Origin of the sequence: Streptomyces acidiscabies (genome assembly GCF_020010905.1) — a bacterium.
Lineage (GTDB): Bacteria > Actinomycetota > Actinomycetes > Streptomycetales > Streptomycetaceae > Streptomyces > Streptomyces acidiscabies.
Genome location: NZ_JAGJBY010000001.1, coordinates 1,741,665 through 1,853,864, shown reverse-complemented (window position 1 = coordinate 1,853,864; position 112,200 = coordinate 1,741,665). Strand labels below are relative to the sequence as shown.

General features: G+C 69.2%; 110 protein-coding genes, 2 tRNA genes and 1 riboswitch (1 of these 113 cut by a window edge). Of the genes, 50 read left to right on the top strand and 62 right to left on the bottom strand.

Features of this window, described 5'->3' with window-relative positions:
• On the top strand, positions 1–150 hold the end of the coding sequence (locus J8M50_RS08790) for a heme-degrading domain-containing protein (protein ID WP_010356342.1). It extends 342 nt beyond the left edge of the window; the window shows 150 of its 492 coding nt (coding positions 343–492); its start codon lies off the left edge, out of view; it ends in the stop codon at positions 148–150.
• Between the two features lie 4 nt (positions 151–154).
• Here J8M50_RS08790 and J8M50_RS08785 read toward each other — a convergent pair whose 3' ends face one another.
• The 4 genes from J8M50_RS08785 to J8M50_RS08770 form a co-directional block, all read right to left on the bottom strand.
• Positions 155–1,012: a fumarylacetoacetate hydrolase family protein gene (locus J8M50_RS08785; RefSeq protein ID WP_010356341.1), complete on the bottom strand. Its 858-nt coding sequence runs from the start codon at positions 1,010–1,012 to the stop codon at positions 155–157.
• A gap of 136 nt (positions 1,013–1,148) precedes the next feature.
• On the bottom strand, positions 1,149–1,856 hold the full coding sequence (locus J8M50_RS08780; protein WP_010356340.1) for a YidC/Oxa1 family membrane protein insertase: 708 nt from the start codon (positions 1,854–1,856) through the stop codon (positions 1,149–1,151).
• A 132-nt stretch (positions 1,857–1,988) separates the two neighbouring features.
• Positions 1,989–2,300 carry a DUF6412 domain-containing protein gene (locus J8M50_RS08775; RefSeq protein ID WP_010356339.1) on the bottom strand — a complete coding sequence of 104 codons (312 nt, stop codon included), beginning with the start codon at positions 2,298–2,300 and terminating at the stop codon, positions 1,989–1,991.
• A 194-nt stretch (positions 2,301–2,494) separates the two neighbouring features.
• Complete coding sequence (locus J8M50_RS08770; protein ID WP_040837349.1) at positions 2,495–3,280, bottom strand: class E sortase; 786 nt, start codon at positions 3,278–3,280, stop codon at positions 2,495–2,497.
• Between the two features lie 261 nt (positions 3,281–3,541).
• Between J8M50_RS08770 and J8M50_RS08765 the strand changes: the two genes are divergently transcribed.
• The 5 genes from J8M50_RS08765 (at position 3,542) to J8M50_RS08745 (ending at position 8,960) form a co-directional block, all read left to right on the top strand.
• On the top strand, positions 3,542–5,017 hold the full coding sequence (locus J8M50_RS08765) for a glycoside hydrolase (protein WP_010356337.1): 1,476 nt from the start codon (positions 3,542–3,544) through the stop codon (positions 5,015–5,017).
• Between the two features lie 181 nt (positions 5,018–5,198).
• Positions 5,199–6,212: an SEC-C domain-containing protein gene (locus J8M50_RS08760; protein WP_010356336.1), complete on the top strand. Its 1,014-nt coding sequence runs from the start codon at positions 5,199–5,201 to the stop codon at positions 6,210–6,212.
• An 80-nt stretch (positions 6,213–6,292) separates the two neighbouring features.
• Positions 6,293–6,694 carry a very short patch repair endonuclease gene (locus J8M50_RS08755; RefSeq protein WP_075661590.1) on the top strand — a complete coding sequence of 134 codons (402 nt, stop codon included), beginning with the start codon at positions 6,293–6,295 and terminating at the stop codon, positions 6,692–6,694.
• A complete protein-coding gene (locus J8M50_RS08750; protein WP_029184203.1) occupies positions 6,691–7,662 on the top strand; it encodes a DNA cytosine methyltransferase in 972 nt (323 codons plus the stop codon). The genes J8M50_RS08755 and J8M50_RS08750 overlap by 4 nt, the downstream gene beginning before the upstream one ends.
• A gap of 98 nt (positions 7,663–7,760) precedes the next feature.
• Positions 7,761–8,960: a DNA cytosine methyltransferase gene (locus J8M50_RS08745; protein ID WP_078481052.1), complete on the top strand. Its 1,200-nt coding sequence runs from the start codon at positions 7,761–7,763 to the stop codon at positions 8,958–8,960.
• A gap of 13 nt (positions 8,961–8,973) precedes the next feature.
• Here J8M50_RS08745 and J8M50_RS08740 read toward each other — a convergent pair whose 3' ends face one another.
• From J8M50_RS08740 to J8M50_RS08730, 3 genes are read right to left on the bottom strand one after another with little or no spacing between them, the layout of a single operon-like run.
• Positions 8,974–9,858: a DUF6339 family protein gene (locus J8M50_RS08740; protein ID WP_010356332.1), complete on the bottom strand. Its 885-nt coding sequence runs from the start codon at positions 9,856–9,858 to the stop codon at positions 8,974–8,976.
• Entirely contained in the window at positions 9,855–10,847 is a 993-nt protein-coding gene (locus J8M50_RS08735) for a hypothetical protein (protein ID WP_010356331.1), read from the bottom strand. Before J8M50_RS08735 ends, J8M50_RS08740 begins: the two co-directional genes overlap by 4 nt.
• Positions 10,844–12,973, bottom strand: a complete 2,130-nt coding sequence (locus J8M50_RS08730) for a helix-turn-helix transcriptional regulator (RefSeq protein WP_029184202.1) — start codon at positions 12,971–12,973, stop codon at positions 10,844–10,846. Before J8M50_RS08730 ends, J8M50_RS08735 begins: the two co-directional genes overlap by 4 nt.
• Positions 12,974–13,373: 400 nt before the next feature.
• Here J8M50_RS08730 and J8M50_RS08725 point away from each other — a divergent pair, with 400 nt between their 5' ends.
• The 4 genes from J8M50_RS08725 to drmB are packed head-to-tail and all read left to right on the top strand — an operon-like array spanning position 13,374 to position 25,136.
• Positions 13,374–18,134, top strand: a complete 4,761-nt coding sequence (locus tag J8M50_RS08725) for a DEAD/DEAH box helicase (RefSeq protein ID WP_029184201.1) — start codon at positions 13,374–13,376, stop codon at positions 18,132–18,134.
• Positions 18,131–20,044, top strand: coding sequence for a UvrD-helicase domain-containing protein (locus J8M50_RS08720; RefSeq protein WP_010356328.1), 1,914 nt, complete (start codon positions 18,131–18,133; stop codon positions 20,042–20,044). The genes J8M50_RS08725 and J8M50_RS08720 overlap by 4 nt, the downstream gene beginning before the upstream one ends.
• Positions 20,041–23,271: a helicase-related protein gene (locus J8M50_RS08715; protein ID WP_010356327.1), complete on the top strand. Its 3,231-nt coding sequence runs from the start codon at positions 20,041–20,043 to the stop codon at positions 23,269–23,271. The genes J8M50_RS08720 and J8M50_RS08715 overlap by 4 nt, the downstream gene beginning before the upstream one ends.
• On the top strand, positions 23,268–25,136 hold the full coding sequence (gene drmB, locus J8M50_RS08710; RefSeq protein ID WP_029184200.1) for an MrfA Zn-binding domain-containing protein: 1,869 nt from the start codon (positions 23,268–23,270) through the stop codon (positions 25,134–25,136). The genes J8M50_RS08715 and drmB overlap by 4 nt, the downstream gene beginning before the upstream one ends.
• Before the next feature lie 49 nt (positions 25,137–25,185).
• Here the strand turns inward: drmB and J8M50_RS08705 are convergent, their stop codons facing one another.
• Positions 25,186–25,794, bottom strand: a complete 609-nt coding sequence (locus J8M50_RS08705; RefSeq protein WP_063748112.1) for an ATP-binding protein — start codon at positions 25,792–25,794, stop codon at positions 25,186–25,188.
• A gap of 228 nt (positions 25,795–26,022) precedes the next feature.
• On the opposite strand from J8M50_RS08705, the gene J8M50_RS08700 reads away from it, so the two are divergent.
• The 3 genes from J8M50_RS08700 to J8M50_RS08690 are packed head-to-tail and all read left to right on the top strand — an operon-like array spanning position 26,023 to position 27,740.
• The gene (locus tag J8M50_RS08700; RefSeq protein ID WP_010356324.1) at positions 26,023–26,868 is read left to right on the top strand and encodes a helix-turn-helix domain-containing protein; all 846 of its coding nucleotides are present in this window, start codon (positions 26,023–26,025) and stop codon (positions 26,866–26,868) included.
• Positions 26,869–27,075 carry a DUF397 domain-containing protein gene (locus J8M50_RS08695; protein ID WP_010356323.1) on the top strand — a complete coding sequence of 69 codons (207 nt, stop codon included), beginning with the start codon at positions 26,869–26,871 and terminating at the stop codon, positions 27,073–27,075. It abuts the gene before it with no gap.
• Between the two features lie 56 nt (positions 27,076–27,131).
• Positions 27,132–27,740 (top strand): DUF5753 domain-containing protein, encoded by a 609-nt coding sequence (locus J8M50_RS08690; RefSeq protein WP_010356322.1) that lies wholly within the window; start codon positions 27,132–27,134, stop codon positions 27,738–27,740.
• On the opposite strand, the gene J8M50_RS08685 is transcribed toward J8M50_RS08690, so the two are convergent.
• On the bottom strand, positions 27,715–27,873 hold the full coding sequence (locus J8M50_RS08685) for an alpha/beta fold hydrolase (RefSeq protein ID WP_010356321.1): 159 nt from the start codon (positions 27,871–27,873) through the stop codon (positions 27,715–27,717). The two genes, J8M50_RS08690 and J8M50_RS08685, sit on opposite strands and share 26 nt — an antisense overlap.
• A gap of 332 nt (positions 27,874–28,205) precedes the next feature.
• Between J8M50_RS08685 and J8M50_RS08680 the strand changes: the two genes are divergently transcribed.
• Together J8M50_RS08680 and J8M50_RS08675 are read left to right on the top strand one after the other, a co-directional pair.
• Positions 28,206–29,282: a hypothetical protein gene (locus J8M50_RS08680; protein WP_223786183.1), complete on the top strand. Its 1,077-nt coding sequence runs from the start codon at positions 28,206–28,208 to the stop codon at positions 29,280–29,282.
• A 115-nt stretch (positions 29,283–29,397) separates the two neighbouring features.
• The gene (locus J8M50_RS08675) at positions 29,398–30,198 is read left to right on the top strand and encodes a zinc ribbon domain-containing protein (RefSeq protein WP_223786182.1); all 801 of its coding nucleotides are present in this window, start codon (positions 29,398–29,400) and stop codon (positions 30,196–30,198) included.
• On the opposite strand, the gene J8M50_RS08670 is transcribed toward J8M50_RS08675, so the two are convergent.
• On the bottom strand, positions 30,170–30,709 hold the full coding sequence (locus J8M50_RS08670; RefSeq protein ID WP_010356318.1) for an alpha/beta fold hydrolase: 540 nt from the start codon (positions 30,707–30,709) through the stop codon (positions 30,170–30,172). The two genes, J8M50_RS08675 and J8M50_RS08670, sit on opposite strands and share 29 nt — an antisense overlap.
• Before the next feature lie 47 nt (positions 30,710–30,756).
• Entirely contained in the window at positions 30,757–31,248 is a 492-nt protein-coding gene (locus J8M50_RS08665) for a DUF2267 domain-containing protein (RefSeq protein ID WP_010356317.1), read from the bottom strand.
• A 156-nt stretch (positions 31,249–31,404) separates the two neighbouring features.
• Between J8M50_RS08665 and J8M50_RS08660 the strand changes: the two genes are divergently transcribed.
• On the top strand, positions 31,405–31,710 hold the full coding sequence (locus tag J8M50_RS08660) for a hypothetical protein (protein ID WP_010356316.1): 306 nt from the start codon (positions 31,405–31,407) through the stop codon (positions 31,708–31,710).
• 297 nt (positions 31,711–32,007) lie between these two features.
• Here J8M50_RS08660 and J8M50_RS08655 read toward each other — a convergent pair whose 3' ends face one another.
• Together J8M50_RS08655 and J8M50_RS08650 are read right to left on the bottom strand one after the other, a co-directional pair.
• Positions 32,008–32,985 carry a GlxA family transcriptional regulator gene (locus tag J8M50_RS08655; RefSeq protein ID WP_010356315.1) on the bottom strand — a complete coding sequence of 326 codons (978 nt, stop codon included), beginning with the start codon at positions 32,983–32,985 and terminating at the stop codon, positions 32,008–32,010.
• Positions 32,986–33,040: 55 nt separating this feature from the next.
• Positions 33,041–33,490 carry a hypothetical protein gene (locus J8M50_RS08650; protein ID WP_010356314.1) on the bottom strand — a complete coding sequence of 150 codons (450 nt, stop codon included), beginning with the start codon at positions 33,488–33,490 and terminating at the stop codon, positions 33,041–33,043.
• A 168-nt stretch (positions 33,491–33,658) separates the two neighbouring features.
• Between J8M50_RS08650 and J8M50_RS08645 the strand changes: the two genes are divergently transcribed.
• Complete coding sequence (locus tag J8M50_RS08645; RefSeq protein WP_010356313.1) at positions 33,659–35,230, top strand: alginate lyase family protein; 1,572 nt, start codon at positions 33,659–33,661, stop codon at positions 35,228–35,230.
• Positions 35,231–35,243: 13 nt separating this feature from the next.
• Here the strand turns inward: J8M50_RS08645 and J8M50_RS08640 are convergent, their stop codons facing one another.
• From J8M50_RS08640 to J8M50_RS08620, 5 genes are all read right to left on the bottom strand, one after another.
• A complete protein-coding gene (locus J8M50_RS08640; RefSeq protein WP_040837326.1) occupies positions 35,244–36,506 on the bottom strand; it encodes a DUF445 domain-containing protein in 1,263 nt (420 codons plus the stop codon).
• Positions 36,507–36,786: 280 nt separating this feature from the next.
• Positions 36,787–37,566: a DUF1707 SHOCT-like domain-containing protein gene (locus J8M50_RS08635; RefSeq protein ID WP_010356311.1), complete on the bottom strand. Its 780-nt coding sequence runs from the start codon at positions 37,564–37,566 to the stop codon at positions 36,787–36,789.
• Positions 37,567–37,598: 32 nt separating this feature from the next.
• Positions 37,599–38,564: an ABC transporter ATP-binding protein gene (locus J8M50_RS08630; RefSeq protein ID WP_010356310.1), complete on the bottom strand. Its 966-nt coding sequence runs from the start codon at positions 38,562–38,564 to the stop codon at positions 37,599–37,601.
• Between the two features lie 3 nt (positions 38,565–38,567).
• On the bottom strand, positions 38,568–39,344 hold the full coding sequence (locus tag J8M50_RS08625) for an ABC transporter permease (protein ID WP_100216831.1): 777 nt from the start codon (positions 39,342–39,344) through the stop codon (positions 38,568–38,570).
• Positions 39,345–39,468: 124 nt separating this feature from the next.
• Positions 39,469–40,269: an ABC transporter permease gene (locus tag J8M50_RS08620; RefSeq protein WP_010356308.1), complete on the bottom strand. Its 801-nt coding sequence runs from the start codon at positions 40,267–40,269 to the stop codon at positions 39,469–39,471.
• Between the two features lie 385 nt (positions 40,270–40,654).
• Between J8M50_RS08620 and J8M50_RS08615 the strand changes: the two genes are divergently transcribed.
• On the top strand, positions 40,655–43,099 hold the full coding sequence (locus J8M50_RS08615) for a transglycosylase domain-containing protein (RefSeq protein WP_010356307.1): 2,445 nt from the start codon (positions 40,655–40,657) through the stop codon (positions 43,097–43,099).
• 52 nt (positions 43,100–43,151) lie between these two features.
• Here the strand turns inward: J8M50_RS08615 and J8M50_RS08610 are convergent, their stop codons facing one another.
• From J8M50_RS08610 to J8M50_RS08600, 3 genes are all read right to left on the bottom strand, one after another.
• A complete protein-coding gene (locus J8M50_RS08610; RefSeq protein ID WP_010356306.1) occupies positions 43,152–43,472 on the bottom strand; it encodes a DMT family transporter in 321 nt (106 codons plus the stop codon).
• A 33-nt stretch (positions 43,473–43,505) separates the two neighbouring features.
• A riboswitch (guanidine-III (ykkC-III) riboswitch) is annotated at positions 43,506–43,587 on the bottom strand.
• A 49-nt stretch (positions 43,588–43,636) separates the two neighbouring features.
• Entirely contained in the window at positions 43,637–43,939 is a 303-nt protein-coding gene (locus J8M50_RS08605) for a GroES family chaperonin (RefSeq protein WP_086014039.1), read from the bottom strand.
• Between the two features lie 98 nt (positions 43,940–44,037).
• Entirely contained in the window at positions 44,038–44,376 is a 339-nt protein-coding gene (locus tag J8M50_RS08600; protein WP_010356304.1) for a DUF3618 domain-containing protein, read from the bottom strand.
• Positions 44,377–44,486: 110 nt separating this feature from the next.
• Between J8M50_RS08600 and bcp the strand changes: the two genes are divergently transcribed.
• The 4 genes from bcp to J8M50_RS08580 all read left to right on the top strand — a co-directional run bounded on the left by bcp (position 44,487) and on the right by J8M50_RS08580 (position 46,487).
• Positions 44,487–44,954, top strand: coding sequence for a thioredoxin-dependent thiol peroxidase (bcp, locus tag J8M50_RS08595; RefSeq protein ID WP_010356303.1), 468 nt, complete (start codon positions 44,487–44,489; stop codon positions 44,952–44,954).
• A gap of 138 nt (positions 44,955–45,092) precedes the next feature.
• Entirely contained in the window at positions 45,093–45,728 is a 636-nt protein-coding gene (locus J8M50_RS08590; protein WP_010356302.1) for an HNH endonuclease signature motif containing protein, read from the top strand.
• A complete protein-coding gene (locus J8M50_RS08585) occupies positions 45,725–46,396 on the top strand; it encodes an HNH endonuclease signature motif containing protein (protein WP_075661587.1) in 672 nt (223 codons plus the stop codon). The genes J8M50_RS08590 and J8M50_RS08585 overlap by 4 nt, the downstream gene beginning before the upstream one ends.
• Before the next feature lie 16 nt (positions 46,397–46,412).
• Positions 46,413–46,487 (top strand) — tRNA-Leu (locus tag J8M50_RS08580).
• Positions 46,488–46,531: 44 nt separating this feature from the next.
• Here the strand turns inward: J8M50_RS08580 and rdgB are convergent.
• From rdgB to J8M50_RS08560, 4 genes are all read right to left on the bottom strand, one after another.
• Entirely contained in the window at positions 46,532–47,134 is a 603-nt protein-coding gene (gene rdgB, locus J8M50_RS08575) for an RdgB/HAM1 family non-canonical purine NTP pyrophosphatase (RefSeq protein ID WP_010356301.1), read from the bottom strand.
• 129 nt (positions 47,135–47,263) lie between these two features.
• Positions 47,264–47,671 (bottom strand): hypothetical protein, encoded by a 408-nt coding sequence (locus J8M50_RS08570; RefSeq protein ID WP_010356300.1) that lies wholly within the window; start codon positions 47,669–47,671, stop codon positions 47,264–47,266.
• 150 nt (positions 47,672–47,821) lie between these two features.
• A complete protein-coding gene (rph, locus tag J8M50_RS08565; RefSeq protein ID WP_010356299.1) occupies positions 47,822–48,559 on the bottom strand; it encodes a ribonuclease PH in 738 nt (245 codons plus the stop codon).
• Positions 48,560–48,644: 85 nt separating this feature from the next.
• A complete protein-coding gene (locus J8M50_RS08560; protein WP_010356298.1) occupies positions 48,645–48,878 on the bottom strand; it encodes a PTS sugar transporter subunit IIB in 234 nt (77 codons plus the stop codon).
• Positions 48,879–49,005: 127 nt separating this feature from the next.
• On the opposite strand from J8M50_RS08560, the gene J8M50_RS08555 reads away from it, so the two are divergent.
• Positions 49,006–50,292: a PTS transporter subunit EIIC gene (locus J8M50_RS08555; protein WP_029184198.1), complete on the top strand. Its 1,287-nt coding sequence runs from the start codon at positions 49,006–49,008 to the stop codon at positions 50,290–50,292.
• Positions 50,293–50,411: 119 nt separating this feature from the next.
• A complete protein-coding gene (locus J8M50_RS08550; RefSeq protein WP_010356296.1) occupies positions 50,412–51,668 on the top strand; it encodes a PTS transporter subunit EIIC in 1,257 nt (418 codons plus the stop codon).
• Between the two features lie 82 nt (positions 51,669–51,750).
• Here J8M50_RS08550 and J8M50_RS08545 read toward each other — a convergent pair whose 3' ends face one another.
• Complete coding sequence (locus tag J8M50_RS08545; protein WP_010356295.1) at positions 51,751–52,503, bottom strand: MBL fold metallo-hydrolase; 753 nt, start codon at positions 52,501–52,503, stop codon at positions 51,751–51,753.
• Between the two features lie 349 nt (positions 52,504–52,852).
• On the opposite strand from J8M50_RS08545, the gene J8M50_RS08540 reads away from it, so the two are divergent.
• On the top strand, positions 52,853–53,254 hold the full coding sequence (locus J8M50_RS08540) for a hypothetical protein (RefSeq protein ID WP_010356293.1): 402 nt from the start codon (positions 52,853–52,855) through the stop codon (positions 53,252–53,254).
• A gap of 13 nt (positions 53,255–53,267) precedes the next feature.
• Here the strand turns inward: J8M50_RS08540 and J8M50_RS08535 are convergent, their stop codons facing one another.
• The 7 genes from J8M50_RS08535 to clpS all read right to left on the bottom strand — a co-directional run bounded on the left by J8M50_RS08535 (position 53,268) and on the right by clpS (position 59,157).
• A complete protein-coding gene (locus J8M50_RS08535; protein ID WP_010356292.1) occupies positions 53,268–54,218 on the bottom strand; it encodes a PLP-dependent cysteine synthase family protein in 951 nt (316 codons plus the stop codon).
• A gap of 7 nt (positions 54,219–54,225) precedes the next feature.
• Entirely contained in the window at positions 54,226–54,504 is a 279-nt protein-coding gene (locus J8M50_RS08530) for a MoaD/ThiS family protein (protein ID WP_010356291.1), read from the bottom strand.
• 276 nt (positions 54,505–54,780) lie between these two features.
• Positions 54,781–55,800, bottom strand: coding sequence for a LacI family DNA-binding transcriptional regulator (locus J8M50_RS08525; RefSeq protein ID WP_050369629.1), 1,020 nt, complete (start codon positions 55,798–55,800; stop codon positions 54,781–54,783).
• Between the two features lie 54 nt (positions 55,801–55,854).
• Complete coding sequence (locus J8M50_RS08520) at positions 55,855–56,277, bottom strand: M67 family metallopeptidase (protein WP_010356288.1); 423 nt, start codon at positions 56,275–56,277, stop codon at positions 55,855–55,857.
• 153 nt (positions 56,278–56,430) lie between these two features.
• On the bottom strand, positions 56,431–57,861 hold the full coding sequence (locus tag J8M50_RS08515; RefSeq protein WP_010356287.1) for an amino acid permease: 1,431 nt from the start codon (positions 57,859–57,861) through the stop codon (positions 56,431–56,433).
• Between the two features lie 358 nt (positions 57,862–58,219).
• The gene (locus tag J8M50_RS08510; protein ID WP_010356284.1) at positions 58,220–58,807 is read right to left on the bottom strand and encodes a DUF2017 domain-containing protein; all 588 of its coding nucleotides are present in this window, start codon (positions 58,805–58,807) and stop codon (positions 58,220–58,222) included.
• A gap of 32 nt (positions 58,808–58,839) precedes the next feature.
• Positions 58,840–59,157, bottom strand: a complete 318-nt coding sequence (gene clpS, locus J8M50_RS08505; RefSeq protein WP_010356283.1) for an ATP-dependent Clp protease adapter ClpS — start codon at positions 59,155–59,157, stop codon at positions 58,840–58,842.
• A 56-nt stretch (positions 59,158–59,213) separates the two neighbouring features.
• Here clpS and J8M50_RS08500 point away from each other — a divergent pair, with 56 nt between their 5' ends.
• The 5 genes from J8M50_RS08500 (at position 59,214) to J8M50_RS08480 (ending at position 62,835) form a co-directional block, all read left to right on the top strand.
• Entirely contained in the window at positions 59,214–60,560 is a 1,347-nt protein-coding gene (locus J8M50_RS08500) for a nicotinate phosphoribosyltransferase (protein WP_010356282.1), read from the top strand.
• 125 nt (positions 60,561–60,685) lie between these two features.
• Positions 60,686–61,273, top strand: coding sequence for a nicotinamidase (locus J8M50_RS08495; protein ID WP_010356281.1), 588 nt, complete (start codon positions 60,686–60,688; stop codon positions 61,271–61,273).
• Positions 61,274–61,415: 142 nt separating this feature from the next.
• Positions 61,416–61,622 carry a cold-shock protein gene (locus J8M50_RS08490; protein ID WP_010356280.1) on the top strand — a complete coding sequence of 69 codons (207 nt, stop codon included), beginning with the start codon at positions 61,416–61,418 and terminating at the stop codon, positions 61,620–61,622.
• A 94-nt stretch (positions 61,623–61,716) separates the two neighbouring features.
• Entirely contained in the window at positions 61,717–62,364 is a 648-nt protein-coding gene (locus J8M50_RS08485; protein WP_010356279.1) for a dihydrofolate reductase family protein, read from the top strand.
• A gap of 27 nt (positions 62,365–62,391) precedes the next feature.
• Complete coding sequence (locus J8M50_RS08480) at positions 62,392–62,835, top strand: NUDIX domain-containing protein (protein ID WP_010356278.1); 444 nt, start codon at positions 62,392–62,394, stop codon at positions 62,833–62,835.
• Positions 62,836–62,862: 27 nt separating this feature from the next.
• Here J8M50_RS08480 and J8M50_RS08475 read toward each other — a convergent pair whose 3' ends face one another.
• A complete protein-coding gene (locus tag J8M50_RS08475; protein ID WP_010356277.1) occupies positions 62,863–63,165 on the bottom strand; it encodes a DUF6087 family protein in 303 nt (100 codons plus the stop codon).
• A gap of 338 nt (positions 63,166–63,503) precedes the next feature.
• On the opposite strand from J8M50_RS08475, the gene J8M50_RS08470 reads away from it, so the two are divergent.
• Positions 63,504–63,836 (top strand): dihydrofolate reductase, encoded by a 333-nt coding sequence (locus J8M50_RS08470; RefSeq protein ID WP_075661584.1) that lies wholly within the window; start codon positions 63,504–63,506, stop codon positions 63,834–63,836.
• On the opposite strand, the gene J8M50_RS08465 is transcribed toward J8M50_RS08470, so the two are convergent.
• The 4 genes from J8M50_RS08465 to J8M50_RS08450 form a co-directional block, all read right to left on the bottom strand.
• Complete coding sequence (locus J8M50_RS08465; protein WP_050987308.1) at positions 63,799–64,992, bottom strand: MFS transporter; 1,194 nt, start codon at positions 64,990–64,992, stop codon at positions 63,799–63,801. The two genes, J8M50_RS08470 and J8M50_RS08465, sit on opposite strands and share 38 nt — an antisense overlap.
• 134 nt (positions 64,993–65,126) lie before the next feature.
• On the bottom strand, positions 65,127–65,330 hold the full coding sequence (locus J8M50_RS08460; RefSeq protein ID WP_010356275.1) for a DUF397 domain-containing protein: 204 nt from the start codon (positions 65,328–65,330) through the stop codon (positions 65,127–65,129).
• A gap of 2 nt (positions 65,331–65,332) precedes the next feature.
• A complete protein-coding gene (locus tag J8M50_RS08455) occupies positions 65,333–65,554 on the bottom strand; it encodes a DUF397 domain-containing protein (RefSeq protein ID WP_010356274.1) in 222 nt (73 codons plus the stop codon).
• A 2-nt stretch (positions 65,555–65,556) separates the two neighbouring features.
• The gene (locus J8M50_RS08450) at positions 65,557–66,444 is read right to left on the bottom strand and encodes a helix-turn-helix domain-containing protein (RefSeq protein ID WP_010356272.1); all 888 of its coding nucleotides are present in this window, start codon (positions 66,442–66,444) and stop codon (positions 65,557–65,559) included.
• A gap of 180 nt (positions 66,445–66,624) precedes the next feature.
• On the opposite strand from J8M50_RS08450, the gene J8M50_RS08445 reads away from it, so the two are divergent.
• The 5 genes from J8M50_RS08445 (at position 66,625) to J8M50_RS08420 (ending at position 70,646) form a co-directional block, all read left to right on the top strand.
• Positions 66,625–67,053, top strand: coding sequence for an ATP-binding protein (locus J8M50_RS08445; protein ID WP_010356271.1), 429 nt, complete (start codon positions 66,625–66,627; stop codon positions 67,051–67,053).
• A 433-nt stretch (positions 67,054–67,486) separates the two neighbouring features.
• Positions 67,487–67,681 (top strand): hypothetical protein, encoded by a 195-nt coding sequence (locus J8M50_RS08435; protein ID WP_010356270.1) that lies wholly within the window; start codon positions 67,487–67,489, stop codon positions 67,679–67,681.
• 158 nt (positions 67,682–67,839) lie between these two features.
• A complete protein-coding gene (locus J8M50_RS08430) occupies positions 67,840–69,006 on the top strand; it encodes an NAD(P)/FAD-dependent oxidoreductase (RefSeq protein ID WP_010356269.1) in 1,167 nt (388 codons plus the stop codon).
• A 172-nt stretch (positions 69,007–69,178) separates the two neighbouring features.
• Entirely contained in the window at positions 69,179–70,399 is a 1,221-nt protein-coding gene (locus J8M50_RS08425; protein WP_010356268.1) for a cytochrome P450, read from the top strand.
• Between the two features lie 55 nt (positions 70,400–70,454).
• Entirely contained in the window at positions 70,455–70,646 is a 192-nt protein-coding gene (locus J8M50_RS08420) for a ferredoxin (RefSeq protein WP_010356267.1), read from the top strand.
• 60 nt (positions 70,647–70,706) lie between these two features.
• Here the strand turns inward: J8M50_RS08420 and J8M50_RS08415 are convergent, their stop codons facing one another.
• Positions 70,707–71,015 carry a hypothetical protein gene (locus J8M50_RS08415; RefSeq protein WP_010356266.1) on the bottom strand — a complete coding sequence of 103 codons (309 nt, stop codon included), beginning with the start codon at positions 71,013–71,015 and terminating at the stop codon, positions 70,707–70,709.
• Positions 71,016–71,136: 121 nt separating this feature from the next.
• Positions 71,137–73,479, bottom strand: a complete 2,343-nt coding sequence (locus tag J8M50_RS08410) for an immune inhibitor A domain-containing protein (protein ID WP_010356265.1) — start codon at positions 73,477–73,479, stop codon at positions 71,137–71,139.
• Positions 73,480–73,846: 367 nt separating this feature from the next.
• Here J8M50_RS08410 and J8M50_RS08405 point away from each other — a divergent pair, with 367 nt between their 5' ends.
• On the top strand, positions 73,847–74,098 hold the full coding sequence (locus J8M50_RS08405) for a hypothetical protein (RefSeq protein ID WP_010356264.1): 252 nt from the start codon (positions 73,847–73,849) through the stop codon (positions 74,096–74,098).
• Between the two features lie 121 nt (positions 74,099–74,219).
• On the opposite strand, the gene J8M50_RS08400 is transcribed toward J8M50_RS08405, so the two are convergent.
• Both J8M50_RS08400 and J8M50_RS08395 read right to left on the bottom strand, forming a co-directional pair.
• Positions 74,220–74,909 (bottom strand): RDD family protein, encoded by a 690-nt coding sequence (locus J8M50_RS08400; RefSeq protein ID WP_010356263.1) that lies wholly within the window; start codon positions 74,907–74,909, stop codon positions 74,220–74,222.
• Positions 74,910–74,998: 89 nt separating this feature from the next.
• Positions 74,999–76,441, bottom strand: a complete 1,443-nt coding sequence (locus tag J8M50_RS08395) for an RDD family protein (protein WP_010356262.1) — start codon at positions 76,439–76,441, stop codon at positions 74,999–75,001.
• Between the two features lie 227 nt (positions 76,442–76,668).
• Between J8M50_RS08395 and J8M50_RS08390 the strand changes: the two genes are divergently transcribed.
• Positions 76,669–77,145: an SsgA family sporulation/cell division regulator gene (locus tag J8M50_RS08390; protein ID WP_010356261.1), complete on the top strand. Its 477-nt coding sequence runs from the start codon at positions 76,669–76,671 to the stop codon at positions 77,143–77,145.
• A 38-nt stretch (positions 77,146–77,183) separates the two neighbouring features.
• On the opposite strand, the gene J8M50_RS08385 is transcribed toward J8M50_RS08390, so the two are convergent.
• Positions 77,184–78,560 carry an FAD-binding oxidoreductase gene (locus J8M50_RS08385; protein WP_040837336.1) on the bottom strand — a complete coding sequence of 459 codons (1,377 nt, stop codon included), beginning with the start codon at positions 78,558–78,560 and terminating at the stop codon, positions 77,184–77,186.
• A gap of 96 nt (positions 78,561–78,656) precedes the next feature.
• Between J8M50_RS08385 and J8M50_RS08380 the strand changes: the two genes are divergently transcribed.
• A complete protein-coding gene (locus tag J8M50_RS08380) occupies positions 78,657–80,123 on the top strand; it encodes a tetratricopeptide repeat protein (protein WP_010356259.1) in 1,467 nt (488 codons plus the stop codon).
• A gap of 5 nt (positions 80,124–80,128) precedes the next feature.
• On the opposite strand, the gene hppD is transcribed toward J8M50_RS08380, so the two are convergent.
• The gene (hppD, locus tag J8M50_RS08375) at positions 80,129–81,274 is read right to left on the bottom strand and encodes a 4-hydroxyphenylpyruvate dioxygenase (RefSeq protein WP_010356258.1); all 1,146 of its coding nucleotides are present in this window, start codon (positions 81,272–81,274) and stop codon (positions 80,129–80,131) included.
• Between the two features lie 124 nt (positions 81,275–81,398).
• On the opposite strand from hppD, the gene J8M50_RS08370 reads away from it, so the two are divergent.
• From J8M50_RS08370 to J8M50_RS08340, 7 genes are all read left to right on the top strand, one after another.
• Positions 81,399–81,866: an Lrp/AsnC family transcriptional regulator gene (locus J8M50_RS08370; protein WP_010356257.1), complete on the top strand. Its 468-nt coding sequence runs from the start codon at positions 81,399–81,401 to the stop codon at positions 81,864–81,866.
• A 16-nt stretch (positions 81,867–81,882) separates the two neighbouring features.
• On the top strand, positions 81,883–82,530 hold the full coding sequence (locus J8M50_RS08365; RefSeq protein ID WP_010356256.1) for an ABC transporter permease: 648 nt from the start codon (positions 81,883–81,885) through the stop codon (positions 82,528–82,530).
• Complete coding sequence (locus J8M50_RS08360) at positions 82,523–83,755, top strand: betaine/proline/choline family ABC transporter ATP-binding protein (protein ID WP_040837321.1); 1,233 nt, start codon at positions 82,523–82,525, stop codon at positions 83,753–83,755. The genes J8M50_RS08365 and J8M50_RS08360 overlap by 8 nt, the downstream gene beginning before the upstream one ends.
• Positions 83,752–84,612: an ABC transporter permease gene (locus tag J8M50_RS08355; RefSeq protein WP_010356254.1), complete on the top strand. Its 861-nt coding sequence runs from the start codon at positions 83,752–83,754 to the stop codon at positions 84,610–84,612. Before J8M50_RS08360 ends, J8M50_RS08355 begins: the two co-directional genes overlap by 4 nt.
• Complete coding sequence (locus J8M50_RS08350; protein WP_010356253.1) at positions 84,609–85,562, top strand: glycine betaine ABC transporter substrate-binding protein; 954 nt, start codon at positions 84,609–84,611, stop codon at positions 85,560–85,562. Before J8M50_RS08355 ends, J8M50_RS08350 begins: the two co-directional genes overlap by 4 nt.
• 96 nt (positions 85,563–85,658) lie before the next feature.
• Entirely contained in the window at positions 85,659–86,237 is a 579-nt protein-coding gene (locus J8M50_RS08345; RefSeq protein ID WP_010356252.1) for an ArsR/SmtB family transcription factor, read from the top strand.
• A gap of 11 nt (positions 86,238–86,248) precedes the next feature.
• Positions 86,249–86,443 (top strand): hypothetical protein, encoded by a 195-nt coding sequence (locus J8M50_RS08340; RefSeq protein ID WP_010356251.1) that lies wholly within the window; start codon positions 86,249–86,251, stop codon positions 86,441–86,443.
• On the opposite strand, the gene J8M50_RS08335 is transcribed toward J8M50_RS08340, so the two are convergent.
• The 5 genes from J8M50_RS08335 to J8M50_RS08315 all read right to left on the bottom strand — a co-directional run bounded on the left by J8M50_RS08335 (position 86,433) and on the right by J8M50_RS08315 (position 90,788).
• Complete coding sequence (locus J8M50_RS08335) at positions 86,433–87,224, bottom strand: S16 family serine protease (RefSeq protein ID WP_010356249.1); 792 nt, start codon at positions 87,222–87,224, stop codon at positions 86,433–86,435. The genes J8M50_RS08340 and J8M50_RS08335 overlap by 11 nt on opposite strands.
• Positions 87,225–87,306: 82 nt before the next feature.
• The gene (locus J8M50_RS08330; protein ID WP_010356248.1) at positions 87,307–87,948 is read right to left on the bottom strand and encodes an IclR family transcriptional regulator; all 642 of its coding nucleotides are present in this window, start codon (positions 87,946–87,948) and stop codon (positions 87,307–87,309) included.
• A 317-nt stretch (positions 87,949–88,265) separates the two neighbouring features.
• Positions 88,266–90,062: a DEAD/DEAH box helicase gene (locus J8M50_RS08325; RefSeq protein WP_029184194.1), complete on the bottom strand. Its 1,797-nt coding sequence runs from the start codon at positions 90,060–90,062 to the stop codon at positions 88,266–88,268.
• A 160-nt stretch (positions 90,063–90,222) separates the two neighbouring features.
• The gene (locus J8M50_RS08320) at positions 90,223–90,597 is read right to left on the bottom strand and encodes a type II toxin-antitoxin system death-on-curing family toxin (RefSeq protein WP_010356246.1); all 375 of its coding nucleotides are present in this window, start codon (positions 90,595–90,597) and stop codon (positions 90,223–90,225) included.
• A complete protein-coding gene (locus tag J8M50_RS08315) occupies positions 90,594–90,788 on the bottom strand; it encodes a YlcI/YnfO family protein (RefSeq protein ID WP_010356245.1) in 195 nt (64 codons plus the stop codon). The genes J8M50_RS08320 and J8M50_RS08315 overlap by 4 nt, the downstream gene beginning before the upstream one ends.
• A 167-nt stretch (positions 90,789–90,955) precedes the next feature.
• Here J8M50_RS08315 and J8M50_RS08310 point away from each other — a divergent pair.
• Both J8M50_RS08310 and J8M50_RS08305 read left to right on the top strand, forming a co-directional pair.
• A tRNA-Cys gene (locus J8M50_RS08310) sits at positions 90,956–91,027 on the top strand.
• Positions 91,028–91,132: 105 nt separating this feature from the next.
• On the top strand, positions 91,133–91,915 hold the full coding sequence (locus J8M50_RS08305) for a DUF4365 domain-containing protein (protein WP_306044642.1): 783 nt from the start codon (positions 91,133–91,135) through the stop codon (positions 91,913–91,915).
• Positions 91,916–91,921: 6 nt separating this feature from the next.
• Here the strand turns inward: J8M50_RS08305 and J8M50_RS08300 are convergent, their stop codons facing one another.
• From J8M50_RS08300 to J8M50_RS08270, 7 genes are all read right to left on the bottom strand, one after another.
• A complete protein-coding gene (locus J8M50_RS08300) occupies positions 91,922–93,079 on the bottom strand; it encodes an SUKH-4 family immunity protein (RefSeq protein WP_010356243.1) in 1,158 nt (385 codons plus the stop codon).
• Between the two features lie 121 nt (positions 93,080–93,200).
• Complete coding sequence (locus tag J8M50_RS08295) at positions 93,201–93,800, bottom strand: AAA family ATPase (RefSeq protein WP_010356242.1); 600 nt, start codon at positions 93,798–93,800, stop codon at positions 93,201–93,203.
• A complete protein-coding gene (locus tag J8M50_RS08290) occupies positions 93,801–96,113 on the bottom strand; it encodes a xanthine dehydrogenase family protein molybdopterin-binding subunit (protein ID WP_010356241.1) in 2,313 nt (770 codons plus the stop codon).
• 91 nt (positions 96,114–96,204) lie between these two features.
• A complete protein-coding gene (locus J8M50_RS08285) occupies positions 96,205–97,842 on the bottom strand; it encodes a 2Fe-2S iron-sulfur cluster-binding protein (RefSeq protein WP_010356240.1) in 1,638 nt (545 codons plus the stop codon).
• Positions 97,839–98,732, bottom strand: a complete 894-nt coding sequence (locus J8M50_RS08280) for an FAD binding domain-containing protein (protein WP_010356238.1) — start codon at positions 98,730–98,732, stop codon at positions 97,839–97,841. Before J8M50_RS08280 ends, J8M50_RS08285 begins: the two co-directional genes overlap by 4 nt.
• A 328-nt stretch (positions 98,733–99,060) precedes the next feature.
• A complete protein-coding gene (locus J8M50_RS08275) occupies positions 99,061–99,345 on the bottom strand; it encodes a DUF3039 domain-containing protein (protein ID WP_010356236.1) in 285 nt (94 codons plus the stop codon).
• A 28-nt stretch (positions 99,346–99,373) separates the two neighbouring features.
• Positions 99,374–99,946, bottom strand: a complete 573-nt coding sequence (locus J8M50_RS08270) for a YqgE/AlgH family protein (RefSeq protein WP_010356234.1) — start codon at positions 99,944–99,946, stop codon at positions 99,374–99,376.
• A gap of 285 nt (positions 99,947–100,231) precedes the next feature.
• On the opposite strand from J8M50_RS08270, the gene murA reads away from it, so the two are divergent.
• Positions 100,232–101,578 carry a UDP-N-acetylglucosamine 1-carboxyvinyltransferase gene (gene murA / locus J8M50_RS08265; RefSeq protein ID WP_010356233.1) on the top strand — a complete coding sequence of 449 codons (1,347 nt, stop codon included), beginning with the start codon at positions 100,232–100,234 and terminating at the stop codon, positions 101,576–101,578.
• 85 nt (positions 101,579–101,663) lie between these two features.
• On the opposite strand, the gene J8M50_RS08260 is transcribed toward murA, so the two are convergent.
• From J8M50_RS08260 to J8M50_RS08235, 6 genes are all read right to left on the bottom strand, one after another.
• Positions 101,664–101,945 carry an HU family DNA-binding protein gene (locus tag J8M50_RS08260; RefSeq protein WP_005486790.1) on the bottom strand — a complete coding sequence of 94 codons (282 nt, stop codon included), beginning with the start codon at positions 101,943–101,945 and terminating at the stop codon, positions 101,664–101,666.
• A gap of 301 nt (positions 101,946–102,246) precedes the next feature.
• A complete protein-coding gene (locus J8M50_RS08255) occupies positions 102,247–103,665 on the bottom strand; it encodes an NAD-dependent malic enzyme (RefSeq protein WP_010356226.1) in 1,419 nt (472 codons plus the stop codon).
• A 305-nt stretch (positions 103,666–103,970) separates the two neighbouring features.
• Positions 103,971–106,388 (bottom strand): HelD family protein, encoded by a 2,418-nt coding sequence (locus tag J8M50_RS08250; protein WP_010356225.1) that lies wholly within the window; start codon positions 106,386–106,388, stop codon positions 103,971–103,973.
• A 74-nt stretch (positions 106,389–106,462) separates the two neighbouring features.
• The gene (locus J8M50_RS08245; protein ID WP_010356223.1) at positions 106,463–107,242 is read right to left on the bottom strand and encodes an anti-sigma factor family protein; all 780 of its coding nucleotides are present in this window, start codon (positions 107,240–107,242) and stop codon (positions 106,463–106,465) included.
• 62 nt (positions 107,243–107,304) lie between these two features.
• Complete coding sequence (locus J8M50_RS08240) at positions 107,305–107,826, bottom strand: sigma-70 family RNA polymerase sigma factor (protein ID WP_010039908.1); 522 nt, start codon at positions 107,824–107,826, stop codon at positions 107,305–107,307.
• 751 nt (positions 107,827–108,577) lie between these two features.
• Positions 108,578–109,162, bottom strand: a complete 585-nt coding sequence (locus J8M50_RS08235) for a CGNR zinc finger domain-containing protein (protein WP_010356221.1) — start codon at positions 109,160–109,162, stop codon at positions 108,578–108,580.
• A 1,584-nt stretch (positions 109,163–110,746) separates the two neighbouring features.
• On the opposite strand from J8M50_RS08235, the gene J8M50_RS08230 reads away from it, so the two are divergent.
• Complete coding sequence (locus tag J8M50_RS08230) at positions 110,747–112,129, top strand: nitrate/nitrite transporter (RefSeq protein WP_010361104.1); 1,383 nt, start codon at positions 110,747–110,749, stop codon at positions 112,127–112,129.
• The last annotated feature ends 71 nt before the right edge of the window (positions 112,130–112,200 follow it).

Below are 112,200 nucleotides of genomic sequence, written 5' to 3'. Positions count from 1 at the left end.
CCTGACGAATACGCGGCGCACGGGGGTTCTTTCCCGATCACCGTGGAGGGAGTGGGTGTGATCGGGTCCGTGACGGTCTCGGGACTTCCGCAGCTTGAGGACCACAGGTTCGTGGTCGAGGCGCTGGAGGAATTCCTCAAGAAGGACTGACCGCTCAGGCGTCCTTGAATTCCTGCCGCTGCCGCCCGAGCCCTTCGATCTCCAGTTCCACCACGTCACCGGACCGGAGGTAGGGCTTGGGCTCGGGCTCTCCCAACGCGACCCCGGCGGGCGTACCCGTGTTAATGACGTCGCCGGGGTAGAGCGTCATGAACTGGCTGACGTACCGTACGACCTCGCCCACCGGGAATATCTGCTCGGCGGTGGTGCCGTTCTGCTTCTGTTCTCCGTTGACCCAGAGTTTCAGCGCGAGATTCTGCGGGTCGGGAATCTCGTCGGAGGTCACCAGCCAGGGTCCGAGCGGATTGAACGTCTCGCAGTTCTTTCCCTTGTCCCAGGTGCCGCCCCGCTCGATCTGGAATTCCCGCTCCGACACGTCGTGCGCCACCGCGTAACCGCCGACGTGCGCAATACCTTCCTCGGCGGATTCCAGATAGCGGGCGGTACGGCCGATGACGACCGCCAATTCGACTTCCCAGTCCGTCTTCACGGAACCGCGCGGCACGAGAACCGTGTCATAAGGGCCCACGACCGTGTCGGCGGCCTTGAAGAAGATCACCGGTTCCGCGGGCGGCTCGGCGCCGGTCTCCCGGGCGTGGTCGTGGTAATTGAGGCCGATGCAGACAATCTTCCCGATCCGGCCGACCGGCGCCCCCACGCGTTCGGCGTCCGCGTCGATCACGGGCAACTCGCCGCCGGCGACAGCGTCCCGGACCCTCGCCAGAGCCGCCTCGTCCGCGAGGAGGGCACCGTCGATGTCGTCCACGAGCCCGGAGAGGTCCCGTAGTACTCCAGCGGTATCCAGCGCCGCGGGGCGTTCCGACCCCGCCGTACCGACGCGCAGCAGCTTCATGGTCGTAGTACCTCTCCCTCGCTGGTGGTACGTCTCCGGTGACCCCAGCCATCCGATGTCTGCTCGAATCCTCCGACCTCTCCGTTCAGTCCGCAATACCCCGTTCACGTACTGGACCGATGCGGCCGGGGGTGCGTCACCTGTAGAGCAGCGTCCTCTCTGCCGTCCCCCATGCCGTGCTCGTCACGATGTACAGCGCGGCTGCCAGCGGTACGACGGCGACGCTCACCAGTGTGAAGAACGACAGGTACGGCATCATCCGGGTGACCGCGCCGAGGCCCGGCACTTCGCTGCCCGTGGCGGCCGGCGCGCTCGTGCTCATGGTGCGCCGGGTCTGCCGGTACGAGAACCACGCGACGACCGCGACGAGAGCGAAGAGGACCAGGTAGACGAGGCCCGCCGGGCCGAACAGGCCGCCGTCGCCCAGTGCATCGGTCCATCGGTTCCCCAACGGGGCGGCCAGCAGCTCGTGTTCGAGCAGGCCGTTGGTCTCGCCGCCGATCGTCGGGCGGGAGAAGAGGTGGAACAGGACGAAGAACACCGGGAGTTGGATCAGGCTCGGCAGGCAGCCCGCGAGCGGGGACACCTGTTCCTTCGCGTGCAGCTCCAGGACGGCCTTCTGGAGCCGTTCCGGGTCCTTGCCGTGCTTCTCGCGCAAGTCGGCGATCTTCGGTTGCAGCGCCGCCCGCGCCTTCTGGCCGCGCGCCGATGCCCGGGACAGGGGGTGGACGAGGAGACGTACGAGGGCCGTCAGCAGGATGATCGCGGCGGCTGCGGCGGAGGCGTGGAAGAGGGGTTCGAGCAGGGCGGCGAACCGCTCTACCAGGGACGCGAAGACGGACATGGTGAGTGAGCCCTCCGGGGGTCTCGTCGTGCCGGGAGTGGTGGGGCGGCATGACGACTCACGCGGGCAGGCGTGTCCCACTGGAGGGGGGCCGGGTTTCTTTCCCGGCCCGGCCTGTGACCTGGGGGTGCCCTACGCGGTGGTCGTCCGGAGGGCGAGCCCTGGGGCTCGGGGTCTGGAGCGGCCCGAGGCGTCGGGGTCACGTTGCGGCAGGAAGGCCGTACGGCGGGCCCGGTCCCGTATCGCTGTGCGTATGCGCGTGCCGGGTACGGGCGGTGCGCAGCGGGCGGCGAGGAGGCAGCAGAGGGCGAACGCCGAGCCGATCGCGGCGGCCACGGCGAGGGTGGTGAAGAGGGGGCCGGTGTCGAGGAGGAGGGCGCCGGCGAGGAGGACGAGGAGGGCGCCGAACGCGCGTACCGGGAACCGGCTCTGCAGTCGTTCCATCGTTCACTCCCCCTCTGTCGCTCGGGCCGGTCGAGCGGCCTGGTCGCTGTCTGTGCCCTGAAGACGAACGGGCCCGGCCGGTGGTTCCCGCGTCGGACGATCTTTTCCGCCGGTCCCGGCCGCCGTTCGGCAGGTCTCGCCGCTCGGCCCCGGCGCCCGCTCGCCTGAGTCCGCCGCCTCCTCACTCCCTTCGCTCACCCCCGCCGCTCGCTGGACACCAGCTTCCCCCACACCACCAGCCGGTACCGGGACGTGTACTCCGGGGTGCACGTGGTCAGCGTGACGTACACCCCAGGTATGTCGTACCCGTACCCGGGGTGGACGATCGAGCGGGGTACGGGTCGTAGTACTCCGGAGTCACGGGCCGAGGTCTGCGGGAGGATCCGGTCGACGGCGTACGTGTAGACGGTGGACGCGGTCTCCACCCGGACGGTGTCCCCCCGCCGGAGCCGGTCGAGGTGCCGGAAGGGCTCGCCGTGGGTGTTGCGGTGGGCGGCGAGGGCGAAGTTGCCCTGGGCGCCGGGCTGTCGGGTGCCGGGGTAGTGGCCGGCGTACCCCTTGTCGAGGACGCCCCGCTTGTCGATGCCCTCGGCGATCGGGACACGGACGCCGATACGGGGGAGGACGAGGACGGCGTACGCCTGGGAGTGTCGGGGTGTAGTACCTCCCTGCCCCGAACTCCCCTCGGCGGAACCAGAACCGGAGTCGGCGCCGGAATCGACGGAGGGGTCTTCCTCGGGAGAACTGCCCTGGGACGGCTCCTCCTCGCTCCCCCACTGCCGCTCCAGCGCCCGGACCTCGCGCTCGGCGCCCTCCCTGGCCTCCTGGTTGGTCCACCAGAGCTGGTGGACGACGAGCAGCAGTCCCAACACCCCGGCCGTGACGAGGAGTTCGGCGCCGGTCCACAGGAACCTCCGGCGCCGGGCGCGTCGTCGCAGGACGCGGTGCTGTACGACGTGCTGGACGCCGGGATTCGGCACGCGGACCACCTCCGCCACATCAGACCCCGATCCGGGGTGCAGGGACGATAAGTGATAGGGACCAAACTCTCCAGACCTACCCATTCACGGCGTCGCGTTCGTCCGGTCGAACCCTTCTTCCATCGGTTTGTGAAAGGGCTGTCGTATGTCTCGACAACACGGCACGGCACCCCTGATGCTTCCTGTCGCACCCCACAGGGCCGGTTGGACGACCGGCCCTCCCCACTACCGTCGATCGACGATGATCGAAGCGGAGTAGCCATGATCCGACGCAGGACACTGCTCGCGGCCGGCGGCGGCGCGTTCCTCGGCAGCGCGCTGGCCACCGGCACGGCCCATGCCGATGCGACGATTGCCGTCAACCCCGGCTCCACGTACGGCACTTGGGAGGGCTGGGGCACGTCCCTGGCCTGGTGGGCGAACGTCTTCGGCGCCCGGGACGACTTCGCCGACATCTTCTTCACCACCAAGTCGACGACGTACAACGGCACTTCGCTGCCCGGCCTGGGCCTGAACATCGCGCGCTACAACCTGGGCGCGTGCAGCTCGAACTCGGTGGGCGGCGAGTCGATGGTGGCCTCGGCCAACATCCCCGCGTTCAAGCAGATCGAGGGCTACTGGCAGGACTGGAACAACGAGGACCCCACCTCCTCGGCATGGAAATGGACGGCGGACGCCAAGCAGCGCGCCATGCTCCAGAAGGCGGTCTCGCGCGGCGCGACGACCGAGCTGTTCGCCAACTCCCCCATGTGGTGGATGTGTTCGAACCACAACCCGTCCGGCGCGGCCGACGGCGGCAACAACCTCACGACGTGGAACTACCGCCAGCACGCCTCGCACCTCGCGGCGGTCGCCCTCTACGCCAAGAACAACTGGGGCGTGAACTTCGCGACGGTCGACCCCTTCAACGAGCCCTCGTCGAACTGGTGGACGGCGACCGGCACGCAGGAGGGCTGCCACATCGACTCGACCGTCCAGGCGGCCGTACTCCCCTACATGCGCAGCGAGTTGGACAAGCGGGGCCTGACCGGCGTACGGATCTCGGCGAGCGACGAGACCAACTACGACACGGCGCGCAGCACTTGGAGCGCGTTCTCGTCGACGACCAAGGGGTACGTCAACCAGGTCAACGTGCACGGGTATCAGGGGTCCGGCGGCCGAAGGGACCTGCTCTACACGGACGTTGTGACGACGTCCGGCAAGAAGCTGTGGAACTCCGAGACCGGTGACAACGACGGTACCGGCATGTCCATGGCCAGCAACCTCCTCTCCGACTTCCGCTGGCTGCACCCGACGGCGTGGGTGTACTGGCAGGTCATGGACCCCTCGTCGAACTGGGCGATGATCGCGTACGACGCGGCGACGCTCACGCCCGGTGCCGTACAGACGAAGTACTACGTGATGGCCCAGTTCAGCCGGCACATCCGGCCGGGGATGACGATCCTCGACACGGGCGTGAGCTACGCGGTCGCGGCGCTCGACCGGTCGGCGAACCGGCTCGTGATCGTCGCGGCGAACACGGCGACGTCGGCGCAGACGCTGACGTTCGACCTCTCCCGGTTCACCACCGTCTCCGGGGGTTCGGGGGGTGTCGTACCGCGCTGGAGCACGCTCACGACCGGCGGCGGTGACCTCTACACGGCCCGCTCGGACATCCGCGTGTCCGGCAAGACGGTCGCGGTGCCGTTCGCGGCGAAGTCGGTGCAGACGCTGCAGATCGACGGGGTGGTCGTGTAGGGGGTACCTGAGAGCTACCCGGCGTACTCCGCGTACCGGTGACGGTCGGGGGCGCGTCGGGTGGCGGCGGGGCCGGGTATGACGTACCCAGGTATGACGTACTGCCGTGAGCCACGGTACGGACCCACCCCGGCCTGCGGATACCTCACCTTTGTCACCGGCGCGCAGTACCGTGTCGTCCATGCGCCCCGACACGCCCGCCGAGAACGTCGACCACACCGCCGAAGCCGCCCGCCTGGAACGCACCGTGGCCCTCCACCCGGAGGACGCGGAACCGCTCCTGCTGCGGGCGGCGGCCCACCTGGAACTGGCCGGCGACCGCCCCTCGGCAACCGCTCTGTACGACCGTCTGCTGGCGACCCCGGACTCCCTGGACGCCCCACACCTCACCCGCGCCCTCAAGGCGGCCAACCTCTGGGAGTACGGCCACGAGGCCGAGGCCCGCGCGATCATCGACGGCATCCGCGCGTCCGCTCCGCGCGACCCGGCGCCCTGGGTGATCGTCGCGGAGGCGCTGGAGTCCCACGACGAACTGGAGGCGGCGGAGGCGACGTTCACCGACGGCGCCCGCCTCCTCCTGACGGACGGCGCCGAACCCCCGTACTCCACGCACCCGTTGCTCTTCGGCCGCCACCGGGTACGCCGCATGCTGGGCGCGGCCCACGACGACTGGGACCAGCTCGCGGACACCCTCCACACCTCGCCGGTCTCCCTCGACGAACTCCACGACCCCAAGCGCGTATGGTCACTCGGCTCGGAGAACCCCGACGAACTGGCCGCCGAGATCTCCCGCCTCCGCGCCGAACTGGGCGCCTACCGCGAGGCGTTGTCCCGCCCGTTCCCGGTGGCGATCCTCCACTGGCCGGCCCCGGAACTGACCGAACTCCTCGCGGCGTACCCCGCCCTCTCCGCCGAATACCCGTCCCACGAAGCCCACTTGGCGACCATAGAGTCCTCCCTCCGCGAACTCTCCGCCTCCGGCACGCCCAACCTCGGCATCGTCACGGGGACGGTCCCGTCGTACGAGGCGTTCGCCGCATCGGAGAGCACGTCCCCCTCCGACCCGACGCTACTGCCGCAGTACGCGACGACGTTGGCGGCACGGGGACGCGCGGTGGCGTGGCCGCCGCAGCGGGGGGCGGAGTGCTGGTGCGGGTCGGGGAGCGCGTACGGAGAGTGTCACGGAGTGGACTGAGGTCGCCCCGCACATCGCAGCCTACGTTCCACGATCGCGAGATCCTCTTGAAACCGTCTTCATCCGCAGTCTCGGCGCGCATGAGCAGACAAGCCAGCAAGGACACGTCCGCCGAACTGGCGGTGCGTCGACTACTCCACGCTTCCGGATTGCGCTACCGCGTCGAGTACCCGGTGCCGGGCATAGCCCGACGCCGGATCGACGTGGCCTTCACATCGGTCAAGGTAGCCGTCCTGATCGACGGATGTTTCTGGCACGGCTGCCCCGAGCATGCGACACAGCCGAAGTCCAACGCGACATGGTGGCGACAGAAACTCGACCGCAACATGGAACGCGACATCGAGACCACTCAACACCTCACGGCAGAAGGTTGGAAGGTGCTGAGGTTCTGGGAGCATGAGACACCGGAGGACGTAGCCCAACGAGTCGCGAAGACGGTACGAGGTCGAAAGGCTCTGCAGGCAGGGGGAAGGAATCAATGAACGGGCTGACCTTGGTCGATGTGTGCTCGGGGGCAGGTGGTCTCGCTCTGGGATTGGAACGAGCGGGTTTCTCGCCCACGTTGCTCCTGGACGAGGATGCCGATGCCTGCCGGACCTTGCAGACCAATCGGCCCGGCTGGAATGTGCTCCAGGCGGACCTTCTCGAATTCTCCCCGGAAGATCATCCGGAAAGCTACGACGTGGACCTGTTGTCAGCAGGAACGCCACGAGTGAAATCCAGTGCCACAGCCCGTCGGATCGATTCAGGAGATGAGGAACGCCTGCTCAAAGCTGCGGTATACCTCACCCACGCGATCGGCCCTCGGGCGCTGCTCGTCGAGAACGTACCCACCCTCGCGCACTCGGACAGGTTTCGCGGCTTCCGCGACTTCGCCCATGCCGAACTGGAACATCTCGGTTACGATTTCAACTGGTTCGTCCTCGATGCCGCTGACTTCGGGGTGCCACAAGAGCGTAGGCAGGGAGTGCTGGTGGCACTCAAGAAGCAGTGGTTTCCCTACTTCCGCATTCCATCCCCCAACGTCACGGACCATGTGTCGGCAGGTCAGGCACTGGCATCTTCCATGCGATCACGGGGTTGGCTCGACGCCGACCGCTGGGCTGCCCACGCCGGAGTCGTCGCTCCGACACTGGTCGGCGGATCGAAGAAACGGGGCGGAGCCGATCTGGGACCGACCGGGACGAAAAAGAAGTGGGAGAGGCTGGGCGTGAACGCCCACTCGCTGGGCGACGCAGTCCCCGGGCCTGACTTCGTGTGGGAACCCGAGCGCGGCAGGGAAGGTATGGTCCGGCTCACGGTGGACCAGACTGCACTGCTCCAGAGCTTCCCCGAGGAGTGGGAAATCACCGGGAAGAAGACGGCCCGTTACCGACAGATCGGCCATGCGTCACCTCCGCCGGTGGGTGAAACGCTCGGCCGAGCCATCGCTCGTGCACTCCGTTCCTGAACGAAGACATTCCTGGTCAGACCAGATTTCTCGGGCCTTCGACCGATCGAACCGGACTGGCTGAACACACCGTCAGTCGCCCGATACACTTCCACCCCATGACCCGAGCACCTCATTCGGACCCAACCCAGGGTCCGCCCATCATCGCTGACCTGTTCGCGGGACCTGGCGGTCTGGACATCGCGGCCGAGGTGCTCGGGGTACCCAGCATCGGCGTGGAGTGGGAGAGGTCGACCCGCGCGACCCGTAAGGCCGCTGGTCTGCGCACCACTGGGATCGGTGACGTGGCGAAGCTGAACCCGCTGGACCCCGAGGTCCGTTCGGCCCGCGTCCTCGCTGGTGGACCTCCCTGTCAGACCTATTCCGTGGCCGGTAATCGTGAGGGACATGACCACCTCGAAGACGTGAAACTCCTGGCCCACCGCGTCGGGCGGAGCAGAACCGTCGCGGAGTTGAAGAAGGCATGGGCAGTGGTGGAGAAAACCGCTGTCGAATTGGAGTGGGCCGACGAGCGAACCGGGCTGGTCCTTCAGCCTCTGCGGTGGATCGTCGAGAAGAAGATCAAGTCCGAGCCGTACGACGCCGTGGTGCTGGAGCAGGTACCCACCGTCCTGCCCGTCTGGAAGGAATACCGCGACATCCTTCGTGCTCTCGGGTACGACGCGGGATGCCACATTCTGTACACCGAGGAGTACGGGGTTCCACAGACTCGTCGTCGCGCTGTGCTGATCGCCCGCTATCGAGGAGACGGGTCGAGCGGAAACGACCTCGACTTCCCGGAAAAGACTCATCAGCGCTACGAGGCAAGGAATCCTGCACCCTCTCAGAACCGGCTTTTCGAAGCCTCACCCAAGAAAAAGGAGAACGAAAGGGAGCCCTGGGTTTCCATGGGCACCGCACTCGGGTCGTCTCGATCCACAAAATTTGTCGTACGTTCGAATTACGGATCGGGGGGGAAACCTGAGAATCGGGGACTCCGCACGTCCGACATGCCCGCTGCCACCGTCACCGGCAAGGTCCGCCGCAACAGGGTGTTCGACCTCAAAGGCACCGACGCGCAGGGCAAACCCGAATTGGGGCCGGAACAGGATCGTTTCACGTTCACCGAGGCCGGCCTGCTACAGACCTTCCCGGCTGCGTATCCCTGGCAGGGCACCGACGTCGCGCAGCAGATCGGCAACGCGATCCCACCGCTTCTGGCTGTGCACGTCCTGTGCGCAGCGCTCGGATTGGACGACACCGCGAAGCGGAAAGCCATCACGGCACTGAAGTCCTGGCGCCCTCCCCTCTCACGGTGACGAGAGATTCGGGTCAGTCCTCCTCCGCCCTGCCCTCGCTCTCTTCCTTCCCTCGTACCGGCGTCTCGGCGAAGAGTTCCGCGAAAAGTTCGGTCAAGCGTTCCACCGCGCCCTCAGGGGTTCTCTCTTCGGCAGGTCCCTGAGGAAGCGATCGACGGCTCACGGAGGAACCCGTGGTGTCACCCTCGTCGACCCATCTCCGCACAGCTCCGGTGTCCCGCCCCACGTCCGGTGCCAGGACGTCGTACATCACTGTCGCCGCTGCGGCGTTGACGGCCTTGCCCAAGGCATTCGCATCACGACCGGTCCGTACGACCTCTCTCCCCATCAGCCGAACCAACGCCTGCGCCGTGGGCCGATGGTCGATGACGTCCAACCTCAGTACCGTGTTCAACATGTCCTGGTTCCTACAGGCCGTGACGACAGGTTGATAGTCGTCCCCGTCCCGGAACAGTTCGGCCGACCACCACAGACGAGCGAACGCCTGCTTGTGGTATGGGCCCTTGAAGTACCTGGCGTTGACCTTCTTCCTGGTTTCGTTGAAATGTCGCCAGACCACGAAGTCAGGAGCGACGCCCAGTGCCAGGTAGTTCCACAGCGCGGAGTCTGCCGCCTCCGCTCGGGTCAGGCGGAGGAGCGCGTGGAGACGGGGCGCGAGCCATGCATCCACCTGGGTCGGCTTCCCGTCCCGGTACGCATACATGGCGTCGTCGATCAGGTCCCGAAGTGCGCGCAGTCGCCGACGGGGAGTCTCGGGCAGTGCCTCCACGGCTTGGTTGAGAGCGATCACCGGAACGTTGTCCTTCCCGGACAACAAGCCCTCCGTGATGAAACGCACCGCTTCCTCGTCGGTGAGCCTCGCCATGTGCCCGGGCAGGTAGTCGGGCTTCTCCGTCATGCCTCGTCCTCACGCTTGAGCTTGTCGAGACCATGCACGGTCTCCGAGAGTGCCCTAGGCACTGCGGCTCTACGCATCGCGGCGTACTGGATGCGTGGTTGCAGTTCGGTCCAGCCCGTCGCACCCACACGACCGCGATGCACCTCACGCAAGGCGTCCTCCAGGTTCCGGTCCGGCGCGACATCGGGAAGCATCTCCCTGAGGACCTCTCCCTGCCAACCGTGCGGGAAGAGCGGTGTCCCGTCGTCCTCCATCTCCAAGTCCCCGATGGCCGAGTGGAACACGGCGATCCACACATCTGCGGCCATCTGAGCGACCATCAGTTCATTGACCAGCCCCTCGGGTCCTCGCCCCTCAGCGCCGAGAATGTCCGTCATACCTTCGAAGTCGGTGTTGATGTACACAGTCGGCAGGTTTCCTGACGCGTTCACGATCCACGGGGCATCGGTGAACTTCTGCAACCAGCGTGGCCCCTTGGTGAACCCGAGCTCCTTGACATCGAGGCTCTGCTCTCGCGTAGGAGTGTCGCTCCGCACATCGACGATCCAGTCGTCAGCCGCCTCCGCGATGATCCGTCCGGGCACGCCGTCGACGGTCGCGACCACCTGAACCGTCAGTGCTGCCCGGTCGAAGAGGTCGGCACGCAGGACCTGAAGGTCACCGCACCATTCACGGCCGCCTTCTGCCTCGGGCGCGAGGCCGGCCGTGACACGCGTGTTGGTGGTCCTGTCCGTGAGTACCGCGACAACCATCGCGTCGGACCACGGACCGGCCGGCTCGGTGACCTTCGACGGAATCGTCGCCGACACGGTCAGGGTCGCCGTTTCCCAGTCCTCCGTCTCCGCGAGGCCGAGCGCCACGACGCGCTCGACGACGGATCGGGCTCGTGCGTCGAGTTGTTCCCGAGGCTGCTCGGGTGCCTTGACGCAGACAGCGTCCACCCTCAGCGAGACCGTGCCGCTCGGGCGCCGGTACGGAAAAGCCTTCATGACAGCGATTCCCCTTCACCTGCACGGAGTTCGATGACGAGACCGCTCAGGCTCGTCCGGACCGCGTGAGTGGCGGGGTCGGTCACGCCTCGGAACGTCGCGGTCCGCGCCCCCTCTGCGAAGCTCAGGCTGCCGTCCACCACCCGACAGCCGTCCACACCCGCGAGTTCGGCCCACGCGATGGTGGGACGAGGCCCCGAACGCACATCGAACTTGGCCACCGGGACAAGCCGCCAGGACTGGCCTCCGGTGGGAATCCTGATCTCGCCGATCACCTGCCAGGCGCCGTCGTCGAGGACCCGCGCGTCCAGGTCCTCCAGCACGGGCAGTGTCGCGGCCGTGAGTCGACGCTGCTTCTTCGCCCCTCCGACCGCCAGTTTGGGAGCCAACCGCCCGCCGCCCGCCTTGGTCTTCTTCTTGGGCCGGGCCACCAGTTCCTTGATCGCCGCATTGGTGTCCCTGGTGAGGTAGTTGATCCGCCGGTAGGCCGACGGAGAGTAGGTGAGCGTCAACTCCTCGGTCTGCCCCCACTTGTTGTGCTCCGGAGGCTCGGCCGCACGCAGGAACTCCTCGGCCTCGGTGGCGAACGGGGCGTTCGGCCCTGCGGCATCACCGGTCAGCAGCACGGCCTGAAAGGGGTTGACGGACATCGACAGCCCGGGAACCGCGGTGTCTCGCACCGTCATCCGGTTTCCGCGCATCGAGACGACCCGGTTGGGCCTGCCGTCCGCGTCCTCGGCGTCCGTCACGAGGAGCACGGCGCGGTGTTCGCCCGACGACGCCCGCCCGTTGCCACGAGCCGGCAGGTTCAGAGGCACGGTGGTCGCGGTCACTTGCCCTGCCTCCGTGAGCTGCTCCACGGTCGTACCGTCGAGGAACGCCTTCAGGGCTCTGGTGCGGGAGGGCTGGGCGACCGCGGGGTCCACGCGTTCCTCCGCGAGGACGACGGCGCCGTTGCGGAAGGTGCGGACGGAAGCCTCCAGAAGAGGCGGCCTCTCGGCGCCCCCTGTCATCGCAGCCCAGAAGTTCTTGCCCAGGGCTCGGACCAGCCGGTGATGCATCCGCTGGATGCTGTCGTCGTCCTCGCCCTCGTCCCCCTCGGTCGTGGAACCGTCCGTGGCGAGACTCGCCACATCGTGGGCCCCCACGATGAGGAAGGACGTCCCCGGCTCACCGCTGTCCCGTTTCAGGTACAGGGATTCGACGGTGCCTTCGTCGGCCCACCACGAGCGGGCCACCGCGGCTCCTGGCGAATTGGGATCGGCGCGCCCGAGCCACGCCGGTCCGGCCCACGGCTTCCCGTCGACCTGACGCCACGGCAGGTCGAGGCGCCCGACGAGCCGACGCTCGGTACGACCTTCGTGCGGCTCGGACAACGTGGAGTTCATGAGAACGAGGCCCAGCCGGCTGGTGGCCCACAGTGTGGCCTTGCCCAACCCGTACGAACCGCCCGCCGAGCCACCGGACTTGTGGCTGTCGAGCTGGCGTCTCACCACCGCCGCGAAACGACCGTCCCCGTAGTCGTCCCCCGTGAGTCCGGCCGCGTTGTAGTCGTCCACCCTCAGCAGTACGAGCCGGTCGTGCTCGTACATGTCACGCAGTCCGGCGCCGATGACCCTGCCGACCTTCTGCTCCTGTGCGGCGGCGGCCTCGTAGTGCGGAAGGAGTCTGTCCCACTGGACGGCCTCCCGGAAGTTCGCCAGGGCCTCGCCCGTGAGCTCGTGCAGGGTGTAACGCACCTGCACGGGGCGACCGTCGGCGACGAGCCGCTCGTCGAGGCTGTTCTGACAGGTCTCCCTGGCCAGCACCGACACGTCGGCGTCGAAGGCGAACGCGGCGGCGTTGCCCAACTCCCGCCCGCCGTCGGCGTGTCCGGGACGGTGGTACCAGCCGACAGGAAGGCCGGCCCGCGTGTCGGTGGTGCGGGTGTGCACCGTGGCCAGATCTGTGTTCAGGGCCCGCGCGATGCGCTCGATCGTCTCAGGGCGTGGGGTGGCTCGACCGGTGATCCATGCCGAGACCGCCGCACGTGTCACGTCGACGGCCAGAGCGAGTTCGGTCTGCGTCATGTCGGCCAACGTCAACTGCCGTGCCAGCCATGGGCCGAAATCCTCGCCTGCTTCCACGGTCACCTGCTCCCGGGTTCTGCGCGGTGCGCGTTCGGACAGTGGGCCCACCATAACCCCGTCTTTGACAAAAACAGCTTGTCAAAGGTTTTTTGACAAGCTTCTCGATCGAGAGAACAGTACAACAGTGCGAGATTCCCCGCCTTTACATACCCTTTGCCCTTTTTTTCGCTGCCCGGCAAACGTATCTCCGTCTCCCCTTGCACGCCCAAGACAACGCCGGGTAGCCTCAGTTCAGCGGCCCCACCCGTCTCGGAAGAAACCTTTTTCCGAAATTACGGTAGGAGTGTGCCGCGTTTCCCTCGCACTTTTTTCTCTGCGACTTCCTCACCGGCGGAACCGTCCCCCACCGCGACCGCGTCCGTGCAATCACCCGCACATCACCTCAGGACGGAGCCCTTTGTCTCCTGAACCGACAGCCGTGGTCAAGACCGTGCTCGATCAGTCCGCCCGTGTTCTCAAGACGTACGCCGTCGATCCCGACCTCATCACGGAGCATGCAAACGGGGAGAGGCGCATCACCCAGGGCGGGTACGGCGACCGGCAACTCTTCGAACTGGTCCAGAACGCCGCCGACGAAATCGCGGACGAGCCCGGGGGTACCACCCACGTCGTACTCACGGACACCCACCTCTATTGCGCGAACGAGGGAACTCCTGTCACTCCTGAGGGGGCCGAGACCATTCTCCGAATGAGCATGTCGCGCAAACGCGGCGGCCAGATCGGGCGTTTCGGTGTCGGTGTGAAATCCGTACTCGTCGTGACCGACGCCCCCCAATTCTTCAGCCGCACCGGCTGCTTCGGTTTCGATCGCGAGTGGTCCCACGACCAGATCCGCTCCGTCCCCGAGGTCAGGGCCCGGTTCGACGCGGAGTTCGAGTCTCCGGTACTGCGCATGGCCCGTCCATTGGACGAGAGCGCCGAACGTGCCGTCGACCCCGTGCTGGACGAACTCCTGGGCTGGGCCACCACGGTCGTTCGTCTGCCCCTGCTCAGCGACGCCGCCGAACGGCTCGGCCAGGACATGCACGGTGGACCCTCAGCGGGCGGTCGGGAGGAGTTCCCCGCAGGGTTCCAACTCTTCTCCCCGCACGTGGGCAAAGTAGTCCTGGAAGACCGTCGTCCGCGTCCCGTCGTACGACGGACCCTCACCGTGGAGCAGGACGGAAGCCTGCGCACCGTACGCGAGGAGCGCCCCGGGCGGCACCCGTCGGTCAGCCGTTGGCGAGTCTTCACTCTCACGCACCAGCCGACCGACGTCGCCCGTTCCAGCGCGGGCGAGTTGCACGACCGAGTCTCCCTCGACATCTCCTGGGCCGTGCGCGAGTACGAGAGGGGGAACTCCGCCGAACTCCTGTCCGTCCCCAAGGGACGGGGAAGGTTCTGGTCGTTCTTCCCGACCAAGTACGAGATGACACTCGGCGGAATCCTCAACGGGGCCTGGAAGACCAACGAGGACCGGCAGAACCTGCTGGACTCCTCCCCGTTCAACCAGGAAATGATCCGCATCGCCGCTCGGCTGGTGGTCGATTCCCTGCCCGAACTGGCGCCCGCCGAGGACCCGGCCGCGTACCTCCCGCTCCTTCCCGGACGCTCCCGCGAGTCCGAGACCGTCAGTTGGGCGGATCGCTATCTCACGGAACGAATCTGGGAGGCAGCCGCCCATCGTCCGTCTCTGCCCGACCAGGACGGCCTGCTGTGTACACCTCGGGACCTGAACGTCCACCCGGCGCTCGGCAAGGACAACAAGTCGCTGGTCCGCTGGCTGACCCTGTGGAACTCCTACCCCGGCCGGCCGGGGAACTGGCTGCACCCGTCCGCAGAGACCACGGACACCCGCTCCGGCAAGGTGGAGCACATCCTCAAGGCGGTCAAGCGTGGACGCGCCTCGGTGCGGGAGTGGTTGGAGGCCCTCGTCGCCGACGGCACCGCCGCAGCGTCGGCCGCCGCGATCCGGATCGTCGCCGACATGGTGCAGTCGGCCTCGCCGTTCGCGGACGAGGCCCGCGCGGCCCGGATCGTACTGACCGAGGAACACGGCATGGTGGCCCCGGTCGTCGGGAAGGTGTTCCGTCGAACCGATCAGGACGGGCTGCGAGAGTCCCTCGTGTACGCAGCCGCCGCGCTGTCCACTGACCCGTCGCTCGCGGGCGCTCTCACCGTGCTCGGCATCCGCGACGCCGACGTCCGAGGCCGATTCATCAGCGTCCTGGAGCAGGGCTTCGGCACGTACGGCCCGCAGGAGTGGACCCGATTCTGGGAGCTGTTCCATCAGGCGGGCAGCAGCGCCCTGTCGCACGAGGTGGCCCAGCGTGTGCCGGACCCGTCGTCCACGCTGTACGTGCGGACCACCGACGGACGCTTCCGAGCGATGCGCGACTGCCTCCTGCCCGGCCCGGTCGTGACCCTCGAATCGGATGCGTCCGTCGCCGTCGACACTCGTTTCCACTCCGACGACATGACGTTCTTCCGCGAGACGGGATTGAGGGACCGTCCCACCGGGGGACACCGTCCTGAGGGCGAGCCGTGGTTCGAGCAGTACCACGAGGCCATGCACCGGGCGTATTGCGCGAAACTTCCCGACCAGGCGTCCCGCCCGACACTCGCCCGGATCAAGCTGGAAGGCGCCCCCGTCGGCGGGCCGTTGCATCTGCTCCCCCGGTTGTCCGAAGAGGCACGGGCCGCGTTTCTGGCGGCGCTGCCCGACGACGCTCTCGTCGACAGCTGGACGTTGCAGGTCGGCGCGCAGGTCGGCACGCGCAAGGCCGTCGTCTCACCGATGCGCTGGATGCTGAAGCAGCACGGTCGGGTGGCGACCTCTCAGGGGATCCGCTCACTCGACGAAGCGGTCGGCCCTCAACTGAGCGGCTACAACGACATGTTGCCGGTCGCCCGGATCAGTGCTGAGAAGGCTCGCAAGCTTGGGCTGGCCACTAGCGTCGAAGACGTGCCCGACTCCTTCTGGAGCCAGCTCATGGGAAAACTCCAGAACAGCGAAGACGATGCGTTCGTCGGCAACACCTACGTACTGCTGACGCGCCTGGAAGTGGCTTTCCCCGAGGACTCGCTCACCCGCTGCCGCATCGGTGACGCGTGGGGCACCCGGCCCGACGGCGAGATCGCCGTCGCCGCGTCGGGTGAGGAGTACAGAGCGTTGCGCGCCGAGGGACAAGCCGCGCTGCTGACCGCGTCCGCCGCGGACGCCGCGCTGCTCGTCAAGCAGTGGGGCATGCTGCCGTACGCCGATGTGATCAGCCGAGAGACCCGGCACGAACCCGCCGGTGAGCCGGTCGCGCTCAAAGAGGCGTACCCCACGCTGCGGCAGATGCGCGGTTCGCAGGTGGACCAGTACTCCTTGCAACTGTGTTCCGTCCTCGAAGAGGTGACACGCACCCCGAAAGGCATGCGCCCCAAGACGCTGAACAGCAGTCTCCAGGGATCGACGGTCCTCGTGCTCACCCCAGCCGATCCACTCGAAGCCCTGATGGCCGTGGACCGTGAACTGCGCTGGCGCATGGGCGAGTCCGGATGCCGGCAGGTGTTGGAGGCGCAACGGCTCCAGGAGGAGGACCAGAAGGTCAGAAGTGCGCTGAAGGCTGTTCGCGAGAGCGACGACGACGTGGTCAAGCTCCTGTTGCTGCTGGGTGTCGAGAACCTGCGGGACCGGCTGCCCGCAGGCCTGTTGGACAGTGAGCGCGCGGAGAAGGACGGAGCCGAGCCGGACGATCTTCGTATCGCGCAGATGGCGTTCAACGCGCATGGTGACAGCATCCTCCAGGAACACGCCCGAGACCTCCAGAAGCTCTACCCGGCCCACGCTCCCGCCTCCTTCACCGGCTCCCCCAACGCGGTGGCGTTCGTGACGGACCTCCGGTTCCCCGGCACCTTCGCCGGATTTCGGGCCCCCTCGCTGGACGCGCAGATCACTGTGGAGGGACCGCGGCACTTCCCCCGTCTGCACGACTACCAGGAGCGTCTGGCGACAAACGTCTTCACCATGCTCGACCGAATGGTCCCGCAGCGCGGCATGCTCTCTCTGCCGACCGGCGCCGGCAAGACGCGTGTGACGGCCGAGGCGGTGATCCGCTGGGTGAAGCAGATGGGACAGCTCGACGGGCCCATCCTGTGGATCGCGCAGACCGAGGAGCTGTGCGAACAGGCGGTGCAGAGCTGGAAGTTCGTCTGGGAGAAGGTCGGTGCCGAGACACCATTGACGATCAACAGACTGTGGTCGTCGCACGAGGCAGGTCCCGTCACGAACGGACCGCACCTGGTCGTCGCCACGGACGCCAAACTACAGCAGCCGAACTGCCTCGCCGCCGACTCCTACGACTGGCTCCGGAAAGCCGCCCTCGTCATCGTCGACGAGGCGCACACCGCCATCACCCCTCGCTACACGGAGATCCTCACGCACCTGGGGCTGACCGCCTCCCGTACCGACCGTCATCTTCTGGGACTCACCGCCACGCCGTTCCGCAACACCAACCATGACGAGACCCGCCGGCTGATCAACCGCTTCGGCGGCCATCGCTTGGACGAAGACATCTTCGGTGACAGCGACGCGTACGCGGAGTTGCAACGGCTCGGCATGCTGGCGCAGGTCGAGCATCGCCTGCTGCAAGGCGGCACGATCACCCTGACCCAGGACGAGAAGCAGCGCGCCGAGCAGTTGAGCTTCCTGTCCAGGGCCGCCGAGAAGCGATTGGCCGACGACCACGACCGCAGCGCCCGGATCGTCGCCGAGATCTCGGGCATGCCGGACAACTGGCCGGTGCTGGTGTTCGCGACATCGGTCGAGCACGCCAAGACCCTGGCGGCAAAGCTACGCGACCGGGACATCACGGCGTCCTCCGTCGACTCCACCACGTCGCCCAACGATCGGCGCCGCCGCATCGAGGATTTCCGGTCGGGTCGGGTCCGGGTACTGACCAACTACGGCGTCCTCACCCAGGGGTTCGACGCTCCCGCCACCCGGGCCGTCGTCGTCGCGCGTCCGGTGTACAGCCCCAACGTGTACCAACAGATGATCGGACGCGGGCTGCGCGGCCCCGGCAACGGCGGCAAGGAGACCTGCCTGATCCTCAACGTCCGCGACAACGTGCGGAACTTCGACACCGCTCTCGCCTTCACCCAGTTCGAGCACCTGTGGAGCAGCAAGTGACCGAACCTTACGAGGGCAGCCCTCCGCTCACCGACGAGCAGCGAGCCGTCGTCGATCTCCCTTGGGACGCCCGTCTGCTGGTCACCGCCGGGGCAGGGACCGGTAAGACCCATACGGTGGTACGACGCCTCGACGCCCTGGTGGGGCACGAGATCCCCGAAGAGGCGCTGAGCGCGGGCGAGATCCTCGTCCTGAGTTTCTCCAACGCCGCCGTCCGCGAGCTGCGGGACCGGATCGCCCGGCACGGAGAGCGAGCCCACAGGGTGCGGGTCCAGACCTTCGACTCGTGGGCGTACCAGTTGCTCGTACGGGCGTATCCGGGCGAGGACTGGAAGTCCCTGAGCTTCGACGAGCGGATCGGCGCGGCCACGGACGCGATCGAGAAGGGTGCGGTGGAAGCGGGCGAGCTCGGGGCGCCCGCACACGTGGTGATCGACGAGGCACAGGATCTGGTGGGCGTCCGCAGGGATCTGGTGGAGGCACTGCTCGACCGTTTCCAGCGCTCGTGCGGTTTCACCGTGGTCGGTGACTCCGCCCAGGGCATCTACGGGTTCCAGATCGACGACCCGGTGGAACGGGCCGGCGAGACGGACCGGTTCTTCGCCTGGCTGCGGACGTCCTACGACGACATCGTCGAACTCGCCCTGACCGAGAATTTTCGAGCGAGAAGTCCCGAGGCCCGTACCGCTCTCCCCCTCAACCCCCGTCTGCAGGCTCTGCTCGCCTCCTCAGAAGGCCAGGACGCCTCGGCCGCAGCGCTCCACACCGAGCTGCGCGACCTGCTTCTGGACCTGCCGGGTCTCGGGGACCTCTCCGACGCGTTCACCCTGGGCACGCTGAAGGCGTTTCCCGGCACGTGCGCGATCCTGACCCGGGACAACCGAGAGGCACTGGCCGTCTCGGAGCTCCTGTACGCGCACGGCGTGGAACATGCGCTGAAACGCTCGCTGCGGGACCGCCCCGTGCCGTACTGGGTCGCCGAACTGCTGCGCCGCACCGAGTCGTCGACGCTCACCGAGGCACGATTCCTGGGACTGCTCGCGGAGACACTGTTGCCGCAAGGCGTGGACCCCGTGCGTTGCTGGCGATCGTTGCTGACCGCGACCAGGCACTCCGGCCGCAGGGTCGTAGACATCGCCGCCGTGGGTCGTCTGGTGGCGGAAGGCCGTTTCCCCGAAGACCTGAGCGACCCCGAGACCGCTCTGCTGACCGTCTCGACCGTGCATCGGGCCAAAGGCCTGGAGTTCGACCGGGTCCTGGTCCTGTCGCCCCGTTCTCTCGCCGAGCTCCGGAAGTCGCACGCCGACCTCGACGTACCGGCCGAGGCGCGCACCCTGTACGTAGCCATGACACGGTCCCGCGAGGATCTCTACCACGTGACAGGGCCAGACACCGCCCGCATACGGCGTCACCGTCCCAGTGGTCGCTGGTACCTGGGCGGTTGGCAGAAGTACGAGCGCTACGGCATCCAGGCGAGGGCCGGCGACATCCACACGGTGGAACCGCCTCGGTCGCACACGGCGGACATCTCCGCCGCGGAGATTCAGGACCACCTGCTGAAGCACGCCCGTCCGGGCGATCCGGTAACGCTCCGCAGGCGGCATCCGCTGCCTGCGGGACCGGACCAGAGCCCGCCGTACGACCTCGTCCACCGTGACCGGATCGTCGGCGAGGTCTCCGAAGGCTTCCGGCGGGACCTTCATGCGGTGGAGGCGATATCGCGTTCCTGGGACGTCGCCTGGCCCGCCGAGATCGTCGGCCTGCGGGTGGACACGCTCGAAACGGTCGCGGGCAGCACAGCGGCGGGGGCCAACGCGGGGCTGGGAGACCATGGAGTGTGGATCGCCCCTCGTATCACCGGAATCGGCAGGTATCGACGTGGCGAGCGCGCCGGAGAGGAACGGGAATGACGTACGGGAGCGGTCCGCACGCCGAGCACTACCGGGTCCGTGACGAACTAGTGCGACGGCTGCGGCGCGAGCTCCTCGGACCGGATGTCGAGGCGGGCGACGACCCGTCCGAGGTTCTCACCCAGGAGGCTCCGATCACCCGGTACCCGATCGGGGTGCTGTTCCCGAGGAGCGGCGGCAGCGAGGACGCCGCCGAGCACGACGGGGTGGACGAGTCCCCGTTGCTCGGCCGGAACGACTCCGAGGAGGCCGACGGCCCCCCTGAACCGCCGACCGCCGGTGGTCGACGTCCGTCGAGCATGGGTCTCACCTTCATCGTGGATCGACGGTCGAGCCCCGAGATCGTGGTCTCCGCGCAGGCCGCCATGTACGACCCGGTGGACTCCGACGGCCGGGCGCTGTCCCCTCAGCGGGCCGAGGCCAGAACCGTCGGGGACCAGCGCGAGCACTGGCGGCGCCGGGAACTGGAGCTGCCGGACACCCTGGTGGACATCACACGCCCCGCGATCCACAGGCCGCATCTTGTTCCTGACCGTGTTCGGTTGTACGTCCTCGTACGGCCTGCCGAGGCTTCGTACGTCACCGTCACCGTCACCCTGATCAACACCCACGAACCAGAAGAACGGGATCTCCAGGACGCGTTCGCCCTGTTCCAACCGGTGCTCCGGATCCGCTCCGGCAACGGCGCGTCAGCCTTCGTCGAACGTCCCGCCGCCTTGTCCGCCGTCGACGAAGAACTCGGCACCAGCCGTCTGCTGTACCGCCACGCCCCCACCTTCGCGGTGGGCCACGGCTGCTGCGCCCACTGGGACTGGACGCCCTCGCAGGTCGGTCTGACCGATGTACGGCGTGCGGCGATCAGCGAGATCCGTTCCGAGTTCGTACCCACTCACGAGGTGTTGCTGACCGACTCCAACCCTGAGATCGAGAAAGCGCTCGGCAACGGGGCGCTCGGCATGCTCCGTCTGGCCGAGAGCCCCGCAACCGACGTGATCGCCACGTTGCGCGACCTCGCCATCGGTTATGAGCAATGGATCGACGCCAAAGCCACGGAGGCCGCTTCCCTGGCCGGAACCGTTCACGAGGAATCCGCGCACACCCAGCTCGACGCCTGCCGGGAAGCCTTGGGCCGGATGCGTGAAGGCATTCGAACGCTGGCCGAGAAGCCCGAGGTCATGGAAGCGTTCCAGCTCGCCAACCAGGCCATGGCGCAGCAGCGGGCGCGCAGCGCCTGGGTGAAGGACGGTCGTATCGGCGTGCCCGATCCGCGGGGCCAACGCTGGAGACCGTTCCAGATCGCGTTCGTGCTCCTGTGCCTGTGCGGTATCGACGATCCCGAGCACCCCGACCGTGAGATCTCGGACCTGCTGTGGTTCCCCACCGGTGGCGGCAAGACCGAGGCGTACCTGGGGCTGATCGCCTTCACCACGTTCCTGCGCCGACTGCGCCGAGGCGCCGACGGTGCGGGCGTCACCGTACTGATGCGCTACACCCTGCGCCTGCTGACGCTCCAGCAGTTCGAGCGTGCCACGATCCTCATCTGCGCGATGGAGATGATGCGCCGCCGTGATCCGGATCGACTGGGCGACGAGGCCGTCTCGATCGGCATGTGGGTCGGGAAGTCGGCCACGCCGAACGACTTGAGAACGGCGGCGGAAAAACTTGCCGAACTGCGGAACGGACGGAGCCTCCAGAAGGAGAATCCTGTTCAACTGCACGCCTGCCCCTGGTGCGGCACAGCGCTGGACGCGCACAACTACTCGGTCGACGAGAACACCGTCCGCATGGATGTCCGATGCCCCGGCTCCGACTGCGACTTCGCCTCCGGCCTGCCGGTGCACCTCGTGGACGAGACCGTCTACCGGACACGCCCGACACTTGTCATCGCCACGGTGGACAAGTTCGCCTCCATGCCCTGGCGCGAGGAGACCGCCGCGCTGTTCAACAGGGACCGGGCGGGCGGACGGACTCCTCCCCCTGAGCTGATCGTCCAGGACGAACTGCACCTGATCTCCGGTCCTTTGGGCACGCTGACCGGCCTGTACGAGACGGCCGTCGACACCCTCGCCGGTCGGCCGAAGGTCATCGCCTCCACGGCCACCATCCGCCGTGCGGCCGACCAAGGACGCAAGCTCTTCCACCGTGCGGTGCGTCAGTTCCCACCGGCCGGGCTGGACGCGCGCGACTCCTGGTTCGCCGTGGAGACCGACCGCGGCACCAAGGCCAGCCGTCGTTACGTGGGTCTGCTCGCCCCGGGCACCAGTCAGTCGACGCTGCTCATCCGTACCTACGCGGCCCTGCTCCACCAGGCCATGCGTTCGGACACGAGCGACGAGGTCCGGGACGCGTACTGGACGCTGGTCGGCTACTTCAACAGCCTTCGTCTGCTGTCGGCGGCCGAGCTCCAGGTGAGCGACGACGTCGAGGACTACCTGCGGCTTCTGGCCGACCGCGACGGCACCGAGGCACGTGTCCCCGACCGTCACTCTGAACTGACCAGCCGGGTCGACGCGAGTCTGATCCCGGCGCGACTCAAGGAGATCGAGAAGCGCTACCCGGACCCCGACGTACGTGACGTCCTCCTGGCGACCAACATGATCGCTGTCGGCGTGGACGTCGACCGCCTGGGTCTGATGGCCGTGATGGGACAGCCTCAGACCACGGCCGAATACATCCAGGCGACCAGCCGGGTGGGCCGTGCGCATCCGGGGCTGGTCGCGGTCATGCTGAACTCGGCGCGCCCCCGGGACAGCTCGCACTACGAGAACTTCCTACACTTCCACTCCGCGCTGTACCGCGACGTCGAATCGACGTCCGTCACGCCGTTCTCCGTCCGATCCCGCGACCGAGGTCTGCACGCCGTGGTCGTGGCACTGGCCCGCATCCTCATCCCCGAAGCTCGGGCGGACGACGCCGCCGGCCGGATCCACGAGTACGTGGACCGTCTGTACACCGAGATCAAACCGCTGCTGACGAATCGCGTCTCCGACATCACTCCCGAGGAGTTGGAGGACACCTCCGACGCCTTCGACGAGTTCGTCGAAATCTGGCAGGACATGGCGCGTGCTTCGGGCAGGCTGCGGTACGGGCCTCGTCGCGGCGATCCCACCCCCGCCCTTCTGAAGCCGTTCGACGACGAGTCCGAGGGCGCCGACGCCTGGTCCACCCTCTGGAGCCTGCGCGACGTCGACGCCGAGTCCGCCCTTTTCCTGGAGACCTCCCGATGACCCCGCCTCCCGAGCGACGGCGCCGTCGCACCGCAGCCGGCTCGGCCGTCGTCCGTCCCGCCTTCGCTCGCCGTGGATCGGTCCGTCGTTCCCAGATGATCACCACGTACGGCGTCGGCGCACTGATCGCAGTCGACAACGAGTCCTTCATCGTCTCCGGCATCGACGACGCCCACGAGAGCTGGTCCCTGAAAGAAGCGCCGATCGTCCACGAGCACCGACTCGCCCGAGTTCTCGAAGTGAACCACTTCCGGCTGCCGCCGTCCTCGGAGGAGGCCAGCAGGGACGGCGTACGCGTCAAGCGCTTCCCCTTGTGGCACTCGTGCCCCAAATGCCAATCTCTGCAACATGTGAAGGACTTCAACCCGCCTGCCGGAAAAAACGTCTGCACCGACTGCGACGACGAACCGCTCGTGCCGTCCCGGTTCGTCATGGCTTGCGACGCCGGGCACCTGGCCGACTTTCCGTACTGGAAGTGGCTGCACCGCGACAACCGCGAGGATGGAGCGAAGGGGCACTGCGGCGGGAGGATGAGCATGCGCTTCACCGGTCGGAGCGCTTCTCTGCGCGCTGTCATCATCTCGTGCACGTGCGGTGTCCAGGACGTTTCCATGGAGGGCGCTTTCCGTCGCAGGGCCCTGGCCGACCTCAGGGTGCGTTGCCAGGGCGAGCAGCCCTGGCTCAAGAACACCCCCACCGGGCCCTGCCGACGAACTCCTCGCGCGCTCCAGCGTGGTTCGGCGACCGTGTGGCAGCCGGTACTGAAGTCCGCGCTGTCCATCCCCCCGTGGAGCGACGGCCTCGCCGACAAATTGGGGCCTCACTGGGACAGACTGCGCTCGTTCACGTCCCGCGAGCGGATGGAGGGCTACCTGATGGGGGCCTTCCCGGACGACGACTCGGTATCGGTCGACGTCGTCATGGAACTGTTGGAGGCCGAGCAGGCGGAGGACCTGGCCCAGGGGAACCTCTCCGACGCGGGCGCGGTGAACCGCTACCAGAAGCTGCGACGCCAGGAGTACGAGCGACTCCGTTCCGGTAACACCCAGGGGGACAAGGGTCGCGAGGAGCAGTTCGTCTGCGAGCCGCCGCTCTCGGACCCCTCGGTGCTCGATCCGTTCGACATCGAACGGCCGATGCTGGTCAAGCGCCTGCGCGAGGTGCGGGCACTCAAGGCGTTCATCCGCGTGGCGGACCCGGAGTCGAGTTCCGAGAGCCACGAGGCCCCGCTGTCCCGGTATCCGACGGACTGGCTGCCGGCGATGGTGGTGCGCGGCGAAGGAGTCTTCATCGGACTCGATGAGCAACGTCTGGACTCCTGGGCCGAGTCGGTCTCGGTGGCCGCCCGTGTCGAGCACATGCGCGCCAACCACGACCAAGCGCTGAGAGAGCGTGCCGTCGATCCCTCGAAGGCCCCGTGCTCGCCCGCCACCCCCCGCATGGTGCTGCTGCACACTCTGGCGCACGTGCTGATCAACGAGTGGAGCCTGGACGCCGGTTACCCGGCCGGCGCACTGCGCGAGCGCCTCTATGCGGACGACACCATGGCCGGCTTCCTCGTCCACACGGCGACCAGCGACTCCGCGGGCAGTCTCGGCGGTGTCGTGGCTCAGGGAGAGCCCGACCGACTCGCCGCGGCACTCCGATCAGCACTGCGACGTGCCGCCTGGTGCTCGGCAGACCCCCTGTGCATCGAAGCAGGGGCCTCAGGTGCCGGAGGAACGAACATGGCCGCCTGCCACGCCTGCGTGATGCTCCCCGAGACGAGCTGCGAGCACAACAACATCCTCCTGGACCGGGCGTTGCTCGTCGGCACCCCGGAAAGACCGGACCTGGGGTTCTTCGCAAAGGCGTTGGAACGCTGACACTCGGTGGGCAGCGCCACCGCTACCCACCGAGTCGCTCTCACGAATGTCAGGCCGCGTCCACCTCGTACCGCACCTGCGCCCGGTCCAGGAAATCGTCCGGATCATGCCCGAGAGCCGACGTCCAGTGCAGCAGGTCCACGATCAACTCGATCGCGGACGCCTCCTGCGTGGAGGACAGCCGCCCGCCGCAGGACTCCTGGTACCCCTTGACCGCCGCGACAGCCCGCGCGATCCGCCGGCACTCGCTCCCCCGCTCAACAGCGATCTCACACCACACCGCCTTGCCTACCGCCGTAAGCGCCGTCCCCCAGTCGGCTGCGAGGGCACCGAGAAGGTGAAGCCCCCGCCCGCACTCCTCGTCACAACCGGCACCCCTGAGGACCGGAACAGCGTTGCTCCGGTCATGGATCTCGACCCGGAGCCGCTCACCCCCGCTCTCAAGGACCAGGGTCGCCGCCACTCCCTCGCCGACATGCTTGACGACATTGGTCACCAGCTCGGTGACAAGGAGTTCCGCCTCGTCGACAGCGGCCGGCATCCCCCACTGGGAGAGCTGCTTGGCCACGGCCCTCCGGAGCAGCGACACTTCCGCCGGTGCCGCCTCAAAGGGCAGGACACAGCGGAGTCGAGGTTCGATGATGTCGTAGCCGGGCACGGCCACTCCTCCCTCCCTGGCCACGCGCGCGCTGCGCTCGCCGTATCCGTACGGCCGCGTTGCGTAGCTGACTTGATGGCTGAGCATGGCACGACCGAGAGATCCCTCCATGCAACTTCTCACCCCGGGTCATCCCATCGAGTGAACTCGCCGCAGGAGAACCCCACTTCGCCTGCCTGCCTGGAAAGGTGCCCTCACCGCACCCCACTCACCTGGACGGGGAACACCATGACCGAACGGATCACGACACGCCGACGCCAACTCGGTGCCACCATGCGCAAGTTGAGAGCACGCAAGGGGTTCACCCTCGAAGAGGCGGGTGAACTCGTCGGCGTCTCCAAGGCGACTGTCAGCCGGTACGAAACTCAGGCCGGACCAGTCAAGTGGCTTGTCATCGACGCGCTTTGCCGTGAGTACGGAACAACCGACGTCGAACGCAAGGCGATTGTCGCCCTGGCCAAGGATGCGAAGCAGCAAGGCTGGTGGCACTCCTTCGCGGATGCCATTCCCGAAAGCATGGATCTGCTGCTGACGTTGGAGGACGACGCGGTGCGGGAGGATCACTTCGCCTGCGTCTACGTCCCAGGGCTCCTCCAGACCCGCGCCTACAGCACCGCCCTCCAGAGCACCCACAAGGTTCCGCTCGCGCCCGACGAGATCGAGCGGCTCGTGGACATCCGCATGAAACGGCAGGAGATCCTGCTCCGTCCGAAGCCGCCACGGCTGTGGGCGATCCTCGACGAGTCCGTGATCCGCCGGGTCGTCGGCTCACCGCAGATCATGCGTGAGCAGCTGGGCCATCTCCTCGAAGCGGCCGAGTCCCCGCACATCACTCTCCAGATACTGCCCTTCGCGAAGGGAGCACACGGCGCCGCCCTCGGCAGCTTCGTCCTCATCGGCGGTCTCGAACCGGCGCTGGACGTGGTGTACGTCGACCTCCACACCGGCTCCCTCTTCATGGAGAAGGACGAAGAACTGGATCACTACAAGCTTGCGTTCGAGTATCTCCGCGCACAAGCATGGGACATGGAAGCCTCCATCTCCATGATCCATCGCGCCCGCGAGGAGTTGTGAATGTCCGTCGGCCCGCAGCCCGCTCCCATCTGGTTCAAGTCGTCCTACAGCGGGAGCGGTACGTCCGAGTGCGTGGAGTGCGCCGACACCGGCCACGGCACACTCCTCCGGGACTCCAAGCGGGCCGACGGCGGCGTCATACCGGTCAGAGGACCGGCTTGGCATTCGTTCATAACCGCGCTGCGGCAAGAGGAACCGCGTCGCTGATCGGATCTCGGAGCGAACCGGGAAGCATCCAGGAAAGGCTTACAAGGAGGTACGTCATGACCGAGTCCACGCCCTGGCAGCAGCGGCTCGCCACCGGTACCGAGGACGTCCAGGACGAGGTCGTCGCGTTGTACCGGCGGTCGCGGAGGAGCAAGGCGTTTCTGCCGACGATGATCTGGGGGACGTTGCAGACCGAGGCGTATGCGACGGTGATTCTGCGGCAGGTGGTGGAGTTCCTCGGGGTGCCGGACGACGTGCCTGCCGGGGTGGCCAAGAGGATGGAACGGCAAGGGGTGTTGTACGACGGGGAGCATGCGTACGAGGTGGTGCTCGGGGAGCAGGCTCTCTATACGAACGTGGGTGGAGGGGAGGTCATGCGGGGGCAGTTGGAACGGTTGTTGCGGGACATCCGTCTTCCCTCGCTCCGGCTCGGCATCCTGCCCGCGACCGCTGCGACGGGCGTGATTCCTATGCCGGGGTTCGACATGTTCGACGACAGCCTCGCGTCGTACGAGCTCGTCTCCGCCGGTGTCGACATCACCGATCCGGCCGAACTCGCCCTGCACATCAAGGCGTTCGACGCCATCAGCCGTGCCGCGGTGTACGGCGATGCCGCCGAGGCGCTGATCTCCGAGGCGCTCACGCGCTGGAGCGAGGCCGGCTAACGAACTCCGCCACCGTCTCGTACAGCTCGTTCGGGCGGTCCAAGTGAACGTCGTGGCCGGCGTTCGGGATGGTTGTCAGGTGGGTGATGTCGGGGCGGCGGGCCTGCATTTCGAGGGGCTCGGATGCCGGCATGGTGCCCTGGGCTCCTCGAACCACCAGGGTGGGGCAGTGGAGTTGGGACCATTCCGGCCAGTGGTCGTGAGTGGTCAGGTCGTGGGTTGCCGCGAGCATTGTTCGGGGGGTATGCGGGGGTGGCCTGTGCCGTCCGGGTGCCACGTCAGGCTGTCTGCCCAGGCTCATCTGTTTCCTTAAGGATCCGTGGTGATGTCTTGTCCGGGTGGTGCCGTGTTCTGTGGCCGGTGCCCGTGTCCGTGTCGTACAGAAGTTCCTGGATCGAATGCGTGACCTTTCCGTGGGACTGTCGTTGATCGGATGACAGGACCATGCGGGAAGGGGGGTGCGGGGTGAGCCGGAAGCTGCCGGTCGGTGAGGGGGAGGCGGCTCGTACCGCGTGTGCGCGTGGGATGTTGCGTGGTGGGGTGGACGAGGAGAGCGGTGAGTTCCTGACGGCTTCAGTGGTCGCTGAGCGGGTGGGGTGGTGTGCGGGGCTGGTGTCCGGGATGGTTGCCGGGCTGCTGGCGGAGCACTGGAACGCCGCCGACGTGGAGGCTTTGGCATCGGGGGTGGATGCCGGGGGCCGGGGGCTGCCGTCGAACGCGTGGATGGCGTTGCGCCGCCTGGGATGGAGCGCTTCCGTGGCGGGGGGTGTGCGGGTCAATGACCGGATCGTGAGGATGGTTCAGGAGCAGGCCGGGCGGGTGTTGCGGTCGGCGGCATGGCGTGCCGCTCTGACCGCCGGGGTTCTGGCCGCCTGGCCTGCCGATCCGGCCCGGCGTACGGCGGCCGAGTGGGATGCGGTACGCGATGCGGTGCCCGGCGGCCGATCCCTGCCGTCCGGCGTGATCGCCTCCCGTACCCGCCAGATCCAGGCCTTCGCCCGCGAGAACGGGCGGCTTCCGGCGGACGTGTTCAATCTCGAACCCCCGCCCCGGGCGGCGCGCATGCTGCTGCTGTCCGCGTGCGACGGCCAGCAGGCCACCATCGAACGCGCCGACGAACCCGGCCGTGCCCTGCTCCGGCTGCAACTCCCCACCCGCCCCGACCCCGTGTCGTACCGGGACTGGACGTGGGTGGCCTGCCCGATCGCGCTGCCGCCGACCGTCCCGGCCGGTGCGGTCCTGCACCTGCCCACCCTGCGCCCCCACCAGGGCCGGGTGCGCGCCGACCTCGCCTACACCCACACCGTGCCGAAGACCGCCCACACCGGCCACACCATCGCCCTCGGTGTGGACTGGGGCCTGAACACGCTCCTGTCCGCCGGGGCGGTACGCCTCCACCAGGACGGCCGGATCACCGAACTCGGCGCGGGGGGGTGGCCAGTTCCGGGCCGCCGGAGTCCTCGCGAAGCAGCACCGGCTGCGCCGCCTGTCCGAGCAGCTGCACACCAAGGCCGATCAGTATCTGCGGCTGACCGGCGGTGAGGAGCGGCATCCGCTGGCCGCCCGCCACCAGGTTCTGGCCGACGAGATCGGGCACGTCTCCAACCGCCGCACCCGCCTCAATGACGCCCTGGCGTGGTCGGCGGCCCGCTGGACGGTGGACCAGGCGGTCGCCGCCGGAGCGAGCGTCATCTACGTCGAGGACCTGCGGTCCATGGAAGCCCGGGGCATGGGCCGCACCCTGAACACCCGCCTCTCCCAGCAGATACGCGGCCGGATCACCGACCGGATGCGGCACGTTGCCGCCGAGGCGGGTATCGCCGTCGTCACCGTCCCCGCACGCAACACCTCCCGACTGTGTCCGCGCTGCCTGGCCCCGCTGCGGCACCGCAAGGCCCCCGACCGGCCCACCACCGCGGGCTGGAAATGGGCCCTGTGCCCCGACCGCGCCGGCTGCGGCTGGCAGGGCGACCGCGACCACGGGGCCTGGCGGCGCATCGCCGCACGCGGCCTCACCCACCAGACCAGAACCGTGGCGGACCGCACCAGCGGCGCGATGGCCATCCGGTCGGTGGCCGACAGCCTCGAAACCAGAGCCGTGGTCACCCCGACCACACCCACAACCAGCCGGAAGGACCGGTCGAAGACCGGACCCACCCGGCCTCGGACTACACGCCCCGCGCCCCGGCGACGCAGGGCACCCTCCCCCACCAGACCCACAGGTCCGGCGGGCAAGCGTCCGGAGGGACACGCACCAACGGACCGGCACCGGCTGCCCCGCGCAGCCCACCGGCACCAGAACGTGAACACGACCAGCACACCCACCACCGGCCGACACCGGCCACGCGGAGCAGCACTGGGCGCCGGCTTCCACCTCCACGCCCACGCATCTCCACCACGATGGGAAACGATCCAACCGATCCCGCACCTCACGGATCACACACGATCGCCAAGCTGATCAGAGACGCTTTGTGGCCGAAGAAGGTTACTGCTGACTGGTATGAGGGGAAGGGGGTCGGCCAACTGGCCAGCCAGGTCGCGATGTTGTCGGGGAGGTCGGGGGTGGCCTGTGCGGGGCCTGCCTCTACGAGGATCAGGGAGTGGGCCAGGGTGGGGTGGGTTGCTGCGGTGAGTAGGGCTGTCACGCCGCCCAGGGATTGACCCAGGAGGATGGCTGGGGGTGCGTTCAGGGAGGTGAGGAGAGTTGTTGCGTCGGCCGCTGCCGCCTTGCGGGACATGTCCGGTGGGGTGCGGGTGCTGGCACCGTGGCCTGCCGCGTCGTAGCGGATGACTCGGTGGCCTGCCGTGAGGAGGCGGGTTGTCAGGTCGTTCCATTCGCCCATGTGGCCCGCCAGGCCGTGCAGGAGGAGGAACGGGGGGACCTGCTTGGGGTGTTGGGGGTGTTCGTCCCGGTAGGCGAGTCTGGTGCCGGTGGGGGTGTGGAGGAAGGAAGGCGGGGGTGGAGGCATGGAGGGATTCTGCTGGTTTGGGGGGTGCCCCCGCCTTCTGGTTTTCCTTAGGGCTTTCGCATCAGTTCCGCCCTGCCGAACAACAGCGCGTAGCCCTGCGGGAGTTGGGCGACGATGCGGTTGGTCACCGTGGGGCCCGCGTAGTGGGCGAGGGCGGTCAGGACCGATGTCACGTGCCAACGGGCCGTGTCCGGGGTGGTGTTGTCCAGGCGTGCGGCCACCTTCGTCACGAACTCCGCCGCTCCGTACGGGGGTTGGGGTGGGGCCGCGAGGAGGGTGGCCGCCTCCGGAGGGAGGGTGCGGGTCAGGGCCGTGCGTTCCGGGGCGGGGAGGAGTGGGGCCAGGGTCGTCAGGGTGGTGCGGGTGATCTTCTCCGCTTCCGCCGTCGTCAGGTACTGGCCCGTTCTCTTCACCCTCGCCACCAGGTGGGGCCAGGGCTCCGGGGTGCGGATCAGGGAGTGTCTCGGTGACGGGATCGCCCTCCCCGAGGTGTCCTTGGTCTGCTTCGGGTCGGCCGGGTGAGGCTCCGTCGTCGTCATGTTCTCGTTTCCGCTCGGGTTCGCTCTGTGCCCCGTCTTCCGCTCCTGCCCCGTTTTCCAGGGGTGACACCTGTGAAGTTGACAGGGGTGGGCTCAGGTTCGGGGGTGTATCGCCCTGCGGGGTTAGCCTCGGGGATAACTCCCAGGAGGTATCTCATGGCCAAGGTTCCCAGCTCGCTCATCGCCGCCGGTGGGCTCGTCGGTGGGTACGGTGTCGCCCGCTGGACCAGGAAGCGCCAGCTCGGCGGGGTCGTGCTCGCCGGTGCGGGGGCCGCTGCCGCCTGGCAGTGGAAGGAGCGGGCCGGCGGGAAGGCCGCGGGGGCGCTCGGGGTCGCGTACCTCGCCGCGTTCGCCGGGTCGCATCCGCTGGCGAAGAAGGTCGGGGCCTGGCCGTCGGTGTTCGGGGTCGCGGGGGTTGTGGGGCTCGCGTCGTGGGCGGTCGTGGACCGCAAGGGGGATTGAGGGCGGCGTCGTACTTCGGGGCTAGCTCGGTGGGTGTATGGGTGCGGTCGTACTCCGGGACTACCTCGACGAGGGGGGGGCGGGGCGGTCATACTTCGGAGCTAGCCCGGTGGGGTACCGGCGGCGTCATACCTCAGAGCTACCTCCGCAGAGGTACCAGCCTCGCCATACCTCAGAGTTAGCCCGGCAGGCGTAGAGGCGCGGTCACCCTCTGGAGCTACTCCTGCGGGGGGTACGACCGCAGCCCTCCCCCCACCACCACCCACCCGGCGCCGAGACGTAGCCCCGTCATACCCCTCACCCCACCCCGGCCCCCTCACCCCGAAACGCCCGCCGATACCCCTGCGGGCTCGTCCCCACCACGCTCCGGAACCGTTCCCGGAACGCCGTCGGTGATCCGAAACCGACCTGTGTCGCGATCCGTTCGACCGGGTGCGAGGTCGTCTCCAGGAGGTACTGGGCCCGCCGTACCCGCGCCCGGTGCAGCCAGCGCAGCGGCGTCGTGCCGGTCTGTTCTCGGAAGCGGCGGTTGAGGGTTCGGGTGCTCATGTCGGCCCGCGCCGCGATCTGGTCCAGCGTCAAGTCCCTTGCGCACTCCGCCTCCAGCCACTCCAGCAGGGGTTCCAGGGCGGCGCCCGACGGTGCCGGAGGCAGGTCGTGGACGATGAACTGGGCCTGGCCGCCCTCGCGTTCGAGGGGTGTGACGCACATGCGGGCCGTGTGCGCGGCGACGGCCGAGCCGTGGTCCGTGCGGACCATGTGGAGGCACATGTCCATCGCCGCGGCAGCTCCGGCCGACGTCAGAAACTGGCCGTTGTCGACGTACAACACCTCGGGATCCACGTCGACTTGGGGGTAGCGGGCCGCCAGGTCGGACGCCGCGATCCAGTGGGTCGTCGCGCGCAGGCCGTCCAGGAGACCGGTCGCCGCGAACAGGAACGCGCCCACGCAGACCGACGCGATCCGCGTGCCGTTCGCTGCCGCGTCGCGCAGTGCCTCCGTGACTCCCGGCGGGAGTTGCGTCGGGGGTTCGTCCACGCCGGGGAGGATGATCGTGTCCGCCTCGGCTAGGAGTTCCAGGCCGTACGGGGGTCGCAGCGTGAACGCCGACGATCTCATGCCGGCACGCACGTCCTCCCCCGCCCGTACGCCGCACACCTTCACGTCGTACGGCGAACGGCCGTCCGGCAGCCGGGCCCAGCCGAAGGTGTCGATCGGGAGGGAGAGGTCGTAGGGGATGACTCCGTCGAGAGCGAGCACGGCAACGGTATGCATGGCGGGATCGTACGTGGCCGCTGAGTTCTCGCCATGGCGCGCACCCCGCCACACCTCACGCCCCCGTCGTCGACCCCGGCCGCACGATCATCAGCACCGTCACCGTCGCCCACAACAGGTTGAACACCCCCGTGAACATGCCGAGTTGGACAGTCGTCCGCTGATTCCCGCCGCCCTCCACGAGGACCTCCTGCCGGGGCAGCACCAGGACGACGAGGACGAGCGCAGCGGCGACCGTCAGTGCCGTCGACACGATCAGCCACATATCACCCATCACCCCCATCGCGCTCGCCGTGGCGAACCCGAGGACCGGTACGGCGACGCCGACCGCGGCGTACACCTGGCAGATGCGGTGCAGCAGCCGTACGGAGGCCCCCGCCCGTTCGTCCTCCGGCGCGGCCAGCGCCTTGCGTGCGGCGGGCGGGAACATGCTGGCGGCGACCGTGACCGGGCCGACGGCGATGATCGCGGCGAGGACGTGCAGGGAGAGGAGGAACTTGGTCATGGGGCGACGGTAGGAGCAGGCAGGGATCTTGGAGAAGTGGCGGGATTGACATGGTTCAACGGATTCTCGCCATGGCGACACCCCCTCCGAGACCCCACGGCAGAAAACCCCTGCAACCGGTTACCCCACTTTTCGTTATCGCCCCCACCCCCACCCCGTCTCCACCACATGCACCTCACCCGACGCACCCTCCTCAAGACCACCGCCCTCACAGGAGCCGCCTCAGCCCTCGCCCTCCCGACGACAACCGCCGCAGCCGCCCCCACCGCCTACGCCCACCCCGGCCTCCTCCACACCGCCGCCGACCTCACCCGCATGGCCACGAAGGTGAAGGCCAACTCGGCGCCGTACACGGCCGGTTACGCAAAGCTCACCGCCAACCGCCACGCGCAGACCGGCTGGAACCCCCGCCCCCAGCAGACGGTGTACCGGGGCGCGGGCAGCCCGCAGAACTACACGATCCTCTACAACGACCTGCACGCGGCGTACCAGAACGGCCTGCGGTACCACGTGAGCGGCGACGAAGCGCACGCCGACACCGCCGTGAAGATCCTCAACTCCTGGTCCGGCAAGCTGACTTCGCTCCAGGGCTCCGCCGACCGATTCCTCGCGGCGGGCCTGTACGGCTACCAGGCCGCGAACGCCGCAGAACTGGTCCGCGACCACCCGGACTTCAAGCTGGACCGCTTCCGCACGATGCTCATGGAGGTCTTCGCGCCGATCAGCGACAGCTTCCTGCTCCACCACAACAACGCGGTCGTCACCAACTACTGGCCCAACTGGGACCTGACCGCCCTCGCGTGCGTCCTGGCGACCGGCATCTTCTGCGACGACAGGGCCCAAGTCGCCCGCGCCGTCGACTACTTCAAGAACGGCGACGGCCTCGGCGCGGTGCGCAACGCGATCCCCGTCGTGCGCGAGGACGGCCTCGCCGAGTGGCTGGAGGCCGGCCGCGACCAGGGGCACACCCTGCTGGGGATCGGGCTGATGGGCACGGTCTGCGAGATGGCGTGGAACCAGGGCATCGACCTGTACGGGTACGACGACAGCCGTTTCCTGAAGGGTGCGCAGTACGTCGCGAAGTGGTGCCTGGGCGAGCAGGTCCCGTACACGCCCAACACCCGCCGCAAGGGCGCGATCGGCGGCTGGTCCGGGCGGGAGACCGCGTCCGCCGCGGCGTCCGTGGACCCGAACATGACCCGTCCTGTGTGGGCGATGATCGCGAACCACTACACCAAGCGGCGCGGCCTCGACGCCTCGTACGTCACCCGGGTCGCCGCGAAGTCCGCGCCCGAGGGCGGCGGCGGGGACTACGGCCCCAACAGCGGCGGGTACGACCAACTGGGGTTCGGGACACTGGCGTTCACCCGGGACAAGGCGACGCGGGACCAGCGGCTCGCGGGAGCGGGCGCCGGAACCGGAGCGGGCGCCACGAACCCTGCCCCCGGCGCGAGCGGCGCCCCCGGCCCGAACGCCGACGCCAGCACCAGCACCAGCACCGGCACCGGCACCGGCACCGGCACGAACCCCACCGCCGACCACCCCAAGACCCAAGACCTCGCCGCCACCGGCCCCACCGACCTCGCCCCCTGGGCAGCGGCCACCGGCATCACCACCCTCGCCGCCGGCTTCCTCCTCCTACGCCGCCGCAACAGGAACCGCGAGCTCCAGCCCCAGGCCCACCCCCAGCAGACCCCGCCCGAGTCCCAGCCCCACCGCCCCCACCGCCGCCCCCAGTAACCCCCGCGCCCCCTCAGGCTCCCAAAGCCCGAGACACCGTATAAATCAGCACCCCCGCCAACGCCCCCACCACCGTCCCATTGATCCGGATGAACTGCAGATCCCGCCCGATATGCGCCTCGATCTTCCGAGTCGTGTGCTCCGCGTCCCACCCGGCCACCGTGTCCGTGATCAGCGACGTGATCTCCTTCCGGTACGTCGTCACCACATGCACGGCCGCCCCCTCGACCCACCCGTCCACCTTCCCCTGGACGGACGGCTCGGCGGCCATCCGCGCGCCCAGCGACAGCAACGCGGCCCGCACCCGCAGCCGCAGCTCACTGCGCTCGTCCTCGGCCGCTGCGACGATCATCGAGCGGACGGCGGTCCACGCGGACGCGATGAGGTCCTGCACCTCGCCCCGCCCGAGAACCTCGGTCTTGAGGCGCTCGACCCGCGCGCGGGTGTCCGTGTCGGACTGGAGGTCGGCAGCGAAGTCGGAGAGGAACCGGTCGAGGGCGCCGCGCGCGGGGTGCGAGGGCATGTCCCGCATCTCGATGACGAACCGGAGCAGCTCCTTGTAGACGCGCTCACCGATCCGCTTGTCGACGAACCGGGGCGTCCAGCCGGGCGCCCCGCCCTCGACGGCGTCCATCACGGAGTCGCTGTGCAGCACGAGCCAGTCGTGCGCACGCGCCACGACCAGGTCGACGGCGCGCTTGTGTCCGCCGTCCGCGACGACCTTCTCCAGCATCTTGCCGATGCCGGGCGCGATCTCCTGCGCGTCCGCGCGCCGGGTGATGGCCTCGCCGACGACGGCCTGGACGTCGGAGTCGCGCAGGACGGCGAGCGCGCCGCGCAGGGCGGTCGCCAGCTCCGCGGTGACCCGGTCGGCGTTCTGCGGCTCGGCGAGCCAGGCACCGAGGCGGCTGCCGATCCCGACGGAGCGCAGGCGCTGCCGTACGACGTCCTCGGAGAGGAAGTTCTCGCCGACGAACTCGCCCAGGGACACGCCGAGGGCGTCCTTCTTGGTCGGGATGATCGCCGTGTGCGGGATGGGCAGGCCCATGGGGTGCCGGAAGAGGGCGGTCACGGCGAACCAGTCGGCGAGCGCGCCCACCATGCCGGCCTCGGCGGCGGCGGCCACGTACCCGGCCCAGGTGCCCGCGCCCGCGTGGGAGGCCCACTTCGCCAGCACGTACACGACGGCCACGAAGAGCAACAGCCCGGTGGCGGTGAGCTTCATCCGCCGCACCCCACGCCGCCGCTCCTCATCGGCAGCGGTGAACGCGGTCATCGTGCGGTACGACGGAGCGGCACCCCCAGCGGCACCCTGCGAGCTCGCGCCCCCGGACCCCACGCCCCCACCCCGCCCGGCACCCTCCACGCCCACGCTCCCCTCACCCTCGGCACCACCCGCACCCGCACCCGGCGCCCCCGCGCCCAAGCGCCCAGCGCCCCCCGTCTCCACTTCCCTGCGTTCCATAAGCTCCACCCGGTCGGCGATCTCCTCCCCATTGTCCTTCTTGCTCCTGGAACGGGAGAGGCGTCCCCGATGGTTCCCACCACCCCCGCGTTCACTCGCGCGGGTGATCCTCCCGGCGCTTACGGGACTCCCCCATCAGATCCCCCAGCACATCGCGATGCCCCTCCAGCATCCGGTGCCGCTCCCCCCTCCGCTCCTCCCTGAGCCGGCGCCGCTCCTCCCGCCGGTCCTCCTTCTCCTGCTTCAGCGCGGCCCGCGTCCGCTTGCGCTCGATGTTGACGCCACCCCAGAACGCGAACCCGGTGATCACCACGCGCGGCGCGCCGGGCCCGGCCGGCACCCCGCTCTCGCGGTGGCTGAAGTCGCCCATGACCCCGATCCCCTTGGACACGATCTCGACGCCGGGAGGCACGAGGACGTCGATCCCGCCCATGATCGCGACGCAGTTGATCTCGACCTCCCCGGCGGAGAAGTCGGCCTCGCGCAGGTCGATCTCGCCGCCGCCCCAGAAGGCGACGCAGTTCATCCGCCGGGGCACGGTCCACCGCCCCTTGCGCTGGAACCCGCCCATGACGGCGACGGCCCAACTCGGCGACGTATCAACGCCACCGACCACCCTCCCTGTCCAACTCCCGTCGGACGGCGGCTCCTTGAAGAGGTTCACCGGCGCCTGCGGCACACCGCCGGGCGCGGGCAGGTCACGGGTGATCGGCGCCAACTCGCCGTACGTACGCGCCTTGTAGGTCGTCTCCAGCCGTTCCTCGAACTCCTCCATGTCGAGCCGGCCCTCTGCGAGGGCGTCCCGCAGGATCTCCGCGACCCGTTCGCGGTCGGCGTCCGATGCGCGCAGTTCCGGAGCGTTGTCGGTCATACGGCCAGCCTACGAGGAACCGGGGTACGACACTATGCGGTAGCTCTGTCGGCGTACATCTTCGCGATGACCGCCTCGATGTCCGGCTCCCGCACCGACAGGTCCACCAGCGGGTACTCCGCCGCGATCCGCGCGACCAGCGGCGCCGCCGACGCGGACGCCGGGAACGCGAGCCACTGGCGTACGCCGTCGACGCGTACGACGCGGGCGGAGGGGCCCACGTCGATGGGCGGGAGTTCGCGCTCCAGGTCGACGACGAGGACGCGTTCGCTCTCGCCCGCCTCGTGCAGGCCGGCGAGCGGGCCGTCGTACATCATGCGGCCGTGGTCGATGACCATCACCCGCTTGCACAACTGCTCGATGTCCTGGAGGTCGTGGGTGGTGAGCAGGACCGTCGTGCCGCGTTCGGTGTTCAACTCCCGCAGGAAGTCACGGACCTTGGCCTTGGAGACGACGTCGAGGCCGATGGTCGGCTCGTCGAGGTAGAGGACGTCGGGGTCGTGCAGGAGGGCCGCCGCGATGTCGCCGCGCATCCGCTGGCCGAGGGAGAGTTGGCGCACCGGGCGGTCCAACAGGTCGCCGAGGTCGAGGAGTTGGACGAGGCGGTCGAGGTTCTCGGCGTAACGGGCGTCCGGGATGCGGTACATGCGGTGCATCAGCCGGTAGGAGTCGATGAGCGGGAGGTCCCACCACAGGGTCGTACGCTGCCCGAAGACGACGCCGATCCGGTGGGCGAGGCGCGTGCGTTCGCGGGAGGGGTCGATGCCGGCGACCCGCAGCCGGCCGCCGCTCGGGGTGAGGATGCCGGTCAGCATCTTGATGGTCGTCGACTTCCCGGCGCCGTTCGGGCCGATGTACCCGACCATCTCGCCGCGCGCGACGGTGAAGGAGAGCGAGTCCACGGCGCGCACCTGGGAGCGCTCGCGCTTCAGGAAGCCGGTTTTCCTACGGACGTCGAACACCTTTTCCAGGGCGTCGACTTGGATGAATTCGGCCACGGTTCAGCTCCCTGTGCTCCGGTACGACCTGACGCCCGCCCGCCACACGAGCCCCGCGAGCGCGCAGCACAGCGCGGCGACCAACGGCGGTGCCCACGCGGTGCCTTGGGGGAGGTCCAGGGGGTACGCGCGCCCCAACACGTAGGACGCGGGCACCCAGTTGACGAACGCGAGCGGGAAGACGAACGTCACCCCGCGCACCAGTTCCTTCGCGAACACGGTCGGCGGGTACTGGAGCATCGTCCCCCCGCCGTAGGTGAACGCCGACTGCACCTCGGACGCGTCCTCCGCGATGAACTGGAACGCGCCGCCCGCGACGAACACCGCCGAGAAGATCGCCCCGCCGGACAGCACGGTCACCGGCACGAGGAGCACCTTCTCCGGGGTCCAGTGGATGTCGAGCGCAGTAAGCGCGTACACAAGAATCAGCGCGCCCTGGGTGATCCGGCTGAGCCGGCGCAGCGCGAAGCGGTCGGCCGCGACCTGCGCGAGCACCGGGGCGGGCCGTACGAGGAGGGTGTCGAGGGAGCCGTCGCGCACGCGCTGGCCGAGGCGGGCCACCGAACCGATCGCGAGGTCCGCGATGCCGAACGACGTGGCCGCGAGGCCGTACAGGAAGGCGACCTCGGGGAGGGTGTAGCCGCCGAGGGAGTCGACCTGCGAGAACATCAGGACGATGCCGACGAAGTCGAGGCCGTTCAGGAGCAGGCCGGCGAGCAGGGACATCGCGAACGAGGCGCGGTAGGCGAGGGTGGAGCGGATCCACATGCCGGCGATCATGCGGTAGGCGCGCAGGCCCTCCGCGAGCCGGCTGCCCGCGGGCGCGACGGTGTCGTACCCCCCGTACCCGTCATACCCCCCGTACCCATCGTCCCCGTCGTCCCTGTCGTCCTTCTGATGGAGATCAGCCACCCTGGACCACCACCCTGCGGGTCGCGACCGTCACCAGGAAGCGCCCGGCCGCGAGGAGGACCACGGCCCAGGCCGCCTGGAAGACGTACACGTGTAGTACTGAGGTCTTACCCATCAGCAGGTCGGCCGGCATCTGGAGCTGGGCGGCCCACGGGAGGGCCTTGACGACGTCGCCGAGGGCGCCGGGGAAGGCGTTCAGCGGGAGCGTCATGCCCGAGCAGAACAGGCCGGTGATCATCATCACCTGGAGCGCGCCGGTGCCGTCCAGGAGCCAGAAGCCGGTGAGGGCGACCAGGAAGCGGATCCCGAAACTGACCAGCGCCGCCAGGACCAGCGCGATCAGGAAGGCCAGCCAGCGCAGGGGGTCGGTGGGCAGCGCCGTCGGGAAGAGCAGCGTGCCGATCGCGAACGGGATCACGCCCCGGCCGATCAGCTGGAACGCCGCGCGGCCCAAGTCGGCGGCCAGCCACCAGAGTTGGAGGTCGACCGGCCGGTACAGGTCGACGGCGATGTCACCGGAGCGGATGCGCTCCATGAGGTCGGCCTCCATGCCGCCGCTCTGGAGCGCGAGCGTCGCGAACAGGGCCTGGCCGAGCCAGACGTACGTCACCGCCTCCGCCTGGTCGTACCCGCCGAGATGCGGACGTTCGTCCCACAGGGCGAGATAGGTATAGACCAGGATCAGGCCGAAGACCGTATTGGTGAAGACCCCCGCGGCCGTCGCCACCCGGTACGTCGCGTACCGTCGGAAACTCCCCGCCGCAACAGTCACGTACAACCGCGCCGGACCCACCGCGAGCGCCCTCCTCCTCGTCCGAGGCGTCCCCGGGACGCCCCCGGGACGTCCCCGGGACGCCCCCGCGCGACGTGACATTCGTCGCACGACACCGAAGCGCAGGAGCCTAGTGGGCGGGAATGACCGCGTGCCACGCGTTTTCCGCGCCAACGCGTGCCGATTGCCGGGAACGGTTCGCATGGTGCGAGAGTCTTCAAACCAGAGGCGCGCGAAAATCGAGTACGGCGAGCCCGCCGAGGCCCTCGGGTCCGCCGAGCAGTAACGAGCAGTAACGGGTTGCACAACCCGCGAGCACCACATCCCGCACGAGTCACAGCTCGCCGCGCGAGAATCACGAGACACACGCCAGAGCACCAGGCACGCACAGGAGTCCGAGCAATACATGAGCGACGAGCCGCAGCCGCAGCGACCGGCCCAGGGGTGGGCGCCGAGAGAGCCCATCGGCGACGCCACGGGCGTCCCGGACGCCCCTGAGGACGGCAGCAAGAAGGCCAAGCGGCCCAAGCGCACCGGGTGGCGGCGGATCATCCCTACCTGGCGGATAGTGCTCGGCACCTTCATCGTCGGTGTCCTCGCGCTCGTCGGCGTCTTCTACCTCGGCTACTCGATGGTCAAGATCCCGCCGGCCAACGCGCTCGCCACCAAGCAGTCGAACCTGTACCTCTACGCGGACGGCACCGAGATCGCCCGCGACGGCGAGGTCAACCGCGAGAACGTCACCCTCGCGCAGATCTCCAAGGACGCGCAGCACGCCGTACTCGCCGCCGAGGACCGCGACTTCTACACCGAGTCCGCGATCGACCCCAAGGCGATGCTCCGCGCCGGCGTCAACACCGCGATGGGCAAGGGCAAGCAGTCCGGCTCGACCATCACCCAGCAGTACGTGAAGAACTACTACCTCGCGCAGGAGCAGACCGTCTCCCGCAAGGTGAAGGAGTTCTTCATCTCCATCAAGCTGGACCAGGAGCAGAGCAAGGACAAGATCCTTGAGGGCTACCTGAACACGTCATACTTCGGGCGTAACGCGTACGGCATCCAGGCCGCCGCCCAGGCGTACTACGGCGTCGACGCGACCGCCCTCACCCCCGGCCAGGGCGCCTACCTCGCCGCGCTGCTCAACGCGCCCAGCGAGTACGACGTCATCGCGCACCCCGAGAACAAGGCAGCGGCCCTGGCCCGCTGGAACTACGTCCTCGACGGCATGGTCAAGAAGGGCTGGCTGGAGCAGTCGAAGCGGACCGGGATGAAGTTCCCGACCCCGCTGGAGTCCAGCGGCGCCTCGACCGGCATGTCCGGGCAGCGCGGGTACATCGTCACCGCCATCAAGGACTACCTCAAGGACAACAAGATCCTCACCGAGGAGCAGCTCGACGGCGGCGGCTACCGCATCACCACCACGCTGGAGAAGGCCAAGCAGGACGCCTTCGTGAAGTCCGTCAACGACAACCTGATGGACAAGCTCGACAAGAAGAAGAACAAGGTCGACAACTACGTCCGCGCGGGCGGCGCCGCCGTCGACCCCAAGACCGGCAAGGTCCTCGCGATGTACGGCGGCATCGACTACGTCAAGCAGTACACGAACAACGCGACCCGCCAGGACTTCCAGGTCGGCTCCACGTTCAAGCCGTTCGTCTTCACCTCGGCCGTCGACAACAAGTCCGAGACGCAGGACGGCCGTCTCATCACGCCGAACACGGTGTACGACGGCACCAACAAGCGCCCCGTGCAGGGCTGGAACGGCGGCACCTACGCGCCCGCCAACGAGGACGACGTCAACTACGGCAACGTCACCGTCCGCACCGCCACCGACAAGTCGATCAACTCGGTGTACGCGCAGATGGCCGTGGACGTCGGCTCCGACAAGGTCAAGGAGACCGCGATCGCGCTCGGTCTGCCGAGTAGTACTCCAGAGCTAACCGCGTCACCCTCGATCGCCCTCGGCGTCGCCACCGGCAGCGTCCTCGACATGGCCGAGTCGTACGCCACCCTCGCGAACCACGGCAAGCACGGCACGTACACCCTGATCGACAAGATCACCAAGGACGGCAAGACCACCATCGAGCTGCCCGTCCAGAAGTCGTCCCAGGCCGTCAGCCGCGAGGCCGCCGACACCACCACCGCGGTCCTCCAGAGCGTCGTCGAGAACGGGACCGCGACCGCCGCGCAGGCCGTCGGCCGGCCCGCCGCGGGCAAGACCGGCACCGCCGAGGAGGACCAGGCCGCCTGGTTCGCCGGCTACACGCCCGACCTCGCAACCGTCGTCGCCGTCATGGGCCAGGACCCGGAGACCGCCGCGCACAAGTCGCTGTACAACGCGATGGGGCTGCCCCGCATCAACGGCGGTGGCGCGCCCACCGAGATCTGGGCGCAGTTCATGAAGGACGCGCTCAAGGGCACGCCGTCCTCCGAGTTCGACCTCCAGCTCCAGGAGGGGGCGGACGTGGTGCAGGACGTGCCGCCGACGCCGTCGGACACGGAGAGCACCGGGCCGGAGGACGGGGGTACGCCGACCGACGGTGGCGCCGACGGGGGTGACGCCCAGGGGCAGAACCAGGGTGCTGCTCAGGGTGGGGCCACTCAGGGCGGGCCCACCGGAGGTGCTACGGGTGCTACGGGAGGCGCCTCCACCGGGGGTACTACGGGTACTACGGGTGGGGATACGTCCACGGGTGCCACCGGGGGTGATACCTCCGGCGGGGGTACTACGGGTACGACGGGGGGCGATACCTCCGCGGGGGCGTCGGGCGGGGATACCTCCGGCGGGACCGGGACGTCGGTGGGACCGGCGTCGGGCGGGACCAACGGAGGGACGACGCCCGGGACGTAGGGGCCGCCGACGGGTACTAGAGCTCTAGTACCTCAGAGGGACCAGGTGGGGCTCAGTGGCCGGAGGTGGCCTTGAGCCCCACCACTGCTGTCAGCAGCAGGCAGACGAAGAAGATCCGGGCCGCCGTCGTGGGCTCGCCCAGCGCGGCCATCCCGACGACCGCCGCACCCGCCGCGCCGATCCCCACCCACACGCCGTACGCGGTGCCGACGGGGAGCGTGCGGACCGCGTACGACAGCAGGACCATGCTGGTGACGATGCCGGCGCCGGTGAGCAGGCTGGGGACGGGGCGGGTGAAGCCGTCGGTGTACTTCATGCCGATCGACCAGGCGACCTCGATCAGACCGGCGAGAATGAGCGCTATCCATGCCATGACGGCACCTCCGGAGTCGGTACTCGATACGGGGGTGCGTCGTCTTTTCCGAAGGTGCTGCTGGTCGCCCGGTACGGCGCGTCTCGTCGGGTATTTTCCACGCTAGCAAAGGAACGGCAAAGGGGGCCGGTGACGATGGTCACCGGCCCCCTACCGCTTGAGTACTACAGGTACAGCCCCGTGGAGTCCTCCGACCCCTCGAAGCGGTCCGCGGCGACCGCGTGCAGGTCGCGCTCGCGCATCAGTACGTACGTCGCGCCCCGCACCTCGACCTCGGCGCGGTCCTCGGGGTCGTACAGGACCCGGTCGCCCGGCTCCACCGTCCGGACGTTCTGCCCGACCGCCACGACCTCCGCCCAGGCCAGCCGCCGGCCCACCGCCGCCGTCGCCGGGATCAGGATCCCGCCGCCGGAACGCCGCTCGCCCTCGCCGCTGTCCTGCCGTACCAGCACCCGGTCGTGCAGCATCCGGATCGGAAGCTTGTCGTGCTGGGTACCGCGCTCGTTACTGTTGCCGCTCACGCCTCGAACCTACCTGCCTCCGGCGGTGCCGTAGCTCTCTGGGGTTAGCCCTTACGGCGCCGGGTGCCGAGGACCAGGAGGCCGACGACGCCGACCGCCAGGAGAGCTACGGGGACGATGCGTTCGACGCGGGGGGCGCCGTCGTCGTCCGTGAACTTCGCCGTGACGTCGCTCACGACCCGGTTCACCTGGACGTACGCGCGTCCGAGCGTGTGGTCGACGTTGGCGACGACCTTGGCCTTGGCGTCCCCGACGATCGTCTTGGGGTGCACCCGTACACCGATCTCGTCGAGCGTCTCGGCCAGCGTCTCGCGGCGGCGCTTGATGTCCGCCTCGATCTGGGCCGGGGTTCTCGTGTCCGGCGTGTCCGCAGTGTCCGCCACCGTACGGCCTCCGAAGTCTGCTGATGCGTTGTTCCGCACAGTCTGTCAGCTTCTCCGCCCGGCGCACGGGCAGGGGCCGCCGTTGTCGCGCGCCCGGCTACGCTGGCCGGATGAGCGAGCGACTCCAGCCCGGCGAACCGGCCCCCGCGTTCACCCTCTCCGACGCCGACGGCAACGAGGTGTCCCTTGCGGACCACAAGGGCCGCAAGGTCATCGTCTACTTCTACCCGGCGGCCCTGACTCCCGGCTGCACGAAGCAGGCCTGCGACTTCACCGACAACCTGTCCCTCCTGGCCGACGCCGGCTACGACGTCCTCGGCATCTCCCCCGACAAGCCCGAGAAACTCGCCAAGTTCCGCGAGAAGGAGTCCCTCCGGGTGACCCTCCTCGCGGACCCCGACAAGGCAGTACTAGAGGCGTACGGGGCTTACGGCGAGAAGAAGCTCTACGGCAAGACCGTCGTCGGCGTCATCCGCTCCACGATCGTCGTCGACGAGTCCGGCAACGTGGAACGGGCCCTGTACAACGTCAAGGCGACGGGCCACGTGGCGAAGATCATAAAGGACCTGGGTATCTGACGGGTCCCCACCCACCGCACGGCCCGCGTCCGGGGTTTCCCGGGTGCGGGCCGATTTACATTTCCCGCGTAACCGTCCGGGCCGCCGTTCGTTAATACGTTCGAGTCACGAGCAAGTGAGCCTGGACGGAGGGGTCTTGTGGGACGGAGTGCGTACACCAAGGAGCGGCTGGAGGAGGCCGCGAGGGGGGCTCGGACGTTGTCCGAGGCTTGTGAGCGGTTGGGGGTGGGGACGGGGAGTTCGATACGGCGGTACATACACGACCGGATGCGGAAGCTGGGTGTCGATGTCTCCCACTTCCAGCGGGGCGGGGTGAAGTGGACGAGGGAAGTCCTGGAGCCCGTGGTGGCAGCGTCGACGAACATGTGTGACGTGCTTCGAAACCTCGGACTGGAGATGGTCGGCGGTCATCACACGCACATCAGCCGCAAGATCAAGGCGTACGGCATCGACACCTCGCATTTCCGGACGCCGACGGAACGAGGCAGGGCCCGCCGAACTCCCGAGGAGATCCTCGTCAAAGATCAGTCGGCCCACGCCCGTCGGATCCCCAGCGGCCGCTTGAGGCGCCTGATGCGCCAGGTCGGCGTGGAGGAGCGGTGCGCTCTGTGCGGCATCGAGGGCGTGTGGCTCGGTGAGCCGCTGCCCCTGGAGGTCGATCACATCGACGGCAGCTGGCGGAACAACCGCATCGAGAACCTGCGGTTCCTGTGTCCCAACTGCCACTCGACGACAGACAGTTATCGCGGTCGTAGCAGTAGGCGGGTCTCATGAGCGGCATTCAGTACACCAGAGAGCGTCTGCTCGAAGCAGCTGCTTGCTGCTCCGACATCCATGAGGTCGTCGCCTTCTTCGGAGCGAAGCCCTACCGGAACCTGCATCGACACCTGTACAAGCGTTTCGAGGACTTCGGCATCGATGTCTCGCACTTCCCCCGTCGACGGAGGGGACATGCCTATCCCCGGCCCACGTCCGAAGAACTACGCCGGGCAGTCGCAGGGGCGATCTCCCGAGCGAGCGCTCTTCGCGCACTGGGCAAACCCAACAACGGTCGGTGCCGCGCGCTCTTCCAGCAGTGGATCGTGGAGGAGCAACTCGACACCTCGCACTTCCTGGGACAGGCTCACCAGAGAGGCCGTCCGAGTTCAACAGCCAAGTCCGCCGAGGAAATCCTGGTCCAGCACCACGGAAAACGCCGGACGCATACTCCCCTGCTGCGCCGCGCCCTCCGGGAAGCGGGCGTACCCGAAGCCTGCGACAGGTGCGGCGTCGGTCCCGAGTGGCTCGGCAAGCCCATGACCCTGGAGGTCGATCACATCAGCGGGGACTGGAGCGACGACCGGCGGGAGAATCTGCGGTTGTTGTGTCCCAACTGCCATGCGGTCACGAGTACGTGGTGCCGAGGAGGAAGGCGGCGGCAATCGCCCCCGGGAGCCCAGTAGAGTAGGGAGGCATTGCGGGCCCGTACCCCAGCTGGCTAGAGGGCGCCGGTTTAGGTCCGGTGTGTCGTGGGTTCGAGTCCCACCGGGCCCACGCAACTGTGAAGGGCCGTCCGCCAGGACGGCCCTTCCCCTGTCTCATCCCAACAACTCCCGCACCACCGGCACCAACTCCCTGAACGCCTTCCCCCGGTGACTAATCGCGTTCTTCTCCGCCGCCGTCAGTTCCGCGCAGGTGCGGGTCTCGCCGTCCGGCTGGAGGATCGGGTCGTAGCCGAAGCCGTTGGTGCCGGTGGGGGTGTGGCGGAGGGTGCCTCGGAGGTGGCCCTCCACGACCCGTTCCGTGCCGTCGGGCAGGGCCAGGGCTGCCGCGCAGACGAAGTGGGCGCCCCGGTGTCCGTCCCCGATGTCGGAGATCTGGGCGAGGAGGAGGTCCAGGTTGGCGCGGTCGTCGCCGTGGGTGCCGGACCAGCGGCCCGAGAAGATGCCGGGGGCGCCATTGAGGACGTCGACGCAGAGGCCGGAGTCGTCGGCGACTGCGGGGAGGCCGGTCGCCCGGGCGAGGGCGTGCGCCTTGAGGAGCGCGTTCTCGGCGAAGGTGACGCCGGTTTCCTTGACGTCGGGGACGTCGGGATAGGCATCGGCGCCGACCAGTTCGTGCGGGAGCCCGGACTCCGCGAGGATCGCGCGGAGTTCGGTGATTTTGCCGGCGTTGCGGGTGGCGAGGATCAGGCGGGTCATGGCCCCCAGTATTACGGGGGCTACGACTTCAGGGGTACGGGGAGCAGGTCACCGGCGTAACGGACGGCACGGCGCCGCTGTCCCCTACCTCACCCGGCCCGCCCCACCCCCGTACTCAAGACCTACCCCTCACGGCGTACACACCTTCGTCAGCTCCCCCGCCGCATCCGTCAGCGGGCTCAGGTCCGGCGTCCTGTCCCCGCTGTCCACCGAGCTGCGGACGTTCGTGACCGCCTCGCGGAGGCCGTCGACGGCCTTGTTGACGTCCGCGTCGTCCGTCTTGTCGCCGAGGGTGTTGAGGTCCTTGTCGATGCTCGCGAGGGATTCGTCGAGTTGGGTGGGGTCGGTGGCGGCGTTCTCGACGGCCTGCTGGAGGTCGGTGACGCTGTCGGCGACGGTCTCGGCGGTCTGGACGCAGTCGAGCGCCTTGTTGACGGCGTCGCAGCCGGTGGTGGTGAACCCCATCGTGAGGGCGACCGCAGCGGCGGCTGCGGCGATGACGGTTCTGCGACCTCGGCGTCGGCGGAGCGCGGCCATGCGGTGGTTCCTCCCGTTCGTCAGGCCCCGGCTCGCACCGCTGGGCCCCCGTCCCCAGGAGCTTCCGGTCGGAAGCCTCCTCTGTACTGCCCAAGACGCGAGGAAAAGCGGCACAGTTGCTCCACCGTACCGCTTTCCTTGGCTTTTTCTTTACCTTTCCAGGGCCTGCTCCAGAGCGGCCCGCTGGAGCGCGGCGAGGTCCGTGCAGCCCGAAACGGCCAGATCCAGCAGGGAGTTGAGCTCGTCGCGCGCGAACGGCTCGGCCTCGGCGGTGCCTTGGACCTCGACGAAGCGCCCGTCGCCGGTGCAGACGACGTTCATGTCGGTGTCGGCGCGGACGTCCTCCTCGTAACAGAGGTCGAGGAGGGGTACGCCGCCGACGATGCCGACGGAGACGGCGGAGACGGTGCCGGTGATGGGCTGGCGGTTCGCCTTGATCAGCTTGCGGCCCTGCGCCCAGGCGACGGCGTCGGCGAGGGCGACGTACGCGCCGGTGATGGCGGCGGTACGGGTGCCGCCGTCGGCCTGGAGTACGTCGCAGTCGAGGACGATGGTGTTCTCGCCGAGCGCCTTGTAGTCGATGACGGCGCGCAGCGAGCGGCCGATGAGGCGGCTGATCTCGTGCGTGCGTCCGCCGATCCTGCCGCGTACGGACTCGCGGTCGCCGCGGGTGTTGGTGGCGCGCGGGAGCATGGAGTACTCGGCGGTGACCCAGCCCTCGCCGCTGCCCTTGCGCCAGCGGGGAACGCCTTCGGTGACGGAGGCCGTGCAGAAGACCTTGGTGTCGCCGAAGGAGACGAGGACGGAGCCCTCGGCGTGCTTGCTCCAGCCACGTTCCAGGGTGACCGGGCGGAGCTGTTCGGGGGTGCGGCCGTCGATTCGAGACATGGGGACGACCCTATCCGTACGACGGAAAGGGGCTGCTCCCGCCGTGGGAGTAGCCCCTGCGATGTAGAGCTCTAGTACCCGAGAGCTACATCATGTCCTCGATCTCGCTCGCGATCGGGTCCGCGTCCGTGCCGATGACGACCTGTACGGCCGTCCCCATCTTGACGACGCCGTGCGCGCCGGCGGCCTTGAGCGCGGCCTCGTCGACGAGACCGGGGTCGGCTACCTCGGTGCGCAGCCGGGTGATGCAGCCCTCGACCTCTTCGATGTTGTCGATGCCCCCGAGCCCGGCGACGATCTTCTCTGCCTTGGTGGCCATGTCGGTCTCCTCATGCACAGTTGGCCCAACTTCGCGAGCGATTGTGCCGTGGGTACCGAAAGATGGCGTCACAGCATCCCAATCGTCGAGAACTGGTCTACACCACCTGACGGGCGGTCGCCAATCCATGAGTGCCGACAGTGCAGTGACCCCGGCCCGCGTCCGCTGGGGCGCCCTCTTCCAGGGCCTCCAGAAGATGGGCCGCAGCCTCCAGCTCCCCATCGCCGTGCTGCCCGCCGCCGGAATCCTCAACCGGCTGGGCCAGCCGGACATGTTCGGGGACGACGGGCTGGGCTGGACGAACGTCTCGAAGGTGATGGCGGGCGCGGGCGGCGCGCTGCTGGACGGCTCGCTGGGGCTGCCGCTGCTGTTCTGCGTCGGCGTCGCGATCGGCATGGCGAAGAAGTCGGACGGGTCGACGGCGCTGGCGGCGCTCGCCGGGTTCCTCGTCTACTACAACGTGCTGCGCCAGTTCCCGAAGGATTGCGTGGACGGTGCGAAAACGGTTGCTACGGGTTGTCAGGGCGCCGACGGGACGGTGACCGCGTTCAGCTACCAGAACCCGGGGGTGTTCGGCGGCATCGTGATCGGGCTGCTCGCCGCGTACCTGTGGGTGCGGTTCCACCGTACGAAGCTGGTGGACTGGCTGGGGTTCTTCAACGGGCGGCGGCTGGTGCCGATCCTGATGTCGTTCGCCGCGATCGTGTTCGCCGCGCTGTGCCTGTGGGTGTGGCCGCCGATCGGTGACGGTCTGGAGAACTTCAGCGACTGGCTCAACGGCCTCGGCGCGTGGGGCGCCGGGGTGTTCGGGATCGCCAACAGGGCTTTGCTGGTGGTGGGGTTGCACCAGTTCCTGAACGTGCCGATCTGGTTCCAGTTCGGGTCGTACACGAAGCCGGACGGCACGGTCGTGCACGGCGACATCAACATGTTCCTCCAAGGGGACCCGCACGCGGGGCTGTTCACGACCGGGTTCTTCCCCATCATGATGTTCGCCCTGCCGGCGGCGGCACTTGCGATCGCGCACACGGCGAAACCCGGGCGCCGCAAGGAAGTCGGCGGTCTCATGCTGTCGGTCGCGCTGACGTCGTTCATCACCGGCATCACGGAGCCGATCGAGTACTCGTTCCTGTTCATCGCGCCCGCGCTGTACGCGGTGCACGCGGTGCTGACCGGCGTCTCGATGGCGGTGACGTGGGGGCTCGGGGTGCACGACGGGTTCAGTTTCTCGGCGGGGCTCATCGACTACGTCATCAACTGGAACCTGGCGACGAGACCGTGGGCGATCATCCCGATCGGGCTGTGTTTCGCAATCGTTTACTACGTGATCTTCCGGTTCGCGATCACCCGGTTCGATCTGAAGACACCCGGCCGGGAGCCGGAGGAGGAGCGGGAGGACGTCACCAAAGCGTGATCGCGGGCGCCTTAACAGGGGGCTTAACTCCGGCCTCTCCCCCGTGCTACAAAAGGTCTACACCACACACTGGTGTAGACCTTTTTCGCGTCCTCCCCACCCCCTGAAGGAACCCCTCTATGAGCACGGCCGGCGCCGCTCCCGCAGCCGAGAAACAAGCCCGGAAGGGGACGGCCGTGATGGCCGTCCTCCAGCGCATCGGCCGCAGCCTGATGCTGCCCGTCGCGGTGCTGCCCGCCGCCGCGCTGCTGGTGCGCCTGGGCAACGCCGACATGCTCGGCCGCCCGAACTTCCCCGGCTTCCTGACGAAGATCGCCTCCTTCATGGCGGCCGGCGGCGGCGCGATCCTCGACAACATGGCGCTGCTGTTCGCGGTCGGCGTCGCGATCGGGTTCGCGAAGAAGTCGGACGGCTCGACGGCGCTCGCCGCGGTCGTCGGCTACCTCGTCTTCAAGAACGTGCTCGGCACGTTCACCGACAAGAACCTCCCGAAGGTCGCGACGGCCGTCGACGGCAAGGTCGTCATGGTGGACGCGCCCGTCGACGCGAAGGTGCTCGGCGGGGTCGTGATGGGGCTCGTCGTGGCGCTGCTCTACCAGCGCTTCTACCGCACCAAACTCCCGGACTGGGCAGGCTTCTTCGGCGGCCGGCGGCTCGTCCCGATCCTGTCCGCGTTCGCGGGTCTGCTGATCGGCGTCGTCTTCGGTTACATATGGCCGGTGTTGGGCACGGGGCTGCACAACTTCGGTGAGTGGCTGGTGGGTTCGGGCGCGGTCGGCGCCGGGATCTTCGGTGTGATGAACCGCGCGCTGATCCCGATCGGCATGCACCACCTCCTCAACTCGTTCCCGTGGTTCCAGGCCGGCGAATACCACGGCAAGAGCGGTGACATCGCGCGCTTCCTCGCCGGGGACCCGAGCGCCGGGCAGTTCATGACCGGCTTCTTCCCGATCATGATGTTCGCGCTGCCGGCCGCGTGCCTGGCGATCGTGCACTGTGCCCGTCCCGAGCGCCGCACGGCCGTCGGCGGCATGATGTTCTCGCTCGCGCTGACGTCGTTCGTCACGGGCGTCACCGAGCCGATCGAGTTCACGTTCATGTTCATCGCGCCGGTCCTGTTCGCGATCCACGCGCTGCTGACCGGCGTCTCCATGGCGCTGACCTGGGCACTCGGCATGAAGGACGGCTTCGGCTTCTCGGCCGGCGTGATCGACTTCGGCCTCAACCTCGGCATCGCGACGAACCCGTGGGGACTGGTGCTGGTGGGGTTGTGCTTCGGCGCCGTCTACTACGTCGTCTTCCGCTTCGCGATCACGAGGTGGAACCTGCCGACGCCGGGACGTGAGCCGGAAGAAGCGGATCTGACCAAGGGGTAATACCTGAGAGGGACACGAAGGCACCCGGGGCCCTGAACTGCCCCGGGTGCCTTCGTGTTCGTACCCGTCATACCCGTAGTACTCAGATCTCGTACGACGTCCTCGCCGCCGCCAGTTCCACCGGACCGTCGTACGTCGCGCGCGCGTCGGCCAGGTTGATCTGGGGGTCGGTCCACGGGGGGATGTGGGTGAGGACGAGGCGGCGGACGCCCGCCCTGGTGGCCGTCTCACCCGCCTCCCGGCCGTTGAGGTGCAGGTCGGGGATGTCCTCCTTGCCGTGCGTGAAGGCGGCCTCGCACAGGAACAGGTCGGCGCCCTGGGCGAGTTCGTCGAGCACGGGCGTGACACCGGTGTCCCCGGAGTAGGCGAGCGCCTTGCCGCCGTGCTCCACGCGGATGCCGTACGCCTCGACCGGGTGGGCGACGCGTTCGGTGTGGACCGTGAAGGGGCCGATGTCGAAGGTGGACGGCTTGACCGTGTGGAAGTCGAAGACCTCGCTCATCGAGGAGGCCGACGGAGTGTCCGCGTACGCCGTGGTCAGCCGGTGTTCGGTGCCTTCGGGGCCGTAGACCGGGATGGGGTCGCAACGGCCGCCGTCGTGGCGGTAGTAGCGCGCCACGAAGTAGGCGCACATGTCGATGCAGTGGTCGGCGTGCAGATGAGTCAGGAAGATCGCGTCGAGGTCGTAGAGACCGCAGTGGCGCTGCAACTCGCCCAGGGCGCCGTTGCCCATGTCGAGAAGCAGCCGGAAGCCGTCGGCCTCGACGAGGTAGCTCGAACAGGCCGAATCCGCGGACGGGAACGACCCCGAGCAGCCGACGACGGTGAGCTTCATGATGCAGAAACCTCCGCTGGCGGGAACCGAAGGGGACACCGGCGGTCGTCGATGGCGCCGGGGGACCGGATGCCACCGGCGGTGCCGGGTGGTGCCGGCGCGGCCGGGCCTCGCGAAGGATCCGGAAGGCCGGGAGTGCCGGGTGGACCGGGCCCGAGGAGTGCGTGGGAACGGGCGTCGGGGGTCGTGCGGTCCGTAGAGCGTAAGGCGCAAAACCCCCCTTCGCTCCGTTGCCAGGGGCCGTTGTGGGCGAACTCACCTGCGGTGTCACCGGTTCGGCTGGAAGTGGGGCGCGTGGGGATCGCGAGAGGGCGCGCGGCGGATCGCGCGCGCCGGTACCGTCGTCCTCATGGACACGTCCTGGTGGCTGGCGCTCGCGGCGGTGGTGCTGCTCGCGCTGGTCGCCACGCTCGTCGACGGCTGGGGCCGCTCGGGCCGCCCGCCCCGCCGTCCGGCGCGCTCCCGTACGGACGCCGATCCGCGGCCGGCGGAGATCTGGGTGGCGGACGATCGCCGTTTCCTGGTGCTGAGCGTGCGCGCGGGGTACGTCACGGTCGCGCGGATCAGCGGGAAGTTCCGCGACGAGCGGTCGGGGGTGATTCCGCTGCCGCCCGGCGCCGTGGGGGACGCGGGGGGCCGGGCGAGTTTCCTGGAGACCGACGAGCTGCTCGACGTACCGGTGGGGGATCTGCGGCACCGGGTGGGGGTGGTGGACCCGGTCCTGTGGGACCAGGTCCGGCACCTGACCTGAAGTACTACGGGTACTACGCCCAGAGTTGACCCTGCAACGTCTCGATCGCTTCCTCGGTCGTCGCCGCCGTGTACACCCCCGTCGAGAGGTACTTCCACCCGCCGTCCGCGACGACGAAGGCGATGTCGGCGGACTCCCCCGCGGCCACGGCCTTCTTGCCGACGCCGATCGCGGCGTGCAGAGCCGCGCCGGTGGAGACCCCGGCGAAGATGCCCTCCTGCTGGAGTAGCTCGCGAGTACGAGTGACCGCGTCCGCCGAGCCGACGGAGAAGCGGGTGGTGAGGACGGAGGCGTCGTACAGCTCGGGCACGAAGCCCTCGTCGAGGTTGCGCAGCCCGTAGACGAGGTCGTCGTAGCGCGGCTCGGCGGCGACGATCCGTACGTCCGGCTTGTGCTCGCGCAGGTAGCGGCCGACGCCCATCAGGGTGCCCGTCGTGCCGAGTCCGGCGACGAAGTGGGTGATCGAGGGGAGGTCCGCAAGAATCTCGGGGCCGGTCGTGGCGTAGTGGGCGCCCGCGTTGTCGGGGTTCCCGTACTGGTACAGCATCACCCAGTCGGGGTGCTCGGCGGCGAGTTCCTTCGCCACGCGTACGGCGGTGTTGGAGCCGCCGGCCGCCGGGGACGGGATGATCTCGGCGCCCCACATCGCGAGCAGCTCGCGGCGTTCCTGGGAGGTGTTCTCGGGCATCACGCACACCATGCGGTAGCCCTTGAGGCGGGCCGCCATCGCCAGCGAGATGCCGGTGTTGCCGCTGGTCGGCTCCAGGATCGTGCAGCCGGGGGTGAGGCGTCCGTCCTTCTCCGCCCGCTCGATCATGTGCAGCGCGGGGCGGTCCTTGACGGAGCCGGTGGGGTTGCGGTCCTCCAGCTTGGCCCAGATCGAGACCTCGGGGGACGGCGACAGCCGCGGCAGGCGCACCAGGGGGGTGTTGCCCACCGCGGCCAGCGGAGAGTCGTAGCGCATACCGGTATCAGGCCATGCCGCCGGCGACGGCCGGCAGGATCGTCACCGTGTCGCCGTCGGCCAGCTTGGTGTTGATGCCGTCGACGAAGCGGACGTCCTCGTCGTTGAGGTAGACGTTGACGAAGCGGCGCAGCTTGCCCTCGTCCACGATGCGGGCCTGGATGCCGGAGTGCCGCGTCTCCAGGTCGGAGAACAGGTCGGCGAGGGTCTCCCCGGCGCCCTCGACGGCCTTCGCACCGTCGGTGTACTGGCGGAGGATGGTGGGGATGCGGACCTCGATGGCCATGGCTCAGGGCTCCTGTCGGAAGGTGGGCGGCGCTGGGACGTGCGAGTGAGGCGCCTAGTCCCTGAGGACTACGGCGCCGGGCAGGGCCGGCGTCAGATGGCGGCGGCGCACCTGCACAGGTCGACGTGCAGCCGCGCCACGAGCAGCTCGCCCGGCGTCCTCGTGCTCACGTCGTTCACAACCATGGGCTCATCGTATCGATTCCCGTCCGGCCTTCGGGAAGACGCTTCCACATGGCGGACGGATTACGACCAGTACCTGAGATGTACCCGGGTACTACGCCGACTGCCGCACCACCAGCCTCGTCGGCACCACCACCGACCCCCCGGTCCTCCCCTCGTACACCGCCCCGCACAGCAGCTCCGCCATCAGCCGGCCCATCCCCTCGACGTCCTGGTGGACGGTCGTCAGGGGCGGGACCGTGGCCTCGGCGATCTGCGTGAGGTCGTCGAAGCCGACGACGGCGACGTCCTCGGGGACGCGGCGGCCCCGTTCGTGGAGGGTCTGGAGGGCGCCGGCGGCCATCAGGTCGGAGGCGGCGAAGACCGCGTCGAGGTCGGGGCGCCGGTCGAGGAGCGTGTGCATGGCGAGGGCCGCGCCGTGCTCGGTGTAGTCCGCGCGTTCGGTGAGCGCGGGGTCGGCGCCGGGGAGGACGTCGCGGTACCCGGCGAGGCGGTCGTCGGCGGAGGGCTCCTGGTCGTAGGGGCCGGTGACGGTGGCGATACGGGTGCGGCCGAGCGCGCGCAGGTGGGTGACCGCCTGCCGGGCGCCGTCGCGGTTGTCGCAGTCGACATGGACGTACGCGGTGTCGTCGGCGCCCGCGCGCGAGCGGCCCCCGAAGACGGCGGGCAGGCCGGTGCGGGCGATGAGGGCGCCGAGGTGGTCGTCGGGGCGCAGGGAGAACAGGATCGCGCCGTCGACGTGGCCGCCGCCGAGGTAGTCGGCGACGCGCGCGTGGTCGTCGGGCTCGTCGAGGAACAGCAGGACGGCCTGGGCGCCGTGCCGGGTGAGTTCGCGGCGGATCCCGCGCAGGAGGCAGTCGAAGAAGGGGTCCATGAACAGGCGGTCCTGCGGCTGGGTGGCCACCACGGCGACCGCGCCGGTGCGCCGGGTGACGAGCTGGCGGGCGGCCTGGTTCGGGACGTACCCGAGGTCCGCGATCACCTCGCGGACCTTGTCGATCACCTCGGCGCGGACTCTCGGCGCTCCGTTGAGGACCCTCGACACCGTCGTCCTGGACACTCCGGCCCGGCGGGCGACATCCTCGATCGTGGGGCGCCGTGCTTGCGTCAACACCGTCTCCGACTGGGTGAGTTGGGCTGCGTACGGCTCAACTCGGGCCGTACTCAGTCAGTATGACGCGACGACCGTGACGTCTTCCTCGGTGATCTCGCCGTCCACGATGCGGAACGAGCGGAACTGGAAAGGGCCGTTGCCGTCGGTGTCGGCGGTGGAGACGAGGACGTAGTGGGCGCCGGGTTCACCCGCGTAGGAGACGTCCGTGCGGGAGGGGTAGGCCTCGGTCGCGGTGTGGGAGTGGTAGATGACGACGGGTTCCTCGTCGCGGTCGTCCAGCTCGCGGTACAGCTTGAGCAGGTCGCCGGAGTCGAACTCGTAGAACGTGGGCGACATGGCCGCGTTCAGCATCGGGACGAACCGCTCCGGGCGGTCCGAGCCCGCCGGGCCCGCGACGACTCCGCATGCCTCGTCGGGGTGGTCCTTGCGGGCGTGGGCGACGATCTGGTCGTGGAGGGCCTGGGTGATGGTCAGCATGGTCGCCAGGATAAGCAGAGGACCCCGTAGTACCGAGGGGTGGTACTACGGGGTCCGGATGCCGGACGGCGGCGGCCGACGAGGGCAGCGAGGGGGCGTCGTGGGTACTACCCGGGTAGTACCCAGGTCCCGTACCCCCGTCCCTCCGGAGAGCTAGCCCACCTTGTCGTACGCGCGCTCCGTGACCTCCGGGCTCGCCTTCTTCAGTACGGCCCAGCCGATGCCCAGCGCGGTCACCCACCCGGCCATGACGTACAGGCAGATCCGCGCGTCGGCGTCGTACGCGATGATCCCCGTCACGAACAGCAGGAAGACGATGGCGATCCAGCTGCACACCGAGCCGCCCGGAGCCGGGAAGGAGGAGGCCGGCAGCCGGCCCGCGACCACGGCGCGGCGGTACAGGACGTGGCTGATCAGGATCATCAGCCAGGTCCAGATACCGGCGGCGGTCGCGACGGACGTCACGTACCCGAACGCCTTCTCCGGGACGACGTAGTTGAGAACGACGCCGATCCCCATGAAGAGCACGGAGATGGTGATGCCGAAGGCCGGGGTCTTCGTGGAGGACAGCTTCTTGAAGACGGCCGGGGCCTCGCCGTTGTCGGCGAGGTTACGCAGCATGCGACCGGTGGAGTACATACCTGAGTTGCAGGACGACAGGGCGGCCGTGAGGACTACGAAGTTGACGATGCCCGCGCCCGCCGGGATGCCGATCTTCGCGAACGCCTCGACGAACGGCGAGACACCGGGCTGGAACTCGGTCCACTTGACGATGCACAGGATGACGGTGAGCGCGCCGACGTAGAACAGCGCGATGCGCCACGGCAGCGTGTTGATGGCCTTGGGCAGGGTCTTCTCGGGGTTCTCGGACTCACCGGCCGTGACGCCGACCAGCTCGACGGCGAGGTAGGCGAACATGACGCCCTGGAGGGTCATGAGGGAGGAGCCGATGCCCTTGGGGAAGAAGCCGTCGAACGCCCAGAGGTTGGAGACGGCGGCGGTGTCGCCCGCGCTGCTGAAGCCGAAGGTCAGGACGCCGAGGCCGATGACGATCATGCCGATCAAGGCGGTGACCTTGACCATGGAGAACCAGAACTCCATCTCCCCGAAGAGCTTCACGGAGATCAGGTTGACGCCGAAGAGGACCACCAGGAACACCAGCGCCGTCACCCATCGGGGGATCGCCGGGAACCAGTAGTTGACGTAGATCGCTGCGGCGGTCAGCTCGGCCATGCCGGTGACCACCCACATCAGCCAGTACGTCCAGCCGGTGAGATAGCCGAAGAACGGGCCGAGGAACTCGCGGGAGTACTCCGCGAAGGAGCCCGATACGGGCCGGTAGAGCAGGAGTTCGCCGAGGGCCCGCATGATGAAGAAGATGATCACGCCGGCGAGGGCGTACATCAGGATGAGGCTGGGGCCGGCCTTGGCGATGTTGGCCCCGGCGCCGAGGAAGAGGCCGACGCCGATGGCGCCGCCGATGGCGATCATCTGCACCTGACGGCTGCCGAGCCCGCGCTCGTAGCCTTCCTCGGGTGCTTTGTCCGCGCCGCCGTTGTCTGTGTCGACCTGAGCGGAGGTCATGTGTGGTGCGCCTTTCTCCATGCCGATCCGGGCCTCTCGTCGACCACGGATCGGGTTTCGATCCCCCCGGAACTGCTGGAGCGGGCGGGCCTGGGGGGCCTGCCCTTGCCTGGCCGGCGATCGAGCCGGCTCGGTGGCGCACCCGGCGGCGCATACGGATGGTGCGCGCCGGGCGGTCGTGAAGATTTATCACGACTGCAATATCAGTTGCCGGTGCTAGATGTGGCGCACCCCACAGGAAGAAGCGGACGAACGACGCACTCGGCGACCAAAACCGGCCGGGCCGGTGACGGGATCGTTACCCGGATTTGAGGGCCTTCTGAGCAAGGGTGTAACCGGTTACATCTGAGGTATGACGTCAGGGCATCAGCGTGCCGACGAGAGTCTCCTGGAGTCCGCCGAGCCAGAGGTACGCCATGACCATCGGCTTGCGCGGGTCGTCGTCCGGCAGGTGGTAGAGGACGTCGGTGTCGTCCTCGGCGGTGATGTCGAGGCGTGAACCGATCGCCAGGCGCAGGTCGTTGAGGGCGCCGAGCCACTTGCGGGAGTCGTCGGTGGTCAGCTTGAGGACGGCGCCGTCCGCGTCCAGCGCGTCGAGGGAGCGGACGACGGCGAGCGCGTTCTCGCGCTTGCCCGCGCGCAGGTCGTTCTCGGTGAACCGGCGGAACTCCGAGGAGTACTCCTTCTGTTGCTCCTTCTGCCGGTCGGTCCCCTCGGGGTCGGTGTAGGCGTCCGGGAAGAGGCGCAGCAGCACCGGATCGGACGGCGGTTCGCTGGGGCCCTCGGCGAAGAGTTCGGCGAGCGGGTCGGCGGAGGCGTCCTCGGCGGGGCCCGGGCCGATCAGCTCCAGGAGCTGGACCGCCAGCGAGCGGATGATCGAGATCTCGACGTCGTCGAGGGCGACGGCCGCGCCGCCGCCGGGGAGCGGTTCGAAGATGCCTGGCATGAAACGGGTCGTAGCACTTTCGGTGTAGGGGCTTACTTGCGGTCCTGCTGGAGCGTGGCCCACAGCCCGTACCCGTGCATGGCCTGCACGTCCCGCTCCATCTCCTCACGGGTGCCGTTGGAGACGACCGCTCGGCCCTTGTGGTGGACGTCGAGCATGAGCTTGGTGGCCTTGTCCTTGCTGTAGCCGAAGTACGTCTGGAAGACGTACGCGACGTAGCTCATGAGGTTGACGGGGTCGTTGTGCACGATCGTGATCCAGGGGACGTCGGGCTCCGCCACGGCGAAGACCTCCTCCACCGTTTCGGTGCGTTCGATCTCTGCGGGAGCGGGTGACGTCACAGGCCCCATGCTGCCACGCGACCCTGAAATCGTCACACTGACGAAATGGGAGTACGATCCGCTGCATGAACCCTGCGGACCTTGGGCTGCCGGTCGACGTCCCGTCCACGGCGCTCTTCACCGACCAGTACGAACTGACGATGCTGCGGGCCGCGCTGAAGGCGGGCACCGCCGAGCGGCGCAGCGTGTTCGAGGTCTTCACCCGGCGCCTGCCCGAGGGTCGCCGCTACGGCGTCGTCGCCGGCACCGGCCGGGTCCTGGACGCCGTCGAGAACTTCCGCTTCGACGCCGGGGTCATCGGCTTCCTGCGGGAGCGGAGCATCGTCGACGACGAGACGCTCGACTGGCTGGCGTCGTACCGCTTCTCCGGGGACATCTGGGGCTACCCCGAAGGTCAGGTGTACTTCCCTGGCTCTCCGGTACTACGGGTGGAGGGCTCGTTCGCGGAGTGCGTACTCCTCGAAACGGTGATCCTCTCCATCCTCAACCACGACTCCGCGATCGCCGCCGCCGCGTCCCGGATGTCCTCGGCGGCGGGCGGGCGCCCGCTGATCGAGATGGGCGCGCGCCGGACGCACGAGCTGGCCGCCGTCGCCGCGGCGCGCGCCGCGTACGTCGGTGGTTTCACCACCACTTCCGACCTCGCCGCCGGTTTCCGCTACGGCATCCCGACCGTCGGCACCAGCGCGCACGCCTTCACCCTGCTCCACGACACCGAGCGCGACGCCTTCCGCGCGCAGATCGACTCCCTCGGCAGGGGTACGACGCTCCTCGTCGACACGTACGACGTCGCCGAGGCCGTCCGTACCGCCGTAGAGGTAGCCGGACCCGAACTCGGCGCCGTCCGCATCGACTCGGGCGACCTGCTCCTCGTGGCCCATCGCGTACGACAGCAGCTGGACGCGCTGGGCGCGACGGATACGCGGATCATCGTCACCTCCGACCTCGACGAGTACGCCATCGCGTCGCTCGCGGCGGCTCCGGTGGACGCGTACGGGGTCGGGACGCAGCTCGTCACGGGGTCCGGGCACCCGACCTGTTCCATGGTCTACAAGCTGGTCGCGCGCGCGGAGTCCGCCGACCCCAAGGCGCCTCTGGTGTCCGTGGCCAAGAAGTCCTCCGGGGGGAAGACCTCGCTGGGGGGACGGAAGTGGGCGGCCCGCCGGTCCGATGCGTACGGCGTCGCCGAGGCCGAGGTCGTCGGTACGGGGCCGGTGCCGGCCGAACTCGCCGATCAGCAGCTGCTCGTGGAGCTGGTGAAGGGGGGCGAGGTGGTCGGGCGTGAGCCTCTGGACGTAGTACGTGAGCGGCATATCTCCGTACGCGGCCGGCTGCCGCTGTCCGCTACGCAGCTCTCGCGAGGGGAACCGGTTCTTCCGACGGAGTACCTCGTGGGGAGGTCGGGTAGTTAGGGCGGTGTGCCGCTAGCCGTGCCGCTGCCTGGCGGTGCAGTACCCCCGTACCCCCGCCGTACCTAGCCGTGATCCCCCCTCTCCCCCAGCCGATTGACTCCCCCCATAGCCGAAGGGCACCGACCATGCGCCGCGCACTGATCGTCGTAGACGTGCAGAACGATTTCTGTGAGGGGGGCAGCCTCGCGGTCTCCGGTGGTGCCGATGTCGCCGCCGCGATCACCGAGTTGATCGGGCAGGCCGGGGGGACCGGGTACCGGCATGTCGTCGCCACCCGCGACCACCACATCGCGCCCGGCGGGCACTTCGCCGACGACCCCGACTTCGTGAACTCCTGGCCGGCGCACTGTGTCGCGGGGACCGAGGGGGTCGGGTTCCATCCCAACTTCGCGCCCGCCGTGGCCTCCGGCGCGATCGACGCCGTGTTCGACAAGGGGACGTACTCGGCCGCGTACAGCGGGTTCGAGGGGGTGGACGAGAACGGGGTGTCCCTCGCGGAGTGGCTGCGGGAGCGGCGGATCGACGAGGTCGATGTCGTGGGGATCGCCACGGATCACTGTGTGCGGGCCACCGCGCTGGACTCGGCTCGGGAGGGGTTCCGTACTCAGGTGCTGCTCGATCTGACGGCGGGGGTGGCTAAGGAGACGACCGAGCGGGCGGTGGAGGAGTTGAGGGGGGCCGGGGTGGAGCTGACCGGTAAGCCTGTGGTGTGAGGGGCGGTATTACGCCTCGGGTATTACGCCCGGGGTATTGACCCTCGGGTACTACCTCTGGGGTACAACCCCGGTTTCCCCGGCTGAGCGGTGGGGCAGGATCGGCACGCACACCGTGATCGAGCAGAGGAAGGGGCCGTAGATGCCGCAGCAGGGGACCGTCAAGTGGTTCAACGGGGAGAAGGGGTTCGGGTTCATCTCTCCGGACGACGGCGGCTCGGACGTCTTCGTGCACTACTCCGCGATCCAGGGGACCGGGTTCCGGAACCTGGACGAGAACCAGCGGGTGGAGTTCGAGGTGACGCAGGGGCAGCGGGGGCCGCAGGCCGGGGAAGTCCGCGCGGTCTAGTAACGCGTTTCCTTCTGGGCCGGCGCCGACCGATGAGTTTTCATCGTCCGGTGAGTCTTCATCGGTGTTGTTGCCGTCGGCACAGGAGGAACCCATGCCTCAGCTCTTGCGCGTCCAGAACTTCAACGTCTCCAGCGACGGGGTCGGCGCGGGTGAGAACCAGTCGCTGGAACACCCCTTCGGTGACGCGGTCGATCCCGGGCGGCTCTTCGCGTGGGCCGGAGCGACGGCGAGCTGGCCGAACCGTACGGACCCCGGCGGGACGCGCGGCCTCGACGACTATCTGACCCGGGACTTCAGGAACAACATCGGCGCCGAGATCATGGGGCGCAACAAGTTCGGCCCCCAGCGCGGGCCTTGGACCGACCACGAGTGGCAGGGCTGGTGGGGCGACGAACCCCCCTTCCGCACGCCGGTGTTCGTGATGACCCACCACCCGCGTCCCTCGATCACCCTCTCCGACACGACGTTCCACTTCGTCTCGGGCGACCCGGCCTCGATCCTCGCGCAGGCCCGCGAGGCCGCCGGGGGCAAGGACGTCCGCCTCGGGGGCGGCGTCTCGACGGTCCGCCAGTTCCTTGACGCCGACCTGGTCGACACGCTCCATGTCGCCGTGTCTCCACTGAAGTTGGGGTCGGGGCTACGCCTGTGGGACTCGCCGGACGAACTGCTCGACCGCTTCCACCTGGAGGTCGTGCCGAGTCCGAGCGGGGTCGCGCATCACTTGTTCTGGCGGAAGTGACACCAACTCCCCGCCGACAATGGGGCCATGACTCTCCTGGCCGCCGCCGTCATCGTCCACGACAAGTCCGCCGGTCGCATCGTCCTGCTCCAGCGCGGACAACACGCCAAGTTCGGCCGGGGGTTGTGGGACCTTCCGGCTGGCAAAGGCGAGCCAGGCGAACCCATCACCACCACTGCGGTACGGGAGTTGTACGAGGAGACCGGGCTGACGGTGCATCCCGATGCGCTCCAGGTCGCCCAAGTCATCCACGGCGCCTGGGGAGTCGAGGCACCCGACGGATACCTCAGCGTCGTCTTCGCCGTGCACGAATGGAGCGGCGAGCTTCAGAACCGCGAGCCGGACAAGCATGCGCGGGTGTGTTGGGTCGATACGGAGACGGTCCCCGGGGAGTTCGTGGAGGCGTCGTGGGAAGCGCTCCAGGGGTACTTCGCGGGTAGCTCTCAGGTATCACTGGCCGGGTGGGAGTAGAACCCCACCCGACCACCAGGGACAGGATCAGCGCCGGTCGGGGTCGGGCTTGCGGTGCCTGCCTCGGCCGGGGGCCAGGGGTTGACGTACCGGTCCGGGAGCGGGGGCCTCGGCGTCCGGGTACAGGATCCGCTTCGCCTCCGCGAGGTCGGCGGCGTAGGCGTACGGCTCCCAGGCGTGGCCGTTCCAACGCTCAATGACACGAGGCTCGTTCGGGTTCACGTGCGCCGCCCGGGGACCGCCGCCCCGCACGATCGGCACGGCCCGCAGCCGCCGCCCGACCTTCGCGTCCCGGCGTTCCGCCCATTCCGAGAGGGGTTCCTCGTCCATGCGGTGACCCTAGCGTCGGGGGTGGCGTCGAGGCGGTGTTCTCAACGGAGTTGGGGTGATCCCGCTGCATCCCCCACACCGGGCGGCCGTACCGCTGTACGACACGCAGGACGATGAACGCCGGAGCGTAAGGGGCGTCCGCCCGTCGCAGGAGAACGGCCACTGACCCAAACCGGTCGGACCCGAGGATGTCACCTGGCGGGCCGGGGAGTTGAAGTGACCAGGTCGTCTCTGGGCTGCGCTTCGTACAGGGTGAGGCGCGCATGTATCTGTCGTCGACCGCTGCGGAGAGACCTGGGCACCCCCTCAGGTCTCGAACCCCGCGAACAAAGAGAGGCGTGAAATGGTCAATCGTCGTGACAAGAAACCGTTCGTTCGTCGCCCCGGAAAGCTGCGTCGTCACCCACTCCCTCAGCGACGCACTCACCTATGCCCACGAGCGAGATCACGAGGAAATCTTCATCGGCGGCGGAGAATTCATCTACCGAGAGACCCTTGACCACTGCAACAGGCTTTACCTCACCTTGATTTACGCAGACTTCGACGGTCAAGCCAGGTTTCCGGACTATTCGGGATTCGGCACCGAGATCGAAAGAAGTCCGCATGACGACGGCACCTACCAGTACGACTTCGTCACTCTCGAAGAGCCGCCCCTACTGCCAGGACCATGAGAACCGCAGTGCAACCACCCAGCAGCATGACCGCGGACGGTGAGGTGCGGTCCAGGACAACTCCCCCTACGAGCGCACCAACAGAGATCGTTGCCTGAAAGGAGGCGGTGAACAGGACCGATGCCGCTTCTGGTGCATGCGGCGCCGCCTTGAAGAACCAGGTCTGCGACGCGACCGGTACAGCGCCGTACCCGACACCCCACACGAGCAGCAGTATCACTGCGCCCGTCTCCCAGCGGCCCAACGCCGGAAGCAAGAGGGTCACCGCGGCGATCAGGCCGCCCGCGAGCCCGAACACGGTCCGCGGATACCGGGCCACCCAGGCTCCGCCCAAGAAGTTGCCGATCATGCCCGCGACACCGTAGAGCAGCAAGAACGCGGTGACCAGACCGTCGCCGGCGTGTGTGACCTGCTCCAGGAACGGTGTCACGTAGGTGTAAGTACCGAAGTGGGCCAGCACGACGAGGAACGTCAGCAGGAGGGCGAAGCGGGTGCCGGCGCTGCGGAGCATGCCGCCGAGGACGCTCAGTCGGGTGGCCTGGACCGGAGGAAGCGGCGGCACGAACAAGAGCAGCATGACCAGTACACCGACCGTCATAACTCCCATGAGAGTGAAGGCCGTTCGCCATCCAGCGAGATCTCCGACAAAGGTACCCACCGGCACGCCGAGGACGGATCCCAGCGGAACGGCGGAGAAGATCACCGCAGTTGCCCTGCTGACCGAGGCCGGCGGCACCAGTCGTTCCGCCAACCCCGCCCCGATCGACCAGAAGCCGCCGATCGTGATCCCGACCATGATCCGGGAGGCCAGCACGAGCCAGTAGTCGGGTGCCGCGGCGGCAAGGAAGTTCGCCAGTGCCAGCAGGAGTACGAAGATGCAGAGCATCACCCGGCGATCGAAGCGTGCCGTGGCCGCGGTGACCAATGGAGCGGCGATCGCCGCCAGGAAGCCGGGCATGGTCATCATCAGTCCAGCCATCCCGTCCGAGACGGTGAAACTGGATCCGATCGAGGTCAGCAGACCGATCGGCAGGATCTCAGTGGTGACGATAGCGAAGATTCCCAGCATCACCGAGACCACGGCCAACCACCCCTTCAACGGGGCTCGGGAGGACAGGAGTTGGCCGTCGACTGAAGCTGTGGTGGTTACCGGCATGGCGTTCCGTCCCGTGAAAGGCAGCGCGTTTCACGATCAGTCCAGCAGGTCTCACCGAGAGGTGGCTGGCAGATCTGCGACGGCAACCCTTGCCTCGCCGAGGCACCGAGCCGTCCGCGTGCCCGCCGGGCGTTTTAGAAGGTGCCGGTTTCGAGGGCGGTGAGGAGGGCGGGGCGGGAGAAGAGGATGGCGGGGCCGGTGGGGGACTTGCTGTCGCGGATGGCGATGCGGCCGTTGTAGGGGGCGAGTTCGACGCAGTCGCCGTTCTTGCCTGAAGCCGAAGCCTTCTGCCATGAAACGGTGAGCGTGAAGGCGTCCTGGACAACATGTGCGGGCATGTCTACTCCTTGTTGAATGCGTCTCCCATGACGCCTGCAAGCAAAGTAGTGACCTGACTGCGGGAGCAAAGGATGGCGGGGCCGTCGGGGAACTTGCTGTCGCGGATGGCTATCAGGCCCTCGTACGAGGCCAGTTCGACACAGTCGCCTTCCGCTCCTGATGCCGAAGCCTTCTGCCATGCGGCATCGATCGTGGATGCATCAGCGATGCTGTACTGCGACATTCCTATCCATCCTTGCGGTAATCATTGAGGTGGCGCTCGATCAGCTTCAGCGACTCCGGCCCCCGAAGCGAGTCTGCCATCATCAAGTGCCTGAACAGCCTGCTGTACTCCTGCACTTGCTCCGTCTCCTCCAGGAACCTGGTGCTGAAGAAGCCCTCCAGGTAGACGACGTCGGGCTCCCAGCGCTGAGGGAAGGAGAGGATGACGAACGGTCCGAACAAGGCCCCGTGCGACGGCGACTCTTCCGGCAGCACGTGGATGTTGATCGTGCCGGGGTAGTCCTTGGCCAGGCTCAGTAGCTGTTCGAGCTGGCCGGCCATCACATCAGGCCCGCCGATGACATGCCGGAACACCGACTCCGAGATGACACCCCAGAAGACCAAGGGACGAGGGCGGTCGAACACCTCGCGCCGCTTGTCCCGAATCTCAAGTCGCTCTCGGCGCTGCTCCTCGGCCATGCCGGGGAACCGTTGGTCGAAGATGGCCGCCGAGTACTCGCGTGTTTGCAACAGCCCGGGGATCAGCATCGTCTGGGTGTTGTACATCTCCGCCGCGTCCGACTCGTAGCCGATGAAGTCGGCGTACAGCGGGCTCACGACCGAACGGATGTCGGTCTCCCAGCCTCGGACGTTCCCTCGCCGACGCAGGTCGACGACGTAACCGCGCAGACTCCGGTCCTTGACGTCGTACCGGTCGAGCAGGAGTTGCAAGTCGCTCTCGCTGATTCCTAGCTGACCGGACTCGATGCGGCTCAACTTGGACTCGGGCCAGCCGAGTTCACGGCAGATGACAGCTTGGCTGCCCTTCCTGCCGCTCTCCCTCAGACCGCGCAGGATGGACCCCAAGCGGACCTGTCGCGCGGTCGGCTGCTTCGTCCGGTTCGTCGCCATGGCTCACGCCCCCCTTTCCAGGTCTGACCAGCGATAGCAGACGCCGGAGCGCTCACACACCTTACAACTCACCTACCACTCGAACGGGCGAACTTCCTCTACTGGCTTGTGCAATGCAATCGGCTGGCTACAACCTTGTAGCAATCAGTCGGCGTCACGCCGCCCGAAGGGACGTCAGCCATGTCCGAAACGTTCGCCGCCTTCCACTACCCCACCACCAAGCTCGCCGCCGCCCGCGCCCGAACCGACTGCCGTAAGTTCCTCCTCACCTGCGGCACCCCCGTGGACGACGACTTCACCGAGGAACTCGTCCTCGTGATCGACGAGTTGGTCACCAACGCCGTCACCCACGGACGCGTACCCGGCACGACGGGGCGTCAAGTCCGGCTCTCCATCTCCCGTGACGGTGACCTCTTTCGCGTCGAGGTGCGGGACACGCAGAGCGACCGGATGCCGCAACCTTGCAAGGCCGGGCCCGGTGACGAGAGCGGGCGAGGGCTCGCCCTCATCGAGTCGCTCGCCACTTCCTGGGGCGTCGTCGGTGAGGTCATCGGCAAGACCGTGTGGGCCGAGAAGGCGCTCCCCGCGCAGAGAGTCGCCGCCTCCTAGAGCCCTGCCGCGCGTGCTCCCATCCACGCGCCGCAGGTCAGAGGCTCCCGGGCACCCCCTTCTCGCCCGGTCGAGCCTCCGCCGGCGCCCTGGGCAGTCCGCCCCGCCCAGGGTGCCGGTGTCGCCGGGAACCCCCATTCCGACCCTCGCGAGAAGCCCGTACCCCCGGAGCCGTACCCCCATGAGACACCTGCTCACGTCGCTGCTGTCATACCGCCGCCGCCGAAGCCACACCCGTCATACCCGTAGCACCCCCTACATCCACGACCCCTACGTCTCCCCCTCCCCATACCGAACCCTCGGCCACTCCGCCTTACAACCCCACCCATTTGAACGCAATCCCCCCACCATCCGTGAACCAGAACAACCGCACACCCCCGGCGCCCCACCCCACCCCCCGGTGAAGCGCCCCAGCACGACAGGGGACCCCACCATGACGACCCCTCCCGAACCCCCCGAGAACCCCCCACACACCCACGCGGCAACCCTCTACCGCGACTGGCTCGTACACGCCGCGTCCTGCAAGGGCACCTGCCGGATGCAGGGCGTGGACTGCGAGGAGGCCCGGCATCTACGGGAGGAGTACCGGGCGGCGAGCGACGCGATGCGGGCGTTTCCGGAGGCGTGAGGCCAACTCCCCTTCCCCAGCCCAGACTTCAGCCCCACCCCCGTCTCCACACAACCCCACGGCACTACTTGACTTACGCAAGCCCAATCTGATTGCGTAAGTAAAGCAAATAGCTGCCGCGCTGTATCTCGACCCCACACGAGAAGCAGGAGACGCCCATGCACCGCGCCCTGATAGTCGGCGCCTCGGCCGCCGGACTCGCCGCCGCGGAGACCCTCCGCCGGGAGGGCTACGAGGGAACGATCACGCTGGTAGGGGACGAACCGCACGCCCCGTACGACCGACCACCCCTCTCGAAACAGGTACTGGCGGGCGAGTGGCCGCCGGAGAGGGTGAGGCTGCGTACCCCTGAGGAGCTAGGCGGACTAGAGCTGCGGCTGGGCAGCCCGGCGACTTCGCTGGACACCGAGGCCCGCGTAGTACTTCTGGGGGACGGGTCAGAGATCGAGTACGACGGACTCGTCATCGCCACCGGCGTACGGCCGAGAAGGCTCCCCGGCACCGGCCCCCAGCACGTGATGCGCACGTTGGACGACTCCCTCCGCCTCCAGGCCCGCCTCCGCAGCGGACGGCGCCTGGTCGTCGTCGGCGCCGGATTCCTCGGCGCGGAGGTCGCCTCGGTCGCCCGGAAGCTCGGCGCCGAAGTGGTCCTCCTGGAGCCCGCCCCCGTACCGCTGGCGCACGCCGTCGGCGAGGACGTCGGACGCGTGCTGACCGAGGCGCACCGGGAGCACGGGGTGGACCTGCGCTGCGGAGTGTCCGTGACGGAGACCTGCGAGGGAGGGGTACGGCTCGCCGACGGAAGCGAGATCGAGGCCGACGACGTCCTCGTGGCGATCGGGGCCCTCCCCAACACCGAGTGGCTCAACAACAGCGGGCTGACGCTGGACTCGGGCGTGGTCTGCGACGAGTACTGCGCCGCCGCACCCGGTGTGTACGCCGCCGGTGACGTCGCCCGCTGGCACAACCCCCTCTTCGGCACGCCGATGCGCATCGAGCACCGGACGAACGCCGCCGAGCAGGGCATGGCCGCCGCCCGGAACCTCCTGAACCCCGGCGCGCCCAAGGCGTTCGCGCCGGTGCCGTACTTCTGGTCGGACCAATACGACATGAAGGTGCAGGCGTTCGGCTACCTGCGCGGGCACGACGAGGTCGCCGTGGTGGACGGCTCGCTCGCCGAGCGCCGGTTCATCGCCGCGTACCGCAAGGGCGACCGCCTCGTCGGCGCGCTCGGCGTGGGCATGCCGCCCAAGGCGATCCGGCAGTGGCGGCAGTCCATCGCGGTGTCGGCGGCGTGGCAGGACGCGGTGCCGACGACGGCCTGACGCTGCCGCGCCGCCTCGCGGGAGGGCCCGTACGAGTACGCCCCTAGCCGTACCCCTCTCGGCCTACACGTCTAATACCCCCTCGCCCCAGAGGCCCGTACCCGCACCCCGCCGTCCCCCTCCCTCCCCCCCTACCCCCCATACCCCCACACGAGCGAGGAGCTCCCCCACCATGACCGCCACCGACGACGTAGTACCCGCCTACCCCTTCGAGCAGCCCCAGGCCCTCCAGCCGCCCCACGAGTGGGCCGAGGCCCGGCAGGGGTGCCCCGTCTCCCATGTCCGCATGCCCAGCGGCGACGTCGTCGGGCTGGTCACCGGGTACGACGACGCCCGCGCCCTCCTCTCCGACCCCCGCTTCAACCGCCGCCTCGACAAACCCGGCGCCGCGAAGACCTCGAACACCGAGGACGGCGGGCTGTTCACCCGGGAGAACGAGGCGACGTCCTCGATGATGGGCGAGGGCCACCGCAGGTACCGCCGCCTGCTGACCTCGGCGTTCACAGTGAAAAAGATGGAGCTGTGGCGCCCGCGCGTCCAGGAGATGGCGGACGAGCTGCTCGACGGCATGATCGCCGAGGGCGGCCCGCTCGACCTGCGCACGGAGTTCGCGCTGCCGCTCCCCGTCCGGGTCATCTGCGCGCTGGTCGGCGCCCCCGCGAGCGACCAGGACAAGTTCGCGCGCTGGTCCGAGGTCATGATGACGACGACCAAGTACACGCAGGCCGAAGTGGACGAAGCGCTACGGGAGTTCGGCGCGTACGCCTCCGCGCTGGTCGAGGAGAAGCGCGCGGATCCGCAGGGCGACCTGATCAGCGAGCTGACGCAGATCTCGGACAGCGAGGACGGCCGGCTCAGCCACGCGGAACTTGTGCAAACGGTTGTGGGCCTGTTGCTGGCGGGCCACGAGACCACCTCGAACATGATCGCCAAGATGACGGCCCTGCTCCTCGCGGACCGCGCGCTGTACGAGGCGATCGTGGACGACCCCTCGCTCGTGCCCGGCGCGGTCGAGGAGTCGCTGCGGCTCGACCCGGTCGGCGGGCTCGGCATCCCCCGGTTCATCACGGAGGACATCGAGGTCGGCGGCGAGCCGGTACCGGCGGGGACGACCCTGTTCGTCAACCTCAGCGCGGCCGACCGCGACGAGCGCAAGTTCACCGACCCGGACAGCTTCGACCCCCGCCGGGCGAACGCCCAGCAGCACCTCGCGTTCAGCGCGGGCCCGCGCTTCTGCGTCGGCCAGACCCTCGCGCGCGTCGAGCTCCAGGTCGTCCTCGCGAGCTTCGTACGGCGTCTGCCGGGCCTGCGGCTACGGGACACCCCGGAGTCGCTCAGCATCCGTACGGGGGTCGTGGCGACGGGGCTGGACGAGCTGTGGGTCACCTGGTGAACCGCGCCGAGCCAGCGACCTGATCCCCCACGCCGTCAGACGAAGGAACCCCACCATGAAGATCACCGTCGACGAAGAGCTGTGCTGTGCGAGCGGTCTGTGCACCGTCCAGGCGGGCGAGGTGTTCGACCAGGACGACGACGGCATCGTCGTCCTGCTGAGCGCGGCACCGGGACCTGAGTACTACGACGCCGCTCGGGAAGCCGCCGCGGTCTGCCCGGCCGCCGCCATCCGCATCACCGAGTGACCGGGCCGAGAGTGACCGTAGCTCCCAGGTATTAACCGGTTACTACCCCCACCCCGACCCTCACCGCGCCACCGTCCCCCGCATCAGCGCCCTGATCGGATGCCACAGCTCCATCGACCCGGCGGTCCGCCATATCAGCCCGTCGGGATGGTGGAGCACGGCCGTGATCTCGTCCGGCGTCGGGGGCGCGGCATTACCTCTCAGGTACACCGCGCGCAGCCCCAGGTTGCGCAGCCGGGTCAGGGCCCGGGCCCGGTTCCCGGCGTGGACCAGGACCCGTACGACCGCGTCCGCGACGGCCGGGCTGGGCAGGTTCACGGCCACCACGACGGTGCCTCCGGGCAGCTTCGAGAAGCCTCCTGTGGCCATGCGGTCATACCCCCGTGCGGGTCGGTGTCAATAAGCGGTCCACAGGAGGCACCTAAACACGATCGGCGGCAACCCGCCAGGGGGTTGCCGCCGATACGCTTCTGACCTGCGAAGACGCCGACTACTTCGTCGAGGGTCCAACCTTCACGGTGACCGTCCGGCCGCTCAGCGGCTCACTGACGATCTTGATGGAGGTGTTGGTGTCAGTGATTTTGACACCGGCGAACGGGGTCGACGCGTCGTAGTAGCTGGAGCGGCCGTCGTCGAAGACCGGGACGCCCGGACGGGCCTTGATCTTCGTCGCGACGCCCGCCTTGTGCAGCGTGAGCGCGTCGGTCGGGTACCAGCTGAAGGTGGAGTCGAAGGACTGGATGCGGTTGCGCATCAGAGTGCCGTCGGACCACTTCAGCGGGGTGGGGTGGGAGTCCACCGGAAGGACCAGACCGGCACCCGGGTGGGCACTGGTGTTGTTGTCCTTCTGCGAGGTGTCCCACTTCCAGATGAGCAGACCGTTCTGGTACGGGTAGTGCTCGACCCACTTGTCCTTGGGCGCCGCGAAACCGAAGTTGTACGGGCCTACCTTCAGGGTCTTGTCGTACGACACGTACTGGCGGTTCTCGGCGAGGTAGTACTGCGCGTAGCTGTCCGAGATGGACGCGCCGATCCGGGAGAAGCCGCTCGCGGTCCACGCGGCGTCCGCGCTCTCCGCGTCGTCCGCGAAGACCGTAGCCCCGTCGGCCTTGAGAGTGATCTGGTCGGCCGCGAAGCCCTTGAGGGCCACGCCGCCGTCCGTCTGGTAACGGAAGCGCAGCGAGATCTTCTTGCCGGCGTACGCGTCGAGCGGGAACGTCAGCTTCTGGTAGGCGTCCACCGACCCCGTGAGGGCCGGACGGCCGCTGCCGTCGCGCGGGATCGCGGTGCCGTCGGCGAGGGTGCCGTCGACCGGGGTGTACGTCGCGCCGCCGTCCGTGGAGACCTCGACGTACGCGTAGTCGAAGTCCTTCTCGGTGTCCCACCAGGCGTCCAGGGACAGCGAGGCCGAGGACTTGCCGGTCAGGTCGACCGGGCGGGTCAGGGTGTTGCGCAGGTCGTTGGCGCTGCCGCTCCACCACTGCGTCGCGCCCTGGGCGGGCGGCACGACCTCCGTCGTGACCTGCTTCTCGGGCAGTTGGACGACGACGGCCTGCGGGTTCTTCGTGTTGTACTCGGCAACTCCCAGCTTGTGCGTCGACTTGACGCCCGCCTTGGCCACCTCGTAGTCCAGCCAGCCCAGTTGGAGCTTGTCCCAGGCGTTCATGTCGCCGGGCAGGTCACCGATCTGGTTCTTGCCGGTGCCGAGCCAGGAGCCGGACGACATCAGCGTCCAGAAGCCGGTGGAGTTCTCGCCGCCGGCGGTGTCGTAGTGGTCCGGCAGGCCGAGGTCGTGGCCGTACTCGTGGGCGTAGACGCCGAGTCCGCCGTTCTCGGGCTGGATCGTGTAGTCGCCGACCCACAGGCCGGTGTCGCCGATCTGGGCGCCGCCGAGCTTGTTGTCCGCGGGGCCGGTGACGCCCGAGTCGGTGGAGAAGGCGTACCAGCGGTGCGCCCAGATCGCGTCGGTGCCCTGCGCGCCGCCGCCCGCGGACTCGTCCTCGCCGGCGTGCACGATCTGGAAGTGGTCGATGTAGCCGTCGGGTTCGTTGAAGTTCCCGTCGCCGTCGAAGTCGTAGCGGTCCCACTGGTCGTAACCGGCGAGCGTCGACTTGATGACCGCGTCGGAGACCCCAGCGGCCTTCTGTCCGGCGACCCACGCGTTGACGCCGTCCTGAACGGCGTACCAGGCGCCCTGCGGTGCGTCGTTGGAGCCGTAACGGGCCTCGTTGTAGGGGACCTTGACCCAGTCCTGCACGGTGCCGTCGACCGAGTAGCGGCCCGAGGACTGCTTCTCGTAGTACTTCTTCACCGAGGCTTCGCCGTTGCCGAAGTACAGGTCCTGGAAGTGCTCGCGGTTGTAATCGGCCTGCCAGGCCGTCGAGTTGTCGAGGGCGGGGTCGGGCTTGGCTATCTGGTTGTGCAGCGGGCCGACCGTGCCGCCGTAGCGCGGGTCGACCTGGTCACCGAACTCGACGAGGATCGTGAAGATCTTGTCGGTCTTCTCGCGGCCCAGCTCGACGTACTTGCTGTCGCCCTTCTTGCCCTTCAGCTGGACGACCTTCGAGCCGTCGCGGTTCTTGACCGCCGCCTCGCCGGATATCACCTGCTTGAGGGCCTCTTCGCGCTGCGCCTCCTGCGTCTTGCTGAGCGGGCCGTCGAAGTCGTGTTCCTTGCTCGCCGCGGGTTGCGGGTCGTGCCGGTCCACCGCCGGGGCCGCCGACGGGCCGTTGTCGGCCGCCTGAGCCACGGCGAACGTCGAGAACGTGGCCGAGGCCGCCGCGAGGGCGACCGCGGTGGCGGCCGTTCTGAACGTCCAGGATCTGCTGGTCACTTGATTGTCCTCCCCTGCACGTACCGACCCGCACAGTGGATGACATGGGCATGACATAGGACATGCCGGACCTGCGCACGGGGGATACGCGTGTATAGCCAAGTGACGTCATTTGACTACTGCTTGAGCAGAAAAGACAGACCTTGACTCGACCATGGAATGTGCACTATTAGAAGCCGGGGTTCGCATTGCGGACACATGACTGTCACATCGCGGGCGCGCACGCCGGCCCGAACACCTGTTGCCATGACTCCGTGCGCCCCCTGTGCTCCGAGCCCGTGCGTCAGGTCACGCTTACCGTTCGTTCCGCTCGGGCATGCACGCGATTAGAGTCGAGATCTCCCCCGCATCCGAGGACACGATTGCCATGCCTCGTCCGACTGTCGCACAGCTCACGTACGGTACTTGCACCGTCATTCTTTCGACGCTGGCCATGCTGCTGCTGTCAGAGACCAGTTCGGGTCCAGGTGTCGCGGTGATCGCCGTCGCGGCCCTCGCCCTCGGCCTGCTCGTCGCCATGACGGTCCCGGCCAGGTCGTCCCGCACGGCGCGCGCCGCCTCCCCTGTGGTGGCCCGCTCCACGGCCGACCACCCGGCGAAGGAGCCGGTGGCACCCTAGAACTCCCTTCACCGCGACGCCCGTTGTACGGCGCACCTGCCGTACGGCACAGTAGAGGGCCCGAGTTGAGAGACTCGGGCCCTCTACTGTGCTGTGTGCGCGGCGAGTTGACGCCGGGGCGCTAGACGCTCACCACGACCGTCTTCGCCGCCTTGTCGTGCAGGCCCTGTTTGTAGGGCCTGTCGAAGTAGCTCCAGCCGCCCGAGATCAGCGTCCACACGCAGGCGCAGCAGAACGCGAACGGGATCCACAGGACGGCCGCCCGCGCGAGCGACGTCTGCATCGAGGGGTTCGTGCCGTCGGCGAGGTTGGCGACCCGCATGCCGAGCCACTTCTTGCCCAGGGTCTGGCCGGTGCGGGCGGTCAGGACCGTGTCGTACGCCATGTAGAGGACGGCGGCGACGAGTGACTGCCAGAACGACTTGCCGAAGTTCACGTCGTCGCCGCTGACGTCGTACTCGTTGACGCGGAACGCCCAGGTGAGCAGGGCGACGACCGCGCCGACGAGGATCATGTCGACGATCCTCGCGAGGGTGCGCCTGCCGCTGGGGGCCAGCGGGGGCATGCCCGCGAGGGGGTCGTTGCCGGGCGGGGCGCCGCCGTAGGGGTCGTTGCCGTAGGGGTCGTTGCCGTAGGGAGGCCCCTGGTAGGGGGTACCTGAGGGGTACCCCGGGGGAGGCTGCTGACCTCCGTACGGGTTCCCGTAGGGGTCGCCGCCCTGTGACTGGCCGTACGAGGGGGGCTGCTGCTTCCTGAAGGGGTCTTCTTCCGGTGGCTGTCCGCCGGAGCCGGGGGGCGGTTCGGTGGTCATGGCCCGAGTGCACCGCGAAGTGCCCGGCTCCGCATCCGGCGGGAGGCCGTACGAGGGACCGAGTCAGGTAGTCCTGGAGCGGTACGGGGTCATCCCGCCACGAACGTATGTGCGGCCTTGTCGTGCCAGCACTGGCGCCATGGCTTGTCGAACACGCCCCAGACGACGCCCACGACTCCGACGGCCAGCAGCCCCGGGACGCTGTAGACCAGCCAGCGGCGCAGCGCGGCGCCGAAGCTCGGGGGCTCGCCGCCCTCGATGTCCCGCACCTCCAGGCCGAACAGCTTCTTGCCCAGGGTGCGGCCCCACTTCGCGGTGGGCAGCGCCTCGTACAGGACGCCGAAGAGCAGGAGGACGGCGAGGACGATGCCCAGGTAGGCGGAGGTCGTGCCGTCCAGGAGCCAGACGGTGACCGTACGGCCCGACAGCTTCGCCTCGTCGATCTTCGCGTTCACGTGGTCTACGGCCTTAGTACCCAGGGGGAACGCCGCCGCGCCGGTGACGGCCGCGAGGACCAGGGTGTCGACCAGGCGGGCGGCGAAGCGCTTGCCGAGGCCGGCGGGGCGGGCCGAGGCCTGGCGCCGGGCGGCGGCCTGGAAGACGTCCTCCACCGGGGGGCGCCACGGGGTGACGGGCTGGTTCTGGTCGTCGGCGGCGAGCCGGTGGACCTGCTGCGCCCAGGAGTGCGGGCCGCCCGCGGGGGCGGGGGACGGGGAGTCGTCGGTGTCGTGGGGGAAGGCCGGGGCGGGGACCGAGATGCCGGGGGGACGACGGGGGGTGGGGGTACTGGGGGTACCCGGGGTACTGGGGGACGCCGGGAAGGCGGGGGCGCCCTGAGCGCCGGGTCCGCCGGAAGTATGAGGGGTACCAGGGGTCCCCGGAGCTACGCCGCCGGGCCGGGACGTCGTCGTACCACCCGTAGTACCCGTAGCACCCGCACCGGCTCCCTGCGCCGCCGCCCGCGCAGCCGCCGCCTTCCCCGCGCCGAACCCCGGCTTGGCCGCGGCGGGCGCCGGTGCCGTACCCGGGGTCGTCCCCCCGGCGGAACCCGTGCTCCCCCGCTGCTCCCCCGTGCGCGGGACCGGCGCACGGAAGGTGACCGTGCCGTGGTCGCCGGCGGAACCGGACTCATGATCGGCGGGTGGCCCGGCGGGAGTACTAGTACCTGAGGACTGCCCGGAGACCCTGGGGTCCCTGGGCGCGCGGGGGTCGGCGGGCTGCGGGGAGCCCCAGGAGATACGGCGGTCCTGGTCGCCGCCGAAGCCGGACTGGCGGGCGGCGTCGGCGGCCCACGCGGACGCGGGCTCGGGGTCCTCGTCGAAGAAGTGGGGGCCGGTCTCCTCCACGGCGGGCGCCGGGCCGCCGGAGCCCGCCGGAGGTGTGAGCGGGCGGCCGTCCGACGGGGCCGGTCGACTGGTGCCCGGTACCCAGGCAGCACCGTTCCAGTACCGGACGTATCCGGGGATGGACGGGTCCGGGTAGTAGCCCTCGCGGGGCCTGTCGTCGCCGGGGGCCGGGGTTGGGGCGCTCATGTCCGTCGTCCCGCTATCTGCTCGGAGGTGGGCTGGGGGCAACCACATCTATCAGACCCGCGCGCGGCCCATCACCAGTCCGTCCGTACCGGTCTCATTGCGGACCGGTACGCACACCGTTCTCACCCCCGCGGAAAATTTTTCTCCGAACCCGCGTAATGCTCCGCCGCGAAGCCGCTCTCTCCTCGCGCGGGCCCACTCCGGGCCGCCGAGAGAGGAGTACGGACATGCACCCCACCGTGGTCGAGCGGGAGCTGGAACTCAAGCTGATCCTGTCGCCGGAGCGCAGCATCCCGGTGCCGGCGCGGCTGAGCTACCGCTCGGACGACCCCTTCGCGATCCACGTCACCTTCCACATCAACTCCAGCGTTCCGGTCAACTGGACGTTCGCCCGCGAACTACTCGTGGAGGGCGTCTTCCGGCCCTGCGGCCACGGCGACGTCCGCGTCTGGCCGACGAAGGTCGACGGCCGCAGCGTGGTCCTGATGGCCCTCAGCTCCCCCGACGGCGACGCCCTCCTCGAAGCCCCCGCCGCCCAGGTCTCCGCCTGGCTGGAGCGCACCCTCCGGGTGGTACCCCCGGGCTCTGAGGGCGAGCGGCTCGGCCTCGACGACGGCCTCGCCGAGCTGCTCGCGGTCACCCCGGCCGACGATCTGTGGCTGCGCGACCCGTGGCCGTCGGACGAGTCGAAGGACGGCGAGTGAGCGGAGTTACGACCTACGGGGTACTCAGGAGGTCACCCTCAGAACAGCTTCCCCGGGTTCAGGAGCCCCTGCGGGTCGAAGACCTCCTTGATCTTCCGCTGCATCTCCAGGCCCACGGGCCCCAACTCCCGTGCCAGCCACTCCTTCTTGAGGACGCCGACCCCGTGTTCTCCCGTGATGGTCCCGCCGAGTTCGAGGCCGAGGGCCATGATCGCGTCGAAGGACTCGCGGGCCCGGCGGGACTCGTCGGGGTCGGTGGCGTCGAAGCAGACGGTGGGGTGGGTGTTGCCGTCCCCGGCGTGGGCGCAGACGCCGATGGTGAGCTTGTGGTCCTCGGCGATCCGCTCAACGCCTTCGAGCATGTCGGCGAGGCGGGAGCGGGGTACGCAGACGTCGTCGATCATCGTGGTGCCCTTGACCGCCTCCAGCGCGTTGAGGGCCAATCGGCGTGCCTGGAGGAGGAGTTCGGACTCGGCGGCGTCCTCGGCGGGGACGACCTGTGTCGCGCCGGCGGCCTCGCAGAGCGCGCCCACGGCGGCGAGGTCGGCGGCCGGGTCGGCGGTGTCGAAGGCGCACATCAACAGCGCCTCGGTGGTCTCCGGCAGCCCCATGTGCGCGAGGTCGTTGACCGCCTTGACGGTCGTACGGTCCATGAGTTCGAGGAGGGACGGCAGGTGCCCGCCCTCCATGATCGCGCACACCGCGTCGCAGGCGGCCCGCGCCGAGGCGAACTCGGCGGCCAGGACCAGCTGTTGGGGCGGCTGCGGCTTCAACGCGAGGGTGGCACCCACCACCACCCCGAGCGACCCCTCCGACCCGACGAACAGCCGCGTCAGGTCGTACCCGGCTACCCCCTTGGCGGTACGCCGTCCGGTGGACAGCAGCCGCCCGTCCGCGAGGACCACGTCGAGGCCGAGGACGTACTCCGCGGTGACCCCGTACTTCACGCAGCACAGTCCCCCGGAGGCCGTGCCGATGTTGCCGCCGATCGTGCACATCTCCCAACTGGAGGGATCCGGCGGGTAGTACAGCCCGTGCTCGTTGACCGCGCGGGAGAGCGTCGCGTTGATGACACCCGGTTCGACCACCGCGATCCGGTCGACCGGGCTGATCTCCAGGATGCGGTCCATCTTGACGAGGGAGAGCACCACGCACCCCTCGGAGGCGTTGGCCCCGCCGGAGAGTCCGGTTCTGGCCCCCTGGGGTACTACGGGTACCCCCAGCTCGGTGGCGACCCGCATCACGTGCTGGACCTGCTCGACGGTCCGGGGCAGTACGACGACCGCAGGGGTGCCCGCCGGACAGAAACTAGCCATGTCGTTGGCGTAAGAGGTGGTGACGTCGGGGTCGGCGAGGAGCGCTTCGGCCGGGAGGCCGTCGCGGAGTCGGGCGAGGAGACCTTGGGAACGGCTCATGATCACAGCCTCGCACCCGGGGCCATCGGTGTGAACCCCACCGCACGAGCCACCGGGTGACGTGATGTGCTCGTCATATCGACGCACAGTAAGCGCATGCACGGGACAACCCAGGGAAACAGCACAGAAAACGTTGCTGAAAACGCCGCACCGCCCCCGCAGAGCCCACAACTCCCCGCCCTCCGCCGCCACCCCCGCCTCCTCACCGCCCTCGCCGCCGCCCTCACCCTCACCGGCGGCGCGCTCCTCTTCCTCCCCGGCGAGTCCGCCCCCGTCCACCGCGCCCCCGCCCCGGCGCCCGGCGCCCTGGCGCACGCGGCCGTCACCACCGGCATGGCCGCGGCCCTCCCGGACCTGACGGCGCTGATCGGCGAGCGCGAGGCGTTCGTACGGCGCCACCCGGGCGACGCCCCCGCGTGGGCCGTGCTCGGCGCGGCGTACGTCGAGCGGGGACGCAGGACCGCGGATGCAACCGTGTACTACCCGAAGGCCGAACACGCCCTGCGCGCCTCCCTGCACGCGTCCCGCACCCCCGACGCCCTCACCGGTCTCGCCACCCTCGCGAGCGCCCGCCGGGACTTCCGGGGCGCCAAGGAGTGGGGCGAGACGGCGGTGAAGGCGGCGCCGAAGCGCTGGACGGCGTACGGCCCGCTGATCGACGCGTACACCGGCCTCGGCGACTACAAGAAGGCCCGCGCCACGCTGGAGAAGCTCATGGAGCTGCACTCGGGTCCGGCCGCGCAGGCGAAGGCGTCGGCGGTGTACCGGGACCGGGGCTGGCGCGAGGACGCGGCGGCCGTGCTGTACGACGCGTCGGCGAAGGCGAACTCCCCCGCCGAACAGGCCGCGTTGCTGGAGCAGGCCGGTCAACTCTCCTGGGAGCGCGGCGACTTCCCCGACGCGCTGCGCCACTTCCAGGAGGCCGTCCGCCTCGACCCCGACCAGCGGGCGGCGCAGGCCGGCGAGGGCAGGGCGCTGGCCGCGCTGGGCCGTACGGCGGAGGCCCTGGCCGCGTACAAGTCCGCGCTCGCCGGCCAGCCGCTGCCCGAGTACGCCCTGGAGCTGGGCGAGTTGTACGAGTCGCTGGGCCTCGCCGAACAGGCCCACGCCGAGTACGAGTTGCTGCGCGCCCGCATCCGCCAGGACAGCGCGGCCGGGGTCGACAACGAGCTGCTGCTCGGCCGGTTCGAGGCCGATCACGGTGACCCGGAGGCGGCGGTGACGCGGCTGCGTGCCGAGTGGCGCCGCCAGCCGGGCATCGCGGTCGCGGACGCGCTGGGGTGGGCCCTGCACCGGGCGGGGCAGCACAAGAAGGCCCTCTGGTACCTGTCGATCGCTACGGACGGTACGAAGGGCGGCGGGGTGCGCAGCGCGTCGTACCTGTTCCACCGGGGCGCGGTCGAGCGGGAGTTGGGGAAGTACGGGCCCGCGCGCAGGCACCTGAAGGACGCGCTGCGGATCAATCCGAGGTTCTCGCCGCTGTGGGCGCCCCGGGCACGGGCCGCGCTGGAGGCGCTGGGTGAGCCGCCGGACGTGTCCGTGCCCAAGTCCCGTAAGGGGTAGGCGGGTTACAGGTTGCCGCGCTTGGCCTGCTCGCGCTCGATGGCTTCGAAGAGGGCCTTGAAGTTGCCCTTGCCGAAGCCCATCGAGCCGTGGCGTTCGATGAGTTCGAAGAACACGGTCGGGCGGTCCTGGACCGGCTTGGTGAAGATCTGGAGCAGGTAGCCGTCCTCGTCGCGGTCGGCGAGGATCTTCAGCTCGCGCAGGGTGTCGAGGGGGACGCGGGTGTCGCCGACCCACTCGCCGAGGGTGTCGTAGTAGGAGTCGGGAGTGTCGAGGAACTGAACTCCCGCCGCCCGCATGGCCGTTACCGTCGCGACGATGTCGTTGGTGTTGAGGGCGATGTGCTGGACGCCGGCGCCGCCGTAGAACTCCAGGTACTCGTCGATCTGGGACTTCTTCTTGGCCAACGCCGGTTCGTTGATGGGGAACTTGACCTTCAGGGTGCCGTCCGCGACGACCTTCGACATCAGGGCGCTGTACTCGGTGGCGATGTCGTCGCCGACGAACTCCTTCATGTTCGTGAAGCCCATGACCCGGTTGTAGAAGCCGACCCACTCGTTCATCCGGCCGAGCTCGACGTTGCCGACGCAGTGGTCGACCGCCTGGAACATGCGCTGCGCGGGCGTCCCGACAATGAGGGTCGTCGACGTAAACCCTGGGAGGTACGGGCCGTCGTAGTCCTGGCGTTCGACGAGGGTGTGGCGGGTCTCGCCGTACGTGGCGATCGCGGCGAGGACGACGGTGCCGTGCTCGTCCTTCAGCTCGTAGGGCTCGGCGAGGGAGCGGGCGCCGTGCTCGACGGCGTAGGCGTGGGCGCGGCGGGCGTCCGGGACCTCGATCGCGAGGTCGATCACGCCGTCGCCGTGCGCGGCGACGTGACCGGCCAGGAAGCGGCCCCAGTCCGTCGTGGGGCGGACGACGGAGGTGAACACGAAGCGGGCGGAGCCGCTCTCCAGGACGTAGCTCGCGGTCTCGCGGCTGCCGGTCTCCGGTCCGCGGTAGGCGGCCAGGCGCATGCCGAAGGCGGTGGAGTAGTAGTGCGCCGCCTGCTTGGCGTTGCCGACGGCGAAGACGACCGCGTCCATTCCCTTGACCGGGAAGGGGTCGGCCTGCCGGGCGGTGTCGGGAGTGTGGTGTGTGGTCTGCGTCATACTTCAGGGTCACTCCGGGCTCGCAAGCTGCGCAACAGTTCACGATTCAGCTGGGCAATATGCTCGGTACTAGAGCGCTAATACCGCCCTCTCTGTACAGGATGACCATCGAGGAGACCGGGCCATGGGGATCGACCGGCTGGACGGGCGGATCATCGTGCTGCTGGCGCGCGAGCCCCGGATCGGGGTGCTGGAGATGTCCCGGCGGCTCGGGGTGGCGCGCGGGACGGTGCAGGCGCGGCTCGACCGGCTTACGTCGAATGGAGTCATCCGCGGATTCGGCCCCGAGGTCGATCCGGCGGCGCTCGGCTACCCGGTGACGGCGTTCGCGACGCTCCAGATCCGCCAGGGCCAAGGGCCCGCGATCCGGGCGCACTTGAGCTCCGTACCCGAGGTCCTGGAACTGCACACGACGACCGGCAGCGGGGACATGCTGTGCCGGCTGGTCGCGCGGTCCAACGCGGATCTCCAGCGGGTGATCGACCTGGTTGTCGGTTTTGATGGCATCGTCCGGGCCTCCACCGCGATCGTGATGGAGAACCCGGTGCCGCTGCGGATCATCCCGCTGGTGGAGGAGGCGTCGCGCGAATGAGCTGAGGTGAAGGTGTGTGAGCTTCTGGGAGTACCTCGACAACCGGCATGAGCAACTGCTCGCCGACGCGGTGCAGCACGCCAGCGCGGTCTTCCAGTGCATGCTGCTCGCGACCGTCATCGGGATCCTGATCGGGGTGCTCACCTACCGCAGCGAGTGGGCGGGCAACCTCGCGACCACCACGACGGCGACCATCCTCACGATCCCCTCGCTGGCCATGATCGGCCTGCTCGTCCCCATCGTGGGACTGGGGGTAGCCCCTACGGTCGTAGCTCTCACGTTGTACGGGTTGCTCCCCGTCGTGCGTAACTCCATCGTCGGACTCCGTGGCGTGGACCCCTCGCTGGTGGACGCCGCGAAGGGCATCGGGATGTCCCGTCCGGCGCGGCTGGTGCGGGTCGAGCTGCCGCTCGCGTGGCCGCCGATCCTGACCGGCATCCGGGTCGCGACGCAGATGCTGATGGGGATCGCCGCCATCGCCGCGTACGCCTCGGGTCCGGGGCTCGGCAACGAGATCTTCCGGGGGATCACCTCGCTCGGCAGCAAGAACGCGCTCAACCAGGTCCTCGCCGGCACGCTCGGGATCGTCGTCCTGGCGCTGCTGTTCGACGCCGCGTACGTCGTCATCGGGCGGCTCACCATTCCCAGGGGGATCCGTGTCTGAATCCTTGGGTGCCTCGATCGAGCTGGAAAATCTCAGCAAACGGTATCCGGGCAACCCCAACCCGTCCGTCGACAACGTGAACATGGAGATCAAGGCGGGCGAGACGGTCATCTTCGTCGGCCCCTCCGGCTGCGGGAAGTCGACGACGCTGAAGATGATCAACCGGCTGATCGAGCCGTCCGGCGGGCGGATCCGGATCGGCGGCGAGGACGTCACCGACATCGACCCGGTGAAGCTGCGCCGCAAGGTCGGGTACGCGATCCAGTCGTCCGGCCTCTTCCCGCACATGACGGTCGCTCAGAACATCGCGCTGGTACCGAAGATGGTGGGCTGGCCGAAGAGCCGGATCAATGCGCGGATCGACGAGATGCTCGACCTAGTCGGACTCGACCCGGGCGAGTTCCACGGGCGTTACCCACGGCAGTTGTCCGGCGGGCAGCAGCAACGCGTGGGCGTGGCACGGGCGTTGGCCGCCGATCCGCCCGTCCTCCTCATGGACGAGCCCTTCGGCGCCGTCGACCCCATCACCCGCGACCATCTTCAGGACGAACTCATCCGGCTCCAGCGCGAGTTGCACAAGACGATCGTCTTCGTCACCCACGACTTCGACGAGGCGATCAAGCTCGGCGACCGGATCGCGGTGCTGCGCGAGCGGTCCCACATCGCGCAGTTCGACACGCCGGAGGCGATCCTCACCAACCCCGCCGACGACTTCGTGTCCGGGTTCGTCGGCGCGGGTGCGGCGCTCAAGCGGCTCAACCTCACGCGCGTACGGGACGTGCCGATCACCGACTATCCGACGGTCACCGTCGACGATCCGCTCCAGGTCATCTTCAACAAGCTGCGCGACAGCGGGACCAACGAGATCCTCCTCCTCGACAAGCGCGGCCGGCCCTACAAGTGGCTGCGGCGCGGGGACTTGATGCGGGCGAAGGGTTCGCTCGCGCGCGCCGGGACGCTCGTCAACGACACCGTGACGCGGGACGCGACGCTGCGGGACGCGCTGGAGGCCGTCCTCACCGACAGCTCGGGGCGGGCGGCCGTCACCGGGCGGCGCGGGGAGTACACGGGGGTCGTCGACATGGAGACGCTGATGAACTCCGTGCACGAACTCCTGGAGGCGGACCGGCTCGAAGCGATGGAGCACCAGCACGAGTTGGAGGAGACGCGGGCGGCTCAGACGCACGCGGAGCAGGAGGGCGACGGCGGGGAGGAGAAGGCGTGAGCACTCCGAAGGCACACTCCCCCGAGACCGAGGCCGAGGCCGACGCCGGTTCCGACACCGATCCCGGTGCCGCCGCCGGTTCCGCGACGTCGGCGCCCGAGACGTCCGGCAAGGCCCAACCCCGTATCGGCTGGCCCAAGTTGACCGTCCTGCCCGGCTTCCTCGTCGCCCTCCTCCTCGGCACCTGGCTCTGGTTCCAGCAGGCCGACCTGGACCCGATCTCCGAGAACGCGCTCTCCGGCGGCCAGGTCTCCAAGGCGCTGTGGCAGCACGTCCGACTCACCGCGATCTCAACCTTCTTCGTCCTCATCATCGCCATCCCGCTCGGCGTCCTGCTCACGCGCGGCGCGCTGCGCCGGGCCGCCCCGGTCGTCATGGCGATCGCCAACATCGGCCAAGCCACCCCGGCCATCGGCCTGTTGGCGCTCCTCGTGATCTGGCTCGGCATCGGCGAGAAGGCCGCGCTCATCGGGATCGTCGCGTATGCCGTCCTGCCGGTCCTCTCCAACACGATCGCCGGCCTGCGCGCGAACGACCCGACTCTCCTGGAGGCCGCGCGCGGCATCGGCATGTCCCCCCTCGGCGTCCTGTCCCGCGTCGAACTCCCCCTCGCCGTACCGCTGATCCTCGCGGGCGTCCGTACGGCGCTCGTCCTCAACGTCGGTACGGCCGCGCTGGCGACGTTCGGCGGGGGTGGCGGGCTCGGGGTGCTGATCACCACCGGGATCACCAACCAGCGTATGCCCGTACTGGTGTTGGGCTCGATCCTGACGGTGGCGCTCGCGCTGCTCGTGGACTGGCTGGCGTCGATCGCCGAACTCCTGTTGCGGCCAAGGGGATTGGAGACGGGCCGATGAGACGTGCGATCACCCTCCTCACCGCCGTGTCCGTGCTCTCCGCCTGCGGGCTGACGTCCGGCTCCCCCATGGTCGACGACGTCGAACCCGGCACGATCGGGCAGGGCAAGCCCCTCAAGGGGGCCGATCTGACGGTGACTTCGAAGTCCTTCACCGAGAACCTCGTCCTCGGCGCGATGATGGGCATCGCCTTCCAGGCCGCCGGCGCGCACGTCCTCGACCGGACCGGCATCCAGGGGTCCATCGGGGCGCGCGAGGCCGTCAAGAAGGGCGACGCGGACGGGATGTACGAGTACACCGGGACCGCGTGGATCACCTACCTCGGCAACAGCAAGCCGATCACCGATCCGCGGGCCCAGTGGGAGGCCGTGCGCAAGGCCGACGCACACAACGGGCTGACCTGGCTGGCCCCTTCGCAGGTCAACAACACGTACGCGCTCGCCATGAACCGGTCCGCCTACGAGAAGTACCGGACCACGAACCTCTCGCAGGTCGCCGCGCTCGCCAAGTCCGACCCCAAGGCCGTATCCCTGTGCGTCGAGAGCGAGTTCGCGAACCGGGCGGACGGGTTGCCGGGGATGCAGAAGGCGTACGGGATGAGTGTGCCGTCGTCCCGGATCACGCAGATGGACTCCGGGATCATCTACACGCAGACCGAGAAGGGGCACTGCACGTACGGCGAGGTGTACACGACCGACGGGCGGATCAAGGCGATGGACCTCGTCGTGATGGAGGACGACCGGCACTTCTTCCCCAACTACAACGCGGCGCCCGAGATCAACTCCAAGGTGATGAAGAAGTGGCCTGCGATCGCTGGGGTGTTGGACCCGGTGTCGGCTCGGCTGAACAACGCGGTGGCTCAGGAGCTGAACGCGAAGGTGGATGTCGACGGGGAGGATCCGCATCAGGTGGCGCTGGAGTGGATGAAGGAGCAGGGGTTCGTGAAGTGAGGTGAAGTGAGGTGAGGGGGAGGCGACTTGGACTTACAAAGGGTTCGTTGCAAAAAACCCTTGCAGAGGTTTCTTTGCAACGCTACCTTTGCATCCATGACCGACCCTCAGCACTCCGAGGTACGCACGATCGACGCCCGCTCCCTCCGAGGGCTGGCACACCCACTCCGTATGCAACTCCTGGACGCCCTCCGCTTCGGCGGTCCGGCGACGGCTTCCCAACTCGCCGAGAAACTGGGCGAGTCCAGCGGCGCCACCAGCTACCACCTCCGCCAGCTCGCCGAGTACGGCTTCATCGAGGACGACCCCGAGCAGGGCAAGGGACGCGAGCGCTGGTGGAAGGCCAGCCACACCGGTCTGATCTTCGACGACGACCTGCTCACCAACGCCGATCCGGCCGTACGGGGAGCGGCCGACCTCTACATGCACGAGGTCGCGACCAAACACACCCGGGAGCTGTCGACCTGGCTGGGCAACCGCGCCTCATGGCACGAGGAGTGGAGTCGCACCTGGGACATGAGCAGCACGACCCTGCGGCTCACCCCGGATCAGGCGCAGGCGTTCATCGAGGACATCCATCGCGTGTACGAGGAGTACCGCAGCCGAACCGTCGACGAGGACACCCCTGGGACCCAGCAGGTCCGCGCCCACAGCCACGTCTTCCCCCTCACCTGAGAGGCATCCCCGTGTATCACCCCGACTTCCACCTCTCCCTCCACCACCAACGCACCGCCGAACTCCAAGCCTCCGCCACCACCCACCGCCTCGCCCACACCCCCACCCCTGCCTTAAGAGTCCGCCTCGGCTGGACCCTCGTAGAGCTCGGCCTCCGCCTCGCCGCACACCCCCGCCCCCTCCCCCGCCCCGCGATCAGCAGCTAGGCACATTCCCCTTCCCCGTCTCCAACGCCTTCAACGACCCCACCGCCCCCTTCAGATCCGTCACCGGAACCAACCGCAGCCCCGACGGCAGCTCGGCCTTCGCGTCGGAGCACTCGGCCTTCGGTACGAGGAACACCGTCGCCCCGTCCCTCCGCGCGGCCTGCGTCTTCAGCGACACCCCACCCACCGCGCCGACACTCCCGTCCGCGTCGATCGTCCCGGTCCCGGCGATCACCCGCCCCCCGGTCAGATCCCCCCCGTTCCCGTCCCCGTCCAGCTTGTCGATGATCCCCAACGTGAACAGCAACCCCGCGCTGGGCCCGCCCACATCGGACAGCTTGAGATCAACCTTCACATCCTTGGACGACCGCCCCAGAAACTTCAACGCGGCCTCAGTGGCGGCATCTTGGGACTGCTCCATCTGCTGCGTGTTGTGCCGCTCGATCTCCTTGACGGAGTCCCCGCTGGGATAGACGGAATCGCGGGGCATGACAGCGGAATCCGTACGGAACCACCCGTCGAGGACGTCACTCAGCGATACGTCGGTATCAGGCCCGGTCGCGACGATGGTCGTCATCCGCAACTCCCCGGACGTCTTCCGCACAGGCGCACCGGACACGGTGATGACGGCCTCCCCCTTGTTCTCACCCAGCACATCGGCAGTCATCCCAGGCTGAGCGATGGCAAAGGGCAACGGCGCGAACACAGCGACACCGAGCAACGCGACAAGGGGAACACCGCAGACGGCAACGGCCTGAAAACGCGTGAGACGAGAGAGCACGCCACAAATCTAACGTGACGGGATGTACCTCAGACGTACCCCCTACCTCAGGGGTAGGCGCCCCGTACCTCGGAGGTACCCCCTACCTCAGCGCCTCCGCCACCTCCCGCGCCGCATCCACCACCCGAGGCCCCACCCTCTCCGGCACCGCATCCGCCAACATCACCACCCCCACACTCCCCTCCACCCCCGTAACCCCCAACAACGGCGCAGCAGCCCCACTGGCCCCCACCTCAAGCTCCCCCTGCATCAAACAGAACCCCGGCTCCCCCGCGCCCTTCCGCCGCCCGGCAAGGATCGCCATCCCCGCGGCCCCCCGATCCAACGGATGCCGAAACCCAGCCCGATAGGCAACGTGATAATCGGTCCACGTCGGCTCCACCACGGCCACGGCAAGCGCATCGGCACCATCCACCAACGTCAGATGAGCGGTGGCCCCGATGTCCTCGGCCAACGACCGCAGCGCAGGCAGCGCAGCTTCCCGTACCAGCGGATGCACCTGCCGCCCGAGCCGCAGCACCCCGAGCCCCACCCGAGCCCGCCCCCCGAGATCCCGCCGCACCAACGCGTGCTGCTCCAGCGTCGCCAGCAACCGGTACACCACGGTCCGGTTGACGCCCAGCTTGTTGGACAGCTCCGTCACGGTCAGCCCATGATCCGTGTCGGCCAGCAACTTCAGAACCCTGAGTCCCCGATCGAGCGTCTGGGAGGTCTCCGCGGTCACGACGCCCACTCCTTACGGTGATGACGCGCGACCCCCACACGGCGACCGCGTCATCGAGTCCCGTCGCTGACGCGCTGCAGAGGCCGCGATCGGCAGCCGGACCCGGCGTTCCGGGCCCGTTCGCTACACGGCTGCGCTCTGCGGCGCCACTGCCACAGGGCGTGTGCGTAGCGGGACAGTAACGGGGAGGGTTCGCTGAGCGGAAGACTCCGTCCAGAATCCGGTCAATGACCGGTATGGACTACTTGTAAATGTCCGGATACGCGGGACCCCTTCCACAGGGGTCCCACAGGCCCGCCACCCATACGCAGGCCCGGTCACTTCATGCGCGTGGCCCACTCCTGGACCTTCGCGATGCGCTGCCGCAGCTGCCCCCCGGTCGCCTCGGCGCTGGGCGGCCCCCCGCACACACGCCGCAGCTCCGTGTGGATCACGCCATGCGGCTTGCCGCTCTGATGGACGTACGCGCTGACCATCGTATTGAGCTGTTTCCGCAACTCCATCATCTCTTTGTGGGATACGACGGGCCGCCGCTCGGCGGGCAGTTCGAGGAGGTCGGCCTCGGAGTCGGGCCGCTTCTTGCTGTGCGCGATCTGCTTGGCCTGACGTTTTTGCAGCAACAGTTGCACCTGGTCGGGTTCGAGGAGCCCGGGGATGCCCAGATAGTCCTGCTCCTCCTCGCTGCCCGGGTGCGCCTGCATGCCGAACTCGGCGCCGTTGTACATGACCCGGTCGAAGACGGCCTCCGACTCCAGCGCCTCGAACTTGAACTCCTCCTGCTCGCCGGTGTCCTCGTCCTGCTGCTTCTCCGCCTCCGCGAGGAGCTTGTCCTCCTCGGCGTACGGGTCCTCCTCGCCGCCCTTCTTGGGCTTGTCGAGGGCGTGGTCGCGCTCGACCTCCATCTCGTTGGCGAAGGTCAGCAGGTCGGGAACCGTCGGCAGGAACACGGACGCGGTCTCGCCGCGCCGCCGGGACCGTACGAAGCGGCCGACGGCCTGCGCGAAGAACAGCGGCGTCGAGATGGTCGTCGCGTACACGCCGACCGCGAGGCGCGGGACGTCGACGCCCTCGGACACCATCCGGACGGCGACCATCCAGCGGTCGTTGCTCGCGGCGAAGTCGTCGATGCGCTTGGACGCGCCGGTGTCGTCGGAGAGGACGACCGTCGCCTTCGTACCGGTCAGCTCGCGGATCAGTTTCGCGTACGCGCGCGCGGAGTCCTGGTCCGTGGCGATGACCAGGGCGCCGGCGTCGGGGATCGCCTTGCGGACCTCCGTCAGCCGCTGGTCCGCCGCGCGCAGCACGCTCGGCATCCACTCGCCGCGCGGGTCGAGCGCCGTACGCCAGGCCTGGCTGACCGCGTCCTTCGTCATCGGCTCGCCGAGGCGGGCCGCGATCTCGTCGCCCGCCTTCGTGCGCCAGCGCATGTTGCCGCTGTACGACAGGAAGATCACCGGTCGGACGACGTGGTCGGCGAGCGCCGAGCCGTAGCCGTACGTGTAGTCCGCCGAGGAGCGGCGGATGCCGTCCGTGCCCTCCTCGTACGTCACGAAGGGGATCGGGTTCGTGTCCGAGCGGAACGGCGTACCCGTCAGCGCGAGCCGCCTCGTCGCCGGTTCGAACGCCTCCAGGCATGCCTCGCCCCACGACTTCGAGTCGCCGGCGTGGTGGATCTCGTCCAGGATCACCAGCGTCTTGCGCTGCTCGCTGCGGTTGCGGTGCAGCATCGGGCGTACGCCGACACCCGCGTACGTGACGGCGACCCCGTCGTACTCCTTGCTGAGCGGGCCCGCGCTGTACTCGGGGTCCAGCTTGATCCCGACGCGCGCCGCCGCGTCCGCCCACTGCTTCTTCAGGTGCTCCGTCGGTGCGACGACCGTCACCTGCTGGACGACGTGGTGGTGCAGCAGCCACGACGCCAGCGTCAGCGCGAACGTCGTCTTGCCGGCGCCGGGTGTCGCGACGGCGAGGAAGTCCCTGGGCTGGTCCTGGATGTACTTCTCCATCGCCCCCTGCTGCCAGGCGCGCAGCTTGCTCGCGGTGCCCCATGGCGCGCGGCCGGGGAAGGCGGGAGAGAGGTGGTGGGACGAGGCAGAGGCGGCGGTGGTAGTCACGGTCTCCGGTTCGGGGGTGGGTCTCGGGTCCCGGGCTCTCAGGTACGAGGCTCCCGGTTCCTTGGCTTCTCGGCTACGTATGACAACCGGGCCACCCTACCGGCGCGGGGTGCGCCGAGCCGCCCGGACAAGCCCACCCGCACCCCTGTTGGGACCCACGTCACAACGCCCTCAGCCGTGCCGCGATCACCTCGACATCCGCCTCCTCCCCGGCCGCCACGTCCACGACCAGCGCATACGCCGCATCCTGATCACACGCGTCCAGCCGGACCCCGTTCACCCCGAGAAACGTCACGGCGGCGAGCCAGGCGGTGCGCTTGTTCCCGTCGACGAGGGGGTGGTTCACGGCGAGGGCGTGCAGCAGGGCTGCGGCCTGCTGGTACGTGTCCGTGTACGCCGGGGTCCCGAACATCCTCGCGCGCGGGCGATACACGGCGGAGGCGAGCAGGCCGGGGTCCCTGGCGTCGGGAGCGTTCCCGCCGAAGGCGACACGGGCGACGTGCTCGACCTCGGCGACGGTAAGAAACCTGGTCATTCCCCGAGCCTCCTGAGCAACTCGGCATGCGCCTGCCCGAGCTGCTGGGCGACCTTGAGCACACCGCACTCCTCGTCCACGAGATACCGCCGCACAGCCTCCACCACAACGTCCTCCACCGTCCGCCCGGTGGCATCGGCGAGGTCTTCGAGGGGTTGGTGGAGGTCGGGGGGCAGGGTGAGCTGGTCCATGGAGGTCGAGGGTAGAGGTACGGGCCGGACGGGGCACCCGACTTGATCCGGCCCCATTCATGAACGCCGTGTGGCAGTCCCGTTGCAGCGCCCCTGATTCCCTTGATCCCCTCGCTCACCCGGCCATAAGGTTTCCTCACGAAGTCCGGGGGAAACCCCGAAATTCTGGCCGTGTGCCCGAGTGGTTTAGGGGCTCGCCTGCAAAGCGAGTTACGTGGGTTCGATTCCCGCCACGGCCTCTGAAACCGTACGACGTCCGGTCGCCGAGAGGTGACCGGACGTCCGGCGTACCCTGTTGCAAGATGGTTGCCGGCAGTCGGTCATAATCCTTCTCCACGCGTTGCATGGAGGGGGAGCGTATGCCGAAAGTTCCTGAGAGCCGCCGTATCGGACGTATGGCTGTGAACGAAGTACGCTCTCTGCTGGAGCGGCACGGTCATATCGTGCAAGAGATCGACGGCGCGAACGACCACGGGGAAGACCTGTACCTCACGTTCGTCGAGGACGGGAAGCGGACCGAGGACTCCTTGGCCGTGCAGGTAAAGGGCGGCATCTCGGTTCGCACAAGGCGGGGATACCGGGTGCCTGTCGAGGACCACGGGGACAACTGGCGGAGCGGAAGCCTGCCTGTCCTGTGCATCGTTCACGACCCGGAGAAGGGTGGCTTGTTCTGGGCGAACGCGACTCGCCAACTCCGCCGAGGCCAGGCCCTGCGCAAAAACGTGAAGTCGGTAGTTCTCTCCCGAGATTCCGCACTGAACGACGACAACATTGGTGCGTTCGTCCAGAAGATGCGCCTCTACCTCACCTGGGAACGTGAAGGCGTCGGAAGATGGGTGGACATGGCGGATGTGGAATTCAGCCAGGGCGACATCGTGAAGCCCTTCGAGAACGATGTCTACGAACCCATGGTGTTCTGGCAACGCCGAGGGGAACCATCCGCAACCCTGTTGCACCATGATTTGGATTGGGTTCCGATACGAATCCAGGAACACATGCTCTACTTCGAGCCCATTCCCTTCATCGGCGACGTCATCCTCGACACCTCGGAAGCACACTGGCTGATGGGATGCTTCAAATCGACCGAGTGGTGGCGCCGCCCTCTCGCCGAGCCGGACACCACCTGACCCGGATTACGCGTACAGCCCTCCCCCCGCCTCGTCCCCGAACACCTCCGGCCAGTACCGCCAGTCGTCGCCCTCGTTCAGGAGGACCGCCGTCGGGTCGATCGCCGACAGCGTGTGGTTCATCGCCGTCGTGAGCTGGTCGTACGTGTGCGTGAGGTCGTGGAGGGCGTCCAGGGTGCGTTCCCGGTGGATCAGCCAGAAAGTGAAGGCCAGCGTGGAGATGTCCGCGTTGAGGGGGCGGAGGGTCTTGTCCGGGAACGTGTAGGAGAGGACCGCGCCCGTGGTGCCGTCGAGGACGAGGCTCGTGTCTTCCAGGAGCCCGCCCAGGCGGATCAAGGACGAGGCGTGGGGCGGGAGTTCGTGGGTGTGGCCCTCGTCCGCGCAGTAGTCGGAGAGCGTGCGCAGCGGCGCGTCCGTGTCGAGGGTGAACCAGACCGCCTCCTCGGGGAGGCCCACGCGCGCGAGGAAGTGGCGGGTCGGAGTGTGCGTGAGCGCGGGCGGGAAGTCCATCTCCTCGAAGCGGACGATCTCGCCCTGGCCGTACTCGTCGTCCAGGAGGCGCGGGGGGAGGTCCAGGGCCAGGCCCGACGTCGTACCGGGGCCGGCGATCAGCGCGAGGGGGCGGATCACCGCGATCGTCTTCCAGTACGGCGCGACCTCGCCGTCCGTCTCACCCTCGTACAGCGACAGCAGATGCTTCGTCGCCTCCGTCACCGCCTGCGCGCCGAAGCGGCCCGCGTAGGAGGCGAACTGTCCGCGCAGGGCGGCGAGTTCGTCGGCGGCCGTGGCGAAGCGGACCAGCTTCTCCAGGGAGGGGGCGAGGGGGCGCAGGTCCATGAGGTCGGGGCGGTCGTGGAGGAAGTACGTCGTCGAGACGGCGCCCGTCACACCGTCGAGGACGACGGACTCGGTCTCCTCACCGCGCGCCCCGAGGAGGCCGCCGATGACGAGCTGGTCGCGGACGTCGGCGGCGAGCGCGCCCGCGGGATCGCCGGTGGAGTCCCCCACCGTCCGCAGCCCGTCCCTCCGCAGCGCCTCGAACGTCACCAGCCCGCCCACGCCGGGAAGTCCGGGACCGGTCAGCCAGCGCCGGGTCGGCGCATGCGTGACGTACGGATCGAGCGCGTCCTCGGTGAAGGTGATCGTCGTCGCCGTGCTGCCCATTGCTCCCCCGTGCCTGAACAAGTCGTCCACCAGGCAGAACGCCCCGCCCGAACCCCGAGCCGCCCCACTGCTCAGAACACTACGCGGCCCCACTGACAACGCCCCGCCACCAGCGAAGACGTCACTCGACCCCGGCGCGTTGCCTCTCGGTAAGAATTTTCTCGACGGTCTCATCGGGCGTCATCCCGGACGTATCCAGCCACAGCCCGATCCGGGGCGTCCGCTCCCGCAGCCACCGGTCCAGCTCCTCGACGGACCAGGCCCCGTACCCGCGCTTGGCCCGCCCGGCCTCCCGCGCGGCGACGGCCCGGGCATCCGGCGCGAGCACGACGACGTACAGCGGGCGCGTACGGACCATCCCCACCCACCCGGCGAGATCCTCCCCGAGCACCACGTCCTGCACGACCGCGGTGAACCCGGCGTCGGCGTACGCGTCGGCGGTCGCGGCGGACAACCGGTAGCGCAGCAGGAGCTGTTCACGAGCCTCGGCAGACACCGGGCCGGAAGCGCCAAACCCCAAACCTGACACAGGCGCCGAGCCTGATGCACCAGGCACACCCCCGGAACCGTCGGGCACATAATCAGCCCGCCCCGACACCACCATCCGCCGGAACACATCCCCGCGCACATGCGCGGCACGCGGCAACCGAGACGCCAGCGCCTGCGCGACAGTCGACTTCCCCGAAGCCATCACCCCGGTGATCAGGACGACCCCGTGCAACTACTGCGTCACCACAGCCGCCTGAGGCCGGATCGGCAACCGGTTCACCGGCCGCCCCGTAGCCGCGCGCACGGCGGACGCGATCGCCGCCGGTGACGTCACCACCGGCACCGCACTGGCCGCCTTCGCCCCGAACGGCGCGACGACGTCCCGTTCCTCGACCAGCTTGACGATGGTGATCTCCGGCGCGTCCAGGGACGTCGGCAGGGCGTACCCCGTCAGGTCGGGGTGGCGGATCAGCCCGCGCGGGGTGCGCAGGTTCTCGGTGAGGGCGATGCCGACGCCCTGGGTGACGCCGGCCTCGATGCGGGCCGTCAGCTGGGTCGGGTTCAGGACCCGGCCGACGTCCTGCGCGACCGCGAGTTCGACGACCCGCACGGACCCCAGCTCGATGTCGACGTCGACCACCGCGCGCACGGCGCAGAACGCGAGCCCTACGAAGGCGTCGCCCTGCCCGGCCTCGTCGAGCGGCTCGGTGGGATGCGGGCGGCACTGCGCGGTGGCCCACAGCTCCTTGCCGTGGAGTTCCTCGGCGACGGTGGTGGACAGCACGCCGTCGTACGAGGTGATCTTGCCGTCGGTGATCTGGAGCAGCTCGTGGGACATCCCGAACTTGTGCGCCAGCGGCTGGAGGAGCTGCGTACGGACCATCTTCGCGGCGCGCTCGACGGCGCCCCCGGAGACCCAGGTGTGGCGTCCCCGGCAGCCGGGTCCGGCGGGAGGCTGGTCGGTGTCGACGGGGGCGACGTGCACCTCGTCGATGCCGAGGGTCTCCTGGACGATCTGGCGCGCGAGCGTGGTGAACCCCTGCCCGGTCTCGACGGCCGCGCACAGGACCGTCGCGACCCCGCCCTGGACCTTGACGGTGGCCGTGGAGACCTCGTCGGCGCCCTCCGCGCCGAGCATGTGGACCATCCCGAGGCCGTAGCCGACGCCCCGGCGCACGGCACCGGGCTCGCCCGCGCCCTCAAGCCCGCCGGGGAGGAGCCACTCGTCCTCGGGGGTGTCCTTGGGGAGGGCCGGCAGGGGGTGTTCCTGGACAGCCTGGAGCAGCTCGGCGACAGGCGCGGGACACGTGACGGTCTGGCCGGTCGGCAGGACGTCACCGGTCGCCATGGTGTTGCGCAGGCGCAGTTCGGCGGGGTCGACGCCGAGCTTCTTGGCGAGCTTGTCCATCTGCGCCTCGTAGGCGGCGCAGACCTGCATCGCGCCCTCCCCGCGCACGTGCCCGGAGGGCGGGTTGTTCGTGCGGACGGCCCACCCCTCGATGAACGCGTTCGGCACGACGTACGGCCCGCACGCGAAGGAGACGGCGGCGGCGAGCGCCTCGGACGACGTGTCCGCGTACGCGCCCGCGTCGAGCAGGATCTGTGCCTCGACCTTGACGAGCCGGCCCTCCGCGTCCGCGTGGTGGCGGTAGCGCAGGAGCGTCGGGTGGCGGTGCACGTGGCCGAGGAACGACTCCTCGCGCGTGGCGGTGAGCTTCACCGGGCAGCCGGTCTTCAGCGCGAGCAGCCCGAGGGGCAGCTGGAAGCCCTGGTCCTCGCGGTCGGCGGTCGCGCCGGGCACGCCGGTGACGACGATCTTGACGCGCTCGGGCGGCAGCCCGTAGACGGCGGCGGCGGTGTCGCGGTCGGTGTGCGGGTCGGTGGAGGCGAGGTACAGCTCCACGCCGCCGTCCGGGCGCGGTACGGCGAGTCCCGCCTCCGCGCCGATCGGGGCGGGGTCGGCGCGGCCGATGCGGTACTGGCCCTCGACGACGACCTCGCCGACCGCGTCCGGGTCGCCGTGGCGCAGCGGGATGTGCCGGATCAGGTTGCCGTCGGGGTGCAGCGGCTCGGCCTCGAACGCCTGCTCCGGGTCGGTGACCGGGTCGAGGACCTCGTACTCGACGATGACGGCGGCGGCGGCCATCCGCGCGGTGTCGGGGTGGTCGGCGGCGACGGCCGCGAGGGGTTCGCCGTGGTGGCGCACGACCTCGGAGGCGAACACCGGCCGGTCGACGACACCCCGGCCGTGCCGGGGCGTGCCGGGGACGTCCTCGTGGGTGATGACGGCGCGCACGCCGGGCATCTCGCGCGCGTGGGACGTGTCGATCGACACCACGCGTGCGCGGGGGTGCGGCGAGCGCAGGACGGCGGCCCACAGGAGGCCCTCCGCCCACAGGTCGGCGGCGTACGGGAAGGTCCCCTCGGTCTTCGCGCGCGCGTCGGCGGGGTGCAGCGAGGACCCCAGCCCGTGCGGGATCGCCTCGGGCACGGGTACGGCCTCCGCCACGATCGGCGGCGGCACGGAGACGGCGTCCTGCGTCACACCCGGCCTCCGATCCGCCGGGACACGCCCGGCACGCCGTACGGGACCGACGTCCCGCGCGCGCTCACCTCACCGTACGGAACCGGCTCGTTCACGCCTGGCCTCCGTCCTGGCCGAACACCTGGCCCTGACCTCCCAAGGTCCCCGTGTCGAAGACCGACGGGTGTGCCCCGCCGGACCCCGGGCCCGCCTGATGCGGAATACGTGCCCCGTCGCCGTCCGACTCAGCCTCGGCGGCGGCGATGGCCTCACGTTCCTGGACGACCTCCTGGACGGCGTCCAGGACGCCCCGGTAGCCGGAGCAGCGGCACAGGTTGCCGCACAGGGCCTGGCGCGCCTCCAGCTCGGTCGGCGCCGGGTTGCCCTCCAGCAGGTCGTGCACGGTCATCGCCATGCCGGGGACGCAGAACCCGCACTGCACGGCCCCGCACCGCGCGAGCGCGCGCTGGACGTCGGAGGGGCGGCCGTCCTCGGCGAGCCCCTCGACCGTACGGACCTCGCTGCCCGCGCTCGCAACCGCGGGTACGAGGCAGGAGGCGACGAGCCGGCCGTCCACCTGGACGTTGCAGGCCCCGCACTCCCCTTGCGAGCAGCCGTCCTTGGCGCCCGCGAGGCCGAGGCGCTCGCGCAGCACGTACAGCAGGGACTCGCCGATCCACGCGTCGGTGACGGGCCGGTCGGTGCCGTTGACGGACAACACGTACGACGCGAGCGGGTGTTCCTCGCCGGGCGGCGACGGAGGAACCTCGTCGGCCTCCGCGGCCTCTTGAGCCTCACCAAGAGCCTCCGAGCCGCTCTCGGCGTCCGGAACACCCTCCTCGCCCTCCGAGGCGCTCTCGGCGGCCTCCACGGGCTCGGACGGGGCTTCGTACGACGGTTCGACGATCCCCTCGACGGACGCGGCCTCCGAGGTCCCGGGCTCGGACTCCTTCTCGCCCTCCGGGGCCGCCTCGTCCTCCGGGGCCAGCCGCTGACCCGCCCCCAGCGTCAGCCGGTTGATGGCAGCGGCGGCGGCACCGGACTCGGCGAGGGTGTGCCCACCGTCGGACTCGACAGGGGCATGACCAACGACCTCACCGGAACCGGCCCCGACACCGGCCCCGGCACCGAGCTCCTCGGAGTGCTCCTGCACCTCCGGATACCCGACCCCGGCGAAATCGGTGCCCCGCCCGTCCGAGTACCCGGAAAGACCCGGCAGTTCGACCCCGCGCCCGTCGGACTGCCCGGCGCCGCCCTGCCCGTGCTGCTCCCACCCGGTGTCGGTCCAGCCCCCGGGCTCCTGCGGCGCGCCGCCCCACTGCTCGACCAGCGCGGACGCCGTGAACTCCCCGGACTCGTCCGGGAGATCGCCCCCGGCGACGGGGATCGACCACTGCCCGGTCACGTCGTGCGCGGGCGCGGCCGGCGGCGGCTCCTCGTAGGTCCACTGCCCGGTGTGCTGCTGGGCGGGGTAGGTGAACCGGTCGTCGCCGGAGCCGGAGACCGTGGGCGCGGGCCACTCCGTGCCGTCCGCCGGGGCCGCCCAGGGCTCGGGCGCTATCGGCGGGGGGACGTACCCGTGACCCGGCGCGGCGAGGGGGCTGTCGCCCGCGAGGAGCGCCTCCACGCCGCCCTCGGGCAGCTTGACGAACGCGGTCGCGCCGTCGTCGTAGTCGCCTTGGGGCAGCGGGTCCCAGCGGCTGACGCCCTGCGGCGTGCCGTGGTCCTGGCTGTGCTGCTCGTCGGTCACGACAGCGCCCTCCCCAGTGCTCGTCGGGCCAGCGCGGCGACGGTGCGCCGCAGGTGCAGTACGGCGGGCGGCAGCGGGGTGACGCTGCCGTCGACCTCGGGGACCGGGTCGGGGATGCAGGCGGCGGCGACGTACTCGCCGAAGGCGGCGAGCGCCTCGGGGACGAGCCGCCGGCTGTTGTCCCAGTCGATGAGCCGGGCGACCCACGCCTCCGCGTCCAGCGGGCGCAGCGGCATCGGGGCGATGGCGCCGACCGCGCAGCGCACGCCGCGCCGGGCGGGGTCGAGGACGAGGGCGACGGAGGCGACGGCGCGGCCGGGACCGGTGCGGCCGGTCGCCTTGAGGAAGACCTGGGGCGCGTGCAGCAGGGGCACGCGCACGAAGCCGATGAGTTCGCCGCCGCGCAGCATCTCCATGCCGGCCAGCAGGTGCGAGACGGGGATCTCGCGGCGCGCGCCGTTCGGCCCCGCGATGACGAGGGTGGCCTCCAGGGCGGCCAGCACCGGGAGCGCGTCGCCGGTCGGGGCTGCGGTGGCGATGTTGCCGCCGAGCGTGCCCGCGTTGCGGATCTGCGGGGGGCCCGCCGCGCGCGCGGAGGCGGCGAGGGCGGGGATGAGGGCGGCGAAGTCGGGGCGTCCCATGCGCGCGTGCGTGAGACCGGCGCCGAGGAGAGCGTGGCCGTCCTGGTACTGCCAGCCGCGGATCTCGCTGATGCGGCCGAGGCCGACCAGCGCCGCGGGCCTGAGCTGGCCGGAGTTGACGGCGGCCATCAGGTCGGTGCCGCCCGCGACGGGGACGGCCGTGGGCATCGCCGCGAGCGCGGCGACGGCCTCGTCCAGGGTCGTGGGCAGCGTCACGGACTGCGCCGCCTGCGGTGCGTGCGTGGTCAAAACCGGCTGCCCCTTCCCGCGTCCACCTGGTCCCGCCTGTTGGCCGTACGGTACGTGCTGACAGGGCGGACGTGGCAACTCTGGCACATGTTCGCAACACCCGAGGACAGGGGTCCACTTGGGGATGTTCGCCCACCTCAGAACCGTTTTTCCCGACCGTCACCGCTCTGCTCGAATTGCCCCTCTTCGGTGACCCTGAGGGGGTTTCCCTACATACCTACTCCCCCGACATACCTACAAGGTGCGTATCGGGGCCCGCCTCAGCGCACGGAAGCCTCCGGCACACACTCGCGCGCGTGTGCCGGAGGCTTCCCGTAGTACCTGAGAGCTACTTCTTGCCGCCGTCCCCGCCCTTGTCGTCCCCGGAGCCCATCGACTCGTAGATCTCCTTGCACATGGGACACACCGGGTACTTCTTGGGATCGCGGCCGGGCACCCACACCTTGCCGCAGAGCGCTACGACGGGCGTCCCGTCGAGGGCGCTCGCCATGATCTTGTCCTTCTGGACGTAGTGCGCGAACCGCTCGTGGTCGCCGTCGCCGTGCGACACCTGCGGCGTCGGCTCGACCAGGGTCCCCGTACCGGTTCCGCGCTCGGGTTCGAGAGTGCTCATGGCCCCAGGGTACTGAAGGTCACACCCCTCAGTTGAGCGAAGGGTCGTCCGGGTACGTGGCCACCATCGCCAGCTCGCTGCGCTGACGTCTGAGCACCTCGCGCCAGAGCCGCTCGGGCGCCGGTGAGGAGACGTCGCCGGGCTCCGACTCGACGACGTACCAGGCGCCGTCCCCCAGCTCGTTCTCCAGCTGTCCGGGCCCCCAGCCGGCGTACCCGGCGAAGATGCGCAGCGAGCCGAGGGCCTCGGCGAGGAGTTCGGGGGGCGCCTCCAGGTCGACGAGGCCGATCGCCCCGTGCACCCGACGCCAGCCGAGCGGCGCGCGCTCGCCGGAGGCGCCGCCGGGGATCACCGCGACGCCGAGCGCCGAGTCGAGGGAGACCGGGCCGCCCTGGAAGACGACGCCGGGCTCGCCGGCGAGGTCGGCCCAGCCCTCCAGGATGTCGCCCACGCCGACGGGCGTCGGGCGGTTGAGGACGACACCGAGGGAGCCCTTCTCGTCGTGGTCGAGGAGGAGCACCACCGCACGCTCGAAGTTCGGGTCCGCCAGGGCGGGCGTTGCCACGAGCAGCCGTCCTGTGAGCGAGGACACCTCGGTCATGCCAGACATGATCCCGCATCCGCCCGCCGTGTGGGGAGGCAATCGCGCACGCGGGGATCGGCCGAGAGCGTAAGAGCAGGCCCGGGGTGCGAAACGCGCCGTACACGCGCGCGGGACGCCGGAAACCGACCGGTAACCACAAGTACCCGGCACCACACCGATCGTGTTGTGACACAGCCATGACGGTCCTGAGCGTCTCCGGGGCTTACGGCAGGGGGGTGAACGGCGATTACCCTTTCCCTTCTGGCCCCTGCCCCACTCCTTACTCCACGGAACGCGAGATACATGACCGTCAACGGCTCTGACGACGTACTGATAGTCCACGGCGGTACCCCGCTGGAGGGCGAGATCCGGGTCCGCGGTGCGAAGAACCTCGTACCGAAGGCCATGGTGGCCGCCCTGCTGGGGAGTGAGCCGAGTCGGCTGCGCAACGTTCCGGACATCCGTGACGTCCGCGTCGTACGCGGCCTGCTGCAACTGCACGGGGTGACGGTCCGTCCGGGAGAGGAGCCGGGCGAGCTGGTGATGGACCCGACGTACGTGGAGAGCGCGAACGTCGCCGACATCGACGCGCACGCGGGCTCCAGCCGGATCCCGATCCTGTTCTGCGGTCCGCTGCTGCACCGGCTCGGGCACGCGTTCATCCCCGGGCTCGGCGGCTGCGACATCGGCGGGCGGCCGATCGACTTCCACTTCGACGTGCTGCGGCAGTTCGGCGCGACGATCGAGAAGCGCGCGGACGGGCAGTACCTGGAGGCGCCGCAGCGGCTGCGCGGTACGAAGATCCGGCTGCCGTACCCGTCGGTCGGCGCGACCGAACAGGTGCTGCTGACGGCCGTGCTCGCCGAGGGCGTCACCGAGCTGTCCAACGCGGCCGTCGAGCCGGAGATCGAGGACCTCATCTGCGTACTGCAGAAGATGGGCGCGATCATCGCGATGGACACCGACCGCACGATCCGCATCACCGGCGTCGACAAGCTCGGCGGCTACACCCACGCGGCCCTCTCGGACCGCCTGGAGGCCGCCTCCTGGGCTTCCGCAGCCCTCGCGACCCATGGCGACGTATACGTCCGGGGCGCGCAGCAGCGGTCGATGATGACGTTCCTCAACACCTACCGCAAGGTCGGCGGCGCCTTCCAGATCGACGACGGCGGCATCCGCTTCTGGCACCCCGGCGGGCAGCTCAAGTCCATCGCGCTGGAGACGGACGTGCACCCCGGCTTCCAGACGGACTGGCAGCAGCCGCTGGTGGTCGCCCTCACGCAGGCGACGGGCCTGTCGATCATCCACGAGACGGTCTACGAGTCCCGCCTCGGCTTCACCTCCGCGCTCAACCAGATGGGCGCGCACATCCAGCTCTACCGCGAGTGCCTCGGCGGCTCCGACTGCCGCTTCGGCCAGCGCAACTTCCTCCACTCGGCGGTGGTCTCGGGCCCCACGAAACTCCAGGGCGCCGACCTGGTCATCCCGGACCTCCGGGGCGGCTTCTCGTACCTCATCGCGGCATTGGCCGCGGAAGGCACCTCCAGGGTCCACGGCATCGACCTGATCAACCGGGGATACGAGAACTTCATGGAGAAGTTGGTCGAGCTGGGAGCAAAGGTGGAACTCCCCGGCAAGGCACTCGGCTAAAAGGGTTTCGGATACGACGATGGGCGGCCCTCCTGAAAAGGAGGGCCGCCCATCGTTTGTTTAGCGAGGCGAGGCCGCTAAGGCCTTACTTGCCCTTCGCCGCTTCCTTCAGCTTGCTGCCCGCGGAGACCTTGACGGAGTAGCCCGCCGGGATCTGGATGGGGTCGCCGGTCTGCGGGTTGCGCGCGGTGCGAGCGGCGCGGTGCGTGCGCTCGAAGGTCAGGAAGCCGGGGATGGTGACCTTCTCGTCGCCCTTGGCGACAATGTCGCCGACGACCTCGGCGAACGCGGCCAGCACGGCGTCGGCGTCCTTACGGGTCACCTCGGCGCGGTCGGCCAGCGCGGCCACCAGCTCACTGCGGTTCATGTTGTTACTCCCGTGTTCTTCTTGCTGTTGGGGCGTGCCCTGCGGCAAAGCCTCGGGCACAGCGAAGCCGATACGCTCGCGCCCAGGGTCGCATCCTGCCCCTACCTGCGGCGCGAAAGCCAATCCGGCACCCGTAGGGGTCGTGAGAACCCCCTGGGAACACACGAAAGGCGCCTGTTCGGCCGCAACCCTAGAGTCACCGCCGACCGGGCCGGTTCCGCGACGCGCCGGGCATCGACCGTGGGAAGTCTCACAACCACAAGGCGATCACGAAGGCGACCGCCTCTGGGCATCGATAAGGTTACGACGCCGAGGCGCCCGCCGCTTTCGCCGCCTCCCGCACCGCCCCGGCCACGGCTCCCGCGACCTTGTCGTTGAAGACGCTGGGGATGATGTAGTTCGGGTTCAGCTCGCCCTCGGTCACGACGTCCGCCAGCGCCTTCGCGGCAGCAAGCATCATCTCCGTGTTGACCGTCCGGGACTGCGCGTCGAGGAGACCGCGGAAGACACCCGGGAAGACCAGCACGTTGTTGATCTGGTTGGGGAAGTCGGAGCGGCCGGTGGCGACGACGGCGGCGGTCTGCCGGGCGACACCCGGGTCGACCTCGGGGTCGGGGTTCGCGAGCGCGAAGACGATCGCGCCCTCGGCCATCGCGGCGACGTCGTCCCCGTCGATGACGTTCGGCGCGGAGACCCCGATGAAGACGTCCGCCCCGCGCACGGCCTCCTTCAGCGTCCCGGTGAGGCCCTCGTGGTTGGTGTTGTCGGCGATCCACCGCAGCGGCGAGTCCGCGGGCGCGTCGACGAGGTCCGGACGGGCCGCGTGCACGACGCCGTGGATGTCGGCGACGACGGCGTGCTTGACGCCCGCCGCGAGGAGCAGCTTCAGGATCGCCGTACCCGCCGCGCCCGCGCCGGACATGACGACCCTCACATCGGAGGCGTCCTTGCCGACGACCCGCAGCGCGTTCGTGAGCGCCGCGAGGACGACGATCGCCGTGCCGTGCTGGTCGTCGTGGAAGACGGGGATGTCGAGGGCTTCACGCAGCCGCGCCTCGATCTCGAAGCAGCGCGGCGCGGAGATGTCCTCCAGGTTGATGCCGGCGAACCCGGGGGCGATGGCCTTGACGATCGCGACGATCTCGTCCGTGTCCTGGGTGTCCAGGCACAGCGGCCACGCGTCGATGCCGGCGAACCGCTTGAAGAGGGCCGCCTTGCCCTCCATGACCGGCAGGGCGGCCTTGGGGCCGATGTTGCCGAGGCCGAGGACCGCGGAGCCGTCCGTGACGACCGCGACGGAGTTGCGCTTGATGGTCAGGCGGCGGGCGTCCTCGGGGTTCTCGGCGATCGCCATGCACACGCGGGCGACACCCGGGGTGTAGATCATCGAGAGGTCGTCACGGTTGCGGATGGGGTGCTTGGACGCCATCTCGATCTTGCCGCCGAGGTGCATCAGGAACGTACGGTCGGAGACCTTGCCGAGGGTGACGCCCTCGACGCCGCGGAGCTTCTCGACGATCTCCTCGGCGTGCACGGTCGAGGTGGCCGCGATGGTGACGTCGATACGGAGCCGCTCGTGGCCGGACGCGGTGACGTCGAGGCCGGTGACGGAGCCGCCGGAAGATTCCACGACGGAGGTGAGGGCCGATACGGCGGTCCCTCCGGCGGGTACCTCCAGCCGGATCGTCATCGAGTAGGAGACGCTGGGCGCCGTTGCCATGGCCGACTTCCTCTTTCACCGTAAGGCTGAATCTTGCTGTCCGATGGTCGCACCTACCGCCGGGTAGGCGTTAGCCCGGCCGGAATTGCGATCCTTTTGTTCACGACGAGAAGAGGCCCACGTCCGCTGCGGGACGTGGGCCTCTCCACTTCGTCTGTGACACCGGCCCGCCATGCTCGCCTCGCGGCAAGTGGTCGCTCGAAGCGACTAAGGTTGGGCCCGGGGGCTTGGATCGAGCCGGTGTCACAGCAAGGCTAACAAACACCCGCCACCGAACCATTCCCGTCCGGCTAGTTCACAGCAATCTAGTCCCGCAGCAGGTCCGGTACGCCGTTCCCGTCCGGATCGTCCCGGTCCGCCGATACGACCGTGAGCTGCTGTGTCGCACGGGTCAGGGCGACGTACAGGACGCGCAGGCCCGCCGGGGACTCGTCCGCGATCTCCGCCGGGGAGACGACCACCGTCGCGTCGTACTCCAGTCCCTTCGCCTCCAGGCTGCCGAGGGCCACCGCGCGGTCGCCGAGGCCGTCGAGCCAGCGACGGGCCTCCTCGCGGCGGTTCATCGCCACGACGACGCCTACGGTGCCGTCCACCTGGTCCAGGAGGCGCGCGGTCTCCTCGCGGACCGTTTCGGCGAGGGTTCGCCGTACGACCGTGAAGCGCGGGACGATCCCCGTCGACCGCACCGCCCTCGGCGACTGAGCCCCCGGCATCGCCAGGGCCAGGACCTTCGCCGCGAGGTCGGCGATCTCGGCGGGGTTGCGGTAGTTGACGGTGAGGGTGAAGCGGCGGCGGGGGCGGGAGCCGAGGGCCTCGTCGCGGGCCTCGGCGGCCTCGTCCGGGTCGGACCAGGAGGACTGGGCGGGGTCGCCGACGACCGTCCACGTCGCGTGACGGCCTCGCCTGCCGACCATCCGCCACTGCATCGGCGTCAGGTCCTGCGCCTCGTCCACGATGACGTGCGCGTACTCCACCCGCTCCTGCGCGAGCCGCTCGGCGCGCTCGCGCTGCGACTCCTCGCGGACCGGCATCAGCTCGTCGAGGCCGGTCAGCTGGTCCAGGGGGTCGAGGTCGCGGCGCTTCTTCGGCCTGGCCGGGGCGCCCAGGACCGCCTGGAGCTCGTCCAGCATCGCAATGTCGTGCACGGAGTGGCCGTCCCGCTTGAGGGACCGCGCGACGCGCCGTACCTCGCCGGGGTTCAGGATGCGCCGCGCCCAGCGTCCGAGCCGCCGCTCGTCGGCCATCGCCGCGAGGACGCCCCTCGGGGTCAGCTCCGGCCACCAGGCGTCCAGGAACGCGATGAACGCGTCCTCCGTCGACACGTCCTCGTCGAAGGAGAGCCGCAGTTCGGCGGCGAGTTCCGGGTCGGTGTGCCGGGTCGCCGCGCCGGACCGCTCCCAGAGCGCGTCCAGCAGCAGCTTCCGCGCGCGCGGGCGCAGGAGGTTGACGGGCGCGGTGCCGCTGAGCGCGGTGGCGCGCACGCGCTCCAGGGCGCCGGACTCCAGCTCCAGGCGCCGGTTGAAGGCGACGACGCGCAGGCGGGTGGGCGGACCGGCGGCCTCGTCGTCGTACGGCTCTTCGCCGAAGGCGAGCTGTGCGGGGCGGCCGTTCTGGCCGTTCTGGCCGTTCCGGTGCCGGGTGGCCGCGTAGGTGCCGCCGGGGCCCAGCTCCAGCGCGCCGCGCGCGGCCTTCCGCAGGACCTTCAGCATCCGGTACGAGCCCTTGGCGCGGGCGACGGCCGGAGAGTCGTACAGCGTGGCCTCCGCGCCGTCGACCAGGGAGCCGATCGCGCGGATCGCGACCTGGCCCTCCTCGCCGAGGGAGGGCAGGACGCCCTCCGTGTAGGCGACCAGCAGGGGGGTCGGGGAGACGATGAGGATGCCTCCCGCGTACCTGCGCCGGTCCTGGTAGAGGAGGTACGCGGCCCGGTGGAGGGCCACGGCCGTCTTGCCGGTGCCGGGTCCGCCCTCCACGTACGCCACCGACGCGGCGGGCGCGCGGATGACCAGGTCCTGTTCGGCCTGGATGGAGGAGACGATGTCCCGCATCGAGTGCGTACGGGCCTGGCCGAGCGCGGCCATCAGCGCGCCGTCGCCGATCGCGGGGAGTTCCCTGCCGTCCAGGTACGCCGTCAGCTCGGGGCGCATGAGGTCGTCCTCGACGCCGAGGACGCGGCGGCCCTTGGAGCGGATGACCCGGCGGCGTACGACCCGTCCCGGGTCGACCGGCGTGGAGCGGTAGAACGGAGCGGCGGCGGGTGCGCGCCAGTCGATGACGAGGGGTGCGTACTCCTCGTCGAGGACGCCGATACGGCCGATGTGGAGCGTCTCGGCGATGTCGGCGGTGTTGTCCTCGCGGACGACGCCCTCGGCGGGCTCCACGGCGGTGTAGGCGCCGTCGGGCCCCTTCTTGCCGTCCTTGCCGAGGAGCAGGTCGATACGGCCGAAGAGGAAGTCCTCGAACTCGTTGTTCAGCCGGTTGAGATGGATCCCGGCGCGGAAGACCTGAGCGTCCCGCTCGGCGAGTGCGCCGGGCGTGCCGACCTGGCCGCGCTGGGACGCGTCGTGCAGCAGGAACTCCGCCTGGTGGATCTTCTCCTCCAAGCGCCGGTAGACCCGGTCGAGGTGTTCCTGTTCGACGCAGATCTCGCGGTCCCGTACGGAATCCCGCTCCGTGTCGGCCGCTGATCCGAGCGCGGTCCCCTGTTGAGCCTGAGCGGCCACCGGGCCCCCTTCTGACGTGCTGGGCAGCCGTCAACCGTACGCGAAAGGGGGCCGGTGGTGGAAGTCACGCGCGCTCAGGCGTCGATCTGGACCAACTTCTTGCCGTCCAGGGTGACGACGTCGAAGTGGTCGATCTGGTCGGGCGCCATGGACGTACCGCCCATGACGTACAGCGGGTTGCGGGCCTGTTCGGTCTTGGCGTCCGGGAGGCCGTAGCCCCAGTCCGGGACGGCCCAAGTCGAGACCGTCTCCTTCTCGCCGTTCTTGCCTACGGCGATCAGGGCGCACTTCTGCGGACCGGTCACGTTCTTCAGTTCGATCACGGTCTCGGTGCCCCACGCCTTCTTGGCGGTGGCGACGGTGCCGGTGACCTTCGTGGTCGCGTCGGTCGCGGTCGTCTTCGCCGAGAGCGTGCCGAAGACGTCCTTCGCGGGGTTCGCGGAGGCGACCACGCCCGTCTTGCCGCCGCCGTCGTCGCTGCCGCCGGTCGCGGCCATCACGCCGAGCGGGCCGCCGATGATGAGCGCGGCAGCGGCTGCGACCAGGAAGAACGAGCGGCGGCGTTTGACCGCGCGCCGGTCCGCGACCTCATCGACCAGCCGCTCGACCAGGCGCGGGCTCGGCTTGGCCGAGAGCGACTCGCCGATGGCGGGGGTGCCGGTGCCCGGGAGGTCCGCGAGCGCGGCGAGCATCGGTTCCATGCCGGCCAGCTCGTCGAGCTGCTGGGCGCACCATTCGCAGCCCGCGAGGTGGGCCTCGAAGGCGGTCGCCTCGGCGTCGTCGAGGATGCCGAGGGCGTAGGCGCCGACGGTCTCGTGCTCGTTGGGAGCGGGGGCTCCCTGCCTGGGGCTCATGGGTCCAGACATACCCGGACCACCTATGCCGAATCCGCCGCCCTGTCCCCCGTACACGCTCATCACGCCGTCACCCCCCGCTCCTCCAGAGCCAGCTTCATCGAGCGCAGGGCGTAGAACACCCTGGAACGGACGGTGCCGCTGGGTATGCCCAGGGTCTCCGCCGCCTCGTTGACGGTACGCCCCTTGAAGTACGTCTCGACGAGCACCTCCCGGTGGGCCGGGGTCAGGTCGTCCAGCGCATCCGACAGGGTCATCAGCCACAGCGCCTTGTCGATCTCGTCCTCCGCGGGGATGACCTCCAGCGGTGACGGGTCGACCTCCTGCGGCCGGGCCTGCCGGCTGCGGTGTCCGTCGATGACGATGCGCCGGGCGACCGTCACCAGCCAGGGGCGTACCGATCCGGTGGCTCGATTGAGCTGTCCGGCGTTCTTCCAGGCACGGATGAGTGTCTCTTGTACGACGTCCTCGGCGCGTTGGCGGTCTCCGGCGACCAGGCGCAGGACATATGCGAGTAGAGGTCCGGCGTGTTCCCTATAGAGGGCACGCATCAGCTCCTCATCAGGTTCCGAGGGCTGGGACATGCGATGTCGGGCCCTCGATCCACGTTCATTGGCCACGACGGAATCCTTGCGCACGCCCACCTCCGATGTCCGGGGGTTCCCCCAGTCGGTCGCTCCGCCACGAGTACGGGCGGGGGTGCGGGAGTGTTCAAGGGGCTCGACATTTTTCCTCGTGGTGCCGTGACGAGGTGGACATGGACGCACATTCCCACCCGCGGTTCTTTACATTTCCGCCACATCGACAAGATCGCGCCACGTGCCCGTGCGGCGCACAAGTGAAACGGGGTGTTGTCGAAATCACTTCGACCGGGTCGGGGGATCGATGCGGCGGTTCGCGGCGAAAGGGTCATGTGGGACAGGTTGGGGGGTGGTTGACGGGGTGTCAGGGGGTGCGTTCGTGCCTTGTCTGGGTGAACCGGCGTCCACTGGACGAGATTTCACGGGCTGTCTGCGGGGTTACTGGGCGGCGAACGTGAGTTGGCGTGGCCTTATGCGATGTGGGTGGACTTGCAAGCACCCTTGGGGCCGGGTCGGGGGTGTCTGCCCGTCACGCCGGCCCACCCGTCGGCGAGGCGGGGTGGCGAGATCCCGCCGCTGAAGGTGAGCTTCCGGGCGGGGATCGGCGGACCGGGGGCTGTTGGGATGCCGGGGGGTGGGGCGGAACGGCACAGATTTCAACGCCGGGCGACAGAAGTCATCACGTGCGTGAGGGGTGGGGTGGGGGGCGTCTTCGGGAGCGAGGTGGGGCGACTTCGGGGGCGGGGTGAGGGGTTCACGCCCTCGCCAGTGCCGTCCTGCGGCGGTGGCGGGCCACCCTCTCGCGGTTGCCGCAGGTTTCGCTGGAGCACCAGCGGCGGCGCCGGCCCCGGGAGGTGTCCAGGTAGACGATGGGGCAGTTGTCGCCCTCGCACTGGCGGAGCGCCGAGCGGGAGGTGGGGTCGGTGAGGAGGTCCAGGGCGTCGCGGGCGATGGTGGCGAGGAGGGCGGGGCAGGTCGGGGGGTCGAGGAGCTGTTTCGTGAGGGTGCCGTCGAGGAGGACGGCGCGGGGGGTCGGTGGGGCGGGGCGGGCGGCCTCGTTGAGGTGGGCGAGGGGGCGGTCGTACGGCGTCCCGTCGGGCTGGAGGCTCGCCTGGACCAACCTCCCCACGGCGCCCCTGAGTTCACGGAACGCCACGAGCCAGGTCGCGTCGACACGCACCAGTGCCGTCCCGGCGGGGACCAGTCCGACTCCGGAGATCCACCCGGTCAACGCGCCCACGTCGTCGAGGCGTTCATGGGGATGGCTGGTCGCCAGAAGGTCCAGACACACGCGTCCCGCGTCGAACCGGGATGCGTAACTCCCCACACGCAGTGCCATAAGCCTGTCACCACCCAGAGACGGACAGAGAACACCCACCGGGCCCCACCAGCTCCCGGCACTCTCCACAGTGCCTGCCCACCCTCCCTCCCGAAACCCCTCCCACACGTTTCGGCCGCGGCGGAGGGGGCTCCGGCGGGGGTGGGACACCGCGAATCGTCGGGGCGCGGGGCGGGGAGGGCAGTCGGGGGGCCGGTGGTGTGGGGGGCGGGTGCGTGTGGTGGGAGCAGGGCGGAGAGCAATTCCCGCAGGCGGGAAGGGGCGTGGGGGTGGGGGCGGTTGTGGGGGGGCTGGGCGGGTCCTTGCCGTGGGCGGGGAGCGGCGTGTTTGGCGGAGACGGTCCCGAGGGGGCCGGACGGATCCTCGCCGCAGGTGGGAAGGGGCGTGGGGGCGGGGACAGCTGTGGGGGGGCTGGGCGGATCCTTGCCGTGGGCAGGGAGCCGCGTGCCTGGCGAGGGCGATTGCCAGGGGCCGGGCGGATCCTCTCCGGGGGTGGAAACCCGCGTACATGGCGCGGGCGATCCCGGGCAGACCAGGCAGATCCTCGCCTCAGGCGGAAAGCCGCGTACGTGACATGGGCGGCCCCGAGCAGACCGGACAGATCCCTCGCCGCAGGCAGGAAGCGCCGTGCCGGCCGGGGCCGATCCTGAGGGGACCGGGCAGATCCTCGCCGCAGGCAGGGAGCCGCGTGCCTGGCGGGGGCGATCCCGAGCAGGCCGGGCAGAGCCTCGCCGCAGGCGGGAAGCCGTGAACCGGCGGAGGCGAAGCCGCCTCACGGACGACGGCCGAACCGGATGCGGAAGCCCCCTCCCCGGACACGGGACCCTCCAGAGCGCGGGCCCCAGGCGCGGGCCCCAGGCACGAGACCCCTCGGGGCGCAGGCTCCCCGGGGCGCAGGCCCTCAGACGCGAGCCCCCTCCGGACGCGGAGCCCTCCGGGGCACGGAACCGCCGGGGAGCAGCCCCCCGGCGTGAGGTCTCTCCGGGGCGCTGGATACCGGGCGCGAGCCCTCCCTCCAGGGCACGGGAGGGCCGGGCACGGGAGGGCCGGGCACGGGAGCCCTCCGGGCGGGAACCGCAGCCCCCGAAGCAGGAAGCCGCCCGCCGACGCCCCGCCCCGCCGACCGGCCGCGCGCGGCGAGACCGGCTTGCGGTGGCCGGCGACTTGGGGCCCCTCATCGACGTACCCCGGAACAAGACGACGCGCGGTGGGCCGACGGGCGGCAGGAGCCGAACGCAGTGGAGCAGTCGCGAACCGGCGGGAAGCGAGACGGGATGGCCCACGGCGCGGCAGCCGCGTACGGCGGGGAGTGGGGTGCGGGGGTGCGGCGCAGCCCGTTGCTTACACAGTCGGTTGCGGGCTTCCCTGGGAACGGGCGGCCATCGTCCCCGCAACGGGCTCGCCGTGCCCCCGCGCCCCCGACCCCACCCCCATCACTGACGCGTACCGCGCGGACCTCTCAAACCATCCCCCCGCGCGGTGAGACCAACGTTCCCTTCCGGTCACCCGCAGGCACAGCCTGGAAATGCGTGATCCCTACCTTCGGGGACAGCAGCGGAGTCCAGGACCCACCGTGGAGGCGTCATGACATCCCCCGGCATTGAGAAGACAGCGACCCGAAGGGGGCGCTGGATCGAGGAGTGGGACCCGGAGGACGAGGCGTTCTGGGAGGCCGGCGGGGAGAAGATCGCCCGCCGGAACCTGCTGTTCTCCGTCCTGTCGGAGCACATCGGGTTCTCGATCTGGACGCTGTGGTCGGTGCTGGTGCTGTTCATGGGCCCGGAGTACGGCCTCACCCCGGCGGACAAGTTCCTGCTGACGTCGATGGTGACGCTGGTCGGCGCGGTGGTCCGCGTCCCGTACACCTTCGCGGTCGCGGTCTTCGGCGGCCGTAACTGGACGATCGTCTCGGCGGCACTGCTGCTGATCCCGACGATCGCGGCGTTCACGGTGATGGAGCCGGGCACGTCGTTCAACACCTTCCTGCTGGTCGGCCTCCTCGCGGGGATCGGCGGCGGAAACTTCGCCTCGTCGATGACGAACATCAACGCGTTCTTCCCGCTCCGCAAGAAGGGCTGGGCGCTCGGCCTGAACGCGGGCGGCGGCAACATCGGCGTACCGGTCATCCAGCTGATCGCCCTCGCGGTGATCGGCGCGAGCGGCGGCCCGAGGGTCCTGCTGGGCATCTACATCCCGCTGATCGTGATCGCCGCGACGCTGGCCGCCCTGTACATGGACAACCTGACGTCCGTGAAGAACGACACCGGCGCGGCGATCGACGCGGCGAAGGACGGCCACACCTGGATCATGTCGTTCCTGTACGTCGGCACGTTCGGCTCGTTCATCGGCTACTCGTTCGCCTTCGGCCAGGTCCTGACGAACCAGTTCGGCCGTACGCCTCTCCAGGCGGCGTACCTGACGTTCATCGGCCCCCTGCTGGGCTCGCTGATCCGCCCGGTGGGCGGCTGGCTGGCGGACCGGTACGGCGGTGCGCGCATCACCCTGTACAACTACATCGGCATGGCCGCGGCGACGGCGGCGCTGATCGTGGCGAGCATCCAGAAGTCGCTGCCGTTCTTCGTCACCGTGTTCGTGGTCCTGTTCGTCCTGACGGGCCTCGGCAACGGTTCGACGTACAAAATGATCCCCGGCATCTTCCAGACGAAGGCGCTGGCCAAGGGCCTGGCGGGCGAGGAGGCGGCGGCGTACGGCCGGCGTCTGTCGGGCGCGTCGATGGGCCTGATCGGGGCGGTCGGGGCGCTGGGCGGCGTGGGCATCAACATGGCGTTCCGCCAGTCGTTCCTGTCGTACGGCTCCGGCACGGGCGCGTTCGTCGCGTTCCTCGCGTTCTACGCGGTGTGCTTCCTGGTGACGTGGGCCGTATACCTTCGCCGGCCGGCGGGACGGATCGCCGCCCCGGATGCCGCTTCGGAGACGAAGCCGCAGCTCAGCTACGCGAAGGTGTGACGTAACACGGGCGACACCGACCGGAACCGAGCCTGTCACGCGGCGTTGACAGGCTCGTCGGTCTGCGGCGC

What these genes read in the sequence shown, in the direction of transcription:
- J8M50_RS08785 (WP_010356341.1), bottom strand. Translation starts at nt 1,012, where the DNA reads ATGAAGCTGCTGCGCGTCGGTACGGCGGGGTCGGAACGCCCCGCGGCG.
- J8M50_RS08780 (WP_010356340.1), bottom strand. Translation starts at nt 1,856, where the DNA reads ATGTCCGTCTTCGCGTCCCTGGTAGAGCGGTTCGCCGCCCTGCTCGAA.
- J8M50_RS08775 (WP_010356339.1), bottom strand. Translation starts at nt 2,300, where the DNA reads ATGGAACGACTGCAGAGCCGGTTCCCGGTACGCGCGTTCGGCGCCCTC.
- J8M50_RS08765 (WP_010356337.1), top strand. Translation starts at nt 3,542, where the DNA reads ATGATCCGACGCAGGACACTGCTCGCGGCCGGCGGCGGCGCGTTCCTC.
- J8M50_RS08760 (WP_010356336.1), top strand. Translation starts at nt 5,199, where the DNA reads ATGCGCCCCGACACGCCCGCCGAGAACGTCGACCACACCGCCGAAGCC.
- J8M50_RS08755 (WP_075661590.1), top strand. Translation starts at nt 6,293, where the DNA reads ATGAGCAGACAAGCCAGCAAGGACACGTCCGCCGAACTGGCGGTGCGT.
- J8M50_RS08750 (WP_029184203.1), top strand. Translation starts at nt 6,691, where the DNA reads ATGAACGGGCTGACCTTGGTCGATGTGTGCTCGGGGGCAGGTGGTCTC.
- J8M50_RS08745 (WP_078481052.1), top strand. Translation starts at nt 7,761, where the DNA reads ATGACCCGAGCACCTCATTCGGACCCAACCCAGGGTCCGCCCATCATC.
- J8M50_RS08740 (WP_010356332.1), bottom strand. Translation starts at nt 9,858, where the DNA reads ATGACGGAGAAGCCCGACTACCTGCCCGGGCACATGGCGAGGCTCACC.
- J8M50_RS08735 (WP_010356331.1), bottom strand. Translation starts at nt 10,847, where the DNA reads ATGAAGGCTTTTCCGTACCGGCGCCCGAGCGGCACGGTCTCGCTGAGG.
- J8M50_RS08715 (WP_010356327.1), top strand. Translation starts at nt 20,041, where the DNA reads ATGACGTACGGGAGCGGTCCGCACGCCGAGCACTACCGGGTCCGTGAC.
- drmB (WP_029184200.1), top strand. Translation starts at nt 23,268, where the DNA reads ATGACCCCGCCTCCCGAGCGACGGCGCCGTCGCACCGCAGCCGGCTCG.
- J8M50_RS08700 (WP_010356324.1), top strand. Translation starts at nt 26,023, where the DNA reads ATGACCGAACGGATCACGACACGCCGACGCCAACTCGGTGCCACCATG.
- J8M50_RS08695 (WP_010356323.1), top strand. Translation starts at nt 26,869, where the DNA reads ATGTCCGTCGGCCCGCAGCCCGCTCCCATCTGGTTCAAGTCGTCCTAC.
- J8M50_RS08690 (WP_010356322.1), top strand. Translation starts at nt 27,132, where the DNA reads ATGACCGAGTCCACGCCCTGGCAGCAGCGGCTCGCCACCGGTACCGAG.
- J8M50_RS08685 (WP_010356321.1), bottom strand. Translation starts at nt 27,873, where the DNA reads ATGCCGGCATCCGAGCCCCTCGAAATGCAGGCCCGCCGCCCCGACATC.
- J8M50_RS08670 (WP_010356318.1), bottom strand. Translation starts at nt 30,709, where the DNA reads ATGCCTCCACCCCCGCCTTCCTTCCTCCACACCCCCACCGGCACCAGA.
- J8M50_RS08665 (WP_010356317.1), bottom strand. Translation starts at nt 31,248, where the DNA reads ATGACGACGACGGAGCCTCACCCGGCCGACCCGAAGCAGACCAAGGAC.
- J8M50_RS08660 (WP_010356316.1), top strand. Translation starts at nt 31,405, where the DNA reads ATGGCCAAGGTTCCCAGCTCGCTCATCGCCGCCGGTGGGCTCGTCGGT.
- J8M50_RS08655 (WP_010356315.1), bottom strand. Translation starts at nt 32,985, where the DNA reads ATGCATACCGTTGCCGTGCTCGCTCTCGACGGAGTCATCCCCTACGAC.
- J8M50_RS08650 (WP_010356314.1), bottom strand. Translation starts at nt 33,490, where the DNA reads ATGACCAAGTTCCTCCTCTCCCTGCACGTCCTCGCCGCGATCATCGCC.
- J8M50_RS08645 (WP_010356313.1), top strand. Translation starts at nt 33,659, where the DNA reads ATGCACCTCACCCGACGCACCCTCCTCAAGACCACCGCCCTCACAGGA.
- J8M50_RS08640 (WP_040837326.1), bottom strand. Translation starts at nt 36,506, where the DNA reads ATGACCGCGTTCACCGCTGCCGATGAGGAGCGGCGGCGTGGGGTGCGG.
- J8M50_RS08635 (WP_010356311.1), bottom strand. Translation starts at nt 37,566, where the DNA reads ATGACCGACAACGCTCCGGAACTGCGCGCATCGGACGCCGACCGCGAA.
- J8M50_RS08625 (WP_100216831.1), bottom strand. Translation starts at nt 39,344, where the DNA reads ATGATCGCCGGCATGTGGATCCGCTCCACCCTCGCCTACCGCGCCTCG.
- J8M50_RS08615 (WP_010356307.1), top strand. Translation starts at nt 40,655, where the DNA reads ATGAGCGACGAGCCGCAGCCGCAGCGACCGGCCCAGGGGTGGGCGCCG.
- J8M50_RS08610 (WP_010356306.1), bottom strand. Translation starts at nt 43,472, where the DNA reads ATGGCATGGATAGCGCTCATTCTCGCCGGTCTGATCGAGGTCGCCTGG.
- J8M50_RS08605 (WP_086014039.1), bottom strand. Translation starts at nt 43,939, where the DNA reads ATGCTGCACGACCGGGTGCTGGTACGGCAGGACAGCGGCGAGGGCGAG.
- bcp (WP_010356303.1), top strand. Translation starts at nt 44,487, where the DNA reads ATGAGCGAGCGACTCCAGCCCGGCGAACCGGCCCCCGCGTTCACCCTC.
- J8M50_RS08585 (WP_075661587.1), top strand. Translation starts at nt 45,725, where the DNA reads ATGAGCGGCATTCAGTACACCAGAGAGCGTCTGCTCGAAGCAGCTGCT.
- rdgB (WP_010356301.1), bottom strand. Translation starts at nt 47,134, where the DNA reads ATGACCCGCCTGATCCTCGCCACCCGCAACGCCGGCAAAATCACCGAA.
- J8M50_RS08570 (WP_010356300.1), bottom strand. Translation starts at nt 47,671, where the DNA reads ATGGCCGCGCTCCGCCGACGCCGAGGTCGCAGAACCGTCATCGCCGCA.
- rph (WP_010356299.1), bottom strand. Translation starts at nt 48,559, where the DNA reads ATGTCTCGAATCGACGGCCGCACCCCCGAACAGCTCCGCCCGGTCACC.
- J8M50_RS08560 (WP_010356298.1), bottom strand. Translation starts at nt 48,878, where the DNA reads ATGGCCACCAAGGCAGAGAAGATCGTCGCCGGGCTCGGGGGCATCGAC.
- J8M50_RS08555 (WP_029184198.1), top strand. Translation starts at nt 49,006, where the DNA reads ATGAGTGCCGACAGTGCAGTGACCCCGGCCCGCGTCCGCTGGGGCGCC.
- J8M50_RS08550 (WP_010356296.1), top strand. Translation starts at nt 50,412, where the DNA reads ATGAGCACGGCCGGCGCCGCTCCCGCAGCCGAGAAACAAGCCCGGAAG.
- J8M50_RS08545 (WP_010356295.1), bottom strand. Translation starts at nt 52,503, where the DNA reads ATGAAGCTCACCGTCGTCGGCTGCTCGGGGTCGTTCCCGTCCGCGGAT.
- J8M50_RS08540 (WP_010356293.1), top strand. Translation starts at nt 52,853, where the DNA reads ATGGACACGTCCTGGTGGCTGGCGCTCGCGGCGGTGGTGCTGCTCGCG.
- J8M50_RS08535 (WP_010356292.1), bottom strand. Translation starts at nt 54,218, where the DNA reads ATGCGCTACGACTCTCCGCTGGCCGCGGTGGGCAACACCCCCCTGGTG.
- J8M50_RS08530 (WP_010356291.1), bottom strand. Translation starts at nt 54,504, where the DNA reads ATGGCCATCGAGGTCCGCATCCCCACCATCCTCCGCCAGTACACCGAC.
- J8M50_RS08520 (WP_010356288.1), bottom strand. Translation starts at nt 56,277, where the DNA reads ATGCTGACCATCACCCAGGCCCTCCACGACCAGATCGTCGCCCACGCC.
- J8M50_RS08515 (WP_010356287.1), bottom strand. Translation starts at nt 57,861, where the DNA reads ATGACCTCCGCTCAGGTCGACACAGACAACGGCGGCGCGGACAAAGCA.
- J8M50_RS08510 (WP_010356284.1), bottom strand. Translation starts at nt 58,807, where the DNA reads ATGCCAGGCATCTTCGAACCGCTCCCCGGCGGCGGCGCGGCCGTCGCC.
- clpS (WP_010356283.1), bottom strand. Translation starts at nt 59,157, where the DNA reads ATGGGGCCTGTGACGTCACCCGCTCCCGCAGAGATCGAACGCACCGAA.
- J8M50_RS08500 (WP_010356282.1), top strand. Translation starts at nt 59,214, where the DNA reads ATGAACCCTGCGGACCTTGGGCTGCCGGTCGACGTCCCGTCCACGGCG.
- J8M50_RS08495 (WP_010356281.1), top strand. Translation starts at nt 60,686, where the DNA reads ATGCGCCGCGCACTGATCGTCGTAGACGTGCAGAACGATTTCTGTGAG.
- J8M50_RS08490 (WP_010356280.1), top strand. Translation starts at nt 61,416, where the DNA reads ATGCCGCAGCAGGGGACCGTCAAGTGGTTCAACGGGGAGAAGGGGTTC.
- J8M50_RS08485 (WP_010356279.1), top strand. Translation starts at nt 61,717, where the DNA reads ATGCCTCAGCTCTTGCGCGTCCAGAACTTCAACGTCTCCAGCGACGGG.
- J8M50_RS08480 (WP_010356278.1), top strand. Translation starts at nt 62,392, where the DNA reads ATGACTCTCCTGGCCGCCGCCGTCATCGTCCACGACAAGTCCGCCGGT.
- J8M50_RS08475 (WP_010356277.1), bottom strand. Translation starts at nt 63,165, where the DNA reads ATGGACGAGGAACCCCTCTCGGAATGGGCGGAACGCCGGGACGCGAAG.
- J8M50_RS08465 (WP_050987308.1), bottom strand. Translation starts at nt 64,992, where the DNA reads ATGCCGGTAACCACCACAGCTTCAGTCGACGGCCAACTCCTGTCCTCC.
- J8M50_RS08460 (WP_010356275.1), bottom strand. Translation starts at nt 65,330, where the DNA reads ATGCCCGCACATGTTGTCCAGGACGCCTTCACGCTCACCGTTTCATGG.
- J8M50_RS08455 (WP_010356274.1), bottom strand. Translation starts at nt 65,554, where the DNA reads ATGTCGCAGTACAGCATCGCTGATGCATCCACGATCGATGCCGCATGG.
- J8M50_RS08450 (WP_010356272.1), bottom strand. Translation starts at nt 66,444, where the DNA reads ATGGCGACGAACCGGACGAAGCAGCCGACCGCGCGACAGGTCCGCTTG.
- J8M50_RS08445 (WP_010356271.1), top strand. Translation starts at nt 66,625, where the DNA reads ATGTCCGAAACGTTCGCCGCCTTCCACTACCCCACCACCAAGCTCGCC.
- J8M50_RS08435 (WP_010356270.1), top strand. Translation starts at nt 67,487, where the DNA reads ATGACGACCCCTCCCGAACCCCCCGAGAACCCCCCACACACCCACGCG.
- J8M50_RS08430 (WP_010356269.1), top strand. Translation starts at nt 67,840, where the DNA reads ATGCACCGCGCCCTGATAGTCGGCGCCTCGGCCGCCGGACTCGCCGCC.
- J8M50_RS08425 (WP_010356268.1), top strand. Translation starts at nt 69,179, where the DNA reads ATGACCGCCACCGACGACGTAGTACCCGCCTACCCCTTCGAGCAGCCC.
- J8M50_RS08420 (WP_010356267.1), top strand. Translation starts at nt 70,455, where the DNA reads ATGAAGATCACCGTCGACGAAGAGCTGTGCTGTGCGAGCGGTCTGTGC.
- J8M50_RS08415 (WP_010356266.1), bottom strand. Translation starts at nt 71,015, where the DNA reads ATGGCCACAGGAGGCTTCTCGAAGCTGCCCGGAGGCACCGTCGTGGTG.
- J8M50_RS08405 (WP_010356264.1), top strand. Translation starts at nt 73,847, where the DNA reads ATGCCTCGTCCGACTGTCGCACAGCTCACGTACGGTACTTGCACCGTC.
- J8M50_RS08400 (WP_010356263.1), bottom strand. Translation starts at nt 74,909, where the DNA reads ATGACCACCGAACCGCCCCCCGGCTCCGGCGGACAGCCACCGGAAGAA.
- J8M50_RS08395 (WP_010356262.1), bottom strand. Translation starts at nt 76,441, where the DNA reads ATGAGCGCCCCAACCCCGGCCCCCGGCGACGACAGGCCCCGCGAGGGC.
- J8M50_RS08390 (WP_010356261.1), top strand. Translation starts at nt 76,669, where the DNA reads ATGCACCCCACCGTGGTCGAGCGGGAGCTGGAACTCAAGCTGATCCTG.
- J8M50_RS08385 (WP_040837336.1), bottom strand. Translation starts at nt 78,560, where the DNA reads ATGAGCCGTTCCCAAGGTCTCCTCGCCCGACTCCGCGACGGCCTCCCG.
- J8M50_RS08380 (WP_010356259.1), top strand. Translation starts at nt 78,657, where the DNA reads ATGCACGGGACAACCCAGGGAAACAGCACAGAAAACGTTGCTGAAAAC.
- hppD (WP_010356258.1), bottom strand. Translation starts at nt 81,274, where the DNA reads ATGACGCAGACCACACACCACACTCCCGACACCGCCCGGCAGGCCGAC.
- J8M50_RS08370 (WP_010356257.1), top strand. Translation starts at nt 81,399, where the DNA reads ATGGGGATCGACCGGCTGGACGGGCGGATCATCGTGCTGCTGGCGCGC.
- J8M50_RS08350 (WP_010356253.1), top strand. Translation starts at nt 84,609, where the DNA reads ATGAGACGTGCGATCACCCTCCTCACCGCCGTGTCCGTGCTCTCCGCC.
- J8M50_RS08345 (WP_010356252.1), top strand. Translation starts at nt 85,659, where the DNA reads ATGACCGACCCTCAGCACTCCGAGGTACGCACGATCGACGCCCGCTCC.
- J8M50_RS08320 (WP_010356246.1), bottom strand. Translation starts at nt 90,597, where the DNA reads ATGACCAGGTTTCTTACCGTCGCCGAGGTCGAGCACGTCGCCCGTGTC.
- J8M50_RS08315 (WP_010356245.1), bottom strand. Translation starts at nt 90,788, where the DNA reads ATGGACCAGCTCACCCTGCCCCCCGACCTCCACCAACCCCTCGAAGAC.
- J8M50_RS08305 (WP_306044642.1), top strand. Translation starts at nt 91,133, where the DNA reads ATGGAGGGGGAGCGTATGCCGAAAGTTCCTGAGAGCCGCCGTATCGGA.
- J8M50_RS08300 (WP_010356243.1), bottom strand. Translation starts at nt 93,079, where the DNA reads ATGGGCAGCACGGCGACGACGATCACCTTCACCGAGGACGCGCTCGAT.
- J8M50_RS08275 (WP_010356236.1), bottom strand. Translation starts at nt 99,345, where the DNA reads ATGAGCACTCTCGAACCCGAGCGCGGAACCGGTACGGGGACCCTGGTC.
- J8M50_RS08270 (WP_010356234.1), bottom strand. Translation starts at nt 99,946, where the DNA reads ATGACCGAGGTGTCCTCGCTCACAGGACGGCTGCTCGTGGCAACGCCC.
- murA (WP_010356233.1), top strand. Translation starts at nt 100,232, where the DNA reads ATGACCGTCAACGGCTCTGACGACGTACTGATAGTCCACGGCGGTACC.
- J8M50_RS08260 (WP_005486790.1), bottom strand. Translation starts at nt 101,945, where the DNA reads ATGAACCGCAGTGAGCTGGTGGCCGCGCTGGCCGACCGCGCCGAGGTG.
- J8M50_RS08255 (WP_010356226.1), bottom strand. Translation starts at nt 103,665, where the DNA reads ATGGCAACGGCGCCCAGCGTCTCCTACTCGATGACGATCCGGCTGGAG.
- J8M50_RS08245 (WP_010356223.1), bottom strand. Translation starts at nt 107,242, where the DNA reads ATGAGCCCCAGGCAGGGAGCCCCCGCTCCCAACGAGCACGAGACCGTC.
- J8M50_RS08240 (WP_010039908.1), bottom strand. Translation starts at nt 107,826, where the DNA reads ATGTCCCAGCCCTCGGAACCTGATGAGGAGCTGATGCGTGCCCTCTAT.
- J8M50_RS08235 (WP_010356221.1), bottom strand. Translation starts at nt 109,162, where the DNA reads ATGGCACTGCGTGTGGGGAGTTACGCATCCCGGTTCGACGCGGGACGC.
- J8M50_RS08230 (WP_010361104.1), top strand. Translation starts at nt 110,747, where the DNA reads ATGACATCCCCCGGCATTGAGAAGACAGCGACCCGAAGGGGGCGCTGG.